This is a genomic window from Streptomyces sp. NPDC127068, assembly GCF_042724695.1.
Lineage (GTDB): Bacteria > Actinomycetota > Actinomycetes > Streptomycetales > Streptomycetaceae > Streptomyces.
In genome coordinates, this window is sequence record NZ_JBHXEN010000012.1 from 1 (window position 1) to 114,045 (window position 114,045).

At 72.7% G+C, this 114,045-nt stretch carries 99 protein-coding genes (1 of these 99 only partly in view); 41 read left to right on the plus strand and 58 right to left on the minus strand.

Annotated elements, in window-relative coordinates:
- Window positions 1–103: 103 nt before the first annotated feature.
- From ACFWIA_RS09745 to ACFWIA_RS09800, 12 genes are all read right to left on the minus strand, one after another.
- Window positions 104–418, minus strand: a complete 315-nt coding sequence (locus tag ACFWIA_RS09745) for a muconolactone Delta-isomerase (protein ID WP_387002156.1) — start codon at window positions 416–418, stop codon at window positions 104–106.
- Between the two features lie 51 nt (window positions 419–469).
- Window positions 470–1,948 (minus strand): aldehyde dehydrogenase, encoded by a 1,479-nt coding sequence (locus ACFWIA_RS09750; protein ID WP_387002158.1) that lies wholly within the window; start codon window positions 1,946–1,948, stop codon window positions 470–472.
- Window positions 1,945–3,000 (minus strand): ABC transporter ATP-binding protein, encoded by a 1,056-nt coding sequence (locus ACFWIA_RS09755; protein WP_387002160.1) that lies wholly within the window; start codon window positions 2,998–3,000, stop codon window positions 1,945–1,947. The genes ACFWIA_RS09750 and ACFWIA_RS09755 overlap by 4 nt, the downstream gene beginning before the upstream one ends.
- On the minus strand, window positions 2,997–4,037 hold the full coding sequence (locus tag ACFWIA_RS09760; RefSeq protein ID WP_387002162.1) for an ABC transporter ATP-binding protein: 1,041 nt from the start codon (window positions 4,035–4,037) through the stop codon (window positions 2,997–2,999). The genes ACFWIA_RS09755 and ACFWIA_RS09760 overlap by 4 nt, the downstream gene beginning before the upstream one ends.
- Window positions 4,038–4,052: 15 nt before the next feature.
- Window positions 4,053–5,000 (minus strand): ABC transporter permease, encoded by a 948-nt coding sequence (locus ACFWIA_RS09765; protein WP_387002164.1) that lies wholly within the window; start codon window positions 4,998–5,000, stop codon window positions 4,053–4,055.
- Between the two features lie 19 nt (window positions 5,001–5,019).
- Entirely contained in the window at window positions 5,020–5,970 is a 951-nt protein-coding gene (locus tag ACFWIA_RS09770) for an ABC transporter permease (protein WP_387002166.1), read from the minus strand.
- Between the two features lie 13 nt (window positions 5,971–5,983).
- A complete protein-coding gene (locus ACFWIA_RS09775; RefSeq protein WP_387002168.1) occupies window positions 5,984–7,630 on the minus strand; it encodes an ABC transporter substrate-binding protein in 1,647 nt (548 codons plus the stop codon).
- Window positions 7,627–9,237, minus strand: coding sequence for a phytoene desaturase family protein (locus ACFWIA_RS09780; protein ID WP_387002170.1), 1,611 nt, complete (start codon window positions 9,235–9,237; stop codon window positions 7,627–7,629). The genes ACFWIA_RS09775 and ACFWIA_RS09780 overlap by 4 nt, the downstream gene beginning before the upstream one ends.
- An 80-nt stretch (window positions 9,238–9,317) precedes the next feature.
- On the minus strand, window positions 9,318–10,301 hold the full coding sequence (locus ACFWIA_RS09785; RefSeq protein WP_387002172.1) for a membrane dipeptidase: 984 nt from the start codon (window positions 10,299–10,301) through the stop codon (window positions 9,318–9,320).
- 45 nt (window positions 10,302–10,346) lie between these two features.
- Window positions 10,347–11,066 carry an aspartate/glutamate racemase family protein gene (locus ACFWIA_RS09790; RefSeq protein ID WP_387002174.1) on the minus strand — a complete coding sequence of 240 codons (720 nt, stop codon included), beginning with the start codon at window positions 11,064–11,066 and terminating at the stop codon, window positions 10,347–10,349.
- A gap of 374 nt (window positions 11,067–11,440) precedes the next feature.
- Window positions 11,441–12,289, minus strand: a complete 849-nt coding sequence (locus ACFWIA_RS09795; protein WP_387002176.1) for an IclR family transcriptional regulator — start codon at window positions 12,287–12,289, stop codon at window positions 11,441–11,443.
- A 169-nt stretch (window positions 12,290–12,458) separates the two neighbouring features.
- On the minus strand, window positions 12,459–13,100 hold the full coding sequence (locus ACFWIA_RS09800; RefSeq protein WP_387002178.1) for a TetR/AcrR family transcriptional regulator: 642 nt from the start codon (window positions 13,098–13,100) through the stop codon (window positions 12,459–12,461).
- An 83-nt stretch (window positions 13,101–13,183) separates the two neighbouring features.
- Here ACFWIA_RS09800 and ACFWIA_RS09805 point away from each other — a divergent pair, with 83 nt between their 5' ends.
- Genes ACFWIA_RS09805 through ACFWIA_RS09815 form a run of 3 tightly spaced genes read left to right on the plus strand, consistent with a single transcriptional unit; the run spans window position 13,184 to window position 16,407 of the window.
- On the plus strand, window positions 13,184–14,173 hold the full coding sequence (locus ACFWIA_RS09805; protein WP_387002180.1) for a zinc-binding dehydrogenase: 990 nt from the start codon (window positions 13,184–13,186) through the stop codon (window positions 14,171–14,173).
- Complete coding sequence (locus ACFWIA_RS09810; RefSeq protein ID WP_387002182.1) at window positions 14,170–15,744, plus strand: MFS transporter; 1,575 nt, start codon at window positions 14,170–14,172, stop codon at window positions 15,742–15,744. The genes ACFWIA_RS09805 and ACFWIA_RS09810 overlap by 4 nt, the downstream gene beginning before the upstream one ends.
- 27 nt (window positions 15,745–15,771) lie before the next feature.
- A complete protein-coding gene (locus ACFWIA_RS09815) occupies window positions 15,772–16,407 on the plus strand; it encodes a DsbA family oxidoreductase (RefSeq protein ID WP_387002183.1) in 636 nt (211 codons plus the stop codon).
- Here ACFWIA_RS09815 and ACFWIA_RS09820 read toward each other — a convergent pair.
- From ACFWIA_RS09820 to ACFWIA_RS09870, 11 genes are all read right to left on the minus strand, one after another.
- Window positions 16,401–17,018 (minus strand): hypothetical protein, encoded by a 618-nt coding sequence (locus tag ACFWIA_RS09820; RefSeq protein ID WP_387002185.1) that lies wholly within the window; start codon window positions 17,016–17,018, stop codon window positions 16,401–16,403. The two genes, ACFWIA_RS09815 and ACFWIA_RS09820, sit on opposite strands and share 7 nt — an antisense overlap.
- 36 nt (window positions 17,019–17,054) lie before the next feature.
- Window positions 17,055–18,323 (minus strand): sulfite oxidase, encoded by a 1,269-nt coding sequence (locus ACFWIA_RS09825; protein WP_387002186.1) that lies wholly within the window; start codon window positions 18,321–18,323, stop codon window positions 17,055–17,057.
- A 315-nt stretch (window positions 18,324–18,638) separates the two neighbouring features.
- Window positions 18,639–19,412: a class I SAM-dependent methyltransferase gene (locus ACFWIA_RS09830; RefSeq protein WP_387002188.1), complete on the minus strand. Its 774-nt coding sequence runs from the start codon at window positions 19,410–19,412 to the stop codon at window positions 18,639–18,641.
- A 178-nt stretch (window positions 19,413–19,590) separates the two neighbouring features.
- On the minus strand, window positions 19,591–21,225 hold the full coding sequence (locus ACFWIA_RS09835; RefSeq protein ID WP_387002190.1) for an SWIM zinc finger family protein: 1,635 nt from the start codon (window positions 21,223–21,225) through the stop codon (window positions 19,591–19,593).
- Window positions 21,222–24,188, minus strand: a complete 2,967-nt coding sequence (locus tag ACFWIA_RS09840) for an SNF2-related protein (protein ID WP_387002192.1) — start codon at window positions 24,186–24,188, stop codon at window positions 21,222–21,224. Before ACFWIA_RS09840 ends, ACFWIA_RS09835 begins: the two co-directional genes overlap by 4 nt.
- A 129-nt stretch (window positions 24,189–24,317) precedes the next feature.
- Window positions 24,318–24,893, minus strand: coding sequence for a sugar kinase (locus tag ACFWIA_RS09845; protein ID WP_387002194.1), 576 nt, complete (start codon window positions 24,891–24,893; stop codon window positions 24,318–24,320).
- Between the two features lie 2 nt (window positions 24,894–24,895).
- Window positions 24,896–26,038 (minus strand): ROK family glucokinase, encoded by a 1,143-nt coding sequence (locus tag ACFWIA_RS09850; protein WP_385490781.1) that lies wholly within the window; start codon window positions 26,036–26,038, stop codon window positions 24,896–24,898.
- A 132-nt stretch (window positions 26,039–26,170) separates the two neighbouring features.
- Window positions 26,171–27,076 carry an ATP-binding cassette domain-containing protein gene (locus ACFWIA_RS09855; protein ID WP_387002196.1) on the minus strand — a complete coding sequence of 302 codons (906 nt, stop codon included), beginning with the start codon at window positions 27,074–27,076 and terminating at the stop codon, window positions 26,171–26,173.
- The gene (locus ACFWIA_RS09860; RefSeq protein WP_387002198.1) at window positions 27,073–28,131 is read right to left on the minus strand and encodes an ABC transporter permease; all 1,059 of its coding nucleotides are present in this window, start codon (window positions 28,129–28,131) and stop codon (window positions 27,073–27,075) included. The genes ACFWIA_RS09855 and ACFWIA_RS09860 overlap by 4 nt, the downstream gene beginning before the upstream one ends.
- The gene (locus tag ACFWIA_RS09865; protein WP_387002200.1) at window positions 28,128–29,141 is read right to left on the minus strand and encodes a sugar ABC transporter substrate-binding protein; all 1,014 of its coding nucleotides are present in this window, start codon (window positions 29,139–29,141) and stop codon (window positions 28,128–28,130) included. Before ACFWIA_RS09865 ends, ACFWIA_RS09860 begins: the two co-directional genes overlap by 4 nt.
- Window positions 29,142–29,447: 306 nt before the next feature.
- On the minus strand, window positions 29,448–30,167 hold the full coding sequence (locus ACFWIA_RS09870; protein ID WP_387002392.1) for a GntR family transcriptional regulator: 720 nt from the start codon (window positions 30,165–30,167) through the stop codon (window positions 29,448–29,450).
- A gap of 147 nt (window positions 30,168–30,314) precedes the next feature.
- On the opposite strand from ACFWIA_RS09870, the gene ACFWIA_RS09875 reads away from it, so the two are divergent.
- Entirely contained in the window at window positions 30,315–31,319 is a 1,005-nt protein-coding gene (locus ACFWIA_RS09875; protein ID WP_387002202.1) for a Gfo/Idh/MocA family oxidoreductase, read from the plus strand.
- 15 nt (window positions 31,320–31,334) lie between these two features.
- Here ACFWIA_RS09875 and ACFWIA_RS09880 read toward each other — a convergent pair whose 3' ends face one another.
- Both ACFWIA_RS09880 and ACFWIA_RS09885 read right to left on the minus strand, forming a co-directional pair.
- A complete protein-coding gene (locus ACFWIA_RS09880) occupies window positions 31,335–32,006 on the minus strand; it encodes a response regulator (RefSeq protein WP_387002204.1) in 672 nt (223 codons plus the stop codon).
- Window positions 32,003–33,259, minus strand: a complete 1,257-nt coding sequence (locus ACFWIA_RS09885; protein ID WP_387002206.1) for a sensor histidine kinase — start codon at window positions 33,257–33,259, stop codon at window positions 32,003–32,005. The genes ACFWIA_RS09880 and ACFWIA_RS09885 overlap by 4 nt, the downstream gene beginning before the upstream one ends.
- Window positions 33,260–33,438: 179 nt before the next feature.
- Here ACFWIA_RS09885 and ACFWIA_RS09890 point away from each other — a divergent pair, with 179 nt between their 5' ends.
- Both ACFWIA_RS09890 and ACFWIA_RS09895 read left to right on the plus strand, forming a co-directional pair.
- Window positions 33,439–33,645 (plus strand): hypothetical protein, encoded by a 207-nt coding sequence (locus ACFWIA_RS09890; protein ID WP_387002208.1) that lies wholly within the window; start codon window positions 33,439–33,441, stop codon window positions 33,643–33,645.
- 139 nt (window positions 33,646–33,784) lie between these two features.
- Entirely contained in the window at window positions 33,785–34,609 is an 825-nt protein-coding gene (locus ACFWIA_RS09895) for an IclR family transcriptional regulator (RefSeq protein ID WP_387002210.1), read from the plus strand.
- A gap of 27 nt (window positions 34,610–34,636) precedes the next feature.
- Here the strand turns inward: ACFWIA_RS09895 and ACFWIA_RS09900 are convergent, their stop codons facing one another.
- The 9 genes from ACFWIA_RS09900 to ACFWIA_RS09940 form a co-directional block, all read right to left on the minus strand.
- Window positions 34,637–34,954 carry a DUF5955 family protein gene (locus ACFWIA_RS09900; protein WP_385490752.1) on the minus strand — a complete coding sequence of 106 codons (318 nt, stop codon included), beginning with the start codon at window positions 34,952–34,954 and terminating at the stop codon, window positions 34,637–34,639.
- A 277-nt stretch (window positions 34,955–35,231) separates the two neighbouring features.
- Window positions 35,232–35,537 (minus strand): SelT/SelW/SelH family protein, encoded by a 306-nt coding sequence (locus tag ACFWIA_RS09905; RefSeq protein WP_387002212.1) that lies wholly within the window; start codon window positions 35,535–35,537, stop codon window positions 35,232–35,234.
- Window positions 35,538–35,578: 41 nt separating this feature from the next.
- The gene (locus ACFWIA_RS09910) at window positions 35,579–36,517 is read right to left on the minus strand and encodes a HipA family kinase (protein ID WP_387002214.1); all 939 of its coding nucleotides are present in this window, start codon (window positions 36,515–36,517) and stop codon (window positions 35,579–35,581) included.
- Between the two features lie 43 nt (window positions 36,518–36,560).
- Window positions 36,561–37,691 carry a cytochrome P450 gene (locus ACFWIA_RS09915; protein WP_387002216.1) on the minus strand — a complete coding sequence of 377 codons (1,131 nt, stop codon included), beginning with the start codon at window positions 37,689–37,691 and terminating at the stop codon, window positions 36,561–36,563.
- Window positions 37,688–38,671: a methyltransferase gene (locus ACFWIA_RS09920; RefSeq protein WP_387002218.1), complete on the minus strand. Its 984-nt coding sequence runs from the start codon at window positions 38,669–38,671 to the stop codon at window positions 37,688–37,690. The genes ACFWIA_RS09915 and ACFWIA_RS09920 overlap by 4 nt, the downstream gene beginning before the upstream one ends.
- Window positions 38,672–38,673: 2 nt before the next feature.
- A complete protein-coding gene (locus ACFWIA_RS09925) occupies window positions 38,674–45,978 on the minus strand; it encodes an amino acid adenylation domain-containing protein (protein WP_387002219.1) in 7,305 nt (2,434 codons plus the stop codon).
- Window positions 45,975–46,547: a DUF6875 domain-containing protein gene (locus tag ACFWIA_RS09930; RefSeq protein ID WP_387002221.1), complete on the minus strand. Its 573-nt coding sequence runs from the start codon at window positions 46,545–46,547 to the stop codon at window positions 45,975–45,977. The genes ACFWIA_RS09925 and ACFWIA_RS09930 overlap by 4 nt, the downstream gene beginning before the upstream one ends.
- Window positions 46,541–47,809, minus strand: a complete 1,269-nt coding sequence (locus tag ACFWIA_RS09935; RefSeq protein ID WP_387002223.1) for an FAD-dependent oxidoreductase — start codon at window positions 47,807–47,809, stop codon at window positions 46,541–46,543. The genes ACFWIA_RS09930 and ACFWIA_RS09935 overlap by 7 nt, the downstream gene beginning before the upstream one ends.
- Window positions 47,806–49,467, minus strand: coding sequence for a non-ribosomal peptide synthetase (locus tag ACFWIA_RS09940; RefSeq protein WP_387002225.1), 1,662 nt, complete (start codon window positions 49,465–49,467; stop codon window positions 47,806–47,808). The genes ACFWIA_RS09935 and ACFWIA_RS09940 overlap by 4 nt, the downstream gene beginning before the upstream one ends.
- 355 nt (window positions 49,468–49,822) lie before the next feature.
- Between ACFWIA_RS09940 and ACFWIA_RS09945 the strand changes: the two genes are divergently transcribed.
- The gene (locus ACFWIA_RS09945; RefSeq protein WP_387002227.1) at window positions 49,823–50,812 is read left to right on the plus strand and encodes a ParB N-terminal domain-containing protein; all 990 of its coding nucleotides are present in this window, start codon (window positions 49,823–49,825) and stop codon (window positions 50,810–50,812) included.
- On the opposite strand, the gene ACFWIA_RS09950 is transcribed toward ACFWIA_RS09945, so the two are convergent.
- Window positions 50,720–52,075 (minus strand): MFS transporter, encoded by a 1,356-nt coding sequence (locus tag ACFWIA_RS09950; RefSeq protein ID WP_387002229.1) that lies wholly within the window; start codon window positions 52,073–52,075, stop codon window positions 50,720–50,722. The genes ACFWIA_RS09945 and ACFWIA_RS09950 overlap by 93 nt on opposite strands.
- Complete coding sequence (locus ACFWIA_RS09955; RefSeq protein WP_387002231.1) at window positions 52,072–53,226, minus strand: sulfatase; 1,155 nt, start codon at window positions 53,224–53,226, stop codon at window positions 52,072–52,074. Before ACFWIA_RS09955 ends, ACFWIA_RS09950 begins: the two co-directional genes overlap by 4 nt.
- A gap of 177 nt (window positions 53,227–53,403) precedes the next feature.
- Between ACFWIA_RS09955 and ACFWIA_RS09960 the strand changes: the two genes are divergently transcribed.
- Genes ACFWIA_RS09960 through ACFWIA_RS09990 form a run of 7 tightly spaced genes read left to right on the plus strand, consistent with a single transcriptional unit; the run spans window position 53,404 to window position 61,387 of the window.
- Window positions 53,404–55,068 (plus strand): B12-binding domain-containing radical SAM protein, encoded by a 1,665-nt coding sequence (locus tag ACFWIA_RS09960; protein WP_387002233.1) that lies wholly within the window; start codon window positions 53,404–53,406, stop codon window positions 55,066–55,068.
- Between the two features lie 3 nt (window positions 55,069–55,071).
- Complete coding sequence (locus tag ACFWIA_RS09965) at window positions 55,072–56,091, plus strand: sulfotransferase family protein (protein WP_387002234.1); 1,020 nt, start codon at window positions 55,072–55,074, stop codon at window positions 56,089–56,091.
- Window positions 56,088–56,831, plus strand: a complete 744-nt coding sequence (locus ACFWIA_RS09970) for a class I SAM-dependent methyltransferase (protein WP_387002236.1) — start codon at window positions 56,088–56,090, stop codon at window positions 56,829–56,831. The genes ACFWIA_RS09965 and ACFWIA_RS09970 overlap by 4 nt, the downstream gene beginning before the upstream one ends.
- Window position 56,832: 1 nt before the next feature.
- Window positions 56,833–57,285: a rubrerythrin family protein gene (locus ACFWIA_RS09975; protein ID WP_387002238.1), complete on the plus strand. Its 453-nt coding sequence runs from the start codon at window positions 56,833–56,835 to the stop codon at window positions 57,283–57,285.
- The gene (locus ACFWIA_RS09980; RefSeq protein ID WP_387002240.1) at window positions 57,282–59,213 is read left to right on the plus strand and encodes a methyltransferase domain-containing protein; all 1,932 of its coding nucleotides are present in this window, start codon (window positions 57,282–57,284) and stop codon (window positions 59,211–59,213) included. Before ACFWIA_RS09975 ends, ACFWIA_RS09980 begins: the two co-directional genes overlap by 4 nt.
- Window positions 59,206–60,459 carry a sulfotransferase gene (locus ACFWIA_RS09985; protein WP_387002242.1) on the plus strand — a complete coding sequence of 418 codons (1,254 nt, stop codon included), beginning with the start codon at window positions 59,206–59,208 and terminating at the stop codon, window positions 60,457–60,459. The genes ACFWIA_RS09980 and ACFWIA_RS09985 overlap by 8 nt, the downstream gene beginning before the upstream one ends.
- A 49-nt stretch (window positions 60,460–60,508) precedes the next feature.
- Window positions 60,509–61,387 carry a dimethylarginine dimethylaminohydrolase family protein gene (locus tag ACFWIA_RS09990; protein WP_387002243.1) on the plus strand — a complete coding sequence of 293 codons (879 nt, stop codon included), beginning with the start codon at window positions 60,509–60,511 and terminating at the stop codon, window positions 61,385–61,387.
- Between the two features lie 19 nt (window positions 61,388–61,406).
- Here ACFWIA_RS09990 and ACFWIA_RS09995 read toward each other — a convergent pair whose 3' ends face one another.
- Window positions 61,407–61,817, minus strand: a complete 411-nt coding sequence (locus tag ACFWIA_RS09995) for a DUF6027 family protein (RefSeq protein ID WP_361327313.1) — start codon at window positions 61,815–61,817, stop codon at window positions 61,407–61,409.
- 75 nt (window positions 61,818–61,892) lie between these two features.
- Here ACFWIA_RS09995 and ACFWIA_RS10000 point away from each other — a divergent pair, with 75 nt between their 5' ends.
- The 4 genes from ACFWIA_RS10000 to ACFWIA_RS10015 all read left to right on the plus strand — a co-directional run bounded on the left by ACFWIA_RS10000 (window position 61,893) and on the right by ACFWIA_RS10015 (window position 65,591).
- Window positions 61,893–62,024, plus strand: coding sequence for a hypothetical protein (locus ACFWIA_RS10000; protein WP_387002245.1), 132 nt, complete (start codon window positions 61,893–61,895; stop codon window positions 62,022–62,024).
- Between the two features lie 606 nt (window positions 62,025–62,630).
- Window positions 62,631–62,858: an MbtH family protein gene (locus ACFWIA_RS10005; RefSeq protein ID WP_387002246.1), complete on the plus strand. Its 228-nt coding sequence runs from the start codon at window positions 62,631–62,633 to the stop codon at window positions 62,856–62,858.
- Window positions 62,859–63,016: 158 nt separating this feature from the next.
- Window positions 63,017–64,984 (plus strand): KedN5 family methylcobalamin-dependent radical SAM C-methyltransferase, encoded by a 1,968-nt coding sequence (locus tag ACFWIA_RS10010; RefSeq protein ID WP_387002248.1) that lies wholly within the window; start codon window positions 63,017–63,019, stop codon window positions 64,982–64,984.
- A gap of 37 nt (window positions 64,985–65,021) precedes the next feature.
- Window positions 65,022–65,591: a hypothetical protein gene (locus ACFWIA_RS10015; protein ID WP_387002250.1), complete on the plus strand. Its 570-nt coding sequence runs from the start codon at window positions 65,022–65,024 to the stop codon at window positions 65,589–65,591.
- Window positions 65,592–65,633: 42 nt separating this feature from the next.
- On the opposite strand, the gene ACFWIA_RS10020 is transcribed toward ACFWIA_RS10015, so the two are convergent.
- Both ACFWIA_RS10020 and ACFWIA_RS10025 read right to left on the minus strand, forming a co-directional pair.
- A complete protein-coding gene (locus ACFWIA_RS10020; protein ID WP_387002252.1) occupies window positions 65,634–66,065 on the minus strand; it encodes a DUF3995 domain-containing protein in 432 nt (143 codons plus the stop codon).
- A gap of 52 nt (window positions 66,066–66,117) precedes the next feature.
- Window positions 66,118–66,699 carry a TetR/AcrR family transcriptional regulator gene (locus ACFWIA_RS10025; protein ID WP_387002254.1) on the minus strand — a complete coding sequence of 194 codons (582 nt, stop codon included), beginning with the start codon at window positions 66,697–66,699 and terminating at the stop codon, window positions 66,118–66,120.
- A gap of 182 nt (window positions 66,700–66,881) precedes the next feature.
- Here ACFWIA_RS10025 and ACFWIA_RS10030 point away from each other — a divergent pair, with 182 nt between their 5' ends.
- Window positions 66,882–68,060 (plus strand): agmatine/peptidylarginine deiminase, encoded by a 1,179-nt coding sequence (locus ACFWIA_RS10030; protein ID WP_387002256.1) that lies wholly within the window; start codon window positions 66,882–66,884, stop codon window positions 68,058–68,060.
- A gap of 30 nt (window positions 68,061–68,090) precedes the next feature.
- On the opposite strand, the gene ACFWIA_RS10035 is transcribed toward ACFWIA_RS10030, so the two are convergent.
- From ACFWIA_RS10035 to ACFWIA_RS10045, 3 genes are all read right to left on the minus strand, one after another.
- On the minus strand, window positions 68,091–68,948 hold the full coding sequence (locus ACFWIA_RS10035; protein WP_387002257.1) for a lipase family alpha/beta hydrolase: 858 nt from the start codon (window positions 68,946–68,948) through the stop codon (window positions 68,091–68,093).
- A gap of 230 nt (window positions 68,949–69,178) precedes the next feature.
- Window positions 69,179–69,841 (minus strand): TetR/AcrR family transcriptional regulator, encoded by a 663-nt coding sequence (locus ACFWIA_RS10040; RefSeq protein WP_387002259.1) that lies wholly within the window; start codon window positions 69,839–69,841, stop codon window positions 69,179–69,181.
- 98 nt (window positions 69,842–69,939) lie between these two features.
- A complete protein-coding gene (locus tag ACFWIA_RS10045; RefSeq protein ID WP_387002261.1) occupies window positions 69,940–70,620 on the minus strand; it encodes a winged helix-turn-helix transcriptional regulator in 681 nt (226 codons plus the stop codon).
- A gap of 128 nt (window positions 70,621–70,748) precedes the next feature.
- Between ACFWIA_RS10045 and ACFWIA_RS10050 the strand changes: the two genes are divergently transcribed.
- From ACFWIA_RS10050 to ACFWIA_RS10075, 6 genes are all read left to right on the plus strand, one after another.
- Complete coding sequence (locus tag ACFWIA_RS10050; RefSeq protein WP_387002263.1) at window positions 70,749–71,957, plus strand: pyridoxal phosphate-dependent aminotransferase; 1,209 nt, start codon at window positions 70,749–70,751, stop codon at window positions 71,955–71,957.
- 42 nt (window positions 71,958–71,999) lie between these two features.
- Window positions 72,000–72,599 carry a histidine phosphatase family protein gene (locus tag ACFWIA_RS10055; protein ID WP_387002265.1) on the plus strand — a complete coding sequence of 200 codons (600 nt, stop codon included), beginning with the start codon at window positions 72,000–72,002 and terminating at the stop codon, window positions 72,597–72,599.
- Window positions 72,600–72,655: 56 nt separating this feature from the next.
- Window positions 72,656–73,303, plus strand: a complete 648-nt coding sequence (locus ACFWIA_RS10060; protein WP_387002267.1) for a hypothetical protein — start codon at window positions 72,656–72,658, stop codon at window positions 73,301–73,303.
- Between the two features lie 151 nt (window positions 73,304–73,454).
- The gene (locus tag ACFWIA_RS10065) at window positions 73,455–75,692 is read left to right on the plus strand and encodes an alpha-N-acetylglucosaminidase (RefSeq protein ID WP_387002269.1); all 2,238 of its coding nucleotides are present in this window, start codon (window positions 73,455–73,457) and stop codon (window positions 75,690–75,692) included.
- A gap of 159 nt (window positions 75,693–75,851) precedes the next feature.
- Window positions 75,852–77,297, plus strand: coding sequence for a glyceraldehyde-3-phosphate dehydrogenase (locus ACFWIA_RS10070; protein WP_387002271.1), 1,446 nt, complete (start codon window positions 75,852–75,854; stop codon window positions 77,295–77,297).
- Window positions 77,298–78,373: 1,076 nt separating this feature from the next.
- Window positions 78,374–79,177, plus strand: a complete 804-nt coding sequence (locus ACFWIA_RS10075; RefSeq protein WP_387002273.1) for a hypothetical protein — start codon at window positions 78,374–78,376, stop codon at window positions 79,175–79,177.
- An 83-nt stretch (window positions 79,178–79,260) separates the two neighbouring features.
- Here ACFWIA_RS10075 and ACFWIA_RS10080 read toward each other — a convergent pair whose 3' ends face one another.
- Window positions 79,261–80,904, minus strand: a complete 1,644-nt coding sequence (locus tag ACFWIA_RS10080; protein ID WP_387002275.1) for an AMP-binding protein — start codon at window positions 80,902–80,904, stop codon at window positions 79,261–79,263.
- Window positions 80,901–82,577 carry an AMP-binding protein gene (locus tag ACFWIA_RS10085; protein WP_387002277.1) on the minus strand — a complete coding sequence of 559 codons (1,677 nt, stop codon included), beginning with the start codon at window positions 82,575–82,577 and terminating at the stop codon, window positions 80,901–80,903. The genes ACFWIA_RS10080 and ACFWIA_RS10085 overlap by 4 nt, the downstream gene beginning before the upstream one ends.
- A gap of 175 nt (window positions 82,578–82,752) precedes the next feature.
- Here ACFWIA_RS10085 and ACFWIA_RS10090 point away from each other — a divergent pair, with 175 nt between their 5' ends.
- Window positions 82,753–83,613 (plus strand): response regulator transcription factor, encoded by an 861-nt coding sequence (locus tag ACFWIA_RS10090; RefSeq protein WP_387002278.1) that lies wholly within the window; start codon window positions 82,753–82,755, stop codon window positions 83,611–83,613.
- Window positions 83,614–83,635: 22 nt separating this feature from the next.
- On the opposite strand, the gene ACFWIA_RS10095 is transcribed toward ACFWIA_RS10090, so the two are convergent.
- Window positions 83,636–84,901, minus strand: a complete 1,266-nt coding sequence (locus ACFWIA_RS10095; RefSeq protein ID WP_387002280.1) for a winged helix DNA-binding domain-containing protein — start codon at window positions 84,899–84,901, stop codon at window positions 83,636–83,638.
- Window positions 84,902–85,220: 319 nt separating this feature from the next.
- Between ACFWIA_RS10095 and leuA the strand changes: the two genes are divergently transcribed.
- The 6 genes from leuA (at window position 85,221) to ACFWIA_RS10125 (ending at window position 92,319) form a co-directional block, all read left to right on the plus strand.
- Window positions 85,221–87,017: a 2-isopropylmalate synthase gene (gene leuA / locus ACFWIA_RS10100; protein WP_387002281.1), complete on the plus strand. Its 1,797-nt coding sequence runs from the start codon at window positions 85,221–85,223 to the stop codon at window positions 87,015–87,017.
- A gap of 60 nt (window positions 87,018–87,077) precedes the next feature.
- Window positions 87,078–87,767 carry a class I SAM-dependent methyltransferase gene (locus tag ACFWIA_RS10105; protein WP_387002283.1) on the plus strand — a complete coding sequence of 230 codons (690 nt, stop codon included), beginning with the start codon at window positions 87,078–87,080 and terminating at the stop codon, window positions 87,765–87,767.
- A gap of 76 nt (window positions 87,768–87,843) precedes the next feature.
- Entirely contained in the window at window positions 87,844–89,289 is a 1,446-nt protein-coding gene (leuC, locus tag ACFWIA_RS10110) for a 3-isopropylmalate dehydratase large subunit (protein ID WP_387002285.1), read from the plus strand.
- Window positions 89,286–89,888 (plus strand): 3-isopropylmalate dehydratase small subunit, encoded by a 603-nt coding sequence (gene leuD / locus ACFWIA_RS10115; protein ID WP_387002287.1) that lies wholly within the window; start codon window positions 89,286–89,288, stop codon window positions 89,886–89,888. Before leuC ends, leuD begins: the two co-directional genes overlap by 4 nt.
- Complete coding sequence (locus ACFWIA_RS10120; protein ID WP_387002289.1) at window positions 89,861–90,793, plus strand: DUF6282 family protein; 933 nt, start codon at window positions 89,861–89,863, stop codon at window positions 90,791–90,793. The genes leuD and ACFWIA_RS10120 overlap by 28 nt, the downstream gene beginning before the upstream one ends.
- A gap of 65 nt (window positions 90,794–90,858) precedes the next feature.
- On the plus strand, window positions 90,859–92,319 hold the full coding sequence (locus ACFWIA_RS10125) for a class I adenylate-forming enzyme family protein (protein ID WP_387002291.1): 1,461 nt from the start codon (window positions 90,859–90,861) through the stop codon (window positions 92,317–92,319).
- 31 nt (window positions 92,320–92,350) lie between these two features.
- Here ACFWIA_RS10125 and ACFWIA_RS10130 read toward each other — a convergent pair whose 3' ends face one another.
- Window positions 92,351–93,253, minus strand: a complete 903-nt coding sequence (locus tag ACFWIA_RS10130; RefSeq protein WP_387002293.1) for a LysR family transcriptional regulator — start codon at window positions 93,251–93,253, stop codon at window positions 92,351–92,353.
- 243 nt (window positions 93,254–93,496) lie between these two features.
- Between ACFWIA_RS10130 and ACFWIA_RS10135 the strand changes: the two genes are divergently transcribed.
- Complete coding sequence (locus ACFWIA_RS10135; protein WP_387002295.1) at window positions 93,497–94,579, plus strand: FAD-dependent oxidoreductase; 1,083 nt, start codon at window positions 93,497–93,499, stop codon at window positions 94,577–94,579.
- Window positions 94,580–94,636: 57 nt separating this feature from the next.
- Window positions 94,637–95,296 carry a DsbA family oxidoreductase gene (locus ACFWIA_RS10140; protein ID WP_387002297.1) on the plus strand — a complete coding sequence of 220 codons (660 nt, stop codon included), beginning with the start codon at window positions 94,637–94,639 and terminating at the stop codon, window positions 95,294–95,296.
- Window positions 95,297–95,473: 177 nt separating this feature from the next.
- On the opposite strand, the gene ACFWIA_RS10145 is transcribed toward ACFWIA_RS10140, so the two are convergent.
- The 3 genes from ACFWIA_RS10145 to ACFWIA_RS10155 form a co-directional block, all read right to left on the minus strand.
- Complete coding sequence (locus ACFWIA_RS10145; RefSeq protein ID WP_385493258.1) at window positions 95,474–95,665, minus strand: hypothetical protein; 192 nt, start codon at window positions 95,663–95,665, stop codon at window positions 95,474–95,476.
- Window positions 95,666–95,800: 135 nt separating this feature from the next.
- Window positions 95,801–96,280, minus strand: a complete 480-nt coding sequence (locus ACFWIA_RS10150) for a winged helix-turn-helix transcriptional regulator (protein ID WP_387002298.1) — start codon at window positions 96,278–96,280, stop codon at window positions 95,801–95,803.
- A 213-nt stretch (window positions 96,281–96,493) separates the two neighbouring features.
- Window positions 96,494–98,878 carry an ATP-binding cassette domain-containing protein gene (locus ACFWIA_RS10155; RefSeq protein ID WP_387002300.1) on the minus strand — a complete coding sequence of 795 codons (2,385 nt, stop codon included), beginning with the start codon at window positions 98,876–98,878 and terminating at the stop codon, window positions 96,494–96,496.
- A 158-nt stretch (window positions 98,879–99,036) separates the two neighbouring features.
- Between ACFWIA_RS10155 and ACFWIA_RS10160 the strand changes: the two genes are divergently transcribed.
- On the plus strand, window positions 99,037–99,777 hold the full coding sequence (locus ACFWIA_RS10160) for a TioE family transcriptional regulator (protein WP_387002302.1): 741 nt from the start codon (window positions 99,037–99,039) through the stop codon (window positions 99,775–99,777).
- Window positions 99,778–99,852: 75 nt separating this feature from the next.
- Here ACFWIA_RS10160 and ACFWIA_RS10165 read toward each other — a convergent pair whose 3' ends face one another.
- On the minus strand, window positions 99,853–100,614 hold the full coding sequence (locus tag ACFWIA_RS10165) for an AraC family transcriptional regulator (protein WP_387002304.1): 762 nt from the start codon (window positions 100,612–100,614) through the stop codon (window positions 99,853–99,855).
- A 166-nt stretch (window positions 100,615–100,780) separates the two neighbouring features.
- Here ACFWIA_RS10165 and ACFWIA_RS10170 point away from each other — a divergent pair, with 166 nt between their 5' ends.
- The 5 genes from ACFWIA_RS10170 to ACFWIA_RS10190 all read left to right on the plus strand — a co-directional run bounded on the left by ACFWIA_RS10170 (window position 100,781) and on the right by ACFWIA_RS10190 (window position 106,967).
- Entirely contained in the window at window positions 100,781–101,824 is a 1,044-nt protein-coding gene (locus tag ACFWIA_RS10170) for an ABC transporter substrate-binding protein (RefSeq protein WP_387002306.1), read from the plus strand.
- A 94-nt stretch (window positions 101,825–101,918) separates the two neighbouring features.
- Window positions 101,919–103,007, plus strand: a complete 1,089-nt coding sequence (locus tag ACFWIA_RS10175) for a FecCD family ABC transporter permease (RefSeq protein ID WP_387002308.1) — start codon at window positions 101,919–101,921, stop codon at window positions 103,005–103,007.
- Window positions 103,008–103,099: 92 nt separating this feature from the next.
- Entirely contained in the window at window positions 103,100–104,131 is a 1,032-nt protein-coding gene (locus ACFWIA_RS10180) for a FecCD family ABC transporter permease (RefSeq protein WP_387002393.1), read from the plus strand.
- Entirely contained in the window at window positions 104,128–105,096 is a 969-nt protein-coding gene (locus tag ACFWIA_RS10185) for an ABC transporter ATP-binding protein (RefSeq protein WP_387002310.1), read from the plus strand. Before ACFWIA_RS10180 ends, ACFWIA_RS10185 begins: the two co-directional genes overlap by 4 nt.
- 5 nt (window positions 105,097–105,101) lie before the next feature.
- A complete protein-coding gene (locus ACFWIA_RS10190) occupies window positions 105,102–106,967 on the plus strand; it encodes an SIP domain-containing protein (protein WP_387002312.1) in 1,866 nt (621 codons plus the stop codon).
- A 44-nt stretch (window positions 106,968–107,011) separates the two neighbouring features.
- On the opposite strand, the gene ACFWIA_RS10195 is transcribed toward ACFWIA_RS10190, so the two are convergent.
- Window positions 107,012–107,653 carry an NAD(P)-dependent oxidoreductase gene (locus ACFWIA_RS10195; RefSeq protein ID WP_387002314.1) on the minus strand — a complete coding sequence of 214 codons (642 nt, stop codon included), beginning with the start codon at window positions 107,651–107,653 and terminating at the stop codon, window positions 107,012–107,014.
- 170 nt (window positions 107,654–107,823) lie between these two features.
- Here ACFWIA_RS10195 and ACFWIA_RS10200 point away from each other — a divergent pair, with 170 nt between their 5' ends.
- A complete protein-coding gene (locus ACFWIA_RS10200; protein ID WP_387002316.1) occupies window positions 107,824–108,741 on the plus strand; it encodes a helix-turn-helix domain-containing protein in 918 nt (305 codons plus the stop codon).
- On the opposite strand, the gene ACFWIA_RS10205 is transcribed toward ACFWIA_RS10200, so the two are convergent.
- The 7 genes from ACFWIA_RS10205 to ACFWIA_RS10235 form a co-directional block, all read right to left on the minus strand.
- On the minus strand, window positions 108,732–109,490 hold the full coding sequence (locus ACFWIA_RS10205; protein WP_385493273.1) for an ABC transporter ATP-binding protein: 759 nt from the start codon (window positions 109,488–109,490) through the stop codon (window positions 108,732–108,734). The genes ACFWIA_RS10200 and ACFWIA_RS10205 overlap by 10 nt on opposite strands.
- Window positions 109,487–110,524, minus strand: coding sequence for an iron chelate uptake ABC transporter family permease subunit (locus tag ACFWIA_RS10210; protein WP_387002318.1), 1,038 nt, complete (start codon window positions 110,522–110,524; stop codon window positions 109,487–109,489). Before ACFWIA_RS10210 ends, ACFWIA_RS10205 begins: the two co-directional genes overlap by 4 nt.
- Window positions 110,517–111,479: an ABC transporter permease gene (locus ACFWIA_RS10215; protein ID WP_387002320.1), complete on the minus strand. Its 963-nt coding sequence runs from the start codon at window positions 111,477–111,479 to the stop codon at window positions 110,517–110,519. Before ACFWIA_RS10215 ends, ACFWIA_RS10210 begins: the two co-directional genes overlap by 8 nt.
- 94 nt (window positions 111,480–111,573) lie before the next feature.
- Window positions 111,574–112,563: an ABC transporter substrate-binding protein gene (locus tag ACFWIA_RS10220; protein ID WP_387002322.1), complete on the minus strand. Its 990-nt coding sequence runs from the start codon at window positions 112,561–112,563 to the stop codon at window positions 111,574–111,576.
- A 205-nt stretch (window positions 112,564–112,768) separates the two neighbouring features.
- Complete coding sequence (locus ACFWIA_RS10225; protein ID WP_387002324.1) at window positions 112,769–113,170, minus strand: hypothetical protein; 402 nt, start codon at window positions 113,168–113,170, stop codon at window positions 112,769–112,771.
- Window positions 113,171–113,242: 72 nt separating this feature from the next.
- The gene (locus tag ACFWIA_RS10230; RefSeq protein ID WP_387002395.1) at window positions 113,243–113,770 is read right to left on the minus strand and encodes a DUF6328 family protein; all 528 of its coding nucleotides are present in this window, start codon (window positions 113,768–113,770) and stop codon (window positions 113,243–113,245) included.
- 207 nt (window positions 113,771–113,977) lie between these two features.
- On the minus strand, window positions 113,978–114,045 hold the final stretch of the coding sequence (locus ACFWIA_RS10235) for an aldo/keto reductase (RefSeq protein ID WP_387002326.1). Its footprint extends 775 nt past the window's final position; only the last 68 of its 843 coding nucleotides appear in the window; its start codon lies beyond the right edge, outside the window; it ends in the stop codon at window positions 113,978–113,980.

Genomic DNA, 114,045 nt, shown 5'->3' on the forward strand with positions numbered 1-114,045 from the left:
AGCGTCGGGCACCCCCCCCCACCCCTGCTGGCGTGGCCGCGCGGCGCGCGGGCCCGGGCGCGCCCGCCCCCGGGGGGGTCACCCCGCCCGGGCGCCGGACTCCTCAGGCGGCGGCCTCGCGGGGGGTCGTCGGCGTACTGGGGCCGGGGTCGACCGGGTGGCTGGCCATGGCGTGGACGGTGACGTCCATCCAGGGCCACACCGGCAGCGAGGAGATGATGGTGTGCATCTCGGTGGGGTCGGCGGCCCTCCACAGGCCCCAGTTCTCGGTGCGGCCGGGTACGCGCCACATGCGGACGAGGTGACCGGAGGCGACGAGGTCGGCCGCGCGCAGGCGTTCCGCTTCGGAGACGGCCTCCTTGCGGGCGGGGTCCATGGCCTCGGGCCAGGAGATCTGGATGTTGACGAGGAATTCCACGGTCTTCCTTGGGGTGGTGCGCGTCGTGCGGGACGCGCGGCGGAACAGCGGTCAGTGGGCGAAGGGGTCGGCCGGGGTGCCGTGCTCGGTGACGATCGACTTGGTCTGGAGGAACTCGGCGACCGCTTCGACGCCGTTCTCCCGTCCGCTGCCGGACTGCTTGTAGCCGCCGAACGGAACGCTCCAGTGCAGTAGCCGGTACGTGTTCACCCAGACCACGCCGGCCTGGAGGCGGCGGGCCACCCGGTGGGCGCGGGCGCCGTCGCGGGTCCAGAAGCCGGCGGCCAGGCCGAACTCCAGGGAGTTCGCGCGCTCCACCGCTTCGTCCTCCGTGTCGAAGGGGTGGAGGGTGACCACCGGGCCGAACACCTCCTCGCGACAGACGGCCAGGTCGACGTCGGCGTCGACCAGCACCGTCGGCTCGTACCAGAAGCCCTCTTCGGCGCCGGCCACCTGGGCGCGCCGGCCGCCCGTCACGGCCTTCGCGCCGTGGCCGAGCGCGTCGTCCACGAAGGACTCGATGCGGGCGAGCGCGGCGGCGGAGGCCACCGGGCCGATGTGGGTGCGCGGATCGCGGGGGTCGCCGACGCGCAGTGCGCGCACCGCGGTCGCGTACCGGTCGACGAACTCGGCGTACACCTCGCGTTGGACGAGGATGCGGGAGCCGGCGACACAGGTCTGTCCGGCCGCCGAGAAGGCGCCCTGGCGGGCGGCGCTGACGGCCGCGTCGAGGTCCCCGTCGGCGAAGACGAGGTGCGCGGACTTGCCGCCCGCCTCACAGACGTAACGTTTCATCTGCGCTGCGGCCCGGGCTCCTAGGGCCCGGGCGACCGTGGTGCTCCCGGTGAAGGTCACCATGGCGACGTCCCCGTGCTCCACCAGCCGTTGGCCCTCTTCGGCGCCGCCGATCAGCACGCTGACCACCCCGGGCGGGAACCCCACGTCGAGCGCCAGTTCGGCCAGGCGGACGGAGGACGCGGGGGCCTGCGGCGGCGGTTTGAGGATCACCGTGTTGCCGGCGGCCAGGGCCGGCGCGAGCTTCCACGAGCCCAGCGAGAGCGCCCCGTTGAAGGGGGTCAGCGCGGCGACCACGCCCAGCGGTTCCCGGGTGACCAGGGCATCCGCGGTGCCGCTCAGCGGACGGGAACGGCTCTCCAACGTTTCGGCCACCGCCGCGAAGTAGCGGTACCAGCGGGCCAGGGCCGCCACCTCCCCCCGGGTGGCCGTCAGCGGTTTGCCGTTCGCCAGCGCCTCCCACGCGGCGAGTTCCTCCGTGTGGGCGACCAGGGCGTCCCCGAGCCGGTACAGCAGATCGGCGCGGGCGTGCGCGGGGAGCCCCGCCCAGGTCGGGTCGAAAAAGGCAGCACGGGCGCCGCGCACGGCGTCCTCCACCGCGTCCGGGTCCAGGTGCGCCCGGGCCCAGGTCCGCCCGGTGGCCGGGTCGACCAGGGGCACCGGCGTACCGGCGGGCGCCCGGCGTCGGCCCCCGGTGTGGGAGGTGAAGTCGTCGGCCGTGGGTGAGGGGTTCACGGGGTCTGGGTCCTTTCCGCGGACAGGGCGTCGCGCACGGCGGGGGTGTCGAAGTGGTGGCAGGCCACGGTGTGTCCTTCGGTTCCGGTGGGTGTCTGGGGTGGTGCGTCGCCCTCCCGGCACACCTGCGTGGCGAAGGGGCAGGAGCGCTGGAAGCGGCAGCCCGGCAACGGGGCCGCCGGGTCCGGCGGTTCGGCCCGGGTGCGCACGGCGCTGCCCGGCCGCTGCGCCCTGGGGTCCGGCACGGGGACGGCGCTGAGCAGGGCGTGGGTGTAGGGGTGGCGCGGCGCGGCGAACAGCTCCTCGCACGGGGCGGTCTCCATGATCTTCCCGCCGTACATCACGATCACCCGGTCGGAGAGGTGGCGCACCACGCTCATGTCGTGGGAGATGAAGAGGAAGCTCACGTCGCGGTCGCGGCGCAGGTCCTTCAGCAGGTTGACGATCTGGCCCTGGATGCTCACGTCGAGGGCCGAGACGATCTCGTCGCAGACGATGAAGCGGGGTTCCACCGCGAGGGCGCGGGCGATCGCCGCGCGCTGGCGCTGGCCGCCGGAGAGTTCGTGCGGGTAGCGGTCGGCGAGCTCCGGGCGGAGCCCGACCTGGCCGAGCAGTTCCTCGACCCTCTCCGCGACCTCCTCGCGGGGCACGGTCCGGTGCACGGTGACGACCTCGCGGATCGTCGCCCGGATCGTCATCCGGGGGTTGAGGCTCGCGTAGGGGTCCTGGTAGACGATCTGGGCGAGCCGGGGCAGTCGTCCGTCCCGTCGGAGTCGGTCCAGTTCACCGCCCTGGACGCGGACGCTGCCGGACGCGACGGGCGAGAGTCCGACGAGGGCCCGGCCCGTGGTGGTCTTGCCGCTGCCGCTCTCGCCGACGATGGTCACGATGCTGCGGGCCGGCACCGTGAAGGAGACCCCGTCGACGGCGTGCGCGGTGCCGGTCACCCGGCGCAGGACACCGCTGCGGATCGGGAAGCGCACGGCGAGGTCGTCGACGACCACGGCGTCGGGTGCTGCGGTCCCGGTGGCTCCGGCTGCTTCGACGCTCATGCGCCGTCTCCCGTCGCAAGGCCGCCGGTCGGCGCCGTGGCGCGGTCACCGGTCGAGGTGGTGAACGGGCAGCGGACGAGGTGCCCGGGGGCGTTCGCGGTCAGTGGGAGCAGGTCGGGCACGGTCTGGTCGCACTCCGCGTGGGCGGTGGTGCACCGGGGTCGGAAGGCGCAGCCCGGTGGTGGTGCGGCGGGGTCGGGCGGGAAACCGGGGATGGCGGGAAGTCGGTCGACGCGGTCCCGGTCCATCCGGGGGATCGATTCCATCAGGGCGCGGGTGTAGGGGTGTCCGGGCGCGTCGAACAGTGCGGTGGTGGGCGCCGTCTCCACGATCCGCCCCGCGTACATGACCGCGATGCGGTCGGTGATGCCGGCGACCACGCCCAGGTCGTGGGTGATCAGGATCAGTGCCATCCTCAGTTCCTTGCGGAGCCGGTCGATGAGTTGGAGCACCTGCGACTGGATGGTGACGTCGAGTGCGGTGGTCGGTTCGTCGGCGATGAGGACCTGGGGGTCGCGGCTGATCGCCATGGCGATCAGGACGCGTTGGCGCATGCCGCCGGACAGTTCGTGCGGATGGTTGCGCAGGCGTTCCCGGGCCGAGGGGAGGCCGACCAGGTCGAGGAGTTCGGCGCACCGGTCGGCGGCGGCGCGGCGGCTGAGCCCGTCGTAGTGGATGAGGGGTTCGGCCAGCTGCGCGCCGACGGTCATGGCGGGGTTGAGGGCGGACAGCGCGTCCTGGGAGATCAGGCCGATGCCGGAGCCGCGGACGGTGCGTATCTGTCGGGGGGTGAGCTTGGTGAGGTCCTTGCCGTCGAAGTCCACCCGGCCCGAGATGTCGACCCCGTCGTCGCCCAGCATCCGCAGGACCGCGAGCATGGTCTGGCTCTTTCCGGACCCCGATTCGCCGACGACGCCCAGCGATTCGCCCGCCGCGACGCTGAACGAGACGTCGCGGACGGTCTCCAGGGGCGCGCCGTGGCCCGCGTTGCGGCCGCGGTGGGCGACCTTGAGGTGTGCTACGTCCAGGATGGTCATGGTGGTTCCCTCCCGCTAGGCCAGTTTGATCTTGGGGTTGAAGTACGCCTGGACCACGTCCACCAGGAAGTTGATCAGCACGAAGGCGATGGCGATCACCAGGATTCCGCCCTGGACCAGGGGGATGTCCCGGGTGGAGATGGCCTGGTGGAGGGCGAGTCCGATGCCCGGCCAGGAGAAGACCGTCTCGGTGAGGACCGCTCCGCTCAGCAGGAAGCCCGCCTGGAGGCCGATCACCGTGACGACCGACGGCATCGCATTGGGCAGGACGTGGCGGACGATGACGCGGAACTCGCTGACGCCGCGCGAGCGTGCGGTGCGCACGTAGTCGTTGCCGATCACTTCCAGCACCGAGGAGCGGGTCATCCGGGCGATCACGGCGAGCGACCAGGCGGCGAGCGTGGTCACCGGGAGCACCATGTGCGCGGCGACGTCCAGGGCGCCGCCGCCGCCGATGGAGGTCATCCCGGTCGCCGGCAGCACGCGCAGTTGGAGCGAGAAGACGACGATCAGCACCAGTCCGAACCAGAACGAGGGCACGGAGTTGAAGAAGAGGACGCCCACGGTCAGTCCGCGGTCGCGGGCCGAACCCGGCTTCTGCGCGGCCCAGGTCCCGATCGCCACCCCGACGACGGCGGCCACCACGATGGCGGTGCCGGAGAGCAGCACCGTGTTGAGCAGCCGTTCGGACAGGACTTCGGACACCGGTCGGCCGAAGGAGAGCGAGCGGCCCAGGTCCCCGCCGAGGAGGTTGCCCAGGTAGCTGAAGTAGCGTGCGAGGGCGGGTTCGTCCAGACCCAGGTCCGCGCGCAGGGCCTGGCGGTCCTCCTCCGACGAGGTCGGGCCCAGGAGCGCGCTGGCCTGGTCGCCGGGGATGATCTGGCCGAGGCCGAAGGTGGCGACGGTCACCCCGAGGATGACCGGGAGCATCTGTAGGGCGCGGCGCAGGGTGAAGGTCAGCATGCCGTTTCTCCAGGACTGTTCATGACCGGCTCCACCGGGTCCGTAGCGTGGTCTTGGCGGCTCCCCGGGGCCCGCGGGCGGCGCGTGACTGCCGGGTGCGCGGGTCGAGGCGGTCGCGGATTCCGTCCCCCAGCAGGTTGAAGCCGACGGCGAGCACCACGATCGCGAGCCCGGGGATGGTGGCGACGTGCTGCGCCGTCACCAGCAGGGCGCGCCCGCCGCTGAGCATCTGGCCCCAGTCGGGGGCGGGGGGTTGGGCGCCCAGGCCGAGGAAGGCGAGGCTGGAGCTGAGGATGACGTTGCGGCCGGTCTGGAGGGTGGCGAAGACGACCAGGCCACCGAGCAGGTTGGGGGCGATGTGGCGGAAGGCGATGCGCAGGTGGCCGTACCCGAGTGCGCCGGCGGCTTCCACGTACTGTTCCTGCCGCAGGGAGACGACGTACCCGCGGACGATCCGTCCGAACTCGGGGACCGTCACCACCACCATGGCGATGATCATCGAGGTGGTTCCGGGGCCGAGCGCCACGCTGATGCCGAGCGCGAGCAGGATGCCCGGGAACGAGAACATCACGTCGAAGATCCGCATCAGGGTGCTGTCGAGCCAGCCGCCGACGTAGCCGGAGAGCAGTCCCAGACAGCCGCCGACCAGCAGGGCGAGCAGGGTGGGCAGGACGGCGACGAGGAGGGCGAGGCGGGCTCCGTGCATCAGCCGGCTGAGGATGTCGCGGCCGACCTCGTCGGTGCCGAGCAGATGCCCGTCGCTGAGCGGGCCGAGCCCGACGGACGACGGGTTCGTGGCGAGCGGGTCGTAGGGGGCGATGACCGGTGCCAGGACCGCCACGAGGACGGTGGCGGCGACGATCGTGCCCCCGATGACGGCGGTCGTGTTGCCGCCGGCGACGGAGCGCAGTCGGGCGCGCCAGCGGGGGCGCGGGGCCGGGGCGGTGTCGGGTGCCGCGGTGGTGTGCATGTCTGTTGCCTCCCTACCGGCGGCGGATGGTGGTGTAGTCGACGTAGACCGACGCGGCGGGGGTGACGCCCCTGACCTGGTGGCTGAGGACCCGCGGCAGTCGGTCCTGGTACAGGAAGAGCCAGGGGGCGTCGGAGGCGATGGTGGTCGCGGCGTCCTGGTAGAGCGCCATGCGACGGCGGTCGTCCCGTTCGCCGCGGGCCCGGTCGAAGAGCGCGTCGACGTCGGGGTTGCGGTACCAGCCACGGTTCACCCCGTTGGGGGGATGCAGGGCGCCGCTGAACATGCGTTCGAGGAAGTCCGCGGCGTCGGCGCCGGTGGTCCAGCCGTTGAAGGAGCCGTGGGTGCCGTCGTCGTACCCCTTGCCCTCCACGGCGACCAGGGAGGCGAACTCCACGTACTGGAGGTCCAGGTGGACTCCCACGGCCTTGAGGTCCTGTTGGACCAGGGACATGATCTCGGTGGCCTGGGAGAATCCCGGTCCGCTGTCGGGGGCGAGCAGTTTCAGCCGCACCGGCGTCTTCACCCCGCTCTCGCGCAGCAGTTGCCGGGCCCGGTCGGGGTCGTGGGCGTACAGGGCGTTCCCCCCGGCGGCTCGGGTCCGGTCGTCGGGGTACGCCTCGTTGCCGCGGGGCAGGGGGCCGGTGGACGGGGACACCTGGCCGCCGGTGAGGGTGGCGATGGCCGCACGGTCCACGGCGTGGTTCAGGGCCTGTCGGAAGGCCGTGTTGTCGGTGGGCGCGATCCTGGTGTTCAGCCGGAGGAAGTACTGGTTCGCCGGTTCCGGGTACTGGACGGACATGACGTCGTCGTGGGTGAGCTGTTGGACCTGTTGGGCGCCGGCGCTCAGGATGGCGTCCACCTCACCGGTCTGGGCGGCGATGGCGAGGGTGGTGGGGTCGGTGACCGACTCCACGATGAGGGAGGGGGCCGCGGGCGCGCCGCCCCAGTAGGCGGCGTTGCGCTTCATCTTGATGCGCTTGCCGTGGTCGGCCTCCTGCTGGGCGAAGGGGCCGGTACCGACGGGGTGCAGTCCGATGTCGTCGGGGCGGTGCTCGCGCAGCGCCCGGGGGCTGACGATGGACATCCGGCGGTCGGTGAGCAGGCGCGGGAGTCCCGCGTACGGTTGGGTGAGCCGCAGGGACAGGGTGTGCGCGTCCACCACTCGGACGGCTTCGATCCAGCGGGTCAGGAACTTCATGTTGCCGCTGGCCGTCGCGTCGTAGACGTCCGCCGTCTCGTCCGTGATGCGGTCGAAGTTGACCTTGACGGCGGTCGCGTCGAAGGCCGTTCCGTCCGCGAACTCCACGCCCTTGCGGAGGGCGAAGGTGTAGGTCCGGGCGTCCGGGGAGACCTTCCAGGACTCGGCCAGGGCGGGGCGCAGGGCGGGTGCCCGGTCCGTCTTCGTGCTCAGGTCCTCCCGGATGAGGGGGTCGAACAGCGCGTCCACCAGTCGCAGGCCCACGGTTCCGGAGAGTCGGTGCGGGTCCAGCGCGGGTATCTCGCCTTCGGCTCCGACGACCACGGTGTGGGCGTCGCGGCCGAATCCGGGGTTGGTGCTGCATCCGGTGAGGAGCACGGCGGCGACCGCACAGCCGATTCCGGTACGCAGCCTGCTTCTTCGTGGGTGCGCGCGCACTCTGCGGTGCGAAAGCCTCATGCTGGTCGCCTTCGTTCGTCGGAGAGGTCGTGGAGGATCGCGGTGGCCGCGTTCCTGCCGGGTGTTCCGGTGACGTAGCCGCCGGGCCAGGTCCCCGCGCCGGTGACGTAGAAGCCGCCGAGCGGGGTGCGGTAGCCCGCCAGGGCCGGATGGGGGCGATTGCCGAAGAGGCTGTGGGGGAGCATGTCGCCGTGGGTGATGTTGCTTTCGACGAGCCCCAGTTCGCTTTCGATCTCCACCGGGTTCATCAGTCGGTGGTCGACGATGCGGTCCGGCAGGCCCGGCATCAACTGGGCGAGCTCTTCGATGCAGGTCCGGCCGAACTCCTCGGTCCGCCGGGCGTCCCAGTCCCCGTCGTGCGGGCGGTAGGGGGCGTGCCAGGCGTTCACGCTGAGGAGGTGGGTGTTCCCGGGGGTGAGTCCGGGGGAGGTGAGGGTGGGTATCAGTCCCCACATCAGGGGCCGGGGCGACGGGCGTCCGGCGCGGGCTTCGCGGACGGACTCCTCGATCTGGCCCAGCGACGAGCCGACCCGGAACTGGCAGGCCCGCACCCGGTCCGGGTCGACCTCGGGGTCGAGTCCGGCGTAGGCGGGCAGCGCGTCGACTTCGAGGACCAGTTTGAACGCGGAGCCCCGCATCTCGGTCCCGGTCACGGCGGACCGGACGGACGCCCCCATCGCCGCGTCGTCCAGCAGGTCGCGGAAGAGGTGGACCGGGTTGACGGCCGCCACCACCCGGTCGGCGGTGATCTCCTCGCCGGTGGCGGTGACCACGCCGTGGGCGGACTCCCCGTCGTGGAGGATGCGCGCCACCGGTGTTCCGGTGCGGATCTCCACTCCGTGGCGGCGACAGCAGCCCTCCAGGGCGTCGACGATCGCGCTCATGGACCCCACCGGCAGTCCGGTGGAGCCGCGGAGCGCCACCCGCTCGGCCGCCTGGCCCGGGTGCCCGCCCGCCGCGGTGGCGGCGAGGGCGAACGGGCGCATCATCAGTCCGACGGCCGTGCCGGGGGCCGAGGGCGGGACGAGGTGCGCGTTCAGGGCGAGCATCCCGAGCAGCGCCTTGGCCTGGTCGGAGCGGAGGTGCGCGTGGAGCAGCTCGGTGAGGCTGCCGTCGAAGACGGCGGCGAACAACTCCCGTTCCTCGCGGTCGGTCAGTCGTTCCCGCAGGGCATCCAGGGTCGGCGGCGGCTCGTCCAGTCGGACTCCGAGGCGCGCGCCGAGTCGTTCCAGGGAACGGATCAGTCCCCGGTAGCGGCGGGCCTCGCCCGGGGCGAACCCGTCGAGCTGACGGTCGACCAGGGCCGGGTCGCGCCAGCCGAGGAAGCACCGGCCGTCGAACTGTTGGACGACCGTGGGGTCCGCCCTCACGAACCTCAGGCCGTGCTCGGCGAGCCCCAGTTCGTGCACCACGGCGGGATCGAGGGAGCCGGGTGAGTTGGTGAAGGCGAGTCGGCGTCCCGGGAGGAACTCGTAGCCGCCGCAGGGTCCGCCGAGCGCCGGGCGGGATTCGACCACGGCGACGCTGAGTCCGGCCCGGCCCAGATAGGCCGCCGTCACCAGCCCGTTGTGACCGCCTCCGACGACCACCGCGTCAAACCGGTTCATGACTCGCCCAGCCCCTTCCTCGCACCCTCGTGTTCGCCGTGTTCGTTTTTTCGTGGTGTTCGTGGTGTTCGCCGCGCGGGTCAGTTCTGCGGGGCGGCCGAGAATCCGTCGTCGAACATCCGGAGCCAATTCCCGCCGGATATCTGCTCGACCTCCGCGGCGCTGAATCCGCGGGTGCGCAACCGCTCCAACACGGGCGCGTACCCACGGCCCGCGGCGAACCATTCGGGGAACTCGACCGGTCCGGAAATGGGGACCATCGGCTTGCGGCTCCAGCGACCCTGCCGCCACCAGTGCAGTTCCTCGTCGCCCTGCCCCGCGTAGTAGTCGGAACCGAGTCCGACGTGGTCGACGCCGATCAGTTCGACGGTGTAGGCGATCATGTCGCAGAATTCTTCGACGGTGCAGTCGACTCCGTTGGGGGCGATGCGGGGATACATGCTCAGGCCCACCACACCGCCCTTCTCGGCGGCCTTCTTCAGGACCGTGTCCGACTTGTTGCGGAAGCGCAGCTCCACGTTCTCGCCGACGAATTCCCGGGGGTTGGCGTGGGTGACGGCGACCGGACGTTCCGATGCCTCCAGGGCTTCGAGTGACGTCCGCTCGTTGCAGTGGGAGATGTCGATCAGCATGCCGACCTGGTTCATCTCACGGACCAGATTGACGCCGTACGTCCGGGACAGCCCGGCGTCGTCGCCCTCCCAGCAGCCCGCTCCCGCGGAGTTCTGGGTGTTGTACGTCAGCTGGGCGATGCGCACGCCGGCCTGGTGGAAGGCGCCGACGAGGTCGAGGTCGTCCTCGAAGGGACTGCTGTTCTGGAACCCGAGGACGATCGCGGTGCGTCCGTCCCGCTCGGCCGCCCGGAGGTCGTCGCCGGAGCGGCCCTCACCGAGCAGATCGGCGTTCTCGGCGAGCAGTCGCTGCCAGCGGCCGACCTCCCGCAGGGTTTCGGTGGAGTCCTCCCAGATCGCCACGGTGGCGTGGACCGCGGTGATCCGGGCGGCGTGCCACTCCTCGAAGCGTTCACGGGAGGGCTTGACGAACTGGAGTGCGTCTACGAGCACGGTTGACTTCCTCTACTGGTCGGGCGGGAGGTGAACGGGATCGGTTCAGAGCCGGCCGAGTCGGCCCAGGGTCGCGATCTCGTCGCGCAGCCCGAGGTGGCGCAGTGCCTTCCACAGCGATGCCTGGTTGCTGGTCACCACCGGCAGACCGGTGTCCATCTCCAGGTAGGGCAGGACGTCGAAGGTGCGGTAGGTGCCGCAGGAGATCAGCAGGGCGTCCACGTCGGGGGCCGCCCGGTGCAGGCGTCGACCCAACCGGTAGGCGCTGTCCGCGTCGTGCACGCTGGCCTCGTAGGGGTCCGTCATCTGGAGGCCCTCCATCACCGGCACCTCGAAGCCGAGCGCGGTGAGGTAGTCCCGTAGGGCGTCGTTGACCTCGTCGGTGTAGATGCTGCCGACGGCGACGGAGGTGGCGCCGACCGCCCGGAGGGCGTCCACGGTCGCCTGCATCATGGTGATGGCGGGGATGCCGGTCTCGGCCGTGATCTCGTCGGTGACCTTCTCGTCGGTGCCGGGTCCCGGGATGAAGGTGCCCGGGGCGCCGCACTGCACGATCAGGTCGACCTTGGCGGTCGCCAGCTGCCGCGAGGCTTCCAGTACCTGGCTCATCATCTCCTTGAGCCCTTCCGCGTCCACGCGGGGGACGATGGTCCGCGCATCGGCGAACGCGACGCCCGTGGGGGCCACGGAGCGCCACTCCTCGGCGCCTTCGATGGCCGTGGCCGGACGGATCTGACCGATTCGTGCACGCCAACCGAGCAACATAAGCGACTTCTCCTCAACAACTGACGGTATGGGGAACGGTCGTGACTCCGGGTCGGGCTTCACCCGAGGACCCGGGGTACGGAAGGCCCCGGGGGTGGGGCCCGGGAGGGAACGACACGGGGGAATCCGGCCGCCCCCAGAACGGCCACCGGGAATCTGGGACAGTGGACCAGATCTCGTTCGGCACAACGTACCGACGGCTTCAAGCCAGGTCAATGGGGTGCGCACAGGCGAAAAACGAACACGTGGGCCACAGGACGCACGAAGCACGTGACGCGCACGAAGAAGCCGCACCGAGCACTCGGTGCGGCTGGTTCACAGGAACGGCGCGAGGGCGGGGCGACGGCGGTCCCGCGGGACCGGCCCCGGCGGGGCTACGCGGGCAGGCGCCACCGATCGGCGATCTGCGCGGCGGCCGACCGCAGCGCCGGCACCAGATCCGTCATGCGCTCGTCACTGAGCCGCGCCTCGGGCCCGTAGATGCTCAGCGCGGCGGTGATGCTCCCCTGGGTGCCGATGGGGACGGCGACTCCGCAACCACCGGTGATCCACTCTCCCCGACTCACCGCGTAGCCGCGCCGCCGGGCGTCGGCGATGCGCTCGACGACCTCCCGGGAGTCCGCGGGCGGGCCGGCGTCCCCCGACTCGCGGGCGCGCACCAGTCGTTCCAGCTCCGCCTCGGGCAGCATCGCGAGCAGCACCCGGCCGGTGGCCCCGGAGAACAGCGAGTAGGGCCGACCGACGCCGGTGATCAACCGCAGCGGTTGCGCGCTCTCCGCCTCGAAGACGGTCACGCGTCGACCGTCGACCAGGGTGGACACGCACGCCGTCTCCCCGGTGACCGCGGCGATCCGGGTGGTGGCCTCGGCCGCCGCGCCCACCAGATCACTGTTCGCGGCGTGCTTCCAGGCGAGGGTGAGCGCGGCCGGGCCGATGACGTACTTGCGGGAGTGCTCCTCCAGGACGGCCAGGCCCACGCGTTCCAGGGAGACGAGGATGCGCTGCGTCGAACTCTTGCTGATGACCAGGTCGCGGCTCAACTCGCGCACCCCGCGCGGCCTGTCGGCCTCGGCGATCGCCTTGAGGACCGCCAGGGCGTGGTCCACGATCTGCACCGTGGCGCCACCGGCCGGGGCGACGGGCTCGTCCGCGGCGGAGGCGGGCCCCCGCGCGTGACCCGACGGGGCCGACTCCGCAGGCTCCGACCCGTGCTCGGTCGCCATGGCGGCCGGTCCTCTCCCTGTGCACGGCGGAAGCCCGTTCCGGGCCCTTGCGCGAAGGGGGTTTCCGCCGTCGGTCAGTGCTGGATGACGTGATCGTTCGCGATTATCACACAGGGGCCACACGGAGTCACCCTCTCCGTGAGCCGTACGGGTGAGCCGCCCCGACGGGTCACCAGCGCTCGGTGAGCAGGTCCGGGCCGGGCGGCCCACCCGGCAGCGGGCCGTGCCCCGTCCGCAGTCCGTCCAGGGCGATCGCGAGGGTGCGCTGACGGGCACTGACGGCCGCATCGAGGAGGTCCGTCCGCTCCTGCTGCTCGAACTGCTCGACCAGGGAGGACTTCCCGAGCTGTTCGATGAGCAGGGCGACGTCCACCGCGGTGGCGTCGGCCCGGAGCACTCCGGCCTCGTGCGCACGCGCCACCAGGGCGAGCATCAGCTCCTCGGACCGGGTGAACCGCTCCGCCATCTCGTCGGTGACGGAGATCGTGCCGGCCAGCGACCCGAGCGCGCCGCCGCTGAACTCGACGGCGGCGGTCACGTAGTGGACGAGCCCGGCCCAGGGGTCCTCGTGTTCCAACCCGTGCTCCGCGGCTTCGATCCACTGACCGAGCGAGAGCGCGCACAGGTGCTGGAACAGCTCCTCCTTGGTGCGGTAGCGGCGGTACAGGCTGGCGATCCCCACCCCGGCGCGGGCCGCGATCGCCGCCACGGAGGCGTGGGCGCCGTCCACCGCGAGGACCTTCTTGGCCGCCTCCAGCAGCGCACGGTCGTTGCGTTCGGCTTCTGCGTACCGGGGTGCTCGTCGGGCCATGGCCTCACTCTAGCGGCTTGCGAAGCGAATCACTCCGTTATACGTTTCCAAACGAAGCGAAATTATCCGTTTGGAGGGTTGCCGTGCTGGCCGTGGTGATGCAGGAGTTCGGAGCGCCGCAGGTCCTGGAGGCGCGACAGGTCGCGGAACCGGAGCCGGGTCCCGGTCAGGTGCTCGTCGACGTGGCCTACGCGAGCGTCACGTTCGTCGAGACCCAGGTGCGTTCCGGCAGCGGCCCCTTCGGTCGCCCGCCGCTGCCCCGGGTGCCGGGCAACGGCGTCGGCGGACGCGTCACCGCCGTCGGCCCCGGGGTGGACCCCGCCCTGCGGGGCACGACCGTCGTCACCACGACCGGCGGCACCGGAGGCTACGCCGAACGCGCCCTGGCCCGGGTCGACGACGTGGTGCCGGTCCCCCCGGGGCTCGATCTGCGCGAGGCGGTCGCGCTCCTCGCGGACGGCCGCACGGCGCTACTGCTCCACCGGCAGGCAGCGGTGGAGCCGGGCGAGAAGGTCCTGGTGGAGGCCGCCGCGGGCGGTGTCGGCAGCCTCCTGGTGCAGTTGGCGGTGCACGCCGGGGCGCGAGTGGTGGGTGCGGCGCGCGGCGACCGGAAGGCCGAACTCGTCGCCTCGCTCGGCGCCCGTCCCGTCGACTACTCCGAGGACGGCTGGCCCGACCGGGTCCGGGAGGCGGCCGGCGGCGCTCTCGACCTCGTCTTCGACGGGGTGGGCGGCACCATCGGCACCGAGGCGACCGACACGCTGCGCCCCGGTGGCCGGATCAGCCGGTACGGCATGGCGAGCGGCGCGGACGCCGAGCCGGACGAGGAGGCGCTCGCCGCCCGCGGCGTCCGGTCCCTCGCACTGTCCGCGGCTCCGACGCCCGCCGAGACCCGTGCCCTGATCGGCGACGCCCTGCGGCTGGCGGTGCACGGCACCCTGCGGCCCGTGATCGGCCAGACCTTCCCCCTCGCCTCGGCGGCAGCAGCGCACGCGGCCATCGAAGCCCGGGCCACCCTGGGCAAGACCCTGCTCGTCGTCGGGGACGTCGAGCCCGCGGACGTCGATCGATGAGCGGTCCCACCCGCGAGCCGCCCGCCCGCGCCGGTGCCCGGGAGTGGGTCGCCCTCGCGGTGCTGGGCGTCCCGGCCGTCCTGGTCATGATGAACATGTCGGTGCTCTACCTGGCGCTGCCGACGCTCAGCCGCGATCTGGGCCCCAGCGGCTCCCAACTGCTGTGGATCACGGACGTGTACGGCTTCCTGGTCGCCGGTTCGCTGATCGCCACGGGCGCCCTCGGGGACCGACTGGGACACCGCCGGATGCTGCTGGTCGGGGCCGTCGCGTTCACCGCCGCCTCGCTCCTCGCGGCCTACGCGACCGGCCCCGGGACGCTCATCGCGGCCCGTGCGCTCCAGGGGTTGGCGGCGGCCTTCCTGGCACCCTCCTCGCTCTCCGTGATCCGCAACCTGTTCCGGGACCCCGGGCAACGCACCCTCGCCATCACGATCTGGATGACGAGCTTCATGGCCGGCGGTGCCCTCGGTCCGCTGGTCGGCGGCGCGCTGCTCCAGTACTTCTGGTGGGGCTCCGTCTTCCTCGTCGCCGTACCGGCCATGGTGGTGCTGCTGCTCACGGTCCCGTTCCTGGTGCCCGAGTTCCGCACCACCGGCGGCGGGCGGTTGGACCCGGTCAGCGTCGCGCTGATCCTGCTGGCCCCCCTCACGACCGTGTACGGGGTCAAGAGCCTCGCCCTGGACGGCTTCGCTCCCGTCGCGCTGGCCTGGGTGGCCGCCGGACTGCTCATCGGCACGACCTTCGTCCGACGTCAACATCGGCTCGCCACCCCGCTGATCGACCTGTCCCTGTTCCGCGTCCCCGCGTTCGCGGTCTCGGTCGGGGGCATGGTGGTGGTCGGCGCGGTCCTGTTCAGCACCAGCCTGCTCAGTTCGCAGTACCTCCAACTGGTGCTGGGGTTCGAGCCCTTGACGGCGGGGCTGTGGCAGTTGCCGACGGCCGTGGCCGGTACCGCGGTCGCCCTGTGGGCCTCCGGACTGACCAGCCGGTTCCCACCGCCCGTGCTGATGGGCACGGGAGCCGCCTGCGCCGTGCTGGGGCCGGTGCTGCTCACCCGGGTCGACGGCGGGCCCGGGTACCTGGTGGCCGGTTCCGTGCTCCTCTTCGCCGGGCTCACCCCGTTCATGGCCCTGGGCACCGGACTGGTGGTGGGCGCGGCCCCGCCGGAGCGGGCCGGTGCCGCGTCGGCCGTCTCCGAGACCGGCGCGGAACTCGGCGGCGCCCTCGGCATCGCCGGTCTGGGCAGCGTCGCCGCCGCCGTCTACGGCGACCGGCTGGCCGACCGACTGCCCCGGGAGCTCTCCGCGCACCTCGACGGGCCCGCCGCCGAGACGCTGCCCGCGGCGCTGGAGGCGGCACGGCAGTTGCCGCCGGCCACCGCAGCGCAGCTGGTGGGGGCCGCGCACGACGCGTTCACGCAGGCCCTCCACGTGCACGCGTTCGTCCTGATGCCGTTGCTGGTCGCCCTCGCGGTCCTGACCCTGGCCCTGCGCGGCCGGGCGGCGCGCACCCCGCAGGGCACCATGTCCCCCGAGGGCCGCGGCGCGGACGTCCGCGCCGGCCACTGACCGAACCCATCGAAGGGAAGCCCGCTCATGCAGGTAGAGGTGTACTTCGACGTCCTGTGCCCCTGGTGCTACATAGGGCACCGACGACTGGCGACCGCACTGGCGGGACGAGACGCGCCGGTCGTCGTCTGGCGCAGCCTGGAGTTGGCACCGGACGGCGACCGGGTGCCCGGCGAGACGGCCGCCGAGGTCATCGCCCGGTACGCGGGCAGTACCGAACAGGCTGCCGAGCGCCTGAAGTTGATCGAGTCGAACGGTGCGGCCGAGGGGCTGCGGCTCGACCTGCACCGGGCCCGGCCGGTCAACTCCTTCGACGCCCACCGGCTGGTCAAGCTGGCCGCCGCCCACCGACGGGTGGACGAGGTCCTGGAACTGCTGCTGCACGGTTACCACACCGAGGGGCTCAACATCGCCGACGCCTCGGTGCTCCAACGGCTGGGCACCGAGGCGGGACTCGACCCGTCCGAGGTCCACCGCGTGCTGTCCGGAACGGAGTTCGCGGCGGACGTCCGCGCCGACGAACGGCGGGCCGCCGCACACGGAATCCGTGGGGTGCCCACCCTGGTGGTCGACGGGGGGCCGCCGGCCTCCCTGATCCAGGACCCCGCCGCCCTCGCCCGCCTGCTGTCGACCCCCTCGGCGACGCCCCAGGGAAGTCAGTAGAAGCGCGGGCCCGCGTCGGTGACCCGGACGTTCTGGGCCAGGCCCGGCTTGCCGTCCTTCACCGTCTGGCACCGGTACGAGGTGGGCGAGTCCAGGGGCACCAGCACCGCCCGCGGGATGCCGCTGCAACGGACCGCGTCGGGGGTGTAGTTGCCGTAGAGCAGACGGGCGGCCCCGTCCCGGGTGAGGACGGCCTTGCGGGGAGTGGCCTGGTACTCCACGTGGCTGGACGAGAAGTCGGAGGTCTCCCCGATCTTCACGTCCCAGGTCAGCTTGAGCCCCTCGTAGGTGCTGGTGCAGGTCAGTTCGGTGCCGGCCTTCGAAGCCGCGGAGTCGGGGCACTCGGCGCTCACGTCACCCCCGGCCTTGGCCATGTTCAGGGTGCGCGTGCGCAGTTCGTACGCCAGTTGCTCGCCGAAGGGCGCTCCGGCTGCGGGCGACGGTTGCAGTGCGGCGTCCGGTAGGGCGGCGGGCTCGGGCACCTGCTGCGGGAGCAACGCCAGGGCCTTGGAACGGGAGTCGGACCGGTCCGGGTCGCCGTCCCCGTCCGAACACCCCGCAACGAGGAGTCCGAGCAGGGCGACAGCAATCGGGATCTTCATCGTGCGCATGATCATCACCCTAGTGGCCGCCCGAGCAGACGTCGCTCAGGTCACCGTGACCGGGTGGCGGACCACCGCGTCGAAGAGGTAGCCCTGGGTGTTGTGCGCGGTGCTGAGCGGCTGGGTACGGCCGGTGGTGTCGGTGGCGCGGGCCAGCAGCACGGCGGGCCCCGGCACCACGGGACGCCAGTCGGTGTGCCAGCGGACCCAACCGGCGCGCCGGGGCGGGTCGAGGAGCCGCGCGGATCGCCAGTGGTGGCCCCCGTCGACGCTGGTCTCGACCCGGACGACCCCACCGGCACCGGACCAGGAACGGCCCGTCACCCGGTGCCGCTCCCCCGCCGGGAGGCGGGCGTTCCAGGGCAGTTCGAGGGCCGTCTTGAGGGTCTGCCGGGTGAGCGGCGGGCTGCCCTCGGCCGGGTGGGTGGCGCCCCAGAGCCGGTAGAAGGAGGTGTTCCAGGGCGAGTAGAGCGGCTCGGCGGAGACCTCGACGTCACCGACCCACTTGATGGAGGCGATGCCTATCCACGAGGGAACGACGACGCGCACCGGGCTGCCGTGGTCGGGCGGGAGGGGTTCGCCGTTCATCTCGTACGCGAGGATGACGTCGTCCAGGGCCTTGGCGGCGGGCAACGGGCGGCGCACCCGGCCCAGGGACGCCCCGTCGGGCGTGACGTACTCGGCGTCGAGGCCCCGGGGCATCACGTCCACGGCGTCGCGTCGGATTCCGGCCCGGCGCAGGACGTCCGCCAGCCGTACCCCGCGCCACCGGGCGGCACCGATCGCGCCCAGCGTCCAGGCGGTACCGGAGACGGACTGCCCCTGCTGGCTCGCGAACAGGCTGCGCCCGTTGCCCGCGCACTCGACGACCGCACTGCGGGTGACGGCGGGCAGGGCCCGCAGGTCGTCCAGTCCGAAGACGGCCGGGTCGCCGCGCAGTCCGCTGCCCCACACGGTCAGGGTCCAGTCGTCCGGGGCGAGCGCGGGGGTGCTGGTGTGGTTGCGGACGAAGAACCGCTCGTTGGGCGTGTGGTAGCCGGTGCCCGCCAGTGCGTCGAACTTGGTCTCGGCGTTGGTGCCCCGCACGGTGAACCACTCGGGCGGCAGTGGTTTGCGGATGCCGGCGGCGGCGTGCGCCGGGGCCGCGGCACCCGGCAGGGCCGTCTGGAGCGCGGTGGGCAGGGCGCTCAGGGCGGCGCTGGCGCCGAGCAGTCGGAACAGGTCCCGACGGGCGACGCCGTCGGCGCGGGCCCGACCGTCGAGCCACTGGCGCAGTCTGAGGTGGTCGTAGCGGTGTTCGGGGGTGATGGGCACGGCGGTTCCCTCGCGGACGGAACGGAGCGGGACGGGACGGAGCGGGACGGGACGGGAGGCGGGCGGAGCGGCGCGCGGCCCCTTCGGGGGGCGGGGCGGTGACCCGATCGGGCGGGTGCGGACGGCGCGCGGGGTCGGCGTGGGGCTCGGGTCAACAACAGCCGTGCGCGGGGCGGGCGCAGCGGGCCGGGTCCGAGTGTCCGTGGCGAGGGGCCATGACGGTGATGGTACGACGGCGAGCCGGGGCGCACCGGGAGTTCGCCGAAGCGGGCGGATCCGTTCCGTCGGGAGCAGACCCGCCCGGTGGGGCCGCGGTCAGGCCCGGCGGGCGGCGACGACCATGCGGTCGTGGTCGGCGCGCAGCGGCCCGCCGTCCTCGCCGTGTCCGGTGACGTCGGTGAACCCGGCGGCGTGGAGCCAGTCCCGCAGTTCGGGGAAGGCGAACAGCCGTACGTGGAAGGAGAACGTGCGGGCCCGACCGTCGCGCACCACGGTCCGTTCCGCGTGCAGCCGCGAGGTGAGCGGATCGAGGTGGTGCCGGTCCGCGAACAGGTCGCCGTCTTCGTGGACGGCGATCCGGGCGGGTCGGTGTCCGCGCAGGGCGGAAGTGAGGTTGTTCAGGTCCAGGATCACCCGGCCGCCCGGCCGCAGCGTCCGGGCGACGCCCCGGAGCACCGCGCGGTTGGTGTCGTCGTCGAAGTACCCGTACGCGGTGAACCAGTTGACGACCGCGTCGAACTCCCCGTCCCACGGGAGGTCGCGCATGTCGCCCTGGCGGTAGTCGACGGGGACGCCCCGGGCGGACGCGTCGGTGCGGGCCCGGGCGAGGAAGGCCGGCGAGGAGTCGATTCCGGTGACGGCGTGGCCCCGGGCCGCGAGGCGGTTGGCGATGCGGCCGTGCCCGCAGGCCAGGTCGAGGACCCGGGCGCCCGGGCGGAGTTCGAGGAGTCGGACGATGAGGTCCGCGTCGGCCTCGCTGCGGTCGTCACCGACCTGGCGTTCGTGGTCCGCCGGGATTCCGGGTCCGGCGTAGAAGTGCAGGTAGTCCTCGTCGTACAGGGCTGCGGCATCGAAGTCTTGGTCGGCCATGGGACGACGGTAGGCCGGCGGTCCGCTCGGAGCGACTGGATTTGGCGCGGACCGAGGGGCTGCGCCGAACGATCAACAGCTGTGGTGCGTAGGGAGGTTGGCCGTCGTGGGGCGCGGGGCGCCGGACGGGCGGTGGGCCGCCCGGTCGCCACCCGGCGGCGGAGCCGGGAAGCGGGCGCTACCGGGCCGCGGCCAGGCCGGCGAGCGCGCCGACGGGGTCGGGGGACGCGTTGCCGCGGGGCCACCAGTCCTCGTGGCCCGGCTCCGATTCGTAGGCGTACCAGAGGCCGCCCTGCCCCAGGCGGAGTTGGAGGTGACCGCGGGGGTGCGTGAGGTGGTTGCGGGCGGGGCGGAAGGCGGGGAGGCCGGCGGCGAGGAGGGCGGGGCGGGCCCGGTCGAAACGGCCGGCCGGCGGGTCCCAGGGCTCTTCGAGGACGGTGAGCGCCGCCGGACCGCCCTGCCGCCAGGCGGCGACCGCGCGGCCGAGTTCCGCGGGGGTCCGGCCGGTCGCCGCGGCCAGCGAGGCGTACAGGGTGCGGGTCGTGGCGGTGAGGCCGGAGCCGGGGCGGGCGGCGGCGACCCGTACCGCGTCCTGCCACAGGGTCAGCCCGGCGACGGGGTCCCGGCCGGTGGTCAGCAGGGCGTGGGCGCGGGCCGCCGCGTCCGTCGCCAACTGGTCCAGTGCGAAGGGGTCGGGGCCGTCCGCGCCGGCCGGGTGGGCCGGCGGCTGTTCGGGGTGCGCGGGGACCGGCAGCGGTGGCGGCAGCGCGGGCAGGGTGCGCGGGGTGAGCGCGGTACGGGCGCGGACCCCGGGGAAGGGGGCCGGGCCGGTGTCGTCACGGGCGCTGCGGGCGGCGCTGCGTCGGGACAGCGCGGACAGCAGGTCGTCCTCGGCCCGGCCGCGCAGGTGCAGCAGGACGAACGGGTCCGCGTCCAGGAGCCGTGCCGTCTCGTAGCAGAGGGCGGCGGCGTGCTTGCAGGGGCTGCCGGAGTCGGGGCAGCCGCACACGGGGTCGAGGTCGCCGGGGCCGGGCAGCAGGTCGGCGCACTCGGCGAGGGAGTGCGGCATGTCCTTGTCGAGCAGCGCGGCGAGGTGGCCGGGGTGCTCGGCCGCCGCGTCGAGGAAGGCGTCCCACTGCTCGTCGGTGAGGGTGGGCAGCCGGAGTTGGGTGCGGTAGGGCCGCGGACGGCTGCCGTGCACGTAGGCGAGGATGCGTCCCGGTGCCACGCTGACCGTGCCGACGCGGCCGGTGGCGGCGTACTCCCGGCCGCGTCGTAGTCGGCCCGCGTCGAGGCCGCCCTCCTCCAGTGCGCGGACCCAGGCGTTGCCCCACCAGGTGGCGGCGATCGGAACGTCCGACGGCGGGTCGGCGGGAGCGGGAGCGGGAGCAGGGTCAGCGGGAGCGGGGTCGGCGGGCGCCGGAGCGGAGCGGGCCGGGGGAGAGACGGCCAGGGCGGGCGGGGTCGGGGTCGGCTCCGGTGCCGGACCGGAGGTGTCTTCGGGCGGGCCGCCGGCCGGGGGGTCCTCGCTGCGCTCGACGGCGCGGCGGGCCCGGGCCGTGCGCAGCGCCCGCCGGGCGACGTCCCCCGGGCGGTCGGCGGCGTGGGGGGCCACCGGGGTGGGGGGCGCGGGTACCCCGGTCGGGGCGGTGGGCGCGCCGGTCAGGTCGGTCGGCGGGGCGGTGGGGCGGGACCGGCGGGCCGCGTGGAGCGCCCGGCGGGCCGCCTCGGACGGGCGCGGGAGGTCGGCCGCGCGTTCGTGTTCGGGTTCGGTCGCCGGATCGGCGGCCCGGGTGCTCGTCGTCTCCGTCATGCGGGCCTCCTGAGCGAGACCAGGTCGGTCAGCTCCCGGTCGGTCAGCTCGGTGAGTTGCGTCAAGGGGGTCTCGCCGGAGCCCAGCACGGCATCGGCGAGGGCGCGCTTGGCCACCAGCAGGTCGGCGATGCGGTCCTCGACGGTGCCCTCCGCGATCAGGCGGTGCACCTGGACCGGCTGGGTCTGGCCGATGCGGTAGGCGCGGTCCGTCGCCTGTTCCTCGACGGCCGGGTTCCACCAGCGGTCGAAGTGGACCACATGACCGGCTCGGGTGAGGTTCAGCCCCGTGCCGGCGGCCTTCAGGGACAGGACCAGGACTGGGGTCGCGCCCGCCTGGAAACGGTCGACGAGGCGTTCCCGCTCGGGCACGGGCGTGCCGCCGTGCAGCAGTTCGGCGGGCACCGCGCGGTCGGTGAGGTGGGCGCCGATGAGGCGGGCCATCGTCGCGTACTGGGTGAAGACCAGTGCGGAGCCCTCCTCCGCGAGGACGGTGTCCAGCAACTCGTCCAGCAGGGTCAGCTTGCCGGACCGTCCGGCGAGACGGGGGTGCGGGGTGCGCGCGGCGGGGGTGGGGAGCTGTTCCTTGAGGTACAGGGCCGGGTGGTTGCACACCTGCTTCAGCGAGGTGAGCAGGCTCAGGACCAGCCCGCGCCGGGCGATGCCCTCCGAGGCCGTGATGGCCGCCAGGGACTCCCGGACGACGGCCTCGTACAGCGCGGCCTGCTCGCGGGTGAGCGGGACGGGGTGGTCCGTCTCGGTCTTCGGCGGGAGTTCGGGGACGATGCCGGGGTCGGACTTCCTGCGGCGCAGCAGGAAGGGGCGGACCAGTCGGGCGAGCCGTTCGACCGCCTCGGTGTCCCCGGGTTCGGCGACGGCGGGGGCAGTGGTGGTGCCGTCGGGGGCGCGGGCGGTCCGTAGCGCGTGCATCGCGACCGTCGCGCTGGTGGCGTTCTCCACCGTGCGGGCGTGGCGGGCGCGGAAGGACTTCAGCGGGCCCAGCAGTCCGGGGGTCGTCCAGTCGAGGAGGGCCCAGAGTTCCGAGAGGTTGTTCTCGACGGGGGTGCCGGTGAGCGCCACGCGCGCGGGGGCGGGGATGGTGCGCAGGGCCTTGGCGGTGGCGGAGTACGGGTTCTTGACGTGCTGCGCCTCGTCGGCGACGACCATGCCCCAGGGGCGCTCGGCGAGTTGGGCGGCGGTGGAGCGCATGGTGCCGTACGTGGTGAGGACGAAGCCGCCGGTGAGGGTCTCGGGGTCGTCGAGGCTGCGGGCGCTGCCGTGGAAGCGGCGGACCGGCACGCCGGGGGCGAAGCGGGCGATCTCCCGCTGCCAGTTGCCGAGCAGGGAGGCCGGGCAGACCACCAGGGTGGGTTCGGGGCGGTCCCGCCGCAGGTGCAGGGCGATCAGGGTGACCGTCTTGCCGAGGCCCATGTCGTCGGCGAGGCAGCCGCCGAGGCCGAGGGAGGTCATGAGGTCCAGCCAGGCCAGGCCCTCGCGCTGGTAGTCGCGCAGGCGGGCGCGGAGAGCGGGGGGCGGCTCGACGGGGGGCACTCCTTCGGCGAGCCGGTCGCGGAGCGTGGCGAGGGCGCCGACGGGCACGGCGGGCACCTCCTCGCCGTCCACCTCGGCGGTGCCGGTGAGGGCGACGGCGAGCGCGTCGATCGGATCGAGGAGGCCCAGCTCGCGTTTGCGGGCCTTGCGGACGAGCGCCGGGTCGACGACGACCCACTGGTCACGCAGCCGGACCACCGGGCGGTGGGCCTCGGCGAGGGCGTCCATCTCGGCTTCGCTGAGCGGATCGCCGCCGAGGGCGAGCTGCCAGCGGAACTGGAGCAGCTGTGCGCTGTCGAAGAGGGGCGTGCCGTCCGTGGCCGAGCCGGGGGCGGGGCGGACGACGGCGCTCGCGGTGAGGTCCTGGGCGAGGTCGCGCGGCCAGTGCACGGCGACGCCGGCGGCGGCGAGGCGCTGGGCGGCCACGCCGAGGAGGTCCGTCAGCTCGTCCTCGGACAGGGCGAGGACGGCGGGGACCTCCTGGTCGCCGAGCCGGTCCAGCGGCGGCCAGATCCGGGCGGCACGGCGTACCGCGAGGGCCGCGTCGACCCGGGCCCGGGGGCCGAACGCCTCGTCGGCGCCGCCCGCCCACAGGCTCGCCGCGTCCACCACCAGGGTGGGGTCGGCGAGGCTGTGCACCTGCACGATCGCGGCGCCGGCGCGGCGCCCGACGGCCGTGTCGGCGGAGCCGTCGGCAGCGTGAGCGCCGCTGGCGCCGCCGTCCGAGTCGAAGACGGTGAACGGGGAGAGGTCGAGGCGCAGCGAGATGCGCACGCCCGCGTCGGCACCCGCGGCGACCTCCGCGGCCCAGTCCCGCGCACGGGGCAGGTGCTGGGGCTCCCGGGCGGCGTAGGGCGCGCCGACGGCGTGCGGGGCCGCGGGGGTGCGCGGGAGGGTGTCGGCCACGGCGTCGAGGAAGGCCCGGAGCAGGTCCTCGGGCCGGGGCAGTTCCAGCGGGGTGCGGCCGGGCAGCGGGGTGGCGTAGCCCTCGGGGGGCAGGGCCGCGGCGATGGCCCGCAGATGGGCGAGGTCGTCGGCCTCCAGGGGGCCGGCCCGCCAGGCGTCGTGGGCGTCGGCGGTGAGTCCGGGCAGGATCCGGCCGCGGGCGACCAGCCGCAGGGCGAGGAGCGCGGCGGCGCCCCAGCAGGCCGTGGCGGCGTGGGCGTCGGCCTCGCCCCGGGCGTGGACGAGCAGCGGCAGGGCGTCGGTGAGGGGGAGCAGCCGGGCGGGGACGGTGGCGCTGCGGACGCCGCGGCCGTGGGGGCGCACCACGGTCAGCTCACCGGGCTCGCCGGGCTGCTCGGCGGGTGCCGGCTCCCCGGGGGCGAGGAGCTGCCCCGTCGGGTCCCAGAACGCCAGTCGGCCTTCGCGCGGTGGCTGGGCCGGCAGGAACACCGCAGCCAGTCGTGACATGCGCATCCTGTGGTCCACCTCCTCGCTCGTCGCACCGACCGGTCGTCTTCGACTGTACGGGCGGGGTGTGACAACCGACCGGGCCCGACGCGACGGCGGCCCGTGGGTGGCGGGTCAGGGGGTGGCGGGTCAGGGAGTGGACGAGGCGACCACGTACACCATGGGGTGGTCGGGGTTGGCGCGGTTCACGACGATGTCGTGGGAGGGGCGCGGGTCCTCCTGGTCGCGGTCCAGGCCCAGCCACGGGCCCGCTCCGGAGAAGTCCCAGCCGACGATGCCGCGGTCCCGGGCGCTGATCGGGAGTTCGTCCGCGTGCAGCGCGTCGACGCTGTACCCGAGCTCCGTCAGGAACCGGTCGAGGCCCTCGTTGCTGGTGAGGAACTGCACGTAGAGCCGGCTGGTCTTCCAGTTGTTGGTCTCGTAGTGGGCCACGTCCGCGGACCAGGGCGGGACGGGCACCTCGTACAGGCGGCGCTGCACCTTCGAGGGCCAGCCCTCGGTGAGGCCGGTCGCCGCGTACTTGGCGGCCTTGTCCCGACCGCTGTCCCGGCTCTGGTTGGCGGAGATCACCAGGTACCCGGCGGGGACGCCGATGAGCAGCAGGATGGTCAGCAGGGTCAGGGCCCGGCGGCGCACCACCCAACCGCCTCGCGCGCGGCGTGGTGCCCGGTCGGGTGGCGGGAGCTGGCGGGGCACGGTCGGCATGGTCAGGTTCCCTGGGCGGCGCGGCGGGCCTGCGCGTACCGCTCGTAGCGTTCCTGGCGCTCGACCCGGCGGCGGTTGGCGCGCCTAAAGCGCCGGGCGACCAATCGGGCGAGGTCGGCGGCGCCGACCATGCCGGCCTCGGGGCCGAGCTGGGCGCGGGCGATGCGGGCCTCGGGCCGGTAGCCGCGGCCGGTGAGGTGGCGGCTGAATGCCTTGCGGGCGGGGCCGATGAGCAGGTCGTCGGCGGCGCTGACGCCGCCGCCGATGACGAAGCAGGACGGGTCGAGGGCGGCGGCGAGGTTGGCGATGCCGACGCCGAGCCACTGGCCGATGTCCTGGAGGAGTTCGACGCACATCGGGTCGCCCTCACGGGCCAGCTCGGTGATCAGGGGGCCGGTGATGTCGAGGACGTTGCCCTGGACGCGGTCGATGATGGTGTGGGCGACCGGGGACTCGGCGGTGGCCAGTTCACGGGCCTCGCGCACCAGGGCGTTGCCGGAGCTGTACTGCTCCCAGCAGCCCCGGTTGCCGCAGGCGCAGCGGTGTCCGCCGGGGACGACCTGCATGTGGCCGAACTCGCCGGCCACGCCGTACTTGCCCCGCTTGACCTGGCCGTCCTCCAGGATGGCGCCGCCGATGCCGGTGCCGAGGGTGATCATGACGAGGTGGTCCTCGCCGCGGCCGGCGCCGAACCGCCACTCGGCCCAGGCGGCGGTGTTGGCGTCGTTGTCGACCATCACGGGGACCGCGAGGCGCTCGGAGATCCGGTCGCGCAGGGGCTCGTTGCGCCAGGAGAGGTGGGGGGCGAAGAGGACCCGGTTGCGGTCGGCGTCGACCCAGCCCGCGGCGCCGATGCCCACGGCGTGCACGTCGTGCCGGTCGGAGAGGTCGAGGACCAGTTCGACGATGGTGTCCTCGACGACCTTGGGGCTCTTGGACTTGTCGGGGGTCTCGGTGCGGACCTTCTCCAGGATGGTGCCGTCGGCGTCCACGACGCCCGCCATGACCTTCGTCCCGCCGATGTCGATGCCGACGGTCGGCACGCGGGGCGCGGTCAGCAGGGAGCGGCGCTCCCGGGTGCCGACGGTCCGCAGGACGGTGGCCCGCGCGGTGCCGCGGTGTGCGAGGTCGCGGTAAGTGCTCATCAGGCCGATTCTGCCTCACGGGCGCCCCGCGGTGCACACGTCGCCGGTGGGGCGGGTGACGTCGGGGCGCGGTCGGGACGGCGGGCCGGGGCGGCCCCCACCCGGGGGTGGGGGGCGGCGGGGCGGCTGCCGTCAGTGGGTGGGGTGACCACCCAGGTGGGTGGGGGTGGGGGCGCGTTCCAGCTCGTGGCGGAGGTCGTCGAGTTCGCTGCCGCCGGCCATCTGCCGGGTGAGGGCGTCCAGGCTGATCGCGTCCCGGGCGTGGCTGCCGGCCATGGCGCCGCGCTTCAGCAGCACGAAGCGGTCACCGACGAGGTAGGCGTGGTGGGGGTTGTGGGTGATCAGGACCACGCCCAGTCCGGCGTCCCGGGCGGCGGCCACGTACTTGAGGACGACGCCGGACTGCTTGACGCCGAGGGCGGCGGTCGGTTCGTCGAGGACGAGGACCTTCGCCCCGAAGTACACGGCCCGGGCGATGGCCACGCACTGGCGTTCGCCGCCGGAGAGGGTGCCGATGGGCTGGTCGACGTCCCGCAGGTCGATGCCCATGCGCAACAGTTCGGCGTGGGCGGTCCGGCGCATCAGGTCGACGTCGAGCCGGCGGAAGGGGCCGGCGCCCCGGGTGGGCTCGGAGCCGAGGAAGAAGTTGCGCCAGACGGGCATCAGCGGGACGACGGCGAGGTCCTGGTAGACGGTGGCGATGCCCAGGTCCAGGGCCTGCCGCGGGGAGGAGAGACGGCGTTCCCGGCCGGCGATCCGGAGGGTTCCCGCGTCGTGCTGGTGCAGCCCCGCGATGATCTTGATCAGGGTGGACTTGCCGGCTCCGTTGTCGCCCAGGACGCAGGTGATCTCGCCGGCGTGCACCTCCAGGGTGACGCTTTCGAGGGCGCGCACGTTGCCGTAGTACTTGCTGACGTCGTCCAGCTGGACCAGCGGTGCGGCGCCGTCGTCCGGGCGGTCGGCCGGACCGTCCGCCCCCGGGGTGGAGCTGCCGGCCTCCGGGGTGGCGCCGTCGGCGCCGGGGGTCGTGTCCGTCATGTCGAGGCCTCCGCGCGCTTGCGGACCCAGGCGTTCAGCAGGGTCGCCAGGAGGAGCATCGCTCCCAGGAAGAACTTGAACCAGTCGGGGTTCCACTCGGCGAAGACGATGCCCTTGCTGGTCATGCCGAAGATGAGGGCGCCCACCGCCGAGCCGATCGCCGAGCCGTAGCCGCCGGTGATCAGGCAGCCGCCGATGACGGCCGCGATGATGTAGATCAGCTCGTTGCCGACGCCCTCGCCCGACTGGACGGAGTCGAACGAGAACAGCAGGTGCTGTCCGGCGATCCAGGCGCCGAAGGCGACGCCCATGTAGAGGCCGATCTTCGTCCGGGTGACCGGGACCCCCACCGCGCGGGCGGCGTCCTTGCCGCCGCCGACCGCGAAGATCCAGTTGCCCGCGCGGGTGCGCAGCAGGAGCCAGGTGGCGAGGGCGACGAGGGCGAACCACCACAGGATGGTGATCTTGAAGTTGACCCCGCCGACGGTGAGGGTCGAGGCGAACACGCTCCGGGCGGAGGCGAAGCCCTCCATGTCGGCGATGGACTTGGTGGAGACGGTGCCGCTGATCAGCTTGGTGAAGCCGAGGTTCAGTCCGGTCAGCATCAGGAAGGTGCCGAGCGTGATGATGAAACTGGGCAGTCCTGTACGGGTCAACAGGACCCCGTTGAACACGCCGATCCCCAGGGTGACCAGCAGGGACACTCCGACGCCCACCCAGACGTTGGCGGTCATCTGGTAGCTGAACATCGAGGACACCAGCGCGGAGCTGGTGACCAGGACACCGGCCGACAGGTCGAACTCGCCGCCGATCATGAGCAGCGCCACGGGCACCGCCATGATGCCGATGACGGACGCCGCGTACAGGACGGTGCTGAGGCTGGTGGCCCGCAGGAAACTGTCGGCGACGACCGCGAAGAAGAGGAACACCGCGACCGCGCCGACGACGGAACCCAGCTCGGGGCGACCGAGCAGCCTGCGCAGCGGTGAGGTCCGCAGCAGGCGCTCGTCGGCTCCGGTGCCGCCCGGGGCGGGCGCCGGGGCGGTGGCGGTCATCGGGTCCCCCGCTTCGTGTACTCCTCCAGCTCGGCGGCCTGGTCCTTGGTGACGATCTGCGGGCCGGTGAGGACGGGACCGCCGCCGCCGAGCACGTCGGCGTTGTACTTGTACAGCCACAGCAGGTCGACGGCCTCGTACCCCTGGAGGTAGGGCTGCTGGTCGACGGCGAACCCCAGCGAACCGTCCTTGAGGCCCGCGGCCACCGAGCCGTTCAGGTCGAAGGTGTCGATCTCGGCCTTGCTGCCCGCGTCCTGCTTGGCCTTGACGGCGGTGGCGGCGAAGGGGGCGCCGAGGGTGACGACCGCGTCGAGGTCCCGGTCGGCCTGGAGCTTGGAGACGATCGACGCCTGGACGTCGGGCATGTTGGTGCCGTCGACGTAGAGGTTCTCCAGCTTCCCGTCGAAGGTCTTGGCTGCGCCGGCGCAGCGCTGTTCGTGGCCGACGTTGCCCTGTTCGTGGAGGACGCAGACGGCCGTCTCGTGGCCGCGTGCGTTCAGCTCGGTGCCGACCGCTTCGCCGGCCACGGTCTCGTCCTGGCCGACGTGGGTGAGGGCGCCGAACTGCCGGGACTCGGCGGAGCCGGAGTTGATGGTGATCACCGGGATGCCGGCCTTGCGGGCCCGTTCCACGGCGGCCTTCATGGCGGCGGGCTTGGCGAGGGTGACGATCAGCCCGTCGACCTTCTTGTCGACCGCCGCGTCGACGAGCTGGGCCTGCTGCTGGGCCTCGTCGTGATGCGAGTACAGGAACTTGATGTTGTCCTTGGCCGCGGCTTCCTCGGCGCCCTTCTGCACGATGTCCCAGAAGGTGTCGCCGTCGCCCGAGTGGGTCACCATCGCGAAGGTCCAGCGCGGGGTGGTGACGGCGGCCTTCCCCCGGGCGGCGGCGGCCTCGCGGGCGTCCTCGGCGCGCTTGCCGCCGGTGCTGGAGCACCCCGCGAGCGCCACGGCCAGCGTCACCACCAGCGCGGCTGTCGCCACCCGTACCCCTGTCCGTACCCTTGCCACGAACCCGTGCCCTTCTTGCCGTGCTCCCCGGTGCGCCGGTGCCGGCGGACCGGACCCGGGGGTCGATTTTGCGACCCGGAACGCTCCAGTATCGGCCACGGAACCGGTGCGGGTGTTCATCGGGTGCCGTGCGCGGCCCGCTCGCCCGGCTCCGGTGCCTGCTCTGCGCATCCTGGGACCACCTCTCGTCATGCGGCCGGGGGAGTTCTCACGGCTCCCCCCGGGGGCGTCAAGGGCGACGAACGGGCCGCCCGGACGTTGCGCCGGACGGGTGCGCGCGGACGGCTCCCGGCGCGGAGCGGGTCCTCAGGGACGGACGAGCAGGTGGAACTCGAACGAGTAGCGGGACGCGCGGTAGACGTGCGCCCCGTGCTCGACGGGGCGCCCGGTGTCGTCGAAGGTGGTGCGGCACATGGTGAGCAGGGGCGCGCCCGCGGGCTCCGCCAACAGCTCCGCCTCCCCGGCGGTGGCGGCCCGGGCGCCCACCGACTGGCGGGCACTGTGCAGGGTGATCCCGACGGCCCGCAGCATCCGGTACAGCCCGGTGGACTCCAACCGTGCGGTCTCCAGGGCGAGCAACCCGGCCGGGAGGTGGTTGCACAGGTACGCCAGGGGCTCGCCGTGGGCCAGTCGGAGCCGTTCGACGCGGTGCACCTCGGCGCCCTCGGCGACGCCGAGCGCGACGGCGACCTCCGCGGACGCCGGGACGAGACCGTTGACGGTGACCCGGGTGGCGGGCCGCTGGCCGGCCGCCTCCAGGTCGTCGTACAGGCTGCTCAGCTCCAGCGGGCGTCTGACCTGGCTGTGCACCACCTGGGTGCCGACGCCCCGGCGACGCACCAGGAGCCCCTTGTCGACCAGCGACTGGATGGCCTGGCGGACGGTGGGGCGGGACAGACCGAGGCGTCCCGCGAGTTCTATCTCGTTGCCCAGCAGACTGCCCGGAGTGAGCGTCCCGCGTTCGATCGCCGCTTCGAGTTGCTGGGCCAGCTGGAAGTACAGCGGGACCGGGCTGCTCCGGTCCACACCGAGGTGGAGCGTCACGGGCGGTTCGGCTGCTGGTCTGGACACGGTTGGGGAGCGTAGCCGTCCGGCCCAAGGACGGGAAGCCATGCGGTTCGATTGTCCGGACAAACCATTGACAGGGGGTGCGGGCGGCTCCACCTTGTACCCATGCGCATCGGACTCATCGGGACGGGCCGCATCGGGACGTTCCACGCGGCATCCCTCTGCCGCAACCGCGAGGTGGGTTCCCTCGTCGTCACGGACGCCGACCTCGCACGGGCCCAGGCACTGGCCCACCGGATCGGGGCCACCACCGCGCCCGGGGTGGACGAGATCTTCACCTGGGGCGTCGACGCGGTGGTGATCACCACCGCCACCGCCGCGCACGCCGAGCTGATCTCCCGGGCGGCCCGGGCGGGGCTGCCGGTCTTCTGCGAGAAGCCCATCGCCCTGGACCTGCCGGGCACCCTGTCCGCACTGCGGGACGTGGCAGCGGCGGGCACCGTCCTCCAGATGGGGTTCCAGCGCCGGTTCGACTTCGGGTACGTCCGGGCCCGGGAAGCGGTGCGCGAGGGCCGCCTCGGACGGCTGCACACCGTACGGGCGATGACCTCCGATCCGGCGCCGCCGCCCGCCGCGTACCTCCCGCTGTCCGGTGGCCTCTACCGGGACTGTCTGGTCCACGACTTCGACGCGCTGCGCTGGGTGACCGGACGGGAGGTGGTGGAGGTGTACGCCGCCGGGTCCGACGCGGGGCCCGCGATGTTCCGGGAGGCCGGGGACGTGGACACCGCGGCGGTGGTGCTGACCCTGGACGACGGGGTCCTCGCCACCGCGACGGCGACCCGGCTGAACGGCGCCGGCTACGACGTCCGGATGGAGCTCGCCGGGGAGGCCGACCAGGTGGCGGTCGGGCTGGACGACCGCACCCCGATCGCGTCCACGGAACTCGCCGGCCCCCCGCCCGCCGACAAACCGTGGCCCGGCTTCCTCGAACGGTTCGCCCCCGCGTACGAGGCGGAGTTGGCGGCCTTCGTGGACGTGGTGCGCGGGGAGCGGGCGAACCCCTGCGACGGGCGCGAGGCGCTGACGGCGCTGCGCATCGCCGAAGCCTGCGAACGGTCCCGGCGGGAACGGCGGGCGGTACGGATCGACGAGGTCCCCGGGGCGTGAACGGGCCGCACCGGGTCACTCGTCGTCGAGCAGCCAACCGGCGTCATGGGTCAACAGGGCTATCTGCACCCGGTTGTTGAGTGCGAGCTTGGCCAGGACGCGGGACACGTGCGTCTTGACGGTGGCGACGCTCATGTACAGGTCGGCGGCGATGTCCGCGTTCGACTTCCCGCGCCCGACGGCCACGGCGACCTCCCGCTCGCGTTCGCCGAGCGCCGCCAGCCGTTCCCGGGCGCGCCGGCTGCGGTCCTGCCGGGAGTCGTCGCCCGCGACCCTGCTGATGAGTTGACGGGTCACCGTCGGCGACAGGACGGGCACCCCGGCGGCGACCTTGCGCACCGCGTCGACGATCTCGGCCGGCTGGGTGTCCTTGAGCACGAAGCCGGCGGCCCCCGCCCGCAGTGCCCGCAGGACCTGTTCGTCGGCGTGGAACGTGGTCAGCAGGATGACCTCGGGGGCGCCCGCCCGGGCGCGCAGCAGTTCGGTGGCGGTGAGGCCGTCCACGGTGGGCATCCTGATGTCCATCAGGACGACGTCCGGAGCCAGCCGGTCCACCAGGGCGAGGACCTCGCAGCCGTCGCCCGCCTGCCCCACGATCTCGATGTCCTCGGCTCCGCCGAGCATCAGGGACAGGCCCGCGCGGACCAACGGGTCGTCGTCCACCAGGAGCACCTTGATCGCAGTCATGAGGGCCACGGTAGCCAGGCGGTGACCTGGAAGCCCCCGGCGGCGTCCGGCCCGTGCTCGATCCGGCCGCCGGCGAGGGTGGCCCGTTCCGTGAGGCCGATGAGGCCCTGACCGGAGCCGGGCACGGCGGGGACCTTCCCGGCCGGTGCCGGATTGTGCACGGTGACCGTCAGTCCCTCGCCTGGGCCGCCGGTCAGGCACACCGTGACCTCGGCCCCGGGGGCGTGCTTGCGGGCGTTGGTCAGCCCCTCCTGGGCGATGCGGTAGGCGGTGCGGCCCACGGAGGCGGGGGCGGCACGCGGGTCGGTGACCCGGTTGGCGAGCCGCACCGTGGCGCCGGCCGCGCGGGACTCGTCGACCAGGGTGTCGAGGGCGGCGAGGGTGGGCTGCGGGCGGCCGGATTCCTCCCCCTCCCCCGCGCGCAGCACTCCGATGATCTCGCGCAGGTCCTGGAGCGCCTCGTGGGAGCTCTCGCGGATCACCCCGGCGGCCCGTGCGATCTCCTCCCGGGGGGCGTCCGGGCGGAACTCCAGGGCGCCCGCGTGCACGCTGAGCAGGGTCAACCGGTGGGCGAGGACGTCGTGCATCTCCCGGGCGATGGACTCCCGGGCGAGCCGTTGGGCCTGTTCCGCGCGTAGTTCCGCCTCGGTCTCGGCGCGCCGGGCCCGGTCCTGGAGCGACAGCAGCAGTTCGCGGTGCGAGCGGACGAACATGCCCCAGCCGACGACGGTGGCGGTCGTCAGCACCGTGAACATGACGGACACGCCGTACGAGAGTTCGGGGTCCGGGCGCCACCAGAAGAGCAGCGGGGCGAGGGCGAGGGAGGCGCCCGCGACCCAGGCCACGTAGGCGAAGCGTCGGTGCACGGCCAGCGAGAACAACAGGACGAGGGCGGCTCCGGCGGCGGTCGTGGACAGCAGCCCCACCGGGACCAGGGCCGCCGCGAGCCCGACCGGCCAGCGGCGGCGCAGCCACACCGCACCGCAGGCGAGGGCGCCGAGCACCTGGTCCGCCACGATCAACGGTTCCGGCACGTCCGGGTCTTGGACCAGGTTCTCCGCCACGAGCAGCCCGATCGCGACGGCGATCAGGAAGCACAGGAAGTCGACGATCCAGTCGCGCAGGGTCCGGCGGGGGTAGCGGCCTTTGACCCGTTCTGGGTACAACTGGGCGGCCACTGCCGAGGGCAGCAGCCAGCGCAGCCGGAAGGCGGGGACCGACTCCGCCGGCACGGGGGGTTCTTGGCCGTTCATGACCGACAAATCTACGCACCCGTACGGGCGTACCCGTACCGTGCGACACGCCCGTCGACCAAAGTCGACGTGCCCTCGACCATCGGCGGACCACCCCGGGCGGACCTGAGACTTCCGGCCGGCGGGCACCGTCCGGTGGCCGATTCCCGTGAGGGTGCACGCCGAGGAGGATCACCGACATGAGGCATCTGTGCGGGTTTCTTGGTTTCGTCGCCCTGGCGCAGGGCGCCATGGGGATCACGAACGAGTTCGGCTGGGGGGACTGGGGCCTGCTGAGGCACGTGGCTTTCCTGGACGGGTACGAACTGTTCGCCAGCATCGCGCTGTTGCTGTTCGCGTTCGCGCTGTTCGGGGTCGCGGAGAGCATGAAGAAGCAGGAGAAGTAGCCCGTGCCCCCGAGGGCACCTGACGGGGCGCCGCGGAGCCGCCGCGGGCCGCGGGGCGACACGGCAGCCGTGCTCGGGGGCGGGGGACGACCCCCCGGTAGGCTGCTTCCTCGCCAGCCCGCCCCGAAAGGACCGCGCCGTGCCGACGCCCAGCGCCCGCCCCACCGACGCCGCCCGCCCCCTGGCGTCCCCCGCCGCGAGCGGCGGAGTGCAGTCCCTGGAGCGGGCCTTCGACCTGCTGGAGCGGATGGCGGACGCCGGGGGCGAGGTCGGCCTGAGCGAACTGTCCGCGAGCAGCGGGCTCCCGCTGCCGACCATCCACCGGTTGGTGCGGACCCTGGTGTCCTGCGGGTACGTGCGCCAGCAGGCGAACCGGCGTTACGCGTTGGGCCCGCGGCTGATCCGCCTCGGCGAGTCGGCGTCCCGACTGCTCGGGAGCTGGGCCCGGCCGCACCTCGCCCGATTGGTCGAGGAGACCGGCGAGACCGCGAACCTGGCCCTGTTGGACGGGGACGAGATCGTCTACGTGGCGCAGGTGCCGTCCCGGCATGCGGTACGGATGTTCACCGAGGTGGGACGGCGGGCGCTCCCCCACTCGACCGGCGTCGGCAAGGCGCTGCTCGCCCAACTCTCCCCCGACGAGGTGCGCGCCCTGCTGGGCCGGACCGGGATGCCGCCGGCGACCGAACGCACCATCACCACGGTGGAGGGGTTCCTCAGCGCGCTGGAGGACGTACGACGTCGCGGCTACGCGGTCGACGACGACGAGCAGGAACTCGGGGTGCGGTGCCTCGCCGTCCGGGTGCCCGACGCGCCGACCACCGCGGCGATCTCCATCTCCGGTCCCACGGGGCGGGTCACCGAGGCTGCGACGCGGCGGATCGTCCCGGTGCTCCAGCAGGTCGCGGGTGAACTGTCCGCCGAGTTGGCCACCGCGGGTTCGTCGACCTGCCCCCCACCGTGATCGGAATCCCTCGCGCTTGACGGTGTGTCAGCGGACCGTCGGCGGGCCGCCGAAGAGGTCGACCGCGTTGCGGACCCGGGCCAGGCTCACGGCGAGGGCGCTCACCGAGCCGATGGAGCCGGCGATCAGCAGCAGGGAGCGACGCAACCGGGGGGTCTCGGGGGCACCGTCGACGGTCATCGCGTCGAGGGCGGCGAGCTCGTCCTCGGCGATCGTCCGGTCGGGGAACTCGGCGGGATGCACCGCGAGTTCGCGACGGAGCCGGGAAACCGCGGCGCGCAGCTCCAGAACCCGCGGATCGTCGTCGCTGCCGGTCACCGGCTTCTGTCCCACGCTCCGCAACACAGCTCTCCCCCCGCGCACTACGTTGTGCGCTTTTTGCTCAAGGCTCGCCGTCCCCGTCCGGACCGGTCGGATCCGTGGGGTCGGGCCAGTAAACGCCACCGGACGGGGTGCCCGCCACTGAGCGGACGGAATTTCCCCTCCCCTTTGCCCAACAGTCCTTCGCGCGGTCGAATCTGACGGCGCGTTGGCGATCGTGGGAGCGCGCGGAGCGCCCGCGCGCTCCGGGGGGTGGTGTGGGTCCGTGCCGAATCGGTCCTGCGCCTGCCGAGCAGCCCGGTCAGGGGCGGTCCGTGTGCCCGAGGGTGCGCCCCGGGGCCACCCGGTCCCGGACCCGGCGCTTGACGGCCGTCGGCTCCGGGAAGCCGTCCCGTTTGCGGTCCCAGACCTCCTCGCCGTCGACCCGGACGACGAACACCCCGCCCGTGCCCGGCGCGAGGGACAGCTCGCTCAACTCCGCCTCGAAGGTGGTGAGCAGCTCCTGGGCGAGCCAGGCGGCCCGGGGCAGCCAGCGGCACTGGGTGCAGTACTCGATCTGCACGCGGTGCGCGGTGGGGGGCGCGCCGTCGGTCGGCGGTGCGGTCATGGTGCGGCCTCTCAGCTTCGGTTCGACTTCGGTACGGCTGGTCAGTTTCGGTCCAGGTGGACGGACCAGTCCTGCTCCGCCGGGGGCTGCCCGTGCAGGTCCGGGACGCGCTTGAGCCAGGCCGGGCGGCCGGCTTCGGTGGCCGCCGCGCGGCGGGCGTCCTCCTCGGCGAGGTGGGCGCGGGCGGGGAAGTCGGTGGGCAGCCAGTGCTCGGACGCCCGGGCGCGGGCGGTGAGGTGGTCCGCGTAGGCGTCCCGGACGGCGTCGGCGTCCGGGAAGCCGGCTTCGCCGGTCAGCCAGGCGTCGGGCACCAGGGCGGTGATCTCCCGCATCAGGTCCCGGGTGACGCGCGGCGCCAGTGCGGCATCGGCGGCAGCGGTGTCGGGCGCGTAACCGCCGAGCGCGTGGCGGCGGAAGTCGTACCGCTTGGTCACGGCCTGGTCGGCGTTCTCCCATCGGTGGTGGAAGACGAGGGCCGCCCCGTGGTCGATCAGCCACAGCCGGGGGACGTTGACGGAGGGGCCGCCGAAGGTGGGCCACACCATGAGGTTGGAGCTGTGCAGGGTGCGGTCGACGTTGGCGGTCAGCGCGTCGAGCCAGATGATCCGCCCGGCCTCCGCCGGGTCGACCCGCAGGGCGGCGGGCGGGGCGTCCGGGACGAAGTCCAGGGCTCCCGGGAGGTAGTCCATGCCGAGGTTGAGCCCCGCGCTGGCCGCCAGCAGGTCCCGGACCTCCTGGTGCGGTTCGTGGGCGGCGACGGCCGGGTCGAAGTGGGCGCGCACCAGTGTCGGTACGCGGAGCCCGAGGGCGCGCGCCAGTTCCCCGACGATCACCTCGGCGACCAGCGCGCGGCGGCCCTGGGCGGCTCCGGTGAACTTGACGACATAGGTGCCGAGGTCGTCGGCCTCGACGATGCCGGGCACGGAACCGCCCTCGTGCAGGGGCGCCACGTAGTGGGTGACGGTGACCTCGGTCAGCATTTCCCCAGGTTATACGGCGTGGCTCCGCCCGGCGGAGACGAGGTCATCGGCTCCTGGGGGGCGTGAAGGTGACCGGGAGGGCCCGGGGGCCGCGGAACGTCGGGGCGTAGCCCCAGTCGACCTCGCCGCTGGGGATGTCCAGGGTCAGGTCCGGTAGGCGGTCGAACAACGTGGTGATCGCGATCTCCGTCTGCAGCTTCACCAAGTGGCTGCCCAGGCAGGTGTGCGGGCCGTGGCCGAGCGCCAGGTGCGGGCGGGCATCACGGGTGAGGTCCAGGGCGCCGGGGTCGGGGAACCGGTCCGGGTCGCGGTTCGCCGCCGCCAGCGACAGCAGCACCACGTCGCCCTTCGCCACGCGGGCGCCCGCGATCGTCATGTCCTCGCCCGCGTACCGGTACTCCGCCACGTGGTCCGGCGGGTCCAGGCGCAGCAGCTCGTTGATCGCGCGGGACCAGTCGATGTCGCCGCCGAGCAGGGCGGCTCGCTGGCCGGGGTGGTCGAGCAGGCGCAGGACGGTGGTGCCGAGGAACTGGATCGTGGTGAGGTGACCGGCGCCGATCAACGTCATGACCATCACCTCCAGCTCGTCCCCGGTCAGCGCGCCCGACTCGATCAACCGCGTCGGCAGGTCGTCCCCCGGGTGCGAGCGCTTGTAGGCCACCAGCTTCCGGACGTACTCCAGCACCTCGGCGAGCTTCATCTCGTCACGCGGCTGCTGGAACTTCGCGCGGTACCACATGTCCAGCACGTCGGCGGCGGGCGCGCGTTCGGTTTCCGGGACGCCGAGCAGGTCGTGCACGACGGCGACCGGGACCTCCCGGGTGTACTCGGCGACGAGGTCCGCGCGCCCCCGCCGGGCGAACGAATCGACGGCGTGCGCGCAGGTCCGGGCGGTGCGCTCGCGCAGGCGGGCCACCGCGGCGGGGGTGAACGCCGCGGCGACGAGCCGGCGCAACCTGGCGTGTTGGGGATCGTCCTGTTGGGACAGGCCGGGCGGGAGCGGGTCGGGGTTGACCGGGGCGCCGCTGCCCAGACGGCGGTCCGCCAGGCAGGCGCGGACGTCGTCGTACCGGGTCACCAGCCACGTCCGGCCCGGGACGTGCGGGTCGTCGACGGGGCAGATCGGGTCGTGCTCGCGCAACCAGGCGTAGCCCGGGTACGGATCGGCGGTCACGACGGCCGGCCGGCTATCAACAACTTCTCCAGCGGGGACGCGGCGAGCGGCACGACCCGCGCCTCGGTGAGCCCGGCCTCGCCCAGCCATGCCGCGAGGTCGGCGTAGCGGTGCACGCCGCCGCCGTGGCCCTGCCACAGGGTCAGGTCGAACATGCTGAGGTACCCGGCCGCGGCCGGGCCCAGCCCGGCCGGTGGCTCCCGGTCGTGGTCGAGGATGGCGATGCTTCCCGTGGGGGACAACGACTTCGCCGCGCGCCGGAACAGCTCGCGGCATTCCTCGGGGCGGTGGCCGTGCAGGACGTTGAACAGCAGCACCAGGTCGTGCCCGGAGCCCAGGTCGTCGGTGAGGTAGTCGCCTGCCCGTGCCGTCACCCGGTCCGGCGGGGCGTCTTCGTGGAGGGACGTGATCGTCTCGGGCAGGTCGAAGACGGTGATCCGCACGTCCGGGCGACGGCGGCACAGTTCGACGGCGTGGTCGCCGTGGCCGCCCCCGATGTCCAGGACGGTCGCCGCGGGAGGCAGCGCGGCGGCGATGTCGTCGGCCAGGTCCACGGCGGCGCCGGCGAGCATCCGGCGCAGGCGGGCCCCGGAGGCGGGGCGCTCGCGCAGCCAGGTGTAGAAGTCGCGGCGGGGCGTGCCGGTGCGGATGGTGTCCTCGACGTCGGCCCAGTGCTCGAACAGGACCTCGTGCCAGAACAGTTCGGCGTCCACCGGGCCGGGCGTCGCGGCGGTCGTGACCCCGTCGGAGTCGCCGTCACGCCGCAGATAACCGAAGGTCACCAGGACGTGCACCAGGCTGCGCACCCCGGCCGGGTCACCGTCGATCGCGGTGGCCAGCTCCTCGACGGACAGCGGGCCCGGTTCCAGCGCGGTGAACACCCCGAGCCGGACACCGGCGATCATGGCCCGGTACCCGGCCGCGCCGAGCCGGTCGAGTACCGGAGCCGGGACACCGGAGGATTCTTCGGGCAATGGCATGATCATCCACTTCCGGAAAGCGCGCCGGCACCGGTGAGGTGGTCCAGGTGCCTGCGCAGCATTCGCTCGTTGGCCGGGGGGAACCCCACCCCTACCTGGGCCGTGGCGGCCCAGGTGCGGGAGCAGTCGAACCGCGGGTGCGGGCGGGGGCGTTCGGGCAGGGAGAAGGCGAGCGGGGCGAACGGCCCGGCCGGGTCGGCGAGCATCCGCTCCCGCCATCGGTGGTACGGCACCACCTCGGTCGGGTGACCGGCCGAGGTGAGGGCGGCGGCGAGGGCGGCCCGGGTGAGGCCGCCGTCGCCGTGGTAGTGGTGGTCCCGGCAACGGTGCTCCGGGGCCAGGGAGAGGGCGACGACCGCCGCGGCCACCGTGTCCACGGGCACCATGTCCAGCACCTCGGCGGTGTCGGGGACGGCGCCCGCGGCGACGCATCCGGTGAGCCAACGGCTGAACGCGGAGCGCGGGTCGGCGGCTCCGGTGGCGGTGTCGCCGACGATGGCCGCGATGCGGTGGACGGAGACGGGCAGGCCGTGGCCGCGGGCGGCGGTGGCCATGGCGTCGGCCACCCATTTGCTGAGGTCGTAGCCGCTGGTGAGGCCGCTCGGGTCGGTGGGGGCGTCTTCCTCGGTGACGACGCGGCCGTCGTAGGCGTCACCGAGGAAGACGCCGAGGGTGGAGATCAGGTGCAGCGGGGCGCCGCTGTCGCCGGCCAGGCGCAGGATCGCGGCGGTGGCGTCGACGTGGGCGGCTTTGAGGGCGTCGTAGGGCGCGGCGAAGTGCGGCACGGCGGCGTTGTGGTAGATCGCGTCCACGGTCGTGAGGGTGTCGTGATCCGCTGTGGACAGACCGAGGCCGGGCGCGGACAGGTCGCCGGGGACCGGGATCACGCGGTCGGTGACCGGCAGCCGAGCGATCGAGCCCTGGCGGACGAGGCAGTGGATCCGGGCGTCGGTGCGGGCCAGGAGCTGGTCGAGGAGGTGGCGGCCGAGGAAGCCGGTGGCGCCGGTGAGCAGGATCCGGCGCGGCGTGTCGGCCGGGGGGACGCCGGGTGGGTGGACGGTGCGGAGACGGATTCCGGGTGGGGGGACGGCATCGGCGCGCAACCGGTCGACCGTGGGCAGGTCCGCCGGGGCACCGTCGTCGATGGCTGCCGCGAACGCCGCCACGGTGGGGGCGGTGAAGAGGGTGCGCATCGGCACCGTGACGCCGAGGCGGTCGCGGACGGCGGCGAGGACGTGGGCGGCGATGAGCGAGTGCCCGCCGATGGCGAAGAAGTCCGCGGTGCGGTCCACGTCGGACTGGTCGAGGACGGTGGCCCAGATGGCGGCGACGGCTCGCTCGGTGGCGGTCCGCGGCGGATCGGCCGGGGCGGAGGGCGTGGCGGGGGGTTCGGGGAGGGCGGCGTTGTCGACCTTGCCGGTGCTCGTGGTGGGGAGGGCGTCGAGGACGACCACGGTGTCCGGCACGAGGTGCGCGGGCAGGCGGTCGGCGCAGAAGGCGCGCAGGCCGGGAACGTCCGGGACGGCGGCCCGCGGGTCGGGGGTGGCCGGATCGGGCGCGGTCCCGGTGGGCGCGGTCGAGGTCGGGACGCCGACGTAGCCGATGAGCCGGTCGCCCCTGGCGACCACCACGGCCTCCGCGACGGCCGGGTGCGCGGCGAGCACGGCCGCCACTTCCCCGGGCTCCACCCGGTTGCCGCGGATCTTGACCTGGTCGTCGGCCCGGCCGACGAAGTCGAGCGTGCCGTGCCGGTTCAGCCGCGCGAGGTCGCCGGTCCGGTACATGCGGGCGCCGGGGTGGGCGCCGTACGGGTCGGCGAAGAACGCCGCGGCGGTCGCGGCCGGGTTTCCCCGGTACCCCCGGGCGGGCGCCGTCCCTCCGATGTAGACCTCACCGACCACGCCGACGGGCACCCGGCGCAGCATCCGGTCGAGGAGGTGGACGCGGACGTTCGGCAGCGGGCGGCCGATCGGTAGCCGGGAGGGGTGCTCGCGGCCGTCGACGGTGCGGTGGCTGGTCGCACAGACGGTGGCTTCCGTCGGGCCGTAGTGGTTGTGGAGGGGAATGCCGTGCTTCGCCCACGCGCGGACGGTCGCCGCCGGGACGACGTCGCCGCCGACCATCATGATCTCCAACGGGAGGCGTTCCCCGGCGAGATCGGCCACCCAGCGCTGCCAGAGGGGAGCCGCCGTGTCCACTGCGGACAGTCGGTGCTCGACGCAGAGCCCCAGGAGGTCCGGTCCGGTGAGGCCGCCCGGGTCGGGGTGGATGACCAGGGTGGCCCCGGCCGCGAGGACCGGGAAGATGTCGCCGAACGCGGCGTCGAAGTGCGGGGGCGGCACCATCAGGAGGCGGTGCGCGGCGGTGAGGCCGTGTTCGGCGATGAACGCGGTGGTGAGGTTGAGGAGGGTGTCGTGCTGTACTTCGACGCCTTTGGGTTCGCCGGTGGAGCCGGAGGTGTGGACGACGTAGGCGAGTTGGGACGGGTGGAGGGGCGTGGGTGCGTGGTGGCCGGTGGCGGGGAGGGCGTCGCGGGTCAGGACGGTCCTCGCACCGCTGGCGGTGATCAGGGCGTGTTGGCGGGCGGGCGGCTGGGCGGGGTCGACGGGGACGAAGCATCCGCCCGCCTTGAGCACGCCGAGGATCGCGATGATCGCGTCGGCGCTGGACGGGATGGTGATCGCGACCGGGTCCTCGCTCCGGATGCCGGCCTCGCGCAGGTGGTGGGCGACCGCTGAGGACCTGCGGTCCAGGTCGCGGTAGCTGAGCGGAGGGGCGGCGAGGTCGAGGACGGCGGTGGCGTCGGGGGTCCGGGCGGTACGGGCCGCGATCAGGTCCAGCACGGTCGTGGCGGCCGGTCGCGTGCGGACGGCCGGGCCGGTGGACGGCGTGTCCGGTGCACCGGGGGACGCGGGGTCGGACCGGGTGTCGAGGGCGGTGTGGACGGCGCTGTCCGCCGGGGACAACAGGTCCAGGTGGGACAGGGGAAGACCGGGGTGGCGTGCCACGGCCTCCATGACCGCCAGCACCTGCTCGGCGATCCTGGTGATCGTGTCCGCCTTGTACCGGTCGGTGCGGTAGTCGATGAGGGCGGGCCAGTCGCCCGCGCGTTCCCTGAGGTGGAGGGTGAGGTCGAAACGGCTGGTGGCGCGGTCGATCGGCAGCGGGGTGGTGGTCAGGCCGGTGAAGGTGACGGGGGCCGTCTCACGGTTGAGGACCAGCATCGTCCGGAACAGGGGGTGGCCCTCCCGCGGGGTGGGGACCGTGGTGAGGATGTCGGCCAGGGAGATGTCGGCGTGGTCCATCGCGTCGGCCACCACCCCGGTGGCGTCGGCGAGCAGGTCACGGGCGGTGGCTCGACGGTTCGTGCGGAGCCGGAGCGGGAGGGTCGTGACGAACATGCCGATCACGTCGTCCCACCCGGCCGGGCGGGTGCTGACCGGGGCGCCGACGACGAGGTCGTCACCACCGTCCCGGGTGGCGGAGACGAGGGCGAAGACGGCGAGCAGACCGGCGAAGGTGGTGGCCCGCTCGCCCCGGCACCAGGTGGCGAAGCGGCGGGCGAGCCCGGCCGGGACGGTGAACCGGTGGGTGGCTCCGGGGCCGGCGCCTACGCCGCGGGCGTGCGCCGGGCCCGGGCCGGATTCCGGGTGCGGCGATCCGCCCGGTGCGGGGGTCGGGGCCGTGCCGTACGGGTGGTCCGGCGAGGGTCCGGAGGCGGGCGGGGCGTCGCGGAGTGTTTCCGCCCAGAACGCGGTGGTTCGTTGCCGTGGACCCACGGCTGCCGGCGCGGGGACCGGTGCTCCCGGTGCGCCGGTCCTCGTGCTGAGCGCGGCCCGCGGCCCCTGGACGTCCGTGGCACCGGACCGGGGCGAGGGGATCGGAGCCACGCCGGTCAGGGTCGTCAGCAGGATCGCCATCGAGGTGTCGTCGCAGATGATGTGGTGAGCGGTGATCGTCAGGAGATGGGTCGTGGGGGAGGTTCTGATCAGGTGGGCCCGCACCAACGGGCGCCGGGTCAGGTCGAAGGGGCGGTCGGCGTCCCGGGCGGCCAGGCGTTCGGCCGCTGGCCACGGGTCCGCGTGCGCGCTCAGGTCGGTGGTGCGCCAGGCCCTCGTCAGCAACTCGTCCGGGGAGGGCGCCGCGCTCAGCTGCGGGGTGTCGTCGTGGACGACGACCGCCGATCGCAGCACGGGATGGGTGGCCAGGGCGTGGGCGAACCTGGCGCGCAGGTCCGCCGCGTCGAGCGCGCCCTCCAACCGGAACGCGGCGTGCACGACGTAGGCGCCGTTGTCCTGGCCCGCCTGGTGGATGATCCACAGTCCGTGCTGCGGGCCGGACAGCCGTCCTGGCGGAGCGGGCACCGCCCCCGACCCGCCCGAGCCGTCCGGGATCGCCGGAGTACCGGGACCGCCCCGGGCCGCGTCGACCGCGGCGGCCAGGGCGGCGACGGTGGGGTGGGCGAACAGGGTTCTGATCGTCACCTCCACGCCGACCGACGCCCGGATCTGGGCGACGGCCTTCGCCGCCGCCAGGGAGTGGCCGCCGGACAGGAAGAAGTCGTCCTCGCGATTCACCGGGCGAGCCAGCAGGCGCGCGAAGACCTCCGCGATCGTGGTCTCCAGACCCGGGCGGGGACCAGCGGCGGCGACCTCCTCCGCCGGTGGGGGCAGAGCGCGTACGTTCAGCTTTCCGGAACTGGTCAACGGGAACGCGTCCACGGACACCATCGCCGACGGCACCAGGTAGGCGGGAAGGACACGGCTCAGCCGCTCCCGCACCCCCGGCCAGCGGGGCGGCCCGGCGGCCGGGATCACATAGGCCACCAGGCGGTCGCCGTCACCGGCCACGCGGGCGTCGGCGACCTCCGGGTCCGCCCGTAGCGCCGCCTCCACCTCGGCCGGTTCCACCCGGTGGCCACGCACCTTGAGCTGCGCGTCCACCCGGCCGACGAACTCCACGACACCGCCCGGCCGGCGCCGCGCCAGGTCGCCCGTCGCGTACATGCGCGCGCCGGGGACCGGCGAGAACGGGTCGGCGACGAAACGCGTCGCCGTCCGGCCGGGCGCACCGAGGTAGCCGCGCGCCAGCGGGAAGCCGCCCAGGTACACCTCGCCGACCACGTCGTCGTCAACCGGTCGCAGACCCGCGTTCAGCAGGTGCACGGCCACGCCGTCGAGCGGGTCGCCGATGCCGAACCGGCCGCCTGGGTGCACCCGCTCGGCGGTCGACCAGATCGTCGTCTCGGTCGGGCCGTACGTGTTCCACAGCTCGGCCCCGCCCAGTGACCCGGCCAGCTCCGGCGTCAGCACCTCCCCGATCGACACCCGGACCCGCACGCACTCCGGCACGCCCCCGGCCGCCACCAGCACCGCCCACACCGACGGGGTGACCTGGACGACCGTGGCCGCCTCGGCCCTCAGACGCCGCGCCAGCGCGGGACCGTCCATCACGGTCTCCGGCGGTACCGCCACCACCCGGGCGCCCACCGTCAGCGGTGCGACCAGTTCCCACACCGAGATGTCGAACGCCGGGGAGATCAGGGCCGCCACCACGTCCCCGGCGCCCAGCCCCACCAACGCCGTCGACCGGGCCAGCATCCCGGCCACCGCGCGGTGCGGCACGCCCACCGCCTTCGGACGGCCGGTCGACCCGGACGTGTGGAGCACGTACGCCAGTGACTCGGGTGCGATGCGCGGATCGACGCGCGCGAACTCCGCCGGCAGGTCCGGGATCTCGGTCAGCACCACGCGGGCGGCCTCGGTGACGGCCCGGCGCCTGGGCTCGGGCCACGACGGTTCCACCGGCACGTACACCGCGCCCGCCCGCCAGATCCCGAGGACGGCCAGCACCAGGTCCGTGCCGCGCGGCAGGTCCACCGCGACCCACGCCTCCGGCCCGGCGCCCTTCGCCCGCAGCACCGAGGCCAGCGCCGCCGAACGGCGCTCCAGCTCGGCGTAGGACAAGTCACCCACCGCGAGGCCGTCCGCGCCGAACCGGATCAGGTCCAGCACGGTCGACGGCGCCGGAGCACCGGCCGGCGCGGCCACCGGTGCGGCCACCGCCGAAGACCCTGCCGTCAACGCGGACAACCGGCGCTCGGGGTCGGCGCACGCACGGTCCAGCAAGGCCAGCAGCCGCCCGGCGACACCGTCGACCGTCGCCCCGTCGAACAGGTCCGTGTCGTGCTCGGTGACCACGGCCATCTCCGCGCCGCCGGACTCCACCCGCACGCTGAGGTCGACGTCGGCCGTGCCCGTGTCCGGCAGCATCCGGTCGGCCCGCACCCCGGGGAGCAGCACCTCGGGCGGGTCCTGCATCACGAGGTGCGCCTGGCACAGCGGCGCGTGGCTCGGGTCGCGGGAGGCGCCGGCCGCCTCGACGATCCGGTCGAACGGGACCGCCGCGCCGCCCAGCCCCGCCGCGACCGCGCGGCGGGCCCTGGCCACCAACTCGCGGAACGTCGGATCGCCGCCGATCCCCACCCGCAACGGCACCGGGTTCACGAACATGCCGACGACGTCCGCGAACTCCGGCCCCGGCCGCCCGGACCACAGGGTGGCGACCACGACGTCGTCCTGACCCGCCGTCGTGCCCAACGTGGCGGCGTACGCGGCCTGGAGCACGACGAACCGGGTGGCGCGCGTGGCGCGGGCGAGCGCGTCGACCCGCGCGGTGAGACCCTCGGGGACGGCGTGGCGGCGCAACTCCCCCCGGAAAGCGCGCATCCTCGGGCGGGGCCGGTCGGTGGGCAGGGTGAGCAGGTCCGGCGCGCCGTCCAGTTCGGACGCCCGGCGGGACGGGTCGTGGTCGACGAGGTCCGGTGGCGCTCCAGGGTCCGGCAGTGGCCGGGCGGGGTCGGCGTACAGGGCGCTGATCTCCCGGCACAGCACGGCCAGTGACGTACCGTCGACGACCGCGTGGTGCGTGTTGATCACCAGTACGTGGTCGGTCGGCGTGATGCGGCCCAGCCGGATGCGGAACAACGGCCCGGTGCGCAGGTCGAACGGCTCCCGTGCGGCCTGCGCCGCGAACGCCGCAGCAGCTGCGGCTGCCAGCGTCCGCACCACGACGTCCGCGGCGCCCGCCGGTCCCACCCGTCCGACCGGCTCGCCGTCGACCTCGTCGAACGTGGTGCGCAGCACCGGGTGCCGGGCCACCACCAGATCCGCCGCGCGCCGGAGCGCGTCCACCGACACGGGGCCGGTCAACCGGAACACCGCCGGATTGTTGTGCAGGGGTGCGCCGTCGGCGAACGCCTCAAGGAACCACAGTCGCCGGGCCCCGGGCGGGAGCGGGACCGTCATCGGTACGCTCCCCGATCTCCGAACCGGCGCCGGTACGCCGCCAGATGCTCCGGGTCCGCCCGCAGGAACGGCGCGTCGGCGGCCACCATGTGCCGCACCGCCAGCAACGGCAGCGGGCTGCGCATCGGCCGGAAGTCCGCGTTCCACAGCCCGGACGCGGACGGCGGTCCCGGGTGGAACTCCCCGACCATCAGGCCGCGTTCCACGAACCCGGGCTTCAACTCCCGCTGCATGCGGTCGATCTCCCCCGGCGTGACGTCCGGCAGCACCACCAGGATCGTCCGGTACCGGGCCTGCGGCCCCTCCCGCGGCGGCAGGTCGGGGAACCAGTCGCGGTAGGCGGTCATCACCGCCCGCAGGTCCGGCCGTCCGGGGTGTTCGGCGAGGAAGAACCCGCCCCGTTCCAGCGAGACGGCCGTGTACGGGCACACGTCGCCGCTGCGCCCCAGCTCGGGGTGCGGTCGGCACAGATAGGACCGCGCCCACGCCAGCACCACCTCGGCGGCGGCCGGCAGGTCCGGGTGATCCGGCTCGAACAGCGCGACGTCACCCGCCGGATGGCTCAACATCTCCCGCTCCGCTTCCACCGCGCCGTAGCGAGCAACGTGATCCCGCCGAGCCCGACGAGTCCACCGAGGAGGCGGTCCTGGCGGCGGGCCCGGGCGAGCGCGTCGCCGTACGGGAGGCTGCTGTGGCTGATCATCGCGTACAGCGTCCGCCACCCCGGTAACAGGCGGCCGAGCGCGAAGTCGATCCGCTTGCGGGCCAGGAACACCGGTGACCGCACCCGGTCGCGCAGCTCCACGAAGTTCTGCGCGGACAGCTCGGCGAGCACGTCGGTGTGCGGGCGGCGGCGGGCCTCGAACGCGGCGAGCGCGTCGCCCGGGGCGTGCTCGGCGAGACACGCGTCGAGCACCGCGCAGTCCTCGAACGCGGCGTTCATCCCCTGGCCGTAGAACGGGAACACGGCGTGCGCGGCGTCGCCGACGAGGACGACACCGTCGTGCTGCCACGGCGCGGTGCGCACCGACACCATGCTGCCCGGCTCGTGCGCGAGGAACTGCGTGACCAGGTCCGGCACCAGATCGGTCAGGTCGCCGAACTCCTCGGCCAGGAACGCACCGGCCCGCGCCGGGTCGCGCAGCCCCGAGAACCCGGTGTCGCCGTCGAACGGCAGGAACACGGTGCCGGTCAGCGATCCGTCCGGGTTGGGGTGGGCCACCACCAGTCCCCTCCTGCTCGGCCACACGTGCAACGCCTCCGGTCGGTCGACGGCCGGGATGGTGAACTCCCGGTAGCCCCAGTCCAGGTGCGTCTGGTGGAACTCGGCGCGCACCCGGCGGTGCAGGTGCGTGCGCACGGTCGAGTACGCGCCGTCCGCGCCCACCACGAGGTCCGCCGGGAACGTCCGGGCCGGGGTCCGCACCTCGGTACCGGTCAGGCCGGTGACGCGGTGCCCGAACCACAGCCGCACCCGGGGAACCGCTGCGGCGGCGTCGAGCAGGGCGATGTTGAGGTCGTGGCGGCGGACCGAGTGCAGCACCTCGGTGTCGTCCGCGCCGTAGGGCTGGTAGGTGACCCGGCCGCCGTGGTGGACGATCCGCCCGCGCATGGGAACCGCGGTGGCCAGGACCTCCTCCAGGAGGCCGATGTCGCGCACGGCCGCCCGCCCGCGTTCGGACAGCCCGATGCTGATCGACGCGGTGTCCGGGCCGTTGGTGCCGCGCGGGTCGCCGCGCCGCTCCACCACGTCCACCCGGTGGCCGCGGCGGGCCAGCCGGATCGCCAGCATGGTTCCGGCCATGCCCGCCCCGACGATGACGACGTTCATGTCCGGCCCCCGGCCGACTCCACCGGGTCCACCGCATCCATCGCGGACAGGGTCTTGGCGAGATCGGTGGGGGTGGAGGCGTCGAACACGGTGGCCACGGACGCGTCCACGGCCAGTTCGACCCGGATGCGGCTGACCAGCGCGGTGGCCATGAGCGAGGTGCCGCCGAGGGCGAAGAAGTCGTCGTCCGGCGCGACCGAATCCACCGACAGCACCTCGGCGAACAACCGGGCGAGGTCGTCGGCGAGCGCGCCCGACGCCCGCGGCGCGGGCTCGGCGAACGCGGCCCGGTCCAGTTTTCCGTTGGGGGTCAACGGGAAGTGCTCGACCACCTCGATCAGGTCCGGGACGAGGTGGGCCGGCAGCCGCTCGGCGAGGTGCGCGCGCAGGTCCGGCACGCTCGGCCCGCTCGGCACCACGTAGCCCACCAGGTAGGCGCCGAGCGGTCCGGAGTGGGCGACGACCACCGCCCGCGCCACCGCCGGGTGAGCGCCGAGCGCGGCCTCCACCTCGGCCGGTTCGACCCGGTGGCCGCGGATCTTCACCTGGTCGTCGGCCCGGCCGAGGAACAGCAGATCACCGTCCGGCAGCACGCGGACCAGGTCACCGGTGCGGAACATGCGCGACCCGGGCGGACCCCAGGGGTCGGCGACGAACCGCTGCGCGGTCAGCCCGGGGCAGCCCAGGTAGCCGCGCGCGACCCCGGCGCCGCCGATGTACAGCTCGCCCTCGGCGGCCGGGGCGCACGTCGCGTCCAGCACCCGTAGTTCAGTGCCGGGGATCGCCGCCCCGATCGGCACCACCGGGCCGCCGGTGAGCGGCGCGCTCATGGTGGCGCACGCGGTCGTCTCGGTCGGGCCGTAGGCATTGATCATCCGGCGGCCGGCGGACCACCGGGCGACGAGGTCCGGGCCCAGCGCCTCCCCCGCGACGATCAGGCAGGCGACCGAAGGCAGCGCCATGTCCGGCTGGGTGGCGAGCGCGCTCGGTGGCATGCACACATGGGTGACGCCGTGTGCGGCGACGAACCGGGCGAACGGTTCGCCGGGCGGCAGGCCCTCGGGCGGCGCGAGGACGAGCGTGGCCCCGGTGAGCAGCGCCATGCACAGGTCGGCGACGGCCACGTCGAAGCCGACCGACGCGTACTGCAACACCCGGGCACCCGGTCGGGCACCGAAGCGTTCCCGTTGCGCCGCGACGAGAGGAGCGATCCCCGCATGGGGAACGACCACGCCCTTGGGCTTTCCGGTCGAGCCGGAGGTGTAGATGACGTAGGCGGCGCACGCCGGATCGGGATCCGCCACCGGGGCGGCGGACACCGCCGCGGCCTCCAGCGCCCGCAGCTCCCCCGGGGTCAGCACCAGGGCGGGACGGGCGTCGGCGAGCACGGCGACCACCCGGTCCTGCGGTTGGGCGGAGTCGACCGGCAGGTACGCGGCTCCCGCGGCTAGCACGGCGACGACGGCCACCACCATGTCCGCGCCGCGCGGGATCGCGACGGCAACGATGTCGTCCGGCCCGACCCCACGGTCCCGCAGCGCGCCCGCCACCGCCGCAGCGCGGGCGTCGAGCTCACCGTAGGAGAGCGTGCCGTCAGCGGCGACGACCGCGATCGACTCCGGGGCCCGGGCGACCTGGCGCCGGAACATCCCCGTCATTGTCTCGGCCGGTAAGGAATTCACCGTATCTAATCGCGCGTCCACTGCGGTTTCACACTCCGTGACCCACGGAAATCCATTAGGGGAACGAGGGGAACTCTGTCTCATGACGCGGATCGATGTCAACGAGGTCGACGAGGTGTTTACCTCGACGCCCACCCGATGCGCCGACCACAACAGCAATTGTGAGAACGCGTGTGAGAACTTACTCACGGAAACTTTGTTCCGCCGGTCTGTTCGGCTCCATGACCTGGCCAGTATCTTGTAGCCGCTTCCCGAGATCTGATCACTTACACGCTGCCGAGCGTGACCAAGTCGTGCTCGGAAATGGGTTGGCCCATCTGGAGGAGTTCGGATGAGCGGGACATCGCTGGACACGCGATTAAGGGACACGCCGCCGACGTCCGTGCCGGTCGACCAGGTGACCGAAACGCGTCTCGTGCGGGTCGCCGGCACCAGCCCCGAGCACGTCAGCGCCCTCGCGCAGTGCCCGGACGACCTCCCGCCGATCCTCGTGCACCGGCCGACCATGCAGGTGATCGACGGCGTGCACCGTCTGCGCGCGGCCAAGTTGCGCGGGGACGCCACCATCGGTGTGCGGTTCGTCGACGGCACCGAGGAGGACGCGTTCGTGGTGGCCGTGAGCGCCAACGTGACCCAGGGGTTGCCGCTGACGCTGGCCGACCGCACCGCCGCCACCTCCCGGATCCTCGCGTCGCATCCGCACTTGTCGGACCGCTTGATCGCGTCGACAGCCGGGGTGTCCACCAAGACGGTGGCCGCGATCCGGCAGGGTTCAACCGGGGAAATGACTCAGTTGAACACCCGCCTCGGCCGCGACGGGAAAGTGCGGCCACTCGACGCCTCCCACGGGCGCACGATTGCGAGTCAGGCGATTTTGAAAAACTCAGATCTTTCGTTGCGGGAGATCGCCCGAATCGCCGGAATATCGGTCGGCACCGCCCGGGATGTCCGGGAAAGAATGCGCCGTGGCGAGGATCCCATTCCGCGGCGGCATCGCCTTTCCGCCGGGCAGCGCGCGGAAAAGGAAGCACCGGTCAACAGCACCGGCGCCGACCACGCCACCCCCAGCACGCCCCGCGTCGAACGGGGCCGCTTCCTGCTGTCGCTGCGCACCGATCCGTCGTTGCGGTTCTCCGAGATCGGCCGCGCGCTCCTGCGGCTGCTCGACGCCAACACCCTCGACGCCGCGCAGTGGGAACGCCTCGCCGCCGCCGTCCCCCAGCGCTGGTCACCGGTCGTTGCCGACCTCGCCATGGACTGCGCCGCTGACTGGTCGGCGCTCGCCTGCCGGGTCCGCGGCCAGGTCCCCGTCAGCGCGTGAGTCCGGCGCGCACGCCACGGCGATCGCCGCTGCCAGCTCGACCACCGCGAACAGCGCGACCACCGGGAGCAGCGCCGACGAGTCACCGGTGATCGCGACCGCGATCAGCGGCAAGAAGCTGGAGATCGTGACGCCCACCTGGTAGGTCACGGCGATCGCGGAGAACCGCACCATGGTCGGGAACAGGTCCACCAGGAACGCCGCCAGGCCGCCGTAGATCGCGCCGTGCGCGAGGGTCAGCGCGGGGATGAACACCAGGGCGACCAGTATCGGATCGCCCGAGGACAGCCAGGCGCCCGCCGGGACCATCGCCACCACCGCGACCAGGTAGCCGAAGATCATGACCCGCTGGCGGCCGTACCGATCGGACAGCGCGCCGAACACCGGCAGCGTCACGCACTCCGCCAGGGCCGCGATCATCAGCCCGGTCAGCACGGTCGACCGCACCTCCGGTCCGGCCTTCGCCGCGTGCGCCACCAGGAACACGGTGAACATCGCGATCACCGACCCGGTGCCGAGCGAAGCGAGGATGCCGATCACCACCCGGCGCGGCCACCGCCGCAGCACCATGATCACCGGCACCCGGGCGGCGCGGTTCTGCGCCCGGGCACGCAGGAACTCCGGTGTCTCCTCGACCCCCAGCCGGACCCAGATGCCGATGCCGACCAGGATGCTCGATGCCAGGAACGGCAGCCGCCACCCCCAGGTCAGGAAGTCCTCCTCGGGCAGCTTGGAGATCAGCACGAAGGTCAGGTTGCTGCCGAACAACGCCACCGCGAAGCCCATCGCGGGCCAGCTGCTGAAGAAGCCCCGACGTTCGGGCGGGCCGTGTTCGGTGCTGAGCAGCACCGCGCTTCCCCATTCGCCGCCGATGCCGATGCCCTGCGCGACGCGCAACGTCACCAACAGGACCGGCGCGAGGACCCCGGCCGTGTCGTACGTGGGCAGCAGGCCGATGCCGAACGTGGCGATGCCCATGACGAGCAGCGTCCACACCATCATCGCCTTGCGGCCCACCCGGTCGCCGAAGTGGCCGAACAGCAGGCCGCCCAGCGGGCGCGCGACGAACCCGGCCGCGTAGGTGGCGAACGACGCGAGCACACCGCCGGCAGTCGACGTTCCCGGGAAGAACAGCGGGCCGAACACCAGCGCGGAGGCCGTCGCGTACAGGTAGAAGTCGTACCACTCGATGGCGGTGCCGATCGTGCTCGCGACGAGCACCCGGCGGACCGAACGAGGCGTCGAGGTCGCCCCTGTCTTCACGCGTCCTCATCGGACACGAGAACCCGACCGCCGAGCTCATGGGGATCGGCGGCGAGGTCGTAGGCCCACACCTGCCGGCCGTCCGCCTCCCAGATCACCTTCTGCCCGTCCGCCCGCACCGCGTGCAGCGCCTTCAGGTCCGGGTAGTCGTCCGAGGCGGCGGCCCGCTCCTGGGGGAAGTAGGTCTCCGAGTACGCCTCGCGGGACGCCCCGGTGCCGTCCGCGAAGAACTCGGTCAGCGAGGCACCGTCCGAGGACCGCGGGTCCATCCCGAGGTGGTCGAGCACCGTCGGCATGATGTCGACCAGCCGCACCTGGCTGTCCACGCTCATCCCCACCGGCACCCCGGGGCCGCTGATGATCAGCGGCACGTGCTGGGTCGCGTCGAACAGCAGACAGCCGTGGCCCTCCTCGTACGGGTGGCCGAGGTCGCCGGCGTGGTCGTTGGGGTACCACCCGGCCAGGTCCTCGCCGTGGTCGGAGAAGCACACCACCAGCATCGCATCGACGTCGTGGCCCAGCTCGGCGATGCGGCGCAGCAGGAGCTGGACGTAGTGGTCGGTGTAGGCGACCTCGCCTTCGTACGGGTTCGCCACCTCGACGCCGACGTCCTCCGGCGGCTCGTACGGCCAGTGCGCGTCGAAGAAGTGCGCGAACAGGAAGAACGGGCCGGTGCCGTCGAGCGACTGGAGCCAGTCGGTGGCGCGTTCGACCACCAGCGGCGCGCGCTTGAGCGCCAGCCCGCGCAGCTTCACGTCGCCGACCGACAACGGGTCCCGGCCGTCCGGCAGCAGCGGGATCTCGTCGTCGTAGAAGTCGAACCCGCGGTCGATCCCGTACCACTGGTTCAAGCCCGGGCAGGACACCACCGCGCCGGTCGTGTACCCGGCCGCCGACAGGCATTCCGCCAGCGTCGGCACCTGCTTGTCCAGGGCTTCGCGGAACAGGTGTCTGACCCCGTGTCGGGGCGGCTGGAGCCCGGTGAACACCGTGGCGTGGCTGACCGGCGTCAGCGGGCACGACGAGATCGCCTGCGTGAAGCTGACTCCGCCCGCGCGCAGCCGCTCCACGCCGGGGTACTTCCCCGAATAGGCCACGTCGGCGCGCACGGTGTCCAGGGAGATGAACAGGATGTTCGGCTGTGTGGTCACCGGGATTCCTCTGTTTTCGTCTGTCGACGCCAGCGGGACCGAAGGCTAACAACGGGCTCCCCGCGTACGACAACGACGAACAGTGCGGCATGAATGAACACCGGTGCCGAACCGCACATGCCGCTACTACAGTCACCTGGCGGAGCGTCCACCCCCGTGACACGAGGGAGAATTCACATGGCGCGCAAGTTGTCCCTGGCGCTGGAGCTGTACGCCGACGCGAACGCCGGCGTCGACCAGCGCTACATCGAGCAGATGCGCAACCAGGACGCCGAACCGGTGCCTGTCGATCCCACGCTGCCGAGGTTCACCCTCATCGTCGGGCCCTCGCCGTTCACCATGCCGCGCGGGTGGGAGTTCTTCCTCACCTCACCCTACGAGGGTGCGACGTACATCTCGACCGTGCTGCACAACGCCGGGTACCCGGTGCGCATCGTCGACGTCCGCTACACCCCGAACCCGCTCCAGGCGGCGTACGAGCAGATCATCGAAGGCACCGACGTGCTCGGTGTGTGCACGTTCGAGGACAACTTCCCGTTCTGCCGCGCGCTGATGGCGATGGTCCGCGAGTCGCACCCGGAGATACCGATCATCTGCGGCGGCTCGCTGGTCACTTCCGTTCCGTCGGTGTTCATGTCGGACACCGACTGCGACATCGCGGTGATCAGCGAGGGCGAGATCACCATCCTGGAGCTGATGGAGAGTTACGCCCGCGGTTCGTGGCAGCAGGACCTCCCGACCATCAAGGGCATCTGTTACCGGGACGAGAAGGGCAAGGCGCGCCGCACGCCGCCGCGCGGCCAGATGATGGACCTCGACGCGCTGCCCAGGATGCGGCTCGACCTATGGCCCCAGTCGCGGTCGCCGCTCGGCATGCAGCCGCAGGTGATCTCGTCCTACAGCCGCGGCTGCAAGATGGACTGTTCGTTCTGCTACCGCACCACCCCGCAGGTGCGGGCGAAGTCGCCGGAGAAGATGGACCGCGACCTCGACTGGCTGAAGACCCAGTACGGCGTGGAGTTCTGCTTCTTCGTCGACCTCACGTTCAGCTCGCACCGCGGCCAGACCATCGAGATGTGCGACGTGATCTCCCAGCACGACCTGCGGTGGACCTGTCTGACCCGGTGCGCCGACATGGACGTACCGCGCATCGACGCGATGCGGGACGCGGGTGCGGACATCATCCTGTACGGAGTCGAGTCGCTGGGCCGCGAGGTGTTGCGCGAGGCCCGCAAGGGCAGCAGCGAGAACCTGACCGTCCGCGCGATGCGCACCACGTTCGACGGCGGCGTGCGGTTCGGCTCGCTGCTCATCGTCGGTCTGCCGAACGAGACCGAGGAGTCCCTGTCGGACATGGTGCAGTTCGCCGAGCAGTACAACCACGTGACCCGGGTGAAGTACCTGTCGGCCATGCCCGGTACGACGGTGTACCAGGACGCGGTGCGGAACAAGATGATCCGCACCGAGATCGACCACCTGAACTGGCTGTCGGTCGAACAGGCGCTGCACGAGGACGAGTTCCTGAACGTGAGCGGGCTGCCCGAGCGGGTCTGCCGGGACGCGTACAAGCGGGTGTACGACGCCTACCAGCCCGGCCCGGTGATGGACTTCCAGCACTGGCCGGAGCACTTCCAGTACTTCCACCCGCAGCCGGCCGACGGCACCGAGCGGTCGACGTCGTACGCCGGGACCGGCTGGCGCACCGAGTGGAGTTCCGCCGCCGCGCCCCTGGTCCCCGGTTCCGAGCGGTACACCTTGGACAAGGTGGCCGACGCGGAGGTGGCCGCGGTCGGGAGCACGCTGATGGACTGCGGCGCGAAGAAGCTCTCGGTCAGGGCCTGACCGGTGTCCACTCAGGACGGCCCGATCCTGATCATCGGGACCGAGCGCTCCGGGTCGAACCTGCTGCGGCTGGTGCTCGACGCGCACGCGCGGATCGCGGTCCCGCACCCGCCGCACTTCATGCGGTACCTGTCCGGCATCCCGTACGACGGTGACGTCGACGCGATGGTGGGCGACGCGATGAGGTTGCTGCGCCACCACATCCATCCGTGGCCGCACGTGATCGACCGGGCCGCGGTGACCGAGGCGGCCGGCCCGTCGCTGTTCGGAGTGGTGTCGGCGATCTACGACCAGTACCGCATCGCGGAGGGCGCCGCCCGGTGGGGGTGCAAGAGCACGTTCATGGTCGAGCACGTCGACGAGGTGCTCGCCGAACTCCCGGACGCACGGTTCCTGTGGCTGGTGCGCGACCCCCGCGATGTGGTCGCGTCGGCGAAGCGGGCCGTGTTCGGCTACTGCCACCCGTACCGCATGGCGCTGCGGTGGGCGGCCGAACAGGAGCTCGCCCGCGCGGCACGGGAGCGGTGGGGGCCGACCGTGGTGCACCTGGTGCGGTACGAGGACCTGGTGTCCGCGCCCGACCGGGAGATCCGGGCGATCTGCGACTTCCTCGGTGAGGCGGTCGAGCCCGCGATGCTGGCGCACCACCTCAGTGGCAACGCCCGGGTGACCGCGTCGCTGTCGGCGTCCTGGCGCACGGCGGGCGACCCGATCACCACGGCCCGGATCGGCGCCCACCGCCGGGGGCTGTCCGACCGGGAGCGGCGGCAGGTGGAGAGCGTGACGGCGCCGGCGATGGAGCCGCTCGGCTACTCGTTCGACACGGCCTCGCTTGACGAACCGGCTCCCGGTCCGCTCGGCGTCGCGCTGCGCGGATTCGCGGTGCGACTGGCGGTGGAGGCGCGATCGCTGCGCACCGACCGCAACCACTTCCGGCGCTGGCGGCGCGACGCCACCGTCCGCCGACTGCGCCGCCGCGCGACGCCGGGCCGCGCCCCGGTCCTGGCAGGAGAGAGCAGATGAACGAAACGGGAAGCGTCCGCACGCACTTCGCCGACCGCGCGAGCACCTACGACCGGTCCAGTGCGTGGTGCACCGACGACGTGCTCGGCGAGCTGCTGCTGTCCACGGCCGTGCCCCGGCCGGGCGATGCGGTCCTGGACGTGGCGTGCGGCACCGGACTGGTGTCGAGGCTGTTCGCCGGGCGGGTGCGGCGGCTGGTCGGCGTGGACATCACGCCGGAGATGGCCGAGCAGGCGCACGACGTGCTCGACGAACTGGTGATCGCCCCGGCGGAGGAGCTGCCCTTCGATGACGGCACGTTCGACGTCGTGGTGTGCCGTCAGGGAATCCAGTTCATGACGCTGCCGGACGCGGTGCGGGAGATGGTGAGGGTGACCCGGCCGGGCGGGCGGGTCGTGCTGACCCATCTGTGCGCCTACGGGGACGACGACCGCGACGAGTACTTCGAGATCCTGCGGCTGCGCAACCCGGCCCGGCGGCACTTCTTCCGGCCCGGCGACGTCGAGGCCCTGCTCGCCGGCGCGGGGTGCGACCCGGTGCGGTCGCAGCGGTACGTGTCGGTGGAGGACGTGGACGTGTGGTCGGACAACGGAGCGATCGGCGAGGACGCGCGGGAGGCCATCCGGGACCGCTACCGGAAGGCGTCACCCGCGTTCCGCGCACGGCACGCGGTGGCCGAGGCGGACGGGCGGATCACCGACCACATGCTGTTCGTCGTCGCCTCGGGAACGAGGGTCTGACATGGAACCGGACCAGTCCCTGGCCGACGGCGTGCAGGCCGCCTTCCGCACCGAGGCGGCCACCGCGGCGCGGTACACCTACTTCGCACGGGTCGCCGAGATCGAAGGTCACACCGAGGCGGCCCGGGTGTTCGACGAGCTCGCCGAGAGCGTGGCCTGCGCCGCCCACGGGCACCTGGACGTGCTGCGCGACCTGCTGGGCGGCGACGATCCGGGCACCGGCCACGCGCTCGGTGACACCCGCCGCAACCTCGCCTCGGCGATCAGCGGCGACCTCGACGAGTCCACCGCACGCTACCCCGGCCTGGCGGCGCGGGCCCACACGGACGGCGTGGCCGATGTGGCGAGCTGGCTGGAGACGCTGTGCACGTTGAAGAAGACGCACGTCGACCGGCTGGAGCAGGCCCTCACCGAGCTGGCCGAGCCGCGGTTCGCCGGGAACGGAGCGCCATGACCACCGACTACACCGCCGAGGCGATCACCGTCTACTCCGGGCTGGAGGCGGTGCGCCGCAACCCGTCGATGTACGTCGGGTCGACCGGCTCGGACGGCGCCCACCACCTGGTGCTCGAACTGGTCGACAACGCCGTGGACGAGGCCGCCGCCGGGCACTGCGGCGCGATCTCGGTGGAGCTGCACGACGACGGCTCCTGCTCGGTCACCGACGACGGCCGGGGCATCCCCACCGACCCGCACCCGGAGGCCGGGATACCGGCCTGCGAGCTGGTGCTCACCACGCTGCACTCGGGGGGCAAGTTCGACCACTCCTCGTACGCGACCTCGGCCGGGCTGCACGGCGTCGGCCTGGCCTGCGTGAACGCGTTGTCGCAGTGGTTGCGGCTGGACGTGTGGCGCGACGGCGCGCACCACAGCGAGTCGTTCGCCCGAGGCTCGATCGAGACCCCGCTCAAACGGGTCGGCGACAGCGACCGCCGCGGCACCCGGGTGTGGTTCCGCCCGGACCCGGAGGTCTTCTCCTCGTGCGTGCTCGACGCGGACCTGGTGCACGCCCGGCTGCTCGACATCGCGTACCTGCACCCGGGCCTGCGGATCGATCTCACCGACCACCGCACCGGACGGCACGAGTCGCTGTGCGAGACGACCGGGGTGCGGGGCCTGCTCGCGTACCGCGCCCGCGACGCCGAGAAGGTGCACGCCGAGCCGACCACGATCACCTGGTCCGGGGACGGGTGCGTGATCGACGCCGCCGTCCAGTGGACCGAGGGGTACGCGGAGCAGATCTTCAGCTACGTCAACACCATCCGCACCGACCTGGGCGGGTCGCACGTGGACGCCCTGCGCGCCGCCCTGGCCGGGGTGGTGGCCGACCACCTCGGCCCGGCCGCGGACAAGATGACCGTGGTCGACATCCTGGAGGGGCTGACCGCGGTGATCGCGGTCCGCATCCCGGACGCGCGGTTCGACGGCCAGACCAAACGCACCCTGCGCAACGACGACGCGGGCGCCCGTGTGCTCGACGTCGTCACCGAGCAGGCGCGGCAGGCGCTGGCGGCCGACCCGGAGCTGGCCCGTCGCATCGCCGAACGGGCCATCGACGCGAGTCGGGCCCGGCTCGCCGCACGGCTGGCCGGGCGGACGGCCCGCTCCCGGACCCGGGCCGTCGAGGTCGACTACGCGGTCTACCAGCGACAGTTCGGAATCCGCTCGAAGGACTGGCACGACTCGTGCGCCTGGCTCACCGACGAGGACCTGCTCGGCAAGCACGCGGAGCTGTGCGCGGTGCCGCCGGACGCGCGGATGCTGGACGTGTGCTGCGGCAGCGGTGTCGTCGGCGGCGCGTTCCGCGGCCGGGTCGGCGAGATGGTCGGGCTGGACCTCACCCCGGAGATGACCACGCTCGCCGCCACCCGACTGGACGTCGTGCACCAGGGCACCGTCTACGACCTGCCGTTCCCCGACGCCAGTTTCGACCTCGTGGTCACCCGGGAGGTGCTGCACCTGCTGCCCCAGCCGGAGCGGCCGGTGTCGGAGATCTTCCGGGTGCTGCGGCCGGGCGGGCAGTTCATCGTCGGGCAGATCGTGCCGTACGCGGACGTGGACGCGTTCTGGATGTTCCGCGTGTTCAAGAAGAAGCAGCCGCTGCTGTACCAGATGTTCCGCGAGGAGGACTTCCGGGCGTTGCTCACCGGCGGCGGCTTCACCGACGTCCGGATGGAGGAGTACTTCCTGTGGGAGTCGATCGACCGGTGGATCGACACCCACGAGACGACACCGGCGAACCGGCAGGAGATCTACCGCCTCTACTACGACGCGCCGCGCGAGGTACGTGCCGTCCATCCGTTCGAGGTGTTGCCGGACGGCTCGGTGCGCGACCGGTGGCGTTGGTGCGTGTACTCGGTGCGGAAACCCGACCATGCCTAGCCGCACCGTGGATCGCCCGGTCGCCGAGGTCGTGCGCGGGCTGGAGGTGCTGCGGCCACTGCGGGGCACGCCGGTGCCGCACTTCCGCGCGAAGGTGCGCGATCTCGTCGTCGTCGCGTCGAGTTCGCGGGGCGGGTCGAGCATGCTCGCCGAGCTGTTGCGGTCCTCGCCGCACCTGCTGCACCTGCGCGGTGAGCTGGGTCCGTTGCTGCGGTTGGTCGGCCTCGACCACCCGCACAGCGGCACCGGGTCCGACGTGTTGGACGCGGCGCACTGGCACGGGCTCCCGCCGCGGTCCCGGGCGCTGTTCGAGGCGGAACTGGCACTGGACGCGGGCTCTCCCGGCACCGGCGTGGAGAACCTGGCGGTGGACGCGGCGTGGCGCCTGGTCGTGCAGTGGCCGGGGCTGGGCCTCGACCCCGTCGACCTGGTGCGGACCGCCGAGACGGTGCTGGACCGTGATCTCCCCCGGTTCGCGCGGGCGCTGATCGGCAGGGCCGGCGTGAACCCGTGGTACTACGACCTTCCGGGGCAGTCACCGGGACCCCGACCGGCCGGGCCGCCCGGCGAGGTGCTGCTCGAAGAGCCGCCCTTCGTCCTCCCCCGCCCGTGGCGGCCCGCGAACGAACACGACCTCGCCACGAAGCCACTGGTGATCAAGACGCCGGGCAACGCCTACCGACTCGGCTTCCTGCGGGCGGCGTTCCCCAACGCACGCCTGCGGGTGCTGCACCTGACCAGGAACCCGGCCGCGTCGATCAACGGCCTGGTCGACGGGTGGCTGCACCACGGGTTCCACGCGTACCGGCTGGACGAACCGCTGCGCATCGCCGGATACGCCGACGTGCGGCCGGCCGACCGGCACTGGTGGAAGTTCGACCTACCACCCTTTTGGCCCGCGTACACCGCCGCCGCCCTGCCCCGGGTCTGCGCCCACCAATGGTGGTCGAGTCACCGTGCGGTGCTCGCGCACGGGGCGGATCACACGGTGCGGTTCGAGGACCTGATCTGCGGTCCGCACGCCCGTGCGGACGCCGTCGAGCGGATCGCGGACTGGCTGGGCGTCCCGTTCGACGGGCCGCTGCAGCGGGCCGCGACCGACGGCATCGCGGCCACGGTGGCCACCGCCGCACCACGCCCCGGCCGGTGGCGGGCGCGGGAGCAGGAGATCAGGTCCGCGCTCAGCGCCGACGTGCTCGCGATGGCGGAGAGGCTTGGTTATGCCCGTGACGACCACTGGATCTGAGCTGAGCACCCACGGCGGCCCGGGATGGGTCCCCCGGACGGCGTCGCACGTGGACGAAGTCGCGGCCGGGAAGGCGTGGGCGCCGTGCGGGTACCGGTCGGAGACGGCCGCACTGAGGTCGGTGCTGCTGGTCCGCCCGCCGGACAGCATCGCCGCGGTGCGACGGCCGGGGGCCTCGCTGATGCTCGGGCCGGTGGACCTCCCGGCGATGCGGGCGCAGTGCGACGCGCTGGCGGACCGGCTGCGGGACGACGGGGTCGAGGTACACCTGACGTCCCCCGAAGCGGGGCCGAACGTGGTGTTCGCGCGAGACCTGTTCTGGATGACCCCGGCCGGGGCGGTGCTGGCGCGGATGGCATCGGCGCAGCGGGCCGGCGAGGAACGGCATGCCGCGCTCGCGCTGGCCGAGGCCGGGTTCCCGATCCTGCGCACGGTGTCCGGCACCGCCGTGTTCGAGGGCGCCGACGCGCTGTGGATCGACCCGTCGACGGTGCTCGTCGGCACCGGGTTCCGCACGAACGCGGCCGGCGCGGCCGAGGTCGCCTCGGCGGTCGCGGAACTGGGGGCGCGGGTGGTGACGGTGCCGCTGGCGCCGGGCGTACAGCACCTGCTCGGCACGGTGGTGTTCCTCGGCCCTTCCACCGCCGTCATCCACCGGGCGGCGAGCCCACCGGAGTTGGGGGCGCTGCTCGCCGAGTACGGCTATCGGGTGATCGCGCTGCCGCCGGACGAGGAACTGCTGGTGCGGCGCGGGATGAACCTGCTGGTGCTCGCACCGGGGCGGGTGCTGATGCCCGCTGGCTGCCCGGGAATCCGGCGGACGCTGGAACGGGCGGGCGTGGCCGTCGACGAGATCGACATCGGCGCGTACCTGCGGGCGGCCGGCGGGATCGGCTGCGTGACCGGGGTGGTGCGCCGTGAGCACTGAGAGCCGGTCCCTCGGCCGATCACTGAGCCGGGTACACCGTGGGGTCGTCCAGCGGCACCTTCAGCCAGGAGATCATCTGCCGGAGCTGGTGGTACGCCGCGAGCCGCTGCTCGTCGGAATCGGCCTCCTCCGCCGCTGCGATCGGCTCCCACAGGCGCGGCACCATCACCGGCCCGAGTTCGAGCAGGCCGCCGCTGCCGCCGGTGGCCCACTTCGCCAGCACGTACCGGACGATCGCGCCGACCGGGATGTCCAGGTTCCGGGACATGCCGCGCACGGTCTCCAGCGGGTCGAGGAGCCCGTAGTCGACCACCTCGGCCTTGAAGTTGGCATGCGGGTCGTCCGGTGGCCAGCACCGTTCCCACTGGCGCAGCCGAACCGCCGGCGTACCGGTCGCGTCGTAGGCCAGGTCATCCATGTCGCCATCCATGCCGCCACCCTAAGGGCGGCACCGAGCTTGTCCGACCGGGCAGGGATGAACACCGAAGTCAGGAAAGGAGAACCAGTGAACGAGAACCTTCGTGAGGAGCAAGTCACGCTCGTTCGGACCGACTCGGGCGCCGCGACCAGCGGCACCGCCACGGCCGACGACGAGGCGATCCGTCAGCAGCTGCGCAGCCTCGGCTACCGCATCTGACCCAACCGCCCCGGCCCACCCCCACGGGTGGGCCGGGGCGTCCCCACGGAGGAGGCCGATCAGGCCCGCCCCGCACGCGCCGAGGCCGTGGCGGTCGGTACGCCGCCGCAACCGGGGTGCCTCGGACGACGCGTACGGGTCGTCCGCCCCCGTCGTCCCGGTCATTCCGGTGATCCCGGTGATCCCGCTCGTCCGGGCCGTCCCGGCCATCCCGGTGGCCTGACCGGCGTTCGCCTTGGCGTGCCGTCCCTCCTTCTCGCGGGCCGCACGCCCGCCTCCAGCGGCGGTCCCCCCACACTTCCAGGTAGCCGATCAAGGCCGGCGCGTGGGTGACGCACACCCCTTCGGCGCGGTCGCCGGTACCCGCACGAGGACGCGGTGCCCGGCCGGTATCACCGCCGACGCCCCGGCCCACCGGACGCCCTCGCTCCCCCTCGCGTGCGCCGGAACCCGAGTCCGGGGAACGGGACGCGCCGCGGAAAATCCCCGTCCAGCACCTGCGCCGGACCGGCCCCGGACCCCCTTTCACCCGAGCCAACCGCATAGGCAGGCAGGAGTGTTGACCACCCGGCGCCCCGTTGTAGGGTGCGGCGACTGGGAGGCGGCATGACGGAGACGACCAACCCGTTCGACGACGAGAACGGAGTGTTCTGGGTGCTGCGCAACGACGAGGACCAGCACTCGCTGTGGCCGGAGTTCGCTCCGGTGCCCGCCGGGTGGCACGTGGTGCACGGCCCGGGCGGCCGGGCGGCGTGCCTGGCCCACGTCGAGGAGAACTGGACCGACCTACGTCCGGCCTCCCTGCGCCGCGCCATGGACGACTCGACCGGGTGAGCTACCGGACGGATACCCGGTCTTCACCGTGACGGCGGCGGTGGACCGCTTCGTCACCTGCATCGCACTCCACGTCACCTTTCACGGTGCACGACGTGCACATCGCCCGCGGGAACCTGGCGGCCTGACGGCATAGGGGCAGATCTGTGAGTCGGTCCATGCTTCCGTTACCACGACCACGCTCACGTTCACGGGAGAAGCGCGGGCGCGCGCTGATCGTGCAACAGGGCGCCTGGGACATGCCGAAGGAATCGATGCCGCTCGCCGCCGGTTACCTCACGGCCGCAGCACGGGCCGATCCCGTGGTGGGACCCGAGTTCGACGTGGGAATACAGAACTTCCGCGGTGGGGAATCGCTCGGCTCGATGGCACGCACGATCTTCTCCGGGGTCGCGCCGGACGTGCTGGCGTTCTCGGTCTTCGGCTGGAACTTCAACCAGTTCGGCGCGCTCGCCGAGACCTACAAGTCGGTGCGCCCGGACGGCTGGGTCGTCTTCGGCGGAACGCACGTCGCCCACCAAGCGGAACGCGTCTTCCGACGTTTCCCCGAGGTCGACGTCGTCGCCAACGGCGAGGGCGAGTTCACCTTCCGCGACCTGCTGCTCGCCTTCCTCGAAGAGAAGTCGCCACAGGACCTCGCGCAGGTGCCGGGAATCTCCTACCGCGACGAGGAAGGCACGGTCCACACCACTGCCGAGGCACCACGCATCAACGACCTGGACACCATTCCGTCGCCCTTCCTCACCGGGGCCATCCCGCTGCTCGACCACCACGGTCGGTTCCCCTACGACGTCGCGCTGATGGAGACCAACCGCGGCTGTCCGTACAAGTGCTCGTTCTGTTACTGGGGTGGCGCGGTCGGCCAGCGGATGCGCGACTTCTCCCGCGAGCGGCTGCGCGCGGAACTCGACCTCTTCGGTTATCACCGGATTCCGACGGTGGTGTTGTGCGACTCGAACTTCGGCATGCGGCAGCCGGACGCGGAGTTCGTCGAGGACCTCGTCAGGACGCGCGAGAAGTACGGGTTCCCGCAGTCGTTGGAGACGTCGTGGGCAAAGAACAAGTCCAAGACGTTCCACCACATCATCCGCCGGATGAAGGCCGAGGGGTTCCAGAGCTCGTTCACCGTGGCGTTGCAGACGCTGGACGACACGGCGTTGCGTGACATGGGCAGAAGCAACATGCGGCTCAACGCGTGGCGGGACCTGGCGGCATGGCTCGCAGCGGAGGGACTCGACGCCTACGCCGAGCTGATCTGGGGCGCGCCGGGCGAGACGGTCGACTCCTTCCTGACGGGCTACGACCGGCTGTCCGAACACGTGTCCCGCATCGCCGTCTACCCCTTGTTACTACTGCCCAACACGAGTTACACGGAGAACCGCGAGGAGCACGGTTTCGTCACCGTGCGCGGCGACAACGACGACTTCGAGTACGTGCTCGCCAACCGCACCGTCACGGTCGCGGAGAACACGATGATGCAGCGGTTCATGTTCTGGGCCCGGATGATGAGCGAGAACATGTACTTCCGGCACATCTGGGTGCCGCTGCGGGAGTTCGCCGGGCTCACCCAGAGTGCCGTACTGCTGATCCTGTCGGACTGGTTCCAGGACTCGACCGATCCCGCCGTCGCCGAGTTGCTCGGCCACGGCCGCGAGTTCACCGACTCCGGCCTGATCGTCGAGTCGCTGCACAAGCTCTACGCCGACCCGCGGTTCGCGTCGATCTTCCAGCGGTGGTGGGAGCAGGCGATCCTGCCGAAGGTGCCCGGGCGTCACCGGCCACTGCTGAACGAGGTCTTCCGCTACGACAACGCGACCCGCCCGATCTACTCCGGAGCGGGCGCCGAGGACGCCGAAGTGCGCAGCATCGACGGCCTGCCGCACTACGTCCGCAGCGGTTTGCGGTTCCAGTACGCGATGCCGCACGTCCTCGACGCCATCCGCGCGAACCGGGCGTTCGACGACGAACCCTCGCCGGTCGAACTGACGCTCGCGTATCGCGTCGGGTTCGACGACTACCTCGACAACCACGAACTCGCGACCTACTACGCCGGTCGCTGCCTCGACATCCGGGATCTGACGGCACGACGGACGAACCCTTCGTACGGCAACGCGTCCACACACTGAGCCCGGGTCCCCGTTCGGCCGCACTAGGCTCTTCGCCATGGGCATGTCGCTTGTCGTACGCGTGGACGGCGGACTCTTCTGCGTCTCGGACGGCCAAGACCTCGTGGTCGAGTCGACGCGGTGGTCCAACGGGCTCCTCGCACCGATGGACCACGGAGCGTGGATCAAGACCGGCATCCACACCGGTGTCGTGACCGTGCGGACCGAGATCCGCCCGAAGGCCCCGCCCGGGAGCCCCGGGCGTTGGGAGGAGATCGTCGAAGCCAGCGTGCACTCCCCCACCGGAGCGATGGCGGTCGACCCGGGACACGTCGTCGGCGAAGTTCCGTACCTCACCAGCCGGGGCCCGGGCTGGTACCGGCTCAGGGTCCACGCCCACGGACGCGACCTCCGTCCCGACGGTGTCGACGCGGAACCCACCGAGCGGTACCTGATCCAGGCATGGCCCCAGGACTGGAGCGAGCAGCAGGTCCTGCGGTCCAGCACCAGGATCGAGGCATCCCTCGCGGCCGTCTCGGGCGAGGCGACGGGCAAGCCCGTGCACCACCGCGCGAAAGCGGAATCGGCCGAGAAGGCACGGCTGCTGCGGCACTTGCGCCACCGCTGACGCGAGCACTCCGCGCCGTACTGCTCCCGGGCCCCGAAACGCCTACCGACCGCGTGCGGCGGCGGCGAGCGCGGTCGAGGCGGCGAGGGCGAGGCACAGCGGTGCGTACGCGATGCGGTCGAGGCGCCGGAAGCGGGGCGACGAGGACCCCGGGGACAGCAGATCGGTTCGTCCCGCGAGCCCGGCAGCTGCGCGTGCACCGAGGACGGCGGCCGTCCCGGCCGTACCCAGCCGGGAGAGTGCGGGGTGCTTCCGGGGGCGGCCCGAGACCAGCACGGCCGCCGTCCCCAGTGCCCCCGCGACGGCGAAGCACGCGGCCGGAGGGGGGAAGCCCGCGCCCCCGACCACCAGGTCGGAGAAGGTCTCCCGATCGGGCAGCGGCCAGGTCGACCCCAGCCCCCACGCCACGTGCAGACCTGCGAGAACGGTCAGGGCCGAGGCGGAAGTCCGGCCGGCAACGCGTTCGACGTTCATGGAGCTCAACCTAACAAGCCGCCCCCAGCACGGGACGGGCGGGCTTCGTCAGTCAGTCCTCGCGGAGTGCGGCGAGTTCGGCGTCGATGGCGCCGCGCAGGAGTTGCCGCGCGTGCCCGACCTCGATGCCGCCGCTGAGCCAGCGCATGCTGAGCCCCTCCAGCGCGGCGGTGAGCCGTTCGGCGGCGGCGGTGAGCGAGGCGGCCGACGCCGCCGGTCGGACCTGGCCCAGCAGCGCGGCGACCTCCCGCACCCACACCAGGGTGGCCCGGGCGAGGTCCGCGCGCAGCGCCTCGTCGAAGACGGCGCTCGCCCGCAGTTCGCCCCAGGCCGTGCTGTTCTCCCGCACCTCCGCGCTGTCCTGGAGTTCGAGCAGGAGGGATTCCTCCAGCTCCTGACGGGGGGCGGGCGGCGGGCCGTCCGGGTCGCGGTCGGTGGTGTAGCGCTCGGCGCGGTCGTTGATGAATTCGAGGGTCTGGCGCAGGACCCCCGTGCGGTCCTTGAAGTGGTAGTAGATCAGGGCGGTGGAGACGCCGGCCTCGGCGGCCAGTTCCTCCACGCGCAGTCCACGGACCCCGCGCCGGGCGATCACCCGGGCGGCCGCTTCGAGGATCTGGGTGCTGCGAGACGCCATGATCCGCAGCCTACCGGGGGTCCCGAGCGGGTCCGTGCGGCCCCGTGACCGGGTGGGCGAAGGGGGGAGGGCGACCGGCGGCTCTCGTTTGACTGAATTTTCAGTCAGTGGCACAGTAGCGAACAGGTGGCCCGGCCGCCCCGCCGGATGCGCCCGCTCCGGTTCCACGATTGGATTTCTCCGTGTCGCCCCTCTTCCCCACCCGTCGGACCACCCTGCGCACCCTCGCCGGGTTCGGCGCCGCGGCCTTCGGCGCCGCGGCCTTCGGTGCCGCGGCCTGTGGCCCCTCCGGCACCGCGCCGCGCTCCAGCGCCCCCGTCGACTCCCCCCGGCAGGTCGCGCCCGGTGCGGGGCGGCGACTCGGCGCGGAGTGGGAGAGCCACACCCGCACCTTCATGTCCTGGCCGGCCCTGTCCTCGGTCTGGGGAGCGGACCTGCCCTACGTACGCGAGGACATCGCACGGATCGCCCGGGCCGTCGGCGAGTACGAGGCGGTCGTCATGATGGCCCGGCCCGCACAGGTGAAGGCGGCGCAGCGGGCGTGCGGCTCCCAGGTCGAGGTGATCCCGCTGGCCGTCGACGACCTGTGGGCCCGCGACACCGTCCCCGTGTTCGTCGAGGAGGACGGCGAGGTCATCGGCGTCGACTTCAACTTCAACGGCTGGGGCGACAAGCAGGAGCACGCGAACGACGCCCGGGTCGGGCGCGCCCTGCTGCACGAGTACCGGATTCCCCGGGTCCGGGCCCCGCTGGTCTCGGAGGGCGGCTCCTTCGAACCGGACGGCGAGGGCACCCTGCTGATCACCGAGAGTTCGATCGTCAACGCCAACCGCAACCCGGGGAAGAGCCGGGACACCGTCGAGGCGGAACTCAAGCGGACCCTGGGCGTGGAGAAGGTGGTCTGGCTGGCGGGCGTGCGCGGCGAGGACATCACCGACGCCCACGTGGACAGCCTGGTGCGGTTCACCGAGCCCGGCGTGGTCCTGTTGGACCGGGCCCACCCCGACACCCCGCCGGACTCCTGGTCGCGCTCCGCGGACCAGGCGGAGTCGGTGCTGTCGCAGGCGACGGACGCCCGCGGGCGGCGCTTCGAGGTCATCGACCTGCCGCAGCCGGACCTGGACCGGATCACGGGCGAGGGGGACGAGTTCCTGGCGAGCTACGCCAACTTCTTCATCGCCAACGACGCCGTCTTCCTGCCCCGGTTCGGCGACCGCAAGGCCGACGGGCGCGCCCGCGGCATCCTCCAGGAGCACTTCCCCGACCGGGACGTCGTGCCGATCGGGATCGACACGATCGCCTCGGGCGGCGGCGGCATCCACTGCGCGACCCACGACCAGCCGGGCGAACCCGCCGCGTGAGCGGAGCGGGGCCGGGGTGCGCGTCGTGCGTCAGATGCCGAGCGTGGTGAAGGGGCGGCAGCGCAGCGGCGGGGCGTGCTCGGGGTCGAGCCGCTGGAGGACGAGTTGGGCGACGTTCGGGTCCACGGCCAGGCCGAGGTGGCCGGCCGAGTCCAGGCGGCACTTGTCCTGGAGCACGATGTTGGTGACGCCGGCCCCCGTGAGCAGACCGCTCGTGTACGGGGTGACCACGGTGTCGTAGCGGGTGACGATGCTGGTGTACGTCGGTCCGGGTACGGCGACGGGACCGTCGTTGAGCTTGGCGAGGAACGCCGAGCCGGGCAGGTAGTCCGTACAGGCGCCGCAGCCGATGGCGGTCAGCGGACCTTGGAGTTCGAGGGCGGCGGCCAGGCTCGCCAAGCCGTTCAGCGTGGTGCCGCGGAAGTTGGAGCCGAAACCGACGAAGTCGTCGACCTTGGTGGCTCCGCCCAGGTACTTGAGGTAGTACGCGGGCACGGTGGTGCCCTCGGAGTGGCCGACGACGTCGACCTTCGCCGCTCCCGTCGCGGTGCGCACGCGGTCGATGAACGCGCCGACCTCGACGGCGCTCTTCGCCATCGGCGCGAGCCCGCCGGCCAGTCCGCCCAGCACGGTCTTGCCGTAGGTCTCGGAGAAGACGCAGTAGCCGGCCGAGCGGAGCGTGGGCGCCAGGGTCAGGAAGTTGTCCCAGCCGTTGGCGCCGAGTCCGTGGACGAGGACCACCGGCTCGGGATGGGCGGCACTGGGCCGGCAGGACCAGTCGTTCCACCCGGACTGCGGCGGCGCCTTGGCCGAGGCCGTGGTCACCAGGGTGGTGGAAGCGAGTACGGACAGCGCGAGCGCTGCCAGGAACGTGCGGAGCTTGGCCATGCGGCAACTCCTTGCTCACGGGTAGGTTACTCGGAAGTAGAGCACGTACCCTTGTTAGGAACAAGGCATCGTTTCCAAAGAGCGCGCACCGGTCCGACGCACCGAGCGGGACGGCGCACGAGAGGGCGACGGGACGTCAGGGGGCGGTGCGTCAGGGGGCGGTGCGTCAGGGGGCGGTGCGTCAGGGGGCGGTGCGTCAGGCGGGACGGCGCATCAAGAGGAGGAGTGCGTCAGGAGGGGCGGAGTCCGGAGCTGATCACCGTGTAGAAGCGGTCGAGCCCGTCCTGGAGGGCGGCGCGTTCGGCGGCCCGGCCAGTACCGGCGTCCAGGAGCCAATCGGCGATGATGTCGAAGAGGCCGCCGATCAGGCCCATGGCCACCGCCCGTGCATGCGGGCCGGCTTCGACGCCGAGCCGCTGCCAGGCCGTCTCCACGAAGGAGGCCGCCCACCGACGGTTGGCCCGACGGTGCGCCTCGACCAGCGGGGTGACGGCCCGACCCTCGCCGAACGTCACGCGCGCCACCCGGACGTCGTCCACGAAGGCGTCCGCGAAGTGCCGGATGAGGGCCCGCGCGGACTCGCCCTCGCCCTGCTCGCCGCCCGACTCCTCCAGCGCCGACCGCAGGCGTGCGGTGACGTCCGCGACGATGCGGTCGAGCAGCGCCAGGTACAGGGCCTCCTTGCCGGTGAAGACCTCGTAGAAGCTCTTGGTCCCGACGTACGCCTGCTTGCAGATCTGCTCGATCGAGGTGTCCTGGTACCCCTGGGCGGAGAACAGCTCCAAGGCCGCGTCCAACAGGTCCTCGCGCCGCCTGGCCCGCCGCTGGGCGGCGTCCAGACCGCGGATCCGTCGCCCCTTGGCGCCTTCCTCGTCCACCACCGCACCTGCCACGCGCCCAACATACAGGCCGCCGCACCGCCGGACGGACGGGAGCCGTCGCACGGGTCGGGCCAGGTCCGAGCGCGTGTCGGGGCGGACCGGAGCGCGCCTCAGCGCGTGCGCAGCAACTCGGCGACCTCCCCTTCGCCGTCCACCCGCACCCGCCCCTCGCGCACGGCGTCCGCGAGGGTGAAGTCACCGCGGACGAGCGCGGCGCAGGTGTCGGTGGAGAGGGTGAGCCGGGTGTCGGAGCCCTCGGGTGCCGGGCCGTCACCGTAGGGCTCGGGGTGGTGCTGCGCGGTGACCGGTCGCTCCCCGACCCGTACGTGGAACGCGCCCTCGTCGACGTACGCCTCGACCACCCCCGTACCGCCGAGCCCGGCCAGGCGGCGGCGCAGCGGCAGGGCGAACCAGTGGGCGCGGACGGCGTCCGTAGGTCCGGGGCCGGCGAGTTCGCCGGCGCCCCACTCGGCGAGTGCGTCGAGGACGGGGAGGAGTTCCCCGCCGCGTGCGGTCAGGGTGTACACGGTCGCGGCGGCGGGCGCGGGCAACCTGCGGCGTTCGACGATGCCGTCGCGCTCCATGTCCTTCAGCCGGGAGGCCAGCATGTCGGTGCTGACGCCCGGGAGGTCGGTGTGCAGGTCGGTGTACCGGCGGGGCCCGGCGAGCAGTTCCCTCGCGATCAGCAGGGTCCAGCGGTCACCCACGGAGTCGAGGGCGCGGGCGGCGGCGCAGTACTGGTCGTAGCTGCGGCGGGAACGGCCCGGCGCGGCATGCGGCTGACGTGGCATGCGCCGCAGTCTAGCGATGTTGTTGGACTTTCCAAGCTCACACTTGGTAAAACCAAGCATCACGCCACGCAGGGCGCCGGGTCCGCCGCACGGGAGGCCGTCCGCCCCACAGGTCTGGGAGGCCGCACATGGAGTTCCGGCAGTCGAGCAAGCTGAACGAGGTCTGCTACGAGATCCGGGGCCCGGTGATCGAGCAGGCCAACGCGCTGGAGGAGGCGGGCCACAGCGTGCTGCGCCTCAACACCGGCAACCCCGCGCTGTTCGGGTTCGAGGCGCCCGAGGAGATCGTCCAGGACATGATCCGGATGCTGCCGCGCGCCCACGGGTACACCGACTCGCGGGGCGTGCTGTCGGCCCGGCGGGCGGTCGCCCAGCGGTACCAGGCGCTCGGCCTGGAGGTCGACGTCGACGACGTCTTCCTCGGCAACGGCGTCTCGGAGCTGGTGTCCATGGCGGTGCAGACCCTGTTGGAGGACGGCGACGAAGTCCTCATCCCGGCGCCCGACTTCCCGTTGTGGACCGCCGTGACGACCCTCGCGGGCGGCAAGGCGGTGCACTACCTCTGCGACGAACAGGCCGAGTGGTACCCGGACCTGGCGGACATGGCGTCGAAGATCACGGACCGGACCCGGGCCGTGGTCATCATCAACCCGAACAACCCGACCGGCGCGGTGTACCCCAAGGAGGTCGTCGAGGGCATCCTCGACCTCGCCCGCCGGCACCACCTGATGGTGTTCGCCGACGAGATCTACGACCAGATCCTCTACGACGACGCCGTGCACCACTCGGCCGCGGCCCTCGCCCCCGACCTGGTCGTCCTGACCTTCTGCGGGCTGTCCAAGACGTACCGGGTCGCGGGGTTCCGTTCCGGCTGGCTGGTCGTCACCGGCCCCCGGCAGCACGCCCGCAGCTATCTGGAGGGCCTGACCATGCTGGCCTCCATGCGGCTGTGCGCCAATGCGCCCGCCCAGTACGCGATCCAGGCCGCGCTGGGCGGACGGCAGTCCATCCACGAGCTGACCGCGCCCGGCGGACGGCTGTACGAACAGCGGGACCGCGCTTGGGAGAAGCTCAACGAGATCCCCGGCGTCTCCTGCGTGAAGCCCAAGGGCGCCCTCTACGCGTTCCCGCGCCTCGACCCGGCCGTGCACGCGATCCACGACGACGAGAAGTTCGTCCTCGACCTGCTGCTGCGGGAGAAGATCCAGGTCGTCCAGGGCACCGGCTTCAACTGGCCGCGCCCCGACCACTTCCGCATCCTCACCCTGCCGCACGCCGACGACCTGGACGCCGCGATCAGCCGGATCGGACGGTTCCTCAGCGGGTACCGGCAGTGACACCACAGCGGTCCTTGATCACCTCGGTGGTATCAAGGACCCATGGGTGATCTTCTTCTGGTCCGGCACGGGGAGACCGATTGGTCCCTCTCCGGACAGCACACGAGCTGGACGGACATCCCGCTCACCGACAACGGCCGCGCGCAGGCCCGCTCGCTGGCGCCGCTGCTCACCTCGCACCGGATCGCGTGCGCCATCAGCAGCCCGCTGAAGCGGGCCCGGGAGACCGCCGAACTGGCCGGGCTCACGGACGTCCGCATCGACCCGGACCTGCACGAGTGGGACTACGGCGGCTACGAGGGGATCACCACCGTGGAGATCCACCGCTCCCGCCCCGGCTGGTTCCTGTTCGACGACGGGGTGGCCGCGGGACCGCCGGAGCACCCCGGGGAGAGCCCCGAGGAGGTGGGCGCCCGGGCCGACCGGATGTTGGCCAAGGCCGATGCCGCCCTGGCCAACCACGAGGGCAGCGTCGTGCTGGTGGCCCACGGGCACTTCCTCCGGGTGCTGACGGCGCGACGGCTCGGACTCCCGCCGTCGCACGGGGCGCTGTTCCAACTCGCCACCGGAACGGTGTGCCGGCTCAGCACCGAGCACGGTCGCCCCGTCGTCGCGGGGTGGAATGTCAGACCCTCGCCGTAGGCTGCGGACAGCGGGGAGCGCACGGGGGCTCCCCGCTCGCCGAGGGGAGGCACCGCATGGCCCGACCACCGACCGCCGCGCAGCGACGCGTCGTCGCGGCGGCCGAGCCCGTGACGGGGCGGCTGCGCGGCACGCCCGTGCAACTCGCCGCGCTCGGACGGCTCGGGCTGGCGTTCCGTCATCCGCGCCCCCCGCACGACTGGTTCCTCACCCCGGCTGGCCACCGCTTCCGGTCCGACGCGGACGCCCCCGCGCACGACCCGCCGGCCGACGCCGTGGTGGATGGCCCCGCGCCCGCCGACCGGGTGTTCGCCGCCCGCCTCGGCGGTGACGCGGCGGACCGGGGCGGCCCCCGCCGGGCCCGTGAGGTGGCCAGTGCGTGGACGGGGCTGCTGGAGCTACGGCGCATGACCCGTACGGACGCGGCGACGGACCGCCCCTGCGGCTGGGAGCGCACGCACCTCCTCGCGGCGGCGGCGCTCGCACTGGAGGCGGCGGGGTGCGTACCCGAGACCGGGGAGGGGCCCGGGTACCGGGTGGTGGAGTCCGCGCAGCCCGAAGCGGTCGGCGTGTACGCGGCGGACGCGGCCGGGCTGCGGGCCTGCGCCGACGCCCTCGGCCGGGCGGGGTGGCAGGTCAGCGAGCACACCGAACCCCGGGTCGGCGGCCGTCGCCACCTCCTCGCCTCCCCCCGCCGCGACTGACCGCGCCCCACCCGCACGGGACGGCGCACCCGCGTCTTCGCGACACGATCAGTCACACGAAACCGTATGGCCCTCCTCCATGGGGTCGCACCGGCTAGACATGGTCCCGCCGTCTCGGACCGCCCACCGGGCCCCACCCCTTGGAGGCGCCATGCCGCTGCCCCGCCGCACCCTGCTCGCCGCCGTCGCCGGTTCGGCGGGCGCGTCCGTGTCCGTCCGGGCCGCCGCAGCCCCGGGGGCGCACCGAACGGCCGCCGACGACACCGATCAGGCCGGGGCCGCAGGCGCTGCCGGGGCCGCCGCACGCGCGGCCCGGCGGCTGCTCCCCCGGCACGCGGACCAACTCCGCTTCCGGTCGGCGCCGGGGACGGCCGACTCCTTCACCGTGTCGGGCGCCCGGGGCCGGATCGTCCTCACCGGCAACACCCCCGCGGTCCAACTCACCGCGCTCCGCTGGTACCTGAAGCACACCGCGCACGCCAACCTCACCTGGGCCGGCGAACAGCTCGCCCTCCCCGCCACCCTCCCCGCGCCCGCCGCCGAGACGGTGCGCACCGCCCGGGTGCCCCACCGCTTCGCCCTCAACGACACCAACGACGGTTACACCGGCGCCTACCGCATCTGGGCCTCCTGGGAACGCGAGCTGGACGTGCTCGCCCTGCACGGCTACAACCGGGTGTTCGTCCAGGTGGGCGCCGAGGCGGTGCACCACCGGGTCTTCCAGGAGTTCGGGTACGACGAGCAGGAGGTGCGGCGCTGGGTCCCGGGCCCCGCGCACCAGCCCTGGTGGCTGCTCCAGAACCTCTCCGGGTTCCCGGCGCCCCCGTCCGGCCGGTTGATCGCGGCACGTGCTGCGCTGGGTCGGCGGATCTGCGGACGGCTCCGCGAACTGGGCATGACCCCCGTGCTGCCGGGCTGGTTCGGCATGGTCCCGCCCGGGTTCGCGGACCGCAACGCCGGCGCCCGCACGGTGCCCCAGGGCGAGTGGTACGGCTTCGACCGGCCGGACTGGCTCGACCCGCGCAGCGAGGTGTTCGCCCGGGTCGCCGCGGCGTACTACGACGTCCAGCAGGAGGCGTTCGGCGCGACCACGCTGTTCAAGATGGACCTGTTGCACGAGGGCGGCAGCGCGGGGGACGTCCCGGTGGCGGACGCGGCCCGGGCCGTGGAACGGGCGCTGCGCAAGGCGCACCCGACGGCGGTGTGGGTGACCCTGGGCTGGCGGACGAACCCGCCGCGGGAGCTCGTCGAGGCCGTCGACCGGGACCGGATGCTCGTCCTCGACGGCATCGCCGACCGTGCTGCCGCAGCCGACGACCGGGAGGGCGACTGGCTCGGCACGCCGTACGCCTACGGCTCGATCTGGAACTTCGGCGGGCACACCGCGCTCGGCGCGAACGCCCGGGAGTGGGCGCGCGCGTTCCCGGACCGCCGGTCGCGGCCGGGCAGCGCACTGCGCGGCATCGCCTTGCTGCCGGAGGCCGCCGACAACAACCCCGCGGCCTTCGAGTTGTTCTCCGAACTCGCCTGGTCGGACGGGCCGCTCGACCTCGCCGACTGGTTCGCGCGGTGGGCGCACGCCCGCTACGGCGCGCGGGACGCGCACGCGGCGGCGGCCTGGGACCGGCTGCGCAGGACGGTGTACGGGACGACCCGCGAGGACGGCTGGAGCGAGGGTGCCGACGGGCTGTTCGGCGCCCGTCCCGCACTGACCGCGGTGCGGGCGGCCCGCTGGTCCCCCAAGTCGCTCCGCTACGACCCGGCGGAGTTCGAGCCGGCGCTCGACGAACTCCTCTCGGTCAGCCCGCGGCTGCGGTCCTCGTCGGCGTACCGGCACGACCTGCTGGACGTGGCGCGCCAAGCGCTCTCCAACCGCGGCCGGGCCCTGCTCCCCCGCATCAAGGCCGCCTACGACGCCGGGGACGCCGGCCGGTTCCGCCGGCTGACCGCGCACTGGCTCGACCTGATGGACGTGCTGGAACGGCTCCTGGCGACGGACCGCGCCCATCTGCTGGGGCGCTATCTCGCGGACGCCCGTTCGTGGGGCGCCGACGCCGCGGAGCGGGAGCGACTGGCCTACGACGCGCTGTCGCTGCTCACCGTGTGGGGCACCCGCAAGGGGGCCGACGCGGGACTGCGCGACTACGGCAACCGGGAGTGGGCCGGTCTGGTCGGCGGGCTGTACCGACGTCGTTGGTCGCGGTACTTCGAGACGCTGGGCGAGGCGCTGCGCACCGGTGGCACGCCGGAGCGGATCGACTGGTTCGCCGTGGAGGACGCCTGGACCCGCGCACCCGGGCGGCTCGCCACCACCCCGCGCGGCAAGACCCACACGGTGGCCATCGAGGTCCGCGACCTGCTGCGCGCGCAAGCATCGTCGCTCACCTGATGGCGCATATCACCTTGAATAACCACAAAAAGGTCACGATCCGGATGCTCACCGACGGATCGTGACCCTAGTCACGGCATTTCATCCCCCGATATGGCTTGATCGATCAAAGCCCGGCAGGGTTACATATGAGCGCCGCCTAGCTCGAAAGATAAATCTGTGACTGTCAACGAGGACTCGTTCACCAACTGGAAGACCCGCGAGGAGATCGCGGAGTCGATGATTCCGATGATCGGGAAGATGCACCGGGAGCGGGACGTCACGATCCTGCTGCACAGCCGCTCGCTGGTGAACAAGTCGGTGGTCAGCATCCTCAAGACCCACCGCTTCACCCGGCAGATCACGGGCGAGGAGCTGTCGGTCACCGAGACCATGCCGTTCCTGCGGGCGCTCACCACGCTCGACCTCGGGCCCTCCCAGATCGACCTCGGCATGCTGGCCGCGACGTACCAGGCCGATGACCGCGGCCTGTCGGTGGAGGACTTCACCGCGGAGGCGGTGGCCGGCGCCACCGGCGCCAACAAGATCGAGCGCAGCGCGCCGCGCGACGTCGTGCTCTACGGCTTCGGCCGCATCGGCCGACTGCTGGCCCGGCTGCTGGTGGAGAAGGCCGGTTCGGGCAACGGTCTGCGGCTGCGCGCCATCGTGGTCCGCAAGGGATCCGGCCAGGACATCGTCAAGCGCGCCTCGCTGCTGCGCCGCGACTCGATCCACGGACAGTTCCAGGGCACGATCACCGTCGACGAGGCGAACAGCACGATCATCGCCAACGGCAACGAGATCAAGGTGATCTACTCCGACGACCCGACCACGGTCGACTACGCGGAGCACGGCATCAAGGACGCCATCCTCATCGACAACACCGGCCGGTGGCGCGACCGCGAGGGGCTGTCGAAGCACCTGCGGCCCGGCATCGCCAAGGTCGTGCTGACCGCCCCCGGCAAGGGCGACGTCCTCAACGTCGTGCACGGCGTGAACCACGACATGATCAAGCCGGACGAGCAGATCCTGTCCTGCGCGTCCTGCACCACCAATGCCATCGTGCCGCCGCTCAAGGCGATGGCGGACGAGTTCGGCGTGCTGCGCGGCCACGTGGAGACCGTCCACTCGTTCACCAACGACCAGAACCTGCTGGACAACTACCACGGGTCCGACCGTCGCGGCCGGTCCGCGCCGCTCAACATGGTCATCACCGAGACCGGTGCCGCCTCCGCCGTCGCCAAGGCGCTGCCCGACCTCGACGCGACCATCACCGGCAGCTCGATCCGCGTCCCCGTGCCGAACGTCTCCATCGCGATCCTCAGCCTGCGGCTCGGCCGGGAGACCACCCGCGAGGAGGTCCTCGACCACCTCCGCGACGTGTCGCTGACCTCGCCGCTCAAGCGTCAGATCGACTTCACCAGCGCGCCCGACGCGGTCTCCAGCGACTTCATCGGTTCGCGTCACGCCTCGATCGTGGACGCCGGGGCCACCAGGGCCGACGGCGACAACGCGATCCTCTACCTCTGGTACGACAACGAGTTCGGTTACTCGTGCCAGGTCATCCGGGTGGTCCAGCACGTCTCCGGCGTGGAGTACCCGACCTTCCCCGCTCCGGCGGCCTAGACCGCGGGTCCCCGACCAGGTTCCCGCTGGACGGGGTGGTAGGACGCTGTGCGGCGTCCTACCACCCCGTCCCCTTTTCCTCCGGCTCAGCCCACCGCCAGGTCCGGGCGCTCGGTGCCCCGGATCGAGTTCACCGCGGTCCGCCCCGAACGGGGTGCCCTCGGCCATCACGGCGAACACCCGCCGGGCGGGCTGCTGGTCGGCGAGTGCGGCGAAGCCCAGCTCCATCCGGTAGGCGCCGGAGGACAGCCCGTCGAAGCGGTACTCGTACATCCCCTGCCGGGCCGTCCGGTAGGCCGGGACCAGCACCGTGACCCACGCCCGGTCGTGAGCACGAAGTCGGCGACTTCCGCGCCGCCCGCTTCCGGAGCGGTCCGCCGGCTGGCTGCGGTGTAGCCGGTGGCGGTGACCGTCGTGTCCCCGGTGACGGGGCCGGAAGGGGAAGGTGTAGCGGCCGTCGTCGCCGGTGGTGGTGGCGCTCGCCGGGGTGTCGGCCACCCCGACCGTCGCGCCCCGTTCGGCGCCCGTGTGGCCGCTGATCCGCCCGGTGAGCAGTGCGGTGGGCGCCCGGCCGAGGGCGAGGTCCCGTGCGGTGTCCGCACCCGCGGTGACGGCAGCCGGGTGGACTCCGGGTGGTGGCCGAACCCGGTGACGGTGCCGCTGAGCGCGCCGTGCAGGTCAGCCGGGACGGCGGCCGGGGCCCGCCCGGGCGTCCACGTCGATCGCGGAGCCGTCGAGGACCCGTTCGGTCTCGGTGACCCGGCCCCGCAGTGCGGGCACCGCGGACCGCAGCAGGGCGAGAAGTCCTCATCGGCGAGTTGGGTTCGCCGTCACCCCACGGGCCACAGGACTCACAGGTCCGTCCGCCTCACCTGCGCCGCCCGGCGTACCGAGGCGTACACCGGCGCAGTTGATAGGCCGCTGGCATAAGCAGAACGGCTGCGCGAGCGGGGGCGGTTGGAGGACGATGGACCTGCTGTCGAGGCGCCGTCCACGAGCCGTCCGGGCCCGGTCCCGCCCCCGGTGCGGCCCGACGGCGCCGTTCACGGACCACCGAGCCCAGTCCTGGAGAGGTCATGTCCGAGAGCGTGCCGGTGCGGTGCCCGGTCTGCCGCCGCGATCACCAGTTCACCCCGACCTCCTACCCCTGTCCGTGCGGACAACCCGTCGCCCCGACGGTGGCTGCGCACGGGACGCCCGAGAACGTGACCGACCGCGCCTGGTCCGCGGACTGGGTGACGGTGCCCTGCCCCTCCTGCGGGCGGGCGGACCCCTGGCCGCGGCCCGAACTGGGCTGTAGCTGCGGAGCGGTGTTACGGGTGCCGCTCGCCGCCGCCCCCGACGACGACGCCGCCGCCGCACCCGACGACGCGACAGCGGGCGGCGGCGCACCCGGTGCGCCCCGGCCGACCGCCCGGGAGGGCCGGGAACCCGCCGGGCGCACGGGATCGCCCGCGTTCCCCGCGCACATCCCGCTGCCCGCGACCGCGTCCGTCCCCCGGCCCGCGTTCCGCCCCACGGTGATCCGCACCCCCCGGGACGCCGTCACGGTCACCGCGCTGTACCTGCGCTGGCTGGGGTACGGGGAGATCCGCCGGGCCGAACAACCCCTGGCCTCCGGAGTCGGGCTCGCCGCGGACGGACTCGTCGCCGCGATCGAACCGACCGTACGGGTGACCTCCCTCAAGGACGTGGAGTGCCTGTGGCTGGTCTCCCTCACCGGGGCGGAGCGCTGCGCGTACTTCGCCCTCGCCGGCTACGAGGACGGGGTGCGCGAAGGGGCCGACGCCCTGGGCGTACCGCTGTTCCTGGTGGACCTCGCAGGGGTGCCCCAGCCGGTCAACGGCGTCGCCGAGGAACTGGTGTCCACCGGCGCGTGACCTGGCGCACCACCGCCGGCCCGCCCTCCCCCGTTCACCGAGGAGGGTCCGGGCCCCGCGCCGACACGGGGCCCGGACGTGTGTCAGTCCGCGTAGCGCTCGCGGAGTTCGATCTTGCGGACCTTGCCGCTGACCGTCATGGGGAAGGCGTCGAGGATGCGCAGCCGGCTCGGGATCTTGTAGTGGGCGAGCCGCTCGTGGCAGTAGGCGCGCAACTCGTCCAGGGTGAGGGGGTCGTCCGGGTCCCGCGGGATGACGCAGGCGAGGACCTCCTCGCCGTACCGCTCGTCGGGGACGCCGACGACCTGGATGTCCGCGATCTTCGGATGCCGGTGGAGGAACTCCTCGATCTCCCGCGGGTAGATGTTCTCGCCACCACGGATGATCATGTCCTTGATGCGGCCGACGATGCGCACGTACCCGTCCGGCCCCATGACCGCGAGGTCCCCCGTGTGCATCCACCGCCCCGGGTCGATGACCTCCGCGGTGCGCGCGGCGTCGTCCCAGTACCCGAGCATCACGCTGTACCCCCGGGTGCACAGCTCCCCGGCCTCACCGCGCGGCAGGGTCACCCCGCTCACCGGGTCCACGACCTTGACCTCGATGTGCGGCAGGGCCCGGCCGACGGTGCCGGTGCGCCGTTCGAGGTCGTCGTCGCTGCGGGTCTGCGTGGAGACGGGCGAGGTCTCGGTCATCCCGTAACAGATCGACACGCCGGCCATGTGCATCTCGGCGACGACCCGTTTCATCACCTCCACGGGGCACGGCGAGCCGGCCATGATCCCGGTGCGCAGCGAGGAGAGGTCGTACAGCGCGAAGTCCGCGAGGTTCAGCTCGGCGATGAACATCGTGGGCACCCCGTACAGCGAGGTGCAGCGCTCCCGTTCGACGGCCTGGAGGGTGGCCACCGGGTCGAAGGAGGGCGCCGGGATGACCACGCAGGCGCCGTGGGTGGTGGCCGCGAGGTTGCCCAGCACCATGCCGAAGCAGTGGTAGAAGGGGACGGGCAGACAGATGCGGTCCTGCTCGTCGTAGCCGACCGTACGGCCCACCCAGTAGCCGTTGTTGAGGATGTTGTGGTGCGAGAGGGTGGCGCCCTTGGGGAAGCCGGTGGTCCCCGAGGTGTACTGGATGTTGACCGGGTCGTCGCAGCTCAGCTCCGCCGCCCGGGCGTGCAGCCGGTCCTGGAGGTCCGGACGCCCGGCGGTCAGCAGGTCCTCCCAGGAGGCTTCGCCGATGAACACCGCCTGCCGCAGCTCCGGACAGCGCTCGCGGACCTGCTTCACCAACTCCCGGTAGTCGCTGGTCCGGTGTCCCGTCGACGCCACCAGCACCGACACCCCGGCCTGGCGCAGCACGTACTCCAGCTCGTGGGCGCGGTAGGCGGGGTTGATGTTCACCATGACCGCGCCGATCCGGGCCGTGGCGTACTGGACGAGCAGCCACTCGGGGCAGTTGACCGCCCAGATGCCCACCCGGTCGCCCTTGAGGACGCCCCGGGCGAGCAGTCCGCGGGCCACCCGGTCCACCTCGGCCGCGAACTCCGCGTACGTCCAGCGCCGCCCCGAGGGCACGTCCACCAGCGCCTCCCGGTCCGGGAAGGCGGCCACGGTCCGGTCCAGGTTCTCGCCGATGGTGTCCCCGAGCAGCGGGGTCGTACTGGTGCCGTGCGCGTAGGAGGGCTCGGGCCCGTCGGTGGTGTCCCGGGCGGGGGCGGGGGTACTCATCGGAAGTCCTCCTCCCGGTACTCCGCGGTGGAGCCCTTCGCGGTGGCCTCCCGCAGGGCGACGCGGCGGATCTTGCCGGACACCGTCTTGGGCAGCTCCGCGAACTCCAGCCGGCGCACCCGCTTGTAGGGGGCGAGGACCGCCCGGGAGTGCGCGAACAGCAGGGCCGCGGTGTCGGGTCCCGGCGCGTATCCCTCGGCGAGCACCACGTACGCCTTGGGGACGGCGAGTCGCAGCGGGTCGGGCGCCGGGACGACCGCTGCCTCGGCGACCGCTTCGTGTTCCAACAGCGCGCTCTCCAGCTCGAAGGGGCTGATCTTGTAGTCGGACGCCTTGAAGACGTCGTCGCTGCGGCCCACGTAGGTGAGGTGGCCCTCGTCGTCGACGGAGCCGATGTCCCCGGTGCGGTAGTAGCCGCCGGCCATGGCGGCGGCGGTGCGCTCCGGGTCGCCGTGGTAACCGGCCATAATCCCGACGGGCCGGTCGGCGAGGTCGACGGCGATCTCCCCCTCGGTGGCCCCGGGTTCACCGGTCGCCGGGTCCAGCAGGACGATCCGGTATCCGGGTCCGGGCCGGCCCATCGACCCCGGCTTGACGGGCTGACCGGGGCTGTTGGCCACCTGTACGGCGGTCTCGGTCTGCCCGAACCCGTCGCGGATGGTGACCCCCCAGGCCCGCCGCACCCGCTCGATGACCTCCGGGTTCAGCGGCTCCCCCGCGGCGACCACCTCACGCGGCGGGGTCCGCAGCGCGCCCAGGTCCGCCTGGATGAGCATGCGCCACACCGTCGGCGGCGCACAGAAGGTGGTGACCCGCGCGGCGTCCATCTCGGCCAGCAGACGGGCGGCGTCGAAGCGCGCGTAGTGGTGGACGAAGACGGTCGCCTCGGCGTTCCACGGGGCGAAGAGGTTGGACCAGGCGTGCTTGGCCCACCCGGGCGAGGAGATGTTCAGATGGACGTCGCCGGGGCGCAGACCGATCCAGTACATGGTGGTCAGATGGCCCACCGGGTACGAGACGTGGGTGTGTTCGACGAGTTTGGGGCGGGCCGTCGTCCCCGAGGTGAAGTACAGCATCAGCGGGTCGTCGGCCAGCGTCTCCCCGTCGGGGACGAAGTCCGCGGGCGCCGCCCGGCCGTCCCCGTACGACGACCAGCCCGGCACCGGGTCGCCGACCGCGATCCGGGTGAACGCGCCGGGTACGTCGGTGAACTTCGCGGTGTCGTCCGATCGGGCGATCACCTGGCGGACCCGTCCCCTCGCCACCCGGTCGGCCAGGTCCACGGGGCCCAGCAGCGGGGTGGCGGGGATGACGACGGCGCGCAGCTTCATCGCGGCGAGCGCGACCTCCCACAGCTCCGTCTGGTTGCCGAGCATGACGAGGACCCGGTCGCCGGCGGTCACCCCCTGGGACCGCAGCCAGTTGGCGGTCCGGGCGGAGCGGCGGGACATCTCGGCGAAGGTGGTCAGTTCGTGGCTGCCGTCCTCCCGGGCCAGGTGCAGGGCGACCCGGTCGTTGTCCCGGGCGATCACGTCGAACCAGTCGAGGGCCCAGTTGAAGCGGCGCGGCCGGGGCCAGCGGAAGCCTTCGCGGGCGGCGTCCAGGTCCGTGCGGTGCCGCAACAGGAAGTCCCGCGCGGCACGGAACTCCCCGGTGGCGCTGGTCGGGGTCATCCCGCCTCCTCGGTCACGGTTCTCGGGCGTCACGGACGTGCTGGCTCGCCGCGGGCTCCACCGCTGCGTGCGGACCCCTGCCTACCATCGTGGAATCCGTGATACAGGTCTCACTACCCCCGAACGGGGGTAGCGGCGGGCTACGCGCACGAACGGCTGGGCGGGAGGCGGACCGGTGACGTCGGAGAGGACGGACGCGGCCGAGATCGGGGCGGCGCTGCTGAGGCTGCGTCGGACGACCGGGCTGCCGGTGGCGTTCGGCGGGCTGATCGAGGCGGGCGGGCGGCAGGTCCGCATCCAACAGCTGTCAGGGACGTCGACGGCCTCGCTGCGGGCGCTGGTGGTGTCGCTGGGCAACGGCCTGGGCGGCAAGGCGCTGGCCAGGTCCCATCCGTGCGCGGTGACCGACTACCGCTCCTCCCGGCAGATCAGCCACGAGTACGACGAGCCGGTCCAGGTGGAGGGGTTGCGGTCGGTGCTGGCGGTGCCGATCGTGGTGCGGCGCCGGGTGCGGGGGGTGCTCTACGGGGCGTTGCGGGCCGCCCAGCCGTTGGGCGACCGCACGCTCGGCGCGGCGGTCGCGGCGGCGCGCGACGTGGAACAGGCGCTGGTAGTGCGGGACGAGGCCCGGGCGCTGTTGGCCTCGGCGGAACCCCGAACGGGTGACGAGGGCGCCCGGGCGGCGGCGTGGGAACAGGTCAGGGAGGCGCACGGCGCCTTGCGCGCGCTGGCCCCGCGCATCGGTGATCCCGTGCTGCGCGCCGAACTGCTCGCCGCGTGCGGGCTGCTCGCCGGCGCGCCGGGCGCCGCCGCCACCAAGACGCCCGCGGCGAGCGCCCCGGTGACGCTCGCTCCACGTGAGGTGGACGTGCTCACCTGCGTGGCGTCGGGGGTGACCAACGCGGTCGCCGGGGAACGTCTCGGGCTGCGCCCCGAGACGGTGAAGGCGTACCTGCGGTCGGCGATGCGCAAGCTCGGGGCCGCCACGCGACTGGAGGCGGTGGTGGAGGCGCGGCGGGCCGGACTGCTGCCCTGAGGCCCGTTCCCCGGGCGGGGCGTCACGGGTGTCGTACGGTCCCGAAGCGCACGTCCTGGTCGGCGGAGGGTTCGGCGAGCAGCCCGAGCAGGCGCGTCCCCTCCGCGAGCACGCCGGCGCGCTGCGCGGCGGTCAGCGGGGCGAACGGTTCGACGGTGAGCACCGCCGCGGTCCCCGTCTCCTCCAGCTTCCACACGCCCGCCACCAGTCCGTCGACCATGAGCACGCAGTACGCGTGGTTGCCCCGCCAGGTGAGGCCCTTGACCTCGGCGGGCACCAGCCGGGTGCGGTCGGCGTGCGAGAGCAACAGGTTGTCGTACTCGGGCAGCAGCCGGGGCGGGGCCTGGACGTCCTCGTCGGGGCGGGGGGCGTCGGGCAGGTCGAAGAGTTCGGTTCCCCGGGCGTCGCGGAAGGTCAGCAACTCGGGCCGGAGCCGTTCGAAGGCGTCCCGCAGTCGGGTCACCCCGGCCCAGGTCTGCATGTCCTTGACCGAGGCGGGCCCGAAGGCGGCGAGGTAGCGGCGAACGACCTCCTCGACCGGCGCGGGCTCGGTGGCCCGGCCGAGCCACTGCTCGACGGTGGTGAGCGCGACCCGGCCGCTGCGGCGCCACAAGCCGCGCGGGGTGACCTGGACGAGTGACAGCCGGCAGCGCGCGGCGATCGTGAGCGCCAAGGGGTCGGCGTCCGGCCAGTGCACCAGGAGTTCCGCGCGCAGTTGGGCCGGGGTGCGGGGCTCCGCCTCGACGAGTTCCCGGCTCAGTGCGGTCAACCGGTCGAGGTCGACCCCCACGAGCCCCTTGCGGAAGGCCGTCAGTTCGCGGTCGAGGGCGCCCTGGGCGAAGGGGCGCAGGGCGAGCGCGTCGGCCGCGGTGTGGGTGTGGATGGTCGAGCGCAGGGTGACCATCCGGACGGCCGCGCGGTCGGCCATCAGGGCGGACAGGTCCCCGGGGTCGAAGCCGTCGATCCGGGCGGCGAGGCCGTAGTAGGGCGGCTTGACGTTCTGGGCCTGGAGACCGAGGAGGTGGGACAGGGCGTCGGCGGCGCCGAGGGTGTCGGGGGCGGCCGGGGTGAGGAGGTGCTGACGGGCGAGGGTGGCCCGGTTGAGCGCGCGGTCGCTCAGCACGGGGGCGTCCGCCGTGCGGCGGCGGCCGGTGGGGCGGGGGCTGCGGGCCGCTGCGGACGCCGTCGCGGGTGCGCTGCCTCGGCCCGCCCCGGCGGGTGCCCGCCGGGGCGTTCCCGCCACGCCGCCCGGGCCGCTCGCTCCGTCGCTGTTCCTCGTCGTCGTCATGGCAGCACGCTAACGCGACTTGCGGACAGTCACTGTCCTAGATCGGAGCTCCGCGCCGTGCGGTGTCCGTGCGGCGTCCGTGCGGTGTCCGGTGGGGTCACGCATCAGTTTCCGTGAGCGCTGCGAGTACCGGAATGTATTGGTCCGGCTGTCTCCGGGCGAGGAGAATCCCTCTCAGGCCCCACAAGGGCCCCGGTCGGCCAGGGCTCAGCGCAGCTGCCCCCGCACCTCCCGTCCCTCTTCCCCGTTCGAGCGATCGCCCCGTGGGCGCGGCTCGACGGTTCGGCCGGGATGCGCGCCAACACGGCATGGAGTGTCCATGAAAGCAGAGCAGTTGATGTCGCCGCCCCGCTCCGGGGCTTCCCCCGCGCCCCGGTCGGCCGGGTGGAACACCCAGCGGGCGAGCGGAATGCCCGTGCACCGGTACCGGCCCTACTTCGACGAAGTGGAGCCGATCTCGCTACCCGACCGGACCTGGCCCGAAGCAGTCGCCGCGCGTGCCCCCATGTGGTGCGCGGTGGATCTGCGCGACGGGAACCAGGCCCTCGCCGATCCCATGTCGCCCGCACGCAAGAGGCGCGTCTTCGACCTGTTGGTGCGCATGGGGTTCAAGGAGATCGAAGTCGGGTTCCCCGCGGCCAGCCGGGCCGACTGGACCTTCATCCGGTCGATCATCGAGGAGGGCGCGGTTCCGGGGGACGTGCGCATCCAGGTGCTGTCCCCCTGCCGTCCCGAACTCATCGACCTCACCTTCGCGGCCGTCGCCGGCGCCCCGAAGGCGACCGTCCACATCTACAACCCGACCTCGGCGCTCCAACGCAGGGTGGTGTTCCGGCAGGGCCGCGAGGGGGTGAAGGCCCTGGCGACCTCGGCGGCGCGCCATGTCGCGGAGCACGCCGAGCGCTGGTCGGCCGACCTCCGGCTCCAGTACTCACCGGAGTCGTACACCGGCACCGAGTTGGGGTTCGCCGCCGAGGTGTGCAACGAGGTGCTGGACATCTGGCGACCCACGCCGGAGCGCCCGGCCACCGTGTGCCTGCCCGCCACCGTGGAGATGGCGACGCCGAACGTGTACGCGGACTCGGTGGAGTGGATGAGCCGCAACCTGATCCGCCGCGAGGGCGTGGTCCTCTCCCTGCACCCGCACAACGACCGGGGCACGGCGGTGGCCGCGGCCGAGCTGGGACACCTGGCGGGAGCGGACCGGATCGAGGGGTGCCTCTTCGGGAACGGGGAACGCACCGGCAACGTCTGTCTGGTCACGCTGGGCATGAACCTGTTCAGCCGGGGCGTCGACCCCGAACTCGACTTCTCCGACATCGACGGCATCCGCCGGACCATGGAGCAGTGCACCGGCCTGCCGGTGCACGAACGGCACCCCTACGCGGGGGACCTGGTGTTCACGGCCTTCTCCGGCGGTCACCAGGACGCCATCAGCAAGGGGCTGGAGGCCCAGGCCGCCGCCGGCACGGGGGACGACGACCCGACGGCACCGGTGCCCTGGCAGGTTCCCTATCTGCCCGTCGACCCGAAGGACGTGGGCCGGAGCTACCGGGCGGTGGTCCGGGTCAACTCCCAGTCCGGCAAGGGCGGCACGGCCCATGTGATGAAGTCGGAGCACGGGCTGACCCTGCCTTCCGGCCTACGGGCGGAGTTCTCGCGACTGGTGCAGGCGTACACCGATCGGACCGGCGGCGAGGTCCCGCCCGAACGGCTGCGGGACCTGTTCCACGGGGCGTACGTGGAACCGGACGGGCCGCTGAGCCTGCTGGGCCACCACGGCCCCGTCGACGGTCCCGGCGGTGCGCACCTCTTCCGCGTCAGCCTGGACGGCAACAAGACGGAACTCGTGGCCGAGGGGGACTCCCCCCTCGACGCCCTCGTCGGCGCCCTGGCCACCCTGGGCACGCACCTACGGGTGGTGCACCGCGTCGAGGACGCGACACCGGGCCGCCGAGCGGCGCAGGCCGTCGTCTATCTGGACGCCTCCGTCACCCGGGAGGACCGGGAGCACCCGGTGCCCGAGCGGTACTGGGGCGTGGGCATGGCGTCCGACCCGGACACCGCGGACCTCCAAGCCGCCTTCGCCGCCCTGAACCGCGCCCACCCCGCCTGATGCACCCCCGCCGGGCAGCCGACGACTCGCCCGGCTCGCCCTCGCAGAACGGAAGACACCGTGTCGCAGAACTTCGCCATCCGGGGGAACGACCTCTGGGACCCCACCACCTTCGACTCGCTGCGCCGTCAGTTGATCCCGTCCTTCGACCTGTTGTACGACAGCGCCGTCCAGGCCGTGGCCATGACGGTCGGTGACCGACCGCGCATCCTCGACCTGGGAGCGGGCACCGGACTCCTCAGCGCGCGGCTGCTGGAACGACTCCCGGACGCCGACGTGACGCTGATGGACCGGTCCCACTCCATGCTCGCCCAGGCGCGCGGCAGGTTCGCGTCGGAGCAACGGGTCACGGTGCTGGTACGGGACCTGGTGGACCCGCTGCCGCAGGGGCGGTACGACGCGATCGTCTCGGGGCTCGCGATCCACCACCTCCCCCACGAGGAGAAACAACGGCTGTTCGCCCGCATCCGGCAGCACCTCGGCCCCGGGGGCGTCTTCGTCCACGTCGAGCAGTTGTTGGGGGCGCGGCCGTGGCTGGAGGAGATGTACGACCGGATGCACGAGGCCCATGTGCTCCGTTCCGGAACGCCCGACGCGGAGTGGGCCGCGGGCCGGGAACGCATGAAGTTCGACATCCCCGTCGACCTCGACACCCAGTTGGGGTGGCTGAGGGCCGCCGGCTTCACCGAGGTCGACTGCCTCGCCAAGGACTGGCGCTTCGTGACCTACGCGGGCTGGGTGACCCCCTGAACCTCCGGGTGACGGGTACGCCGCACGATCCGTGGACTCTCCGACTCTCCGAACTCTCCGGAAAGCGAGGAAGGGCATGTCAGGCAGCACACTGGTCGACAGGATCTGGGAGCAGCATCTCGTCGAACGCGGTGCGGACGGTCTCGACGATCTGCTCTACGTCGATCTGCACCTCCTCCACGAGGTCAGCTCGCCCCAGGCGTTCGAAGGACTGAGGCTCGCCGGGCGGCGGGTGCGACGGCCCGACCTCTGCGTGGCCACCGCCGACCACCAGGTGCCGACGTTCACCGCCGGGGGCGAGGGATCGCCGGTGGACGCCGGTGGGGCCCGGCAGCTGCGGCTCCTGACGGACAACTGCCGCGGGGCCGGCATCGAGCTGCACCCCCTCGGCTCCGCCGGGCAGGGCATCGTCCATGTCATCGGCCCGCAGATGGGGCTGACCCAGCCCGGAATGACCATCGTGTGCGGGGACAGCCACACGGCGACGCACGGGGCCTTCGGGGCCGTCGCGTTCGGCATCGGAACGAGCGAGGTCGAACACGTCCTGGCCACCCAGACGCTGCGCACGGCCAGGCCGCGCACGATGGCGGTGACCGTCGAGGGCATCCCGCCCACCGGGGTCTCGGCCAAGGACCTGGTCCTCGCCCTCATCGCCCGCACCGGCACCCGGGCCGGGGTGGGGACGCTCGTCGAGTTCCGCGGCCCGGCGATCCGGGCGCTCTCCATGGAGGGCCGGATGACCGTCTGCAACATGGCGGTCGAGGCCGGCGCCCGGAGCGGACTGATCGCTCCCGACGACACCACCTTCCGCTACCTCGAAGGGCGTGAACGCTCCCCCCGCGGACGACTGTGGGAACGGGCCCTGGACCACTGGCGGACGCTGCGCAGCGATGACGACGCCCGCTTCGACCGGGAGGTGGGCGTCGACGTCTCGACGATCGCCCCGCAGGTGAGTTGGGGCACCAACCCGGGCCAGACCACGTCGATCGACGCCCATGTGCCCGACCCCGCCGACATGGCGGACCCGGTGGAGCGGAACGCCGCCGAACGGGCACTGGAGTTCATGGCGCTGCGCCCCGGCACCGCGATGCGTGACATAGCCGTCGACGTCGTCTTCATCGGGTCCTGCACCAACAGTCGCATCGAGGACCTGCGCGCCGCCGCGGCGGTGCTGCGGGGCCGCCGGGTCGCCCCCTCGGTGCGCGCACTGGTCGTGCCGGGGTCCGCGGTGGTCAAACGGCAGGCGGAGGCGGAGGGCCTCGACGGGGTCTTCACGGCCGCCGGATTCGCCTGGCGCTCCCCCGGCTGCTCCATGTGCGTCGGCATCAACGGGGACACCGTCGCGCCGGGACTGCGCAGCGCCTCCACCTCGAACCGCAACTTCGAGGGCCGTCAGGGGCCCGGTGCCCGCACCCACCTCGTCTCCCCGGAGACCGCGGCGGCGACCGCCCTGACGGGACGCCTGTCCGCCGCCGCCGACCTCGACCCCCGGGGCCGCCGTCCGCCCGGGGGTGCTCGATGACACCGCTCACCACCCTGACCGGCCGGGCGGTGCCCCTACCGCGGTCCGACGTCGACACGGACCAGATCATCCCGGCGGCCTGGCTGAAGCGCATCACCCGCACGGGGTACGGCGACGCGCTGTTCTCGCACTGGCGGCAGGACCCCTCCTTCATCACCAACCGGCCCGAACGCCAGGGGGCCACCGTCCTGGTCGCCGGTCCGAACTTCGGCTGCGGCTCCTCCCGCGAACACGCCGCCTGGGCCCTGCGCGACTTCGGCTTCACCGCCGTCGTCGCCCCCGGGTTCGGGGACATCTTCCGCAACAACCTGCCCAACGCCGGCCTGGTCCCCGTACAGGTGTCCGCCGCCGTCGCCGACGCGCTGCTGCGGGCGACCACCGAGGACGCCCGGGCCGAGATCACCGTCAGCGTCGTCGACCGGACCGTCGACTGCGCGGCGGCCGGGGTGACCGGTGCACCGTTCCGTCTCGACGACTGCGCCCACCACCGACTCGTCAACGGCCTGGAACTCCTCGACCTCGCCCTGCTGCTCGACCCCGGCATCCGTGCGTACGAACGGGGGCGCCCGCCGTGGCTCCCCACCGGTCGGACCGGGTGAACCGCCGCCGGCCCGGAGTCCCGGGCACCCCGACCGACACCGACAGCGAGGGCGAACGGGTGCGTTGCGGGGCACCGGCGATGCCCGACTGGGCGCAGGACATGGCGGACCTGCACGTGCACTCCGCTCCCAGCCTGGTGCCCCGTCACGGCGACGACCGCGAGACCGTCGCCGCGATGCGGGCCCTGGGATTCACCACCCTCGTCCTGAAGGCGCACGAGGGCGGTACGGCCGCGAGGGCCGCGGCGGCCGGCCCGGGCACGTACGGCGGGGTGGTGCTCAACAGCTGTGTCGGCGGGGGCAATCCCGAAGCGGTCCGGGTGGCCGCGGCGCTCGGCGGCCGGATGGTGTGGCTGCCCACCCTGTCGTCCCGCGCCCACCGGGCGGCAGCGGCGGCACCGGAACTGGCCGTCCACCGGCACGTCGAGCTGCGCCCCGTCGACGTCACCGAGGACGGGCGGCTGCGCGCGGAGTGGTTCGACGTGCTCGATGCGGTGGCCGCTCATGACCTGGTGCTGGCCAGCGGCCATCTGAGCACCGCCGACGCCTTGGTGGTGTTCGCCGAGGCCCGGCGGCGCGGGGTGCGACGGCTGCTGGTCAACCATCCCAAACTGGCGTTCCTGCGCTGGCGGGAGGAGACCGCCGATGCGTTCCGCGCGCTCGGCGCCCACTGCGAACTGGGCGTGGTTCCCGATCTGCTCGGCCCTCCGGAGGACTCCAGCCTCAGGCTGACGCGCTGTTATCCGCTCCCGCTGCTCGTCTTCGGCGGCGACCTGGGACACCGCGGCTTCCCGGCACCGGCCGAGGCCGTCGCCCCCTGGCTCCGGGAGTTGGAGCGACGCATCGGGGCTCGGGCCGCGGCCGATCTGATGACCACCACCACCCGGGACCTGCTGCTGCCCTGACCTGCGACACCCGTCCCACGACCTCGTCGACCGGACCGGACCACCGCTGAGGAAACGGAACGCCCATGCTGTTCGAGACCATCCGGGGCATCGCCGCCGGCCGCCCCGACGCGCCGGCGGTGGAGACCACCGACGGAGAGCTCTGCACCTACGCACAGTTGATCGCACGCACCGCCGCCCTGGGAGCGGGGCTGAGCGCCCGAGGGGTCGGCCCCGGGGACACCGTGGTCAGTCACCGGTTGCCCCAGACTCCCGACCACGTGGCGTTCATCCTCGCCGTGGCCGCCCTGCGCGCCTGCTACGTGCCCGTGTTGGCCGATGCCGATCGCCCGGCCCTCGCCCGTGCGCTCGCCCTCACCCGACCGGTGCTCTGGGTCGGCCCCCCTCACCCGGAAGCCGGTGGGACGGCTCCGCCGCGGGTCGACCTGGCCGACCTGGTGACGGCCGGCCCCGCTTCCGCGCCGCTGGCGACCGGGCACCCGGACCGGGTCTTCCGCCGGCTGTGGACCTCCGGTTCGACCGGGCTCCCCAAGCTGGTGTCGTGGAAACAGGGGCCGTTCGTCCGCGAACGACTGCGGTGGGTGGCCGACATCGGCATCGAGGAGTCGGACGTCCTCCTGTGCCGACACACCCTGGACGTGGCGCACGCCACGGACCTGCACGTCTTCGCCGCCCTCCTGGCGGGCGCCCGCCTGGTCCTGACCGACCCCCGGACGCCCCCGGCCGAGCTCCTCGCACACCTGGCGCGACACCGCGTCACCCTGATGAGTGCGCTCCCCGGCCACTACGCGGAGTTGATCGAGGCCGCGCGGACGTCACCCGTCGAACTGCCGGCCCTGCGCAGGCCCCTGTGCGGTGGCGCGTACGTCAGTCCCGCCCTGATGGAGTCCTGCGCGCAGACCCTGCGCATCCACCTCAGACAGGTCTACGGCTCCACCGAGTTCGGCCTCGCCCTGGGCAACATGGACGATGTCGTGCAGAGCGCGACGGGCATGCTGCCCGTCGGCGGGGTGACGGCCCGGCTCGCTCCCCTCGGCGCGGACCCCGCACCCGACCTGGGTGTCCTGGTGCTGTCCTCCGACTGCACCAGCGAGGGGTACTTCCACGACGACGCGGCCAATGCCGTCACCTTCCGCGGCGGGGAGTTCTGGACCGGCGACATCGCCCAGCGCACCGCGGACGGCTCGTACCGCATCCTGGGAAGGACGACCGACGCCGTCAGGTCCGCGCACGGCCCGCTCCCCGCTCCGGTGCTGGACGCGCTCATCGCCGAACGCTGCCCGGCAGCCGCCGAATCCGTGAGCGTCCTCCCCGAGCCGGAGGTCTACGGGCCGGACGTCCTCGTCGCGGTGCGGGCCTCGACGGCTGCCGCGGCCGGCGCCGCGGTCGCCCAGGTGAAGGCGGTCCTGCGGGAGTTGGGCGTCACCGGTTCGGTCCGGGAGGTGGAATCGGTGCCGCGCACCGTCGTCGGCAAACCGGACAAGCCCCTCGTCCGACGGAGCTGGGCCGCGCACCGCACACCGTGAACCGACCCCGGCGGCGCCCTCGGCTCCCGCCTCAGCGCACGTGGCTGCGGCCCCCGGGCAGCTGCTCGGCCCACAGGTCGAAGAAGGCGCTCAACGGCACGCTCGGGGGCCGGTCCAACCGCCAGGCGAAGACCTTGTCGAAGGAGATGGCGGGGGTCAACGGCACCACCACGACGCGCCGATCGGCCGCGAGCACGGGGCTGGAACAGGGGGCCAGGGCGATGCCGATGTGCTGGGTGACCAGGGCGAGTTGGAGGGCGACGCTGTTCGTCGCATAGGCGACCTTCAGCCGCAGCCCGTTCGCGGCGAAGGCATCACTGAGGAATCCACGGACACCGCTGTCGGGACCGTAGGTGATGATCGGCGCCTCGCAGACCTCGTCGAGGGTCATCGCCTCATCCGGCGCCCGGCTCCCGGCCGGCAGCACCGCGACGATCCGGTCCCGCAACAGCACCCGGGTTCCGATGGTCTTCGACGGATCGTTCCTCGGTGCCGCCATGACCGCCGCGTCGAGGGTCCCGTTGCGGAGCCCGGCCACCAGGGACGGGCTCGACGCCCCCACGAGGTTCACGGCCACGGCGGGATGGCGCCGGTAGTACTCCCCCAGCAGCTCCGGGATGCAGGTGCCTTCGAGCCCTCCGACGGTACCCAGGGCGAGGGAGCCGCCGAGGAGACCCGCACGACCGGAGAACTCCACGGCGGCTGCCGTCGCGGCAGCCAGACAGGCCCGGGCGTGCGGCAGCAGGGCGAGGCCGCCGCTGGTGAGGACGACGCGTCGGTGCAGCCGCTCGAACAGCGGCTCGCCCAGTTCCTTCTCCAGACCCTGGATCTGCTGACTGATCGCGGGCTGCACCACATGGCAGCGCGCGGCGGCCTTGGTGAAGGAGCCTTCTTCCGCGACGGCGACAAAGTACTCAAGGGTGCGCAACTCCACTGCACAACGTTAACAACCCGTCGCTCGCGGTCACCGGGGTCTTCCCGCACCGCACCCTCGCGCACCCCGGGCACCACCCGGCGCCCGCGCCCGCGCGCCGCGGGCGCACCCCGCACGCACCCCGGCACACAGGACCGGGACACACCGGAGCGACACCGAAGGGCCAGCATCGGAATAAAACTCAACAGTCGTAGAGTTTTATCCCTCCGAGCGACCACCCTCGAACCCCGTACTGGAGACCCCATGTCCCCCAGAGTCGTGATCATCGGCGGCGGATACGGCGGCAGCGCCGCGGCCAAGGCACTGGACGACGTCACCGAGGTGACCCTCGTCGAGTCCAAGGACGCCTTCCTGCACAACGTGGGCGCCCTGCGCGCCGCGGTCGACGCCGATTTCGCGCCGCGGATCTTCCTGCCGTACGACAAGCTCCTGAACCGGGGACGCATCGTGCGGGACCGTGCCGTGCGCGTCGAGCCCGGGCGGGTCACCCTGGCCTCCGGCACGACCCTGGACGCCGACTACCTCGTCCTGGCCACCGGCTCCGGCTACCCCTTCCCGGCAAAGAGCGACCTGGACGACTCCTCCGCCACCCTGGCGAAGTTCGGCGCCACCCGGGCACGGCTCGCGCAGGCGGACCGGGTGCTGCTCCTCGGGGCGGGGCCCGTCGGCCTGGAGTTCGCCGGCGAGATCACAGCGAAGTGGCCGGGGAAGCAGGTCGTCCTCATCGACCCGGCACCGGCCATCCTCCGCGGCTACTCCGAGCCGTTCCGCGCGGAGATCCTGCGTCAGCTCGACGACCTCGGGGTCGAGCTGCTGCTCGGGGACTCGCTCGCCCAGGAACCGCCGACCGCGGCGGGCACGGCGGAGCAGTTCACCGTCACCACCCGGGCGGGCACCGAGGTGACCGCCCAGACCTGGTTCCGTACCCACGGGGTCACCCCGGCCACCGGCTACCTCGCCGGGGCGCTCGCCGACGCACGGCTCGTCGGCGGCCAGGTGGAGGTGACGCCCACCCTCCAGGTGAAGGGCCAGCGCACGGTCTTCGCCCTCGGTGACATCACCGACGTGCCCGAGCCCAAGCGGGCCGGCGCCGCCATGCGGCACGCCGAGGTGATCGCGGAGAACATCACCTCCCTGATCGGGGGCGGTACGGACCTGACACGCTACGAACCCGGTCCGCCGGTCCTCCTGCTGCCGCTCGGCCCGGACGGCGGCGCGACCGAAATGCCCGGCGGGGAACTGCTGGGACCCGAGACGACCGCCCAGTACAAGGGCGCGGACCTGATGCTCGGCCGCTTCTCCGAGACCTTCGGGCTCGGGGAGTGAGAACGAAGCACTCGACGCACCGGAAGAACACGAAGACATGAGAGCCCGAGGAACACGATGAGCACGCACCCCCGCACGTCCGAAGGAACGATCACCGTCGAGGTCTACGCCGACCTCGTCTGCCCCTGGTGCTACATCGGCAAGCGTCGGCTGGACCGGGCGCTGGACTCCTTCCCGGGGGCCGACGACGTCCGGGTCGTCCACCGGGCGTTCCAGCTCGACCCCGGCGCCCCGCGCAGCGGCACCCTGGCGCGCGACTACCTCGGCGAGCGGTTGGGGCCGCGGGCCGAAGCCGTCCTGACCCACACCACGCGGGTGGCCGCGGACGAGGGCATCACCATGGACTTCGGCCGCGCGCTGATCGGCAACACCTTCGACGCCCACCGGGTGCTGTGGCTGGCCGGGACCGAAGGGGTCCAGGCGACGGTCAAGGAGCGCCTGTTCGCGGCCTACTTCACCGACGGCCGTGACCTCACCCGGCCCGAGGTGCTCGCCGTGGTGGCCGCACCGGACCTGGACGCCGAGCGGGTGCTCGGCATGCTGGCGGGCCCCGAGGGCGTACCGGAGGTGACGGGGCAGCTCGACGCGGCGCGGGCGAGCGGAATCCGTTCGGTGCCGACCCTCGTCATCGACGGCCGGCACGCGGTGGAGGGGGCGCAGGAGAGCTCCGCGCTGCTCGATGCGCTGGCGCGGGCCCGTGCGGAGGCCGACCGGTGACCGGCACCGGGGAACCGCGGCGGGTGCCCGCCGCGGGTTCGCCGCGGTGACCGGTTCCCACGAGTACGGCCCCGCCCGCGCAGATCATGCCGGGCGGGGCCGTACGACCCGTGCGTCACGCGGTGGGCCCTGGCTGGTGCGACGGCCCGGGGACGCGATGCCAACCGTGCGGCCCCCTCAGCCGAACGGGGAAAACGCGCGCTCCTCCCTCTCTGCCTGGGAGCGCCGCAGTCCACTCCAGTCCAGGGCCTGCCGCGCCGTGCGCTGGGCCTCCTCGGCGGCCTTCCGGGTCTCTAACAGGACGTCACCACGTTCCTGAACCAAGCGCTCGTAGATCGGTGGGTGGCCGGATGTCTCTGCGGTGTTCATGACGCCGATCTTCCCCCGTCCGTCGGAAATCCGTGAGGGCGGCCCCCTGACTCGCCCCTGATGACGAGAAGACCGTCCAGGTTCCACGCGGGTTGACCTGATTCACGGTGGCCCGGGCCGGCTCCTGGTACCGGGTCACGATCCGCTCGGCCCGGCCGGCTCCGTCGTTCCGTCGGCCCGTTGTGCGCGCAGTGCCTGGACGTTGGTCCCGGTGCTGTACAGCTCGACGAGCAGGGGGCGCAGGGCCCTGCCCGCGGGGGTGAGGTGGTAGCGGGTGCGGACGGGGAACCCGAGCAGCCGGTCCTGGACCAGGAGCTCTCGCTCTCCAAGCACCCGCAGTCGTTCGGCGAGCACCTTGGGGCTGATGCGGGGTAACCGGTCGCGCAGGTCACCGAAGGAGTGCGGGCCGTGCATCAGCTCGCGCAGGATGAGCGTGGTCCAACGGCCCGCGATCGCGGCGAGGGCCACCTCGACCGGACAGTCCTCTTCCGGGGCCTCGGTGCGCCCTCGTTCGTCCGGGACCAGTTCCTCGTCCCAGTCCCCGTCCCCGTCCCGGGGCCGTGCGGGCCGGTCCGCCGAGGGGGTTCGGGCGTGGGTTTCCGTTTGGTGAGCCACGCCGGGCCCGGGTTCACTGTCGACATGAGCATCGAGTCGAACACCCGTTGGATTCATGGCTCCACTGTCCCCCTGGCCACCGTTGCGGAGCAACACCCCGCGGCCTTCGCCGGGTCCTTCACGGGGAGCCCCGGGGCGACGGCCGGACGAGCCCCGGAACCGGGGTGGTCGAGCACCGCGGCCCGGGCCCGGCGGTAGGCCGCCGACGCGGTCTCAGCCGGCGACGTAGTCCGCGAGGTGTGCGCCGGTGAGGGTGGAGCGGGCGGCGACCAGCGCGGCCGGGGTGCCCTCGAAGACGATCCGGCCGCCGTCGTGGCCGGCGCCGGGGCCGAGGTCGATGATCCAGTCGGCGTGCGCCATGACGGCCTGGTGGTGCTCGACGACGATGACCGACCTGCCCGAGTCGACCAGCCGGTCGAGCAGGCCCAGCAGTTGTTCGACATCGGCGAGGTGCAGTCCGCTGGTCGGCTCGTCGAGTACGTAGACCCGGTCCCGGCCCGTGCCCGACATGTGGGTGGCCAGTTTGAGGCGCTGCCGCTCGCCGCCGGAGAGGGTGGTGAGCGGCTGGCCGAGGCTGAGGTAGCCCAGCCCCACGTCGGCGAGCCGGGTGAGGACCGCCCGGGCTGCCGGCGTGCGGGCCTCACCCGCGCCGAAGAACTCCTCGGCCTCGGCCACCGACATCGCGAACACCTCGCTGATGTCGCGACCGCCGAGGCGGTGCCTCAGCACCGACGGCGGGAACCGCTTCCCCGCGCAGTCCTCACAGGTGGTGGCGACCCCGGCCATGATCGCCAGGTCGGTGTAGACGAGACCGGCGCCCTTGCAACCGGGGCAGGCACCCTCGGAGTTGGGGCTGAAGAGCGCGGGCTTCACCCCGTTGGCCCTGGCGAAGGACGTACGGATCGGGTCGAGCATGCCGGTGTAGGTCGCCGCGTTGCTGCGCCGGGAGCCCTTGATGGGCCCCTGGTCCACCGTCACCACCCCGTCCCGACCGGCCACCGAGCCGCTGATCAGCGAACTCTTGCCGGAGCCCGCGACGCCGGTGACCACCGTGAGCACTCCGAGCGGGATGTCGACGTCGACGTCACGCAGGTTGTGGGAGTTCGCGCCGCGCACCTCCAGCACCCCTCGGGGCGTGCGCACCGACGGCTTGAGCGAGGCCCGGTCGTCCAGGTGCCGTCCCGTCAGCGTGCCGCTGGTGCGCAGTTCCTCCACGGCGCCCTCGAAGACCACCTCGCCGCCCGCCGCGCCGGCCCCCGGTCCGACGTCGACCACGTGGTCGGCGATCAGGATCGTCTCCGGCTTGTGCTCCACGACCAGGACGGTGTTGCCCTTGTTCCGCAGTCGGACGAGCAGGTCGTTCATCCGCTGGACGTCGTGCGGGTGCAGACCGACGGTGGGCTCGTCGAAGACGTAGGTGACCTCGGTGAGCGCGGAACCGAGGTGGCGCACCATCTTGGTGCGCTGGGCCTCGCCGCCGGAGAAGGTGCTCGACGCCCGGTCGAGCGAGAGGTAGCCCAGCCCGATCCCGACGAAGGAGTCGAGCGTCCCGCCGAGCACCTCCACCAGGGTCGCGACGGACGGCTCGTCGATGCCGCGGACCCAGGCGGCCAGGTCACTGATCTGGAGGGCGCAGGCGTCGGCGATGTTGATGCCGTCGATCTTCGACGAACGGGTGGTCTCGCTGAGCCGGGTGCCGTGGCAGGCGGGGCAGACGGAGAACGTCACCGCGCGGTCCACGAAGGCGCGGACGTGGGGTTGCAGCGTCTCCTTGTCCTTGGTGAGGAACGACTTCCGCACCCGTGCGAGCAGTCCCTCGTAGGTGGTGTTGAGCCCGTTCACCTTGACCTTGACCGGGTCCCGGTGGAGGAGGTCGTGGAGTTCGTCGGCGGTGTAGTCGCGGATCGGCCGGTGCGGGTCGAGGAAGCCGGATTCGGTGAACGACCGGACCACCCAGCCGTCCGCCTTCCAGCCGGGGACGGTGATCGCGCCGTCGGCGAGCGACAGCGCGTCGTCGTAGAGCTCGGTGGGGTCGATGTCGGTGACGGTGCCCAGGCCCTCGCAGCGCAGGCACATGCCGCCGACGACGCTGAAGCCCTTCTCGGTCTTCTTCCCGTTCACCACCAGTGTGCCGGTCGCCTCGGCGGAGGCGATGTTGAAGGCGAACGCCCGCTGGGAGCCGATGTGCGGCTCGGCGAGCCGACTGAACAGGATGCGCAGCAGGGCGCCCGCGTCGGTGGCGGTGCCGACCGTGGAGCGGGGGCTGGAGCCCATCGGCTGTTGGTCGACGATGATCGCGGTCGTCAGTCCGTCGAGGTGGTCGACGTCGGGCCGGCCCGGGCTCGGCATGAAGCCCTGGACGAAGGCGCTGTAGGTCTCGTTGATCAGCCGTTGCGACTCCGCGGCGATCGTGTGGAAGACCAGGGAGCTCTTGCCCGAGCCGGAGACCCCGGTGAACACCGTCAGTCGGCGCTTCGGGATCTCCACGGTGACGTTCTTGAGGTTGTTCTCCCGTGCGCCGTGCACGCGGATCAGGTCGTGGCTGTCCGCGATGTGCAACGCGGGCGGCGGTGGGTCGATCCCCGTGCCGACCGTCATGGTCCCTCCCCGGTGAGTCGCGCGGTACGCCCCGGTCGTACGGGGGGGGTGCGGCGCGGTCCTGGTCTGCCCTGCTCGTGACCTCAAGCGTAGACTTGCCATGACGGTTGAGACTTAACGGGGAAAAGCGCTGGAAGGATTCGTGAGAGTCTCCAACCATGGATCACTTGCGCCCGTCCGACCTGGCCCGTGAACACGGGATCTCGACCCAGGCGGTCCGCAATTACGAGCGGGACGGATTCCTCCCGCTGGCCGCCCGCACCCCAACCGGCTACCGGACCTACACCGCGGCGCACGCCGCGGCCCTCCGCGCCTATCTGGCGCTCGTCGCGGCGCACGGTTACGCCGTGGCCGGGCAGATCATGCGGTCGCTCCACGCGGGCGACCTCGACGCCGCGCTGACGGCCGTGGACCGCGGTCACGCCCAACTGCTCCGCGACCGGGAGACGCTGGACGCGGTCGGCGCGGCGGTGGCGCACCTGACCTCCGCCACCGGCGCCGCTCCGCCCGCGCCCGCGCACCGCGAGCCCTTCAGCATCGGTGCGCTCGCCCACCGGCTGGGGGTCACCGCGGCGACCCTGCGCAACTGGGAGGCGGCGGGCGTCCTGGCCCCCGACCGCGAGCCGATCACCGGGCACCGCACGTACGGCGCCGCGGACGTCCGGGACGCCGAGCTCGCCCACCTCCTGAGACGGGGCGGCTACCCGTTGGACCACATCGCCACCGTGGTCCGGCAGGTCCGCACGGCCGGCGGCACCCAGGCACTGTCGGCCGCCCTCGACGACTGGCGGGACCGGCTCACCGGCCGGGGCGTGTCGATGCTCCACGCGGCCACCCGGCTCGCCCGGTACGTGCCCCTCCTCGACCTCGCCCCGCCCACCGGCCCGGCCGCGGACTGAACCACCCACCCCTCGGCAGCAGTTGGAGCGGCGACCACAGCGGCGTTCGCCTCCCGCGGCGCACCGTCCGGGCCCTCACCGTGCGGTGTACTCGGTGGGGCTCATGTCGTAGAAGTCGCGGAAGGCGCGGGCGAAGCTGCTGGGGTCCTCGTAGCCCACCCGTTGGCTCACCGAGACCACCGAGGAACCCGCGCGCAGCAGCCGGGCCGCGGCGTGCATCCGGCTCCTGGTGCGCCACTGCCCGAACGTCAGTCCGGTCTCCGCGACGAAGGCCCGTTCCAGGCTGCGCCCGCTGGTCCGCACTTCGCGGGCCCAGTCGAGGATGCGCCGGTCGTCCCCCGGGTTGAACAGCAGGGCGCCCGCCACGGCCGCGGCGCCGGGGCTGGTCGGCAGCGGCAGGTCGTCGGGGGCCAGCACCCGGCGTTCGAGGATCGACAGCACCTGCCGCTGGATGTTCGCGGACGGCTGGATGATCGTGCTCTGGCTCTGGTGGAGGGCGAGGAAGTAGATCTTCTCGTCGTTGCGGATCGACACGACGGTGATGTCGGTGAGCACGGTCGCGATCTCGTCCATCGAGATGGAGAGCGGGAACAGTACGGAGTTCGCCCGGACCTCCAGTGCGTGTCGGGTGCCCGCGGGCAACCAGATGACCTCGCCCTCGGTGATCTCGACGGTGGTCTCCCCGCACCGTACGAGGGTGCTGCCCCTGATCTGCCACAGCGCCATGTGCTCGTCGTGGTGGACCTGCTCGGGGATGTCGACGCTCGGGATGTGCAAGGGGAAGTCGAGCGAGGAGAGGCTCGCGTGGCCTCCCGCGTCCCTTCTGCGCACCGTCACCCGTTCACCCCGCTTGTCAGGATTCGCATCGAGGTTGTCGCTTTTCGCACTGGAGCCATCACATAGGTAAGGCTAACCATAGTTGGCAGCCCCCGCCGCCCTGTCCGGCCGGCCGTCGCACCGATCCGACCCGGGGTACCCGCACCTGAAAGGCCCCATGAAAGTCATGCGCACGCCCCGTACCCGTACCTCCCGCCTGATCGGCGCCGTCATCGCCGGCCTGGTCCTGGTCACGGGGTGCGCGACCCCGGACGACCGGGGCGCCGACCGGGCCCCCGAGAGCTCGGGTGCCGCTGCCACCGTCCTTCCCGCCGCCGAAGGCGCGACCGCGTACCCGCTCACCCTGAAGACGCCGTTCGGTGACACCACGCTCGACCGGCGCCCCGAACGCATCGCGATCGTCACCGCGAACACCCTCGACACCGATGCGCTGATCGCGCTCGGCGGCACGCCCGTCTTCGCGCCCTCGACCGTCGACCGCAACCCCTGGCTCGATGACGACGCCGTCACCGGCATCGCGAAGCTCTGGGACGCCGAAGCGGGTACGGAGGTGTCGGCCGAATCGGTGGCCGCCGCCGCGCCGGACCTCATCGTCGCCCTCGCCGCCTACGAGACCTTCGACCAGGCGCGGTTCGACAAGCTCAGCGCGATCGCCCCCGTGCTCTACGCACCCCAGGGCGAGCTGACCTGGCAGGAGCTCACCCGGAAACTGGGCGACACCCTGGACCTGACCGACGCGGCCGTCAAGGCCGTCGAGACGGCGGAGCGGAGCGTGGCGAAGACCCGCGCCGAACACCCCGAGTTCCGGGGCAAGAGCGCCACGCACGTCATCGTCTACGACGAGAAGTACGGCCCGTACTACGCCAGCTCCCCCGGCTCCGACACCGCTCACCTCTTCGAACAACTGGGCTTCGTCCTGCCCGAGGCCGCCGCGAAGTTCACCAAGGACGGCACGATCAGCGACGAACTCGTCGGGCTCATCGACGCCGACTTCCTGCTGCTCAGCACCTCCGCCAGCCCCGCGTACTTCGTTGACGCGCCCCTGGTCGAGGCCGTTCCCGCGGTGGCCGACGGACGTGCCGTGATCAACCCGCAGGACAAGGAGGCGGGCACCAACCACTTCGCCTGGGGCCTCAACGTGCAGAGCGTGCTGAGCGTGCCCTGGCTGATCGACCAGCTCGCCGAGTTCGGTGGAAGGGCGATCCGTTGAGGCAGGCCCTGGCGGGAGGTGGATCGACGGTGGCCGGCCTCCCCGGACACCGCGGCACCGCGTTGCGTGTGCGCCGTCCGGCGGTTCCCCCCGCATGACGACCGTCCACCGGCCCGCCCCCCGCGCCGACGCCGGCCCGGCCCGGGCCCACCCGCCCGGCGCCCCCCTGCGCCCCGGACCGGAGGCCGACACCTCGCGCCGCGTCCCCGGTCTCGTACTGCTCCTGCTGGTACTGGCGGTGACGGTCCTGGCGAGCCTGGCCCTCGGCGCCAATCCCCTCTCCGTGGAACAGGTGTGGCGGGGGTTCCGGCACCGCGACGGGTCCGAGGCGTCGGTCGTCGTCTGGTCCCTCCGGGTCCCGCGCACGGTCGCCGGCATCGCGGCGGGCGCGGCGCTGGGAGTGGCGGGCGCGGCGATCCAGGCGCTGACCCGCAACCCGCTGGCCGACCCCGGCATCCTGGGCGTCAACGCGGGTGCGGGGTTCGCCGTCACCCTCGGGGTGGGGTTCTTCGGGCTGTCCGGGATCACCGGGTACGTCTGGTTCGCGTTCCTGGGGGCGGCGGCCGGAACGGTCCTGGTGTACCTGATCGGCTCGGCCGGACGGGGCACCGCCTCACCCGTGACCCTCGTACTGGCGGGAGTCGCGCTGGGCGCGGTGCTGAACGGATTCAGCACCTTCCTGACCCTGATCGACCCGGAGACCTTCCGCTCGATCCGCAACTGGGGGCTCGGCTCCCTCGCCCGCACCAGCCTGGACGACACGGCCGCGGTCGCCCCGTTCCTCGCCCTCGGCCTGCTGATCGCGGTGGCCGTCTCGGGTGCGCTGAACTCGATGGCCCTCGGCGACGACCTCGCAGTCTCGCTGGGGGCGAAGGTGCTGCGCACCCGGGTGCTGGGCGTCCTCGCGGTCACCCTGCTGGCCGGCGGCGCAACGGCGTTGACCGGGGGCATCGCCTTCGTGGGTCTGATGGTGCCGCACGTGGTGCGGTGGTTCGTCGGACCCGACCAGCGGTGGATCACCGGGTACTCCGCGCTGGCCGGCCCGGCCCTGGTGCTCGCCGCGGACGTCCTCGGGAGGGTGATCGCCCGCCCCGGGGAGATCGAGGCCGGCATCCTCACCGCGGTGATCGGCGCGCCCGCGCTGATCGCCCTGGTACGACGTCGGAAGGCGAGCGGGCTGTGAACACGGACACCGTACGGGACCCCGCCGGAACGACCCGGGGGGCCGGCGTGCGCGGCTCGGGACGCGTGGACTTCGGGTACGCGAACCGGAGCGTGCGGTGCCGGTGGTTCTCGGCGCGCCTCGGGGTGCGCCAGACCGCGGTGACCGCGACCCTGTTCCTCGTCGCACTGGTGTCGGCCGTGGTGGCGCTGCGCTTCGGCGACTACGTGTTGACGATCGGCGAGGTCGCCGCCGCGCTCACCGGTTCCGGTGCGGAGTTCCACCGGACCGTCGTGGTGCAGTGGCGGCTTCCGGTGGTCACCGCCGCCCTCGTGTTCGGTGCGCTGCTGGGCGTCGGCGGGGCGATCTTCCAGTCGCTGACCCGCAACCCGCTGGGCTCCCCGGACGTCATCGGTTTCGACGCCGGCTCCTACACGGCCGTGGTCCTGTCCCTCCTGGTGTTCGGCGGCGGGGCCTACTGGTCCGTCGCCGGCGCTGCGGTGGTGGGCGGACTGGCCACCGCCTTCCTGGTGTACGCACTGGCCTACCGGCGCGGCGTGCAGGGCTTCCGGCTGATCATCGTGGGCATCGGCGTGTCGGCGCTGCTCGGCTCGGTCAACGCCTATCTGATCTCCCGGGCCGACCTCACCGACGCCCTGACCATCGGGTTCTGGGGCGCCGGGTCCCTCACCCGCGTGACGTGGAACGGCATGGCCCTCTCGCTGGCCGTCACCGTGCTGATCGTGCTGGCCGCGGCGCTCCTCGCCCCGTCGCTGCGCCACCTGGAACTCGGCGACGACGCGGCCGTCACCCAGGGCACCCGGGTCGGAGCCGTCCGGCTGGCCCTGCTGGTGGTCGGCGTCGCGACGACGGCGCTGGTGACCGCCGCCGCCGGGCCGATCGGCTTCATCGCCCTGGTCGCCCCGCAGTTGGCCCGGCGGCTCACCCGCTCGCCCGGGGTGCGGCTGCTCCCGGCAGCCGCGATGGGGGCGGCCCTGTTGAGCGCGGCCCACGTCCTCGCGCTGCTCGTCGCCCGGTCCTACCGGCCCGTCCCGGTCGGTCTGATCACCGTGTGCCTGGGCGGGCTGTACCTGATCCGCCTCCTGATCCACGAGTCCCGGCGTCAGTACGGCGCACCCCGATGACCCCACCCGAAGAGAACGAGCACATGACCCCCACGCCCGACCGTGAACGCCCCGACGGCCTCGCCGGCCCCGGCGGTTCGGCCCCGCCCCGGGCCGGGGTCGTCGTCGACGAAGCGACGATCGGCTACGACAAGGCCGTGGTCTCCGAGCGCCTCTCGGTGCGGATACCGGACGGCTCGTTCACTGCGATCATCGGTCCGAACGGCTGCGGCAAGTCCACCCTGCTGCGCACCCTCGCCCGGGTGTTGACCCCCTCGGCGGGGCGCGTGCTGCTGGACGGGAAGGCGATCAGCACCTACCGGTCCAAGGAGGTCGCCCGCCGGATGGGCCTGCTGCCGCAGACCTCCCTGGTGCCCGACGGAATCCGGGTCGCGGACCTCGTCGCCCGGGGGCGCGCACCCCATCAGGGCCTGGTGCAGCACTGGCGCCGGTCCGACGAGGAGGCCGTCGAAGCGGCACTGCGGGCGACCCGGCTGACCGAACTGTCGGGGCGGTTGGTCGACGAGTTGTCGGGCGGGCAGCGCCAGCGGGTCTGGGTGGCGATGCTCCTCGCCCAGCAGACGCCGATCGTGCTGCTGGACGAGCCGACCACGTTCCTGGATATCGCCCACCAGTACGAGCTGATGGAGCTGTTCCGCACCTTCCACGACGAGGGCAAGACGGTCGTGGCGGTGCTGCACGACCTCAACCAGGCCGCCCGCTACGCCGACCACCTGGTCGTCCTGCGCGACGGCGGCGTCGTCACCACCGGCACCCCCGACGAGGTCATCACCGAGGAGCTGGTCGAGCGGGTCTTCGGGCTGCGCTGCCTCGTCGTTCCCGACCCCGTCACCGGCACCCCGACGGTGGTGCCGCTCGACCCGCGCACGGCGCCCCGTCACCCGACCGAACCCGCAGCAGTGGACGGACCGGGCCCGGTTCCGTCCCGCGGCGCCACCGCCGCCGACCCCCGTCCAGAGAAGTGAGAACCGTGGCACAGAGCCTGAGGCACCTAGAGGTCTTCCCCATCACCACCCGCACCCTGGACGTCCTGCGCGTGACGGACGTGACGCCCGGGATGCGCCGGGTCACCCTGGGCGGCCCCGAACTGGCCGCCCACACCGCGGCGAACGGCCACCCGGTGGCGGCGTTCCGCTCGGACGGGTTCGACGACGAGTTCAAGGTCCTGCTCCAGCACCCCGACGCCGAGACGGTCGTCGGACCGACCCAGGCCGACGGACTGCTGCACTGGCCCCGCGACGACGCCCGCATGGTCTCCCGCACGTACACCGTGCGGCGCTGGGACCCCGTCGCCGGTGAGCTGGACGTCGACTTCGTCATACACGGCGTCGGACCGGCGTCGACCTGGGCCTCCCGGGTGCGGCCCGGCGAACGGGTGCAGATCGCCGGACCCAAGTCCTCCTCGCTGCACCCCGAGGGGGCCGACTGGACGTTGGTGGCCGGCGACGAGACCGCGCTGCCGGCGATCGGCCGGTGGCTGGAGCAGTGGCCGGCCGGCGCCCGCGGCCAGGTGTTCATCGAGGTCGGCCACCCCGACCACCGGCAGGACCTCCCCCTCCCGGACGGGGTGACGGTGACCTGGCTCAGCCGCGACGGCGCCGAACCGGGCACGACCACCCTGCTGTTCGACGCCGTCCGGCAGGCCCCGTGGTGGGCGGGGACGGTGTTCGTCTGGGTCGCCGGCGAATCGCGCACCCTCACCCCGATCAGACGGTGGCTGAGGAACGAGAAGGCACTGGCGAAGGAGCAGGTCGACGTCACCGGGTACTGGCGCCGCCAACCGGTCGCCGTCGACGACCCGCACTCCGCGCGGCCCGGCGACGCACCGGTGGACGCCGAAGGGAGCGGGAACGAGGCGCAGCGGTTCCACGAACTCACCGAGGTGCTGCCCGCGTTCGCCGCCCGGACCGCGGTGACCTTCGGCCTGGCGACCGCGTTCGGCGAACGACCGCGCACCGTCGCCGAACTGGCCGCGGCCACCGGCACCGACCCGGTCGGACTCGGCAAACTGGTGCGCTACCTGGCCGCCCTCGACCTGACCGAACGGCTCGACGACGGCCGCTACCGGCTCACCGACCTGGGGCGCGAACTGGAGGACGACCACGTCATCGACACCCTGCACCTCGACGGGCTGCCCGCTCGACGCGAACTCGGCGGCGCCCTGTCGCTGTGGTCCGCGGTGCGCACCGGTCGGGGCGACCACGCCCGCTGGTTCGGCGCCGACTACGCCCGGCACGTCCAGGACGATCCCGCGCTGCTCGCCGCCCGCACCGCACACGAGGCGCGGGAAGCCGTGTACGTGGCGGGCGCCCTCGCCGCCGCCTCCGCGTTCGTCGGGTTGTCCACGGTGACCGTCTCGGGTCCGGCTGCCGGCAGCTTCGCCGCCGCCCTGGTCAAGGTGCACCCCGCGCTGCGGGCCACGGTGGTCGCCGCCCCCTCGGAGATCGACGCCTTCCGTGGGGCGTACCCGGCGCACGAGCGCATCGGGTACGAGGCGGGCAGCCTGCTCGGCCCCCGCCCGGTGCCCACCGACGCGGTGCTGCTGGCCGATGCGCTGCGCTCCCTCACCGACGTCGACGCGGTCCACGTACTGCGTCAGGCGGCGGCCGGGCTGAACCCGGGCGGCCGGGTCCTGGTCTTCGGTGACGTGCTCGACCCGGAGGTGGCGGACGAGCACGACTACGAGGACGACCTGATCGACTTCGCCCTGCACGGCGGCGGTGCACGGGACCGCGAGGGGCACCGTGCCCTGTTCGACGCCGCGGGCCTGCGCCTGGTGGAGCGCACCACGATCGGCTGGGGCTACACCCTCCACGCCCTCGGCCCGCGGAACTGATCCGGTGGTCCGCTGGTCCGTACCGGGGCGCGGACCGTGCCGGGTCAGTAGGCGACGCTGATGCGGGCCCTGGGGTGCTCGGCCTTCTCGACCTCGTCGACGAAGGCGGCGGCGAAGTCCTCCGCGCTGATGCGGCTGTTGCCCTCGGCGTCCGTGAGGAGGCTGTCGCCGCCGAGGCGGAAGGCACCCGTGCGTTCGCCGGGGGCGATGAGCGCGGCGGGCGACACGGAGGTCCACTCCAGGTCCTCGACCGTGCGCAGCACGTCCAGCAGGGCGCTGTGGGCCCCGGCCTCGGGCCGGTAAGCAACGGGGAAGCCGGGGGTGTCCTTCAGCGCGGTGTCCTCGGCGACCCGCAGCGATCCGGCTCCGCCGACGATCACCACCCGGGCGACGCCACCGGAGCGCACCCCGTCGAGGAAGGCGTCGTACAGCGCGGTGAACGGCGCGAGCGGATCGGAGCCGTCGCGGAGCGGGACCAGCGCGGAGGCCACCGCGTCGGCCCCCCTGACCAGGCCGGCGACCGTCCCGGCCGAGCCGGCGTCCGCAGCGACGGCGGTCAGCTGCGGGTCGTCGAGCGGGGCCTGCCCGGAACGGGACACGGCGACGACCCGATGTCCCCGGCGAACGGCCTCGGCGGCGATGCGGCTTCCGATCATGCCGGTGGCACCGAACAGAACGATCTTCATGGTGAGCTCCTCAGGATTCCGGTTCCCCGACCCGCCCGGGCCCGAGGGGGAACCCGGGCGGCCTTGGCGTTCGGCCGCCCGCCGTTTTCCGTCATCCAGGTCGGGCGGATCGGGCCGATGCCTCCACGCTAGGCCCACTAGCTGGGACCTTCTGGGTACGCTGGGGACTCATGATGGCCAAAAACCGACAGGACGGTACAGCCGGCATTGCGGAGGTGTCCTTCGCCGCACCGGCCGGGACGCCCCCCGGCATCGAGGTCCTGTCCCTGGCCGAGCTGCGCGCCCGCGCCGGTCCGGACCGCTTCACGGCGCCGCAACGCGTCGGCTTCCACCATCTGCTCACGGTCGCCTCGGGCACCCTGCGGCACACCGTCGACTTCACCGCACACACCCTGCGACGCGGGTCCTGGCTGTGGGTGCGCCCCGGTCAGGTCCAACAGTGGGGTGACCTCACCGCGGCGGAAGGCACCCTCGTCCTCTTCCAGCAGGACTTCCTGGACGGGGCCACCGCGGCCGGCGCCCGGCTGGACGACGTCCACGGCCCCGCCGTCCGCACCCCCGTCGCCGAGGACGTACCGGCCCTGGACCTGGCCGTGGCACACCTCGACCGGGAGTTCCGCTCCTTCGGGCACCTGCCGCTGGCAGCGCACACGGCGACGCTGCGCCACCTCCTGGCCGTCCTCGTGCTGCGGCTGTCACACCTCGCCGGGGCCGACGACGTCCCCTCCCCGGGACCCGACGAGACCTATCTGCGGTTCCGGAACGCGGTCGAGGAGCACTTCGCGCGTACCCGGCGGGTGGCGGACTACGCGGGCCTGCTCGGCTACTCGCCCCGCACCCTGTCCCGGGCCGCCCTCGCCGCCACCGGAACCGGCGCCAAGGAGTTCATCGACCGTCGGGTCGTCCTGGAGGCGAAGCGCCTACTCGCCCACAGCGACGACGCCTCGTCCCGGATCGCCGACCGGTTGGCCTTCCCCAGCCCCACGCACTTCAGCAAGTTCTTCCACCGCCGCACCGGGCAGACCCCGACCGACTTCCGGGCGGCCGTCCGCAGCGGTGCGGCCCGGGGGCCGGGGTCTCAGCGGTAGTAGACGGCCGTCCGCTTCCCGTCGACCTCGTGGACCTGCACGGGAGTGTCGAACACCTCGGTGAGCACCTCCGCCCGCATCATCGCGTCCACGGTGTCGGAGGCCGCGATCCGGCCGTCGCGCAGGGCGATGATCCGGTCGGAGTAGGTGGCGGCGAAGTTGATGTCGTGCACGATCAGGACCACGGTCTTGCCGAGTTCGTCCGCCGCACGCCGCAACTGGCTCATCATCCGCACGGAGTGCTTCATGTCGAGGTTGTTGAGGGGCTCGTCGAGCAGCACGTACCGGGTGTCCTGGGCCAGCACCATCGCCACGTAGGCACGCTGGCGCTGGCCGCCGGAGAGCTGGTCGAGGTAGCGGTGCTGGAGGTCGCCGAGGTGCAGGAAGTCCAATGCGTCGTCCACCTGGGCGACGCACTCGGGGGTCAGCCGTCCGCGGCTGTGCGGGAAGCGCCCGAAGGAGACCAGCTCCCGCACCGTCACCCGGGCGGTGAAGTGGTTTTCCTGGCGGAGGATGGACAGGGTCCGGGCCACGTCCTGCGACTTGGCGCGGTGCACGTCGAGGCCGTCGACGGTCACCGTGCCCGAGGTCGGCTCGGCGAGCCGACCGATGATGGTCAGCAGGGTGGACTTGCCGGCCCCGTTGGGGCCGACCAGCGAGGTGATGCCGCCCGCCGGGATCTGCCCGGATACCGGACCGAGCACGGTGTCGTCGCCGTACGTCTTGCGGATGTCGGTGAACTCGATCACAGGGTGCCCTTCCTGAGCAGGTGGACGAGGAAGATCGCCCCGCCGAGGAACTCGATGACGACGGTGAGCATGCCGGAGGCGTAGAAGACGTGTTCCATGACGAACTGCCCGCCCGCCAGGGTGATCAGCCCGATCAGGAACGCCATCGGCAGCACGATGACGTGCCGGTGGGTGCCCGACATCTGGTAGGCGAGCATCGCCGTGACGAAGCCGAAGAAGGTCATGGGCCCCGCGAGCGCGGTCGACATCGCGACCAGCAGGGAGATCAGCAGCAGCATCAACGAGAGCTCGCGCTTGTGCGCGATGCCCAGGTTCGTGGCGGCGTCCCGACCGAGCAGCAGGGTGTCGAGCCGGTAGCGGCGCTGCCAGACGATGGCGCCGACGATCAGGCACACGCCGCCCGCCAGGGGCAGGTACTCCGCCTCGGCGCTGCTGAGCCGGCCGAACAGCCGCGCCGACAGCACGTCGTACTCGGCGGGTGACAGCAGCCGTTGGAGGAAGTCCGACAGGCTCCGGAAGGCGAGCCCCAGCACCACGCCGACCAGCAGCAGGACGTGGATGCTGCCCTTGCGTCCGTTGAACAGCCAGCCGAACAGCAGCATCGTGAAGCCGACCATCAACAGGGTCTGGGTGATCAGCTTCGGCATGCCGTCCGTCGCGGCGAGCACGCTTCCCCCGAAGACCGACACCAGCAGGGTCTGCATCAGGATGTAGACGGAGTCGAACCCCATGATCGAGGGGGTGAGGATGCGGTTGTGGGTGATGGTCTGGAACACCACCGTGCCCACCGCCTGGGCGAACGCGACCACCGTCATGGTGCCCAGCATGGTCAGGCGTCGCTCGAAGGCGAAGTCGAAGGACCCCTTGATGAAGAGGAAGAGGAAGCAGCACACCGCGACGGCGGCGAGCACGCCCGCGATGACCAGCCGGGCGGTGGCGGGCAGCCTCGGCCGGGCGGGGGAGGCGGGCTCCGCGGTGGGACGTTCGCCGGCAGCGCCCGGCGGGGGCGCGGTCCGTGCGGGACTCTCAGACATGGACCTTCCCTCGCTGACGCAGGATCATCGCGACGAAGACGACCGCACCGACGGCCCCGAGCACCACCGTCGCCGGGATCTCCAGGGGGAAGACGACGATCCGCCCGACGAGATCGCAGGCGATCATCAGGGCGACGCTGCTGAGCACCACCCACGGCAGGTTGCTGCGGACGTCGTCGCCGCGTGCCATCGAGACCAGGTTCGGCACGATCAGACCCAGGAAGGGGATGAACCCGACGACGACCGTGGTCACACCGGTGGCGAGGGCGACCATGACGAGCCCGGTGAACATGATGCGCCGGTAGGGCAGGCCCAGGCTGGTGGCGGTGTCCCGGCCGAGTCCGGCGATGGTGAAGCGGTCGGCCGCCAGGTACAGGCCGATGACGATGGCGCCGACCACCCACAACGGCTCGTAGGTGCCGCGCACCACCGAGCTGAATCCGCCCGAGCGCCAGGTGGCGAGCATCTGGAGCAGATTGGTGGACGAGGCGATGTACAGCGTCACCGCGCTCACCAGGGCGCCCAGCATGATGCCGACGATCGGCACGATGACCTGCGACTTGAGCGCGATCCGACCGAGGACGAACAGGAAGACGAGCGCACCGACGAACGCGAAGGCGCTGGCTGCGCCCATCTTCACCATCGGCGACGCGGCCGGCACGGTGATCGTGAGCAGCAGGACGCCCAGGGCCGCCCATTCGCTGGTGCCCGTGGTCGTGGGTTCGACGAAACGATTCTGCACAAGCATCTGCATGATCACGCCGGAGACCGCCATCGCGGCGGCGGCGAGCACCAGGGCGAGCGTGCGCGGCACCCGGGAGATCAGGAACATCCGCCGGGCTTCGGGGTCGGTGAACAGCGCGCGCAGGTCGATGTCGTACCCGCCGATGAACAGCGAGGCCGTGATCAGCGCGAGCACGCAGAGCGTGGCCAGCAGCAGGGGAAGTCGACGCATGGGGCTTCCGGGATGGATGGTCCGGGATGGATGGTCCGGGGGAAGGGGACGACGCGGCCCCGGGGGAAGGCCGGGACCGCGTCGAGGTGGGGTGTCAGCCGGCCGCGTTGAACGCGGTCGCCACCTGGTCGAAGGCGTCCGTGTACGCCTGGGCGCCCTCGGTCACGTAGAAGTCGCTCGCCAGGTAGATGACCTGGTCCTGCTTGCGGAAGGTCGTCTTGTCCCACGCCTCCATGCCGTCCACGATCTTCTTCGCGGCGACGGCCTCGGAGCCGTCCTCGGTGCCGACGGCCGCGTCCCGGTCCAGCATGATGACCCAGTCGGGGTTGAGCTTGGCGACCGTCTCGGGGGCGAGCCCGGAGTCGTTGTGGACGGAGGTGCTGTCCTCGCCCTCGGCGCTGATCACGTTCTTCAGGTTCAGCGGCTCGGAGAGGCGGCCGATGCGGCTGGCACCGTTGTCGATCTTGCCGGCGCTGGCGACCGCGAGGAACACGGTCTCGCCCTTGGTGGCGTCGGCGGCCGACTTCTCGGCCTTGTTCAGGGCCGCGACGATCTCCTTGGCCTTGGCCTCCTGGCCGAAGATCTTGCCGAGGCTCTCGGTCTGGGTCTTCAGCGAGGCGACGTAGCCGCCCTTGGCCTCGTCGGACGGGGCGACGTCCACCGTCTTGGCGATCTTGGACAGCTTGTCGTGGTGGTCGGTGAACCGGTAGCCGCCGATGATCAGGTCCGGCTCGGCGGCGTTCAGCTCTTCGAACTTGGGCTCGCGGTGGGTGCCCACGTCCTTGATAGAAGAATCGTTTTTCCAGTCCTCGAAGCCCTCGTTCGGCAGCAGCGCCTTCGGCACCGCGACGGGCTTCACGCCGAACGCCTTGAGCGTCGCGAACGAGGTGTTGTCGAGCGCCGCGACCTTGGCGGGCTTCAGGGGAACCTTCAGCTCGCCCTTCGCGGTCGTGACGGTGACGTCACCCTCGCTCTTGCCCGAGTCGGAGCCCCCGCCGGACTCTCCACAGGCGCTCAGCACGACACCTGCACACAGGACCGCGCTGGTCACCACGATGGACTGGCGGAAACGGATGGAACGCACGGCGAACGACTCCCAGGACCACATAGGCAGCCGCATCGCCCGGCGATGCAGCTGCGAAGATTCAAAACTTCACTTAGCCTAACCTAACCTCATCCCCCATCTCCCCCACCTCCCCCCTAAGGGGCCCCTCGACCAGCTACGTCCCCATAAAGAGCCGGAAATCGGGCGAAGGGCGACCCGACTCCGACGCGGTGGCGATCTCGACTCAGACGGGTTCCGGCAGCGGACCGAGGTGCGTGCCGACGCGCTCGCGCAGCAGGAGGTAGTCGTCCCAGCGCCGGGGCAGCGGGCCCGGCGGACGGACGATCACGCGGGGGACGGTGACGGTCTGGCCGTTGCGGAACTGCTCGCGCGTCAGGTCGAGTTCCACCCCGCTGGGCAGCCGGTTCCACCAGTGGTAGCCGCGCGGGGTCCCGTCTTCGAGGGCGACCTCGCCGCAGAGGAGGTCACCGCCGAAGACGTCGTTGACGATCAGGGTCGTGATGTCGCAGTGCCCGCAGGCCGGATTCTCCGGCCGCCAGTCGGCCAGGTCGTCGGGCGAGCAGGTGTCGGCGGCCCAGCTGGCGCGCAGGGCCCGGTCGAGGTCGAGCAGGGTCAACGGGTTCATGGCGTCAGCGTCGCAGCCGCCACTGACATCGACGCGGGGCGTCGACCGCCGCGCCGGGACGCCCACTTCGGGTCAGGGCTCCGACGCCCCGGCATCCGATCGATCCGACGGCACGGTCTGCGTGGGGCGTTCGCCACGCAGTCGGGCCCACAGCGGCAGGACGAACCAGCACAGGACGAACCAGAGGACCATCGGCACGAGCAGCCAGCCGGCGAGGGCGTCGTGCAGGACGACCCGCAGGACGAGCAGGAGCGCCGTGCCCATCGTGCACAGCAGCAGCGCCAGCCCCAGGACGACGAGTCGCGAGGCCAGCTCCACGGTCTGCGGCTTCACGCTCCGGCCGGTGAGCATCCGGTGGAGCGCCACCGGGCCGATCAGTGCGCCGGTGGCGGCGGCCCCCAGGAACACGGTGACGAGGTAGATGACGTGGTCGGTCCGCGGGAGGTCGGCGAAGCGGGAGGAGAAGACCACGGTCAGCAGGAAGCCGAACAGGATCTGCACACCCGTCTGGGCCACCCGCACCTCTTGGAGGAGATCGCTCCAGCGTCGGTCGGCGCGCTCCTCCTCGGACTCCTGACGCCCGGTGCCGTACCGCCCGATGTCCCGACGCTGGGTGTCCTGGTGCTCGGTGTCCTGGTGTCCTCGTTCACGACCGTTGTCGTCCAGCCCCACGCCGACCCCTCCTCCTCGCGGTCCGGGCCCACGGCCCCCGTCCTCCCCCGTCCTCCGTCGTCGTCGGACGACGGCCTGCGGGTACCCGGGCGGAGGGCCGCCACACCGGGGAGGCGGGGGCCGCGCGGGCCCCGATCAGCCGGTCGGGGCGGTCAGCCGGTCGAGACGGCTGCGGTGGGCCGGGGACAGCACGAGGCGTTCCG

What these genes read in the sequence shown, in the direction of transcription:
- ACFWIA_RS10085 (WP_387002277.1), bottom strand. Translation starts at nt 82,577, where the DNA reads ATGACCCCGACCAGCGCCACCGGGGAGTTCCGTGCCGCGCGGGACTTC.
- ACFWIA_RS10020 (WP_387002252.1), bottom strand. Translation starts at nt 66,065, where the DNA reads ATGAACGTCGAACGCGTTGCCGGCCGGACTTCCGCCTCGGCCCTGACC.
- ACFWIA_RS10195 (WP_387002314.1), bottom strand. Translation starts at nt 107,653, where the DNA reads ATGAAGATCGTTCTGTTCGGTGCCACCGGCATGATCGGAAGCCGCATC.
- ACFWIA_RS09980 (WP_387002240.1), top strand. Translation starts at nt 57,282, where the DNA reads ATGACCACCGACTACACCGCCGAGGCGATCACCGTCTACTCCGGGCTG.
- ACFWIA_RS09840 (WP_387002192.1), bottom strand. Translation starts at nt 24,188, where the DNA reads ATGTCACGACTGGCTGCGGTGTTCCTGCCGGCCCAGCCACCGCGCGAA.
- ACFWIA_RS10065 (WP_387002269.1), top strand. Translation starts at nt 73,455, where the DNA reads ATGCCGCTGCCCCGCCGCACCCTGCTCGCCGCCGTCGCCGGTTCGGCG.
- ACFWIA_RS09930 (WP_387002221.1), bottom strand. Translation starts at nt 46,547, where the DNA reads ATGTTGAGCCATCCGGCGGGTGACGTCGCGCTGTTCGAGCCGGATCAC.
- ACFWIA_RS10125 (WP_387002291.1), top strand. Translation starts at nt 90,859, where the DNA reads ATGCTGTTCGAGACCATCCGGGGCATCGCCGCCGGCCGCCCCGACGCG.
- ACFWIA_RS09760 (WP_387002162.1), bottom strand. Translation starts at nt 4,037, where the DNA reads ATGACCATCCTGGACGTAGCACACCTCAAGGTCGCCCACCGCGGCCGC.
- ACFWIA_RS09995 (WP_361327313.1), bottom strand. Translation starts at nt 61,817, where the DNA reads ATGGATGGCGACATGGATGACCTGGCCTACGACGCGACCGGTACGCCG.
- ACFWIA_RS10005 (WP_387002246.1), top strand. Translation starts at nt 62,631, where the DNA reads ATGACGGAGACGACCAACCCGTTCGACGACGAGAACGGAGTGTTCTGG.
- ACFWIA_RS09860 (WP_387002198.1), bottom strand. Translation starts at nt 28,131, where the DNA reads ATGACCGCCACCGCCCCGGCGCCCGCCCCGGGCGGCACCGGAGCCGAC.
- ACFWIA_RS09845 (WP_387002194.1), bottom strand. Translation starts at nt 24,893, where the DNA reads ATGCCGACCGTGCCCCGCCAGCTCCCGCCACCCGACCGGGCACCACGC.
- ACFWIA_RS10060 (WP_387002267.1), top strand. Translation starts at nt 72,656, where the DNA reads ATGGCCCGACCACCGACCGCCGCGCAGCGACGCGTCGTCGCGGCGGCC.
- ACFWIA_RS09850 (WP_385490781.1), bottom strand. Translation starts at nt 26,038, where the DNA reads ATGAGCACTTACCGCGACCTCGCACACCGCGGCACCGCGCGGGCCACC.
- ACFWIA_RS09755 (WP_387002160.1), bottom strand. Translation starts at nt 3,000, where the DNA reads ATGAGCGTCGAAGCAGCCGGAGCCACCGGGACCGCAGCACCCGACGCC.
- ACFWIA_RS09920 (WP_387002218.1), bottom strand. Translation starts at nt 38,671, where the DNA reads ATGCCATTGCCCGAAGAATCCTCCGGTGTCCCGGCTCCGGTACTCGAC.
- ACFWIA_RS09940 (WP_387002225.1), bottom strand. Translation starts at nt 49,467, where the DNA reads ATGACGGGGATGTTCCGGCGCCAGGTCGCCCGGGCCCCGGAGTCGATC.
- ACFWIA_RS09960 (WP_387002233.1), top strand. Translation starts at nt 53,404, where the DNA reads ATGGCGCGCAAGTTGTCCCTGGCGCTGGAGCTGTACGCCGACGCGAAC.
- ACFWIA_RS10160 (WP_387002302.1), top strand. Translation starts at nt 99,037, where the DNA reads ATGGATCACTTGCGCCCGTCCGACCTGGCCCGTGAACACGGGATCTCG.
- ACFWIA_RS10035 (WP_387002257.1), bottom strand. Translation starts at nt 68,948, where the DNA reads ATGGCCAAGCTCCGCACGTTCCTGGCAGCGCTCGCGCTGTCCGTACTC.
- ACFWIA_RS09775 (WP_387002168.1), bottom strand. Translation starts at nt 7,630, where the DNA reads ATGAGGCTTTCGCACCGCAGAGTGCGCGCGCACCCACGAAGAAGCAGG.
- ACFWIA_RS10225 (WP_387002324.1), bottom strand. Translation starts at nt 113,170, where the DNA reads ATGAACCCGTTGACCCTGCTCGACCTCGACCGGGCCCTGCGCGCCAGC.
- ACFWIA_RS10185 (WP_387002310.1), top strand. Translation starts at nt 104,128, where the DNA reads ATGACCCCACCCGAAGAGAACGAGCACATGACCCCCACGCCCGACCGT.
- ACFWIA_RS09885 (WP_387002206.1), bottom strand. Translation starts at nt 33,259, where the DNA reads ATGAACGGCCAAGAACCCCCCGTGCCGGCGGAGTCGGTCCCCGCCTTC.
- ACFWIA_RS09790 (WP_387002174.1), bottom strand. Translation starts at nt 11,066, where the DNA reads ATGTTGCTCGGTTGGCGTGCACGAATCGGTCAGATCCGTCCGGCCACG.
- ACFWIA_RS10050 (WP_387002263.1), top strand. Translation starts at nt 70,749, where the DNA reads ATGGAGTTCCGGCAGTCGAGCAAGCTGAACGAGGTCTGCTACGAGATC.
- ACFWIA_RS09910 (WP_387002214.1), bottom strand. Translation starts at nt 36,517, where the DNA reads ATGCTGACCGAGGTCACCGTCACCCACTACGTGGCGCCCCTGCACGAG.
- ACFWIA_RS09975 (WP_387002238.1), top strand. Translation starts at nt 56,833, where the DNA reads ATGGAACCGGACCAGTCCCTGGCCGACGGCGTGCAGGCCGCCTTCCGC.
- ACFWIA_RS10140 (WP_387002297.1), top strand. Translation starts at nt 94,637, where the DNA reads ATGAGCACGCACCCCCGCACGTCCGAAGGAACGATCACCGTCGAGGTC.
- ACFWIA_RS09905 (WP_387002212.1), bottom strand. Translation starts at nt 35,537, where the DNA reads ATGACCGCACCGCCGACCGACGGCGCGCCCCCCACCGCGCACCGCGTG.
- ACFWIA_RS10015 (WP_387002250.1), top strand. Translation starts at nt 65,022, where the DNA reads ATGGGCATGTCGCTTGTCGTACGCGTGGACGGCGGACTCTTCTGCGTC.
- ACFWIA_RS09945 (WP_387002227.1), top strand. Translation starts at nt 49,823, where the DNA reads ATGAGCGGGACATCGCTGGACACGCGATTAAGGGACACGCCGCCGACG.
- ACFWIA_RS09800 (WP_387002178.1), bottom strand. Translation starts at nt 13,100, where the DNA reads ATGGCCCGACGAGCACCCCGGTACGCAGAAGCCGAACGCAACGACCGT.
- ACFWIA_RS09855 (WP_387002196.1), bottom strand. Translation starts at nt 27,076, where the DNA reads ATGACGGACACGACCCCCGGCGCCGACGGCGCCACCCCGGAGGCCGGC.
- ACFWIA_RS09830 (WP_387002188.1), bottom strand. Translation starts at nt 19,412, where the DNA reads ATGGCCGACCAAGACTTCGATGCCGCAGCCCTGTACGACGAGGACTAC.
- ACFWIA_RS09880 (WP_387002204.1), bottom strand. Translation starts at nt 32,006, where the DNA reads ATGACTGCGATCAAGGTGCTCCTGGTGGACGACGACCCGTTGGTCCGC.
- ACFWIA_RS10025 (WP_387002254.1), bottom strand. Translation starts at nt 66,699, where the DNA reads ATGGCGTCTCGCAGCACCCAGATCCTCGAAGCGGCCGCCCGGGTGATC.
- ACFWIA_RS09925 (WP_387002219.1), bottom strand. Translation starts at nt 45,978, where the DNA reads ATGACGGTCCCGCTCCCGCCCGGGGCCCGGCGACTGTGGTTCCTTGAG.
- ACFWIA_RS10200 (WP_387002316.1), top strand. Translation starts at nt 107,824, where the DNA reads ATGATGGCCAAAAACCGACAGGACGGTACAGCCGGCATTGCGGAGGTG.
- ACFWIA_RS10215 (WP_387002320.1), bottom strand. Translation starts at nt 111,479, where the DNA reads ATGCGTCGACTTCCCCTGCTGCTGGCCACGCTCTGCGTGCTCGCGCTG.
- ACFWIA_RS10080 (WP_387002275.1), bottom strand. Translation starts at nt 80,904, where the DNA reads ATGAGTACCCCCGCCCCCGCCCGGGACACCACCGACGGGCCCGAGCCC.
- leuC (WP_387002285.1), top strand. Translation starts at nt 87,844, where the DNA reads ATGTCAGGCAGCACACTGGTCGACAGGATCTGGGAGCAGCATCTCGTC.
- ACFWIA_RS10210 (WP_387002318.1), bottom strand. Translation starts at nt 110,524, where the DNA reads ATGTCTGAGAGTCCCGCACGGACCGCGCCCCCGCCGGGCGCTGCCGGC.
- ACFWIA_RS10095 (WP_387002280.1), bottom strand. Translation starts at nt 84,901, where the DNA reads ATGACGACGACGAGGAACAGCGACGGAGCGAGCGGCCCGGGCGGCGTG.
- ACFWIA_RS10045 (WP_387002261.1), bottom strand. Translation starts at nt 70,620, where the DNA reads ATGCCACGTCAGCCGCATGCCGCGCCGGGCCGTTCCCGCCGCAGCTAC.
- ACFWIA_RS09770 (WP_387002166.1), bottom strand. Translation starts at nt 5,970, where the DNA reads ATGCACACCACCGCGGCACCCGACACCGCCCCGGCCCCGCGCCCCCGC.
- ACFWIA_RS10175 (WP_387002308.1), top strand. Translation starts at nt 101,919, where the DNA reads ATGACGACCGTCCACCGGCCCGCCCCCCGCGCCGACGCCGGCCCGGCC.
- ACFWIA_RS09780 (WP_387002170.1), bottom strand. Translation starts at nt 9,237, where the DNA reads ATGAACCGGTTTGACGCGGTGGTCGTCGGAGGCGGTCACAACGGGCTG.
- ACFWIA_RS09765 (WP_387002164.1), bottom strand. Translation starts at nt 5,000, where the DNA reads ATGCTGACCTTCACCCTGCGCCGCGCCCTACAGATGCTCCCGGTCATC.
- ACFWIA_RS09835 (WP_387002190.1), bottom strand. Translation starts at nt 21,225, where the DNA reads ATGACGGAGACGACGAGCACCCGGGCCGCCGATCCGGCGACCGAACCC.
- ACFWIA_RS09795 (WP_387002176.1), bottom strand. Translation starts at nt 12,289, where the DNA reads ATGGCGACCGAGCACGGGTCGGAGCCTGCGGAGTCGGCCCCGTCGGGT.
- ACFWIA_RS09875 (WP_387002202.1), top strand. Translation starts at nt 30,315, where the DNA reads ATGCGCATCGGACTCATCGGGACGGGCCGCATCGGGACGTTCCACGCG.
- ACFWIA_RS10010 (WP_387002248.1), top strand. Translation starts at nt 63,017, where the DNA reads ATGCTTCCGTTACCACGACCACGCTCACGTTCACGGGAGAAGCGCGGG.
- ACFWIA_RS10135 (WP_387002295.1), top strand. Translation starts at nt 93,497, where the DNA reads ATGTCCCCCAGAGTCGTGATCATCGGCGGCGGATACGGCGGCAGCGCC.
- ACFWIA_RS09935 (WP_387002223.1), bottom strand. Translation starts at nt 47,809, where the DNA reads ATGAACGTCGTCATCGTCGGGGCGGGCATGGCCGGAACCATGCTGGCG.
- ACFWIA_RS09890 (WP_387002208.1), top strand. Translation starts at nt 33,439, where the DNA reads ATGAGGCATCTGTGCGGGTTTCTTGGTTTCGTCGCCCTGGCGCAGGGC.
- ACFWIA_RS10145 (WP_385493258.1), bottom strand. Translation starts at nt 95,665, where the DNA reads ATGAACACCGCAGAGACATCCGGCCACCCACCGATCTACGAGCGCTTG.
- ACFWIA_RS09815 (WP_387002183.1), top strand. Translation starts at nt 15,772, where the DNA reads ATGCAGGTAGAGGTGTACTTCGACGTCCTGTGCCCCTGGTGCTACATA.
- ACFWIA_RS09970 (WP_387002236.1), top strand. Translation starts at nt 56,088, where the DNA reads ATGAACGAAACGGGAAGCGTCCGCACGCACTTCGCCGACCGCGCGAGC.
- leuA (WP_387002281.1), top strand. Translation starts at nt 85,221, where the DNA reads ATGAAAGCAGAGCAGTTGATGTCGCCGCCCCGCTCCGGGGCTTCCCCC.
- leuD (WP_387002287.1), top strand. Translation starts at nt 89,286, where the DNA reads ATGACACCGCTCACCACCCTGACCGGCCGGGCGGTGCCCCTACCGCGG.
- ACFWIA_RS09810 (WP_387002182.1), top strand. Translation starts at nt 14,170, where the DNA reads ATGAGCGGTCCCACCCGCGAGCCGCCCGCCCGCGCCGGTGCCCGGGAG.
- ACFWIA_RS10075 (WP_387002273.1), top strand. Translation starts at nt 78,374, where the DNA reads ATGTCCGAGAGCGTGCCGGTGCGGTGCCCGGTCTGCCGCCGCGATCAC.
- ACFWIA_RS10170 (WP_387002306.1), top strand. Translation starts at nt 100,781, where the DNA reads ATGCGCACGCCCCGTACCCGTACCTCCCGCCTGATCGGCGCCGTCATC.
- ACFWIA_RS09985 (WP_387002242.1), top strand. Translation starts at nt 59,206, where the DNA reads ATGCCTAGCCGCACCGTGGATCGCCCGGTCGCCGAGGTCGTGCGCGGG.
- ACFWIA_RS10155 (WP_387002300.1), bottom strand. Translation starts at nt 98,878, where the DNA reads ATGACGGTCGGCACGGGGATCGACCCACCGCCGCCCGCGTTGCACATC.
- ACFWIA_RS09820 (WP_387002185.1), bottom strand. Translation starts at nt 17,018, where the DNA reads ATGCGCACGATGAAGATCCCGATTGCTGTCGCCCTGCTCGGACTCCTC.
- ACFWIA_RS10055 (WP_387002265.1), top strand. Translation starts at nt 72,000, where the DNA reads ATGGGTGATCTTCTTCTGGTCCGGCACGGGGAGACCGATTGGTCCCTC.